The sequence below is a fragment of the Actinoplanes sp. NPDC049118 genome, from assembly GCF_040648555.1.
GTDB lineage: Bacteria > Actinomycetota > Actinomycetes > Mycobacteriales > Micromonosporaceae > Actinoplanes.
In genome coordinates this window covers 229,548-319,920 of record NZ_JBEZDY010000010.1, presented here as the reverse complement: position 1 = coordinate 319,920, position 90,373 = coordinate 229,548, and the positions used below count along the sequence as shown (strand labels likewise).

The 90,373-nt window shown below is 72.4% G+C and carries 92 protein-coding genes and 1 riboswitch (1 of these 93 running past the window's edge); of the genes, 54 read left to right on the top strand and 38 right to left on the bottom strand.

Annotation, left to right across the window (positions count from 1 at the left end):
- A partial coding sequence (locus AB0B58_RS18445; RefSeq protein ID WP_360224808.1) for a sigma factor-like helix-turn-helix DNA-binding protein occupies positions 1 to 114 on the top strand: 114 nt, incomplete at its 5' end.
- A 6-nt stretch (positions 115 to 120) separates the two neighbouring features.
- Here AB0B58_RS18445 and AB0B58_RS18440 read toward each other — a convergent pair.
- A complete protein-coding gene (locus AB0B58_RS18440; RefSeq protein WP_360224782.1) occupies positions 121 to 1,131 on the bottom strand; it encodes a phosphatase PAP2 family protein in 1,011 nt (336 codons plus the stop codon).
- Positions 1,132 to 1,368: 237 nt separating this feature from the next.
- Here AB0B58_RS18440 and gsmA point away from each other — a divergent pair, with 237 nt between their 5' ends.
- Positions 1,369 to 2,508, top strand: coding sequence for a sporangiospore maturation cell wall hydrolase GsmA (gene gsmA, locus AB0B58_RS18435; protein ID WP_360224780.1), 1,140 nt, complete (start codon positions 1,369 to 1,371; stop codon positions 2,506 to 2,508).
- A gap of 62 nt (positions 2,509 to 2,570) precedes the next feature.
- On the opposite strand, the gene AB0B58_RS18430 is transcribed toward gsmA, so the two are convergent.
- Positions 2,571 to 2,936 (bottom strand): response regulator, encoded by a 366-nt coding sequence (locus AB0B58_RS18430; protein ID WP_360224778.1) that lies wholly within the window; start codon positions 2,934 to 2,936, stop codon positions 2,571 to 2,573.
- Positions 2,937 to 3,139: 203 nt separating this feature from the next.
- Between AB0B58_RS18430 and hrpA the strand changes: the two genes are divergently transcribed.
- The 4 genes from hrpA to AB0B58_RS18410 all read left to right on the top strand — a co-directional run bounded on the left by hrpA (position 3,140) and on the right by AB0B58_RS18410 (position 8,742).
- Complete coding sequence (gene hrpA, locus AB0B58_RS18425; protein WP_360224776.1) at positions 3,140 to 7,066, top strand: ATP-dependent RNA helicase HrpA; 3,927 nt, start codon at positions 3,140 to 3,142, stop codon at positions 7,064 to 7,066.
- Between the two features lie 190 nt (positions 7,067 to 7,256).
- Complete coding sequence (locus AB0B58_RS18420; RefSeq protein WP_360224774.1) at positions 7,257 to 7,637, top strand: DUF6401 family natural product biosynthesis protein; 381 nt, start codon at positions 7,257 to 7,259, stop codon at positions 7,635 to 7,637.
- Between the two features lie 66 nt (positions 7,638 to 7,703).
- Positions 7,704 to 8,438 (top strand): LamG-like jellyroll fold domain-containing protein, encoded by a 735-nt coding sequence (locus AB0B58_RS18415; RefSeq protein WP_360224772.1) that lies wholly within the window; start codon positions 7,704 to 7,706, stop codon positions 8,436 to 8,438.
- A gap of 160 nt (positions 8,439 to 8,598) precedes the next feature.
- On the top strand, positions 8,599 to 8,742 hold the full coding sequence (locus tag AB0B58_RS18410) for a hypothetical protein (RefSeq protein ID WP_360224770.1): 144 nt from the start codon (positions 8,599 to 8,601) through the stop codon (positions 8,740 to 8,742).
- Positions 8,743 to 8,892: 150 nt separating this feature from the next.
- Here the strand turns inward: AB0B58_RS18410 and AB0B58_RS18405 are convergent, their stop codons facing one another.
- From AB0B58_RS18405 to AB0B58_RS18385, 5 genes are all read right to left on the bottom strand, one after another.
- Complete coding sequence (locus tag AB0B58_RS18405; protein WP_360224768.1) at positions 8,893 to 10,206, bottom strand: SpoIIE family protein phosphatase; 1,314 nt, start codon at positions 10,204 to 10,206, stop codon at positions 8,893 to 8,895.
- Positions 10,207 to 10,283: 77 nt separating this feature from the next.
- Positions 10,284 to 11,066, bottom strand: coding sequence for an exodeoxyribonuclease III (locus AB0B58_RS18400; protein WP_360224766.1), 783 nt, complete (start codon positions 11,064 to 11,066; stop codon positions 10,284 to 10,286).
- A gap of 38 nt (positions 11,067 to 11,104) precedes the next feature.
- Positions 11,105 to 11,257: a hypothetical protein gene (locus AB0B58_RS18395; RefSeq protein ID WP_360224764.1), complete on the bottom strand. Its 153-nt coding sequence runs from the start codon at positions 11,255 to 11,257 to the stop codon at positions 11,105 to 11,107.
- A gap of 132 nt (positions 11,258 to 11,389) precedes the next feature.
- A complete protein-coding gene (locus AB0B58_RS18390) occupies positions 11,390 to 13,684 on the bottom strand; it encodes an EAL domain-containing protein (protein WP_360224762.1) in 2,295 nt (764 codons plus the stop codon).
- Between the two features lie 21 nt (positions 13,685 to 13,705).
- Complete coding sequence (locus AB0B58_RS18385; protein ID WP_360224760.1) at positions 13,706 to 14,530, bottom strand: universal stress protein; 825 nt, start codon at positions 14,528 to 14,530, stop codon at positions 13,706 to 13,708.
- A gap of 216 nt (positions 14,531 to 14,746) precedes the next feature.
- On the opposite strand from AB0B58_RS18385, the gene AB0B58_RS18380 reads away from it, so the two are divergent.
- From AB0B58_RS18380 to AB0B58_RS18350, 7 genes are all read left to right on the top strand, one after another.
- Positions 14,747 to 16,030 (top strand): citrate synthase, encoded by a 1,284-nt coding sequence (locus AB0B58_RS18380; RefSeq protein WP_360224758.1) that lies wholly within the window; start codon positions 14,747 to 14,749, stop codon positions 16,028 to 16,030.
- A 111-nt stretch (positions 16,031 to 16,141) separates the two neighbouring features.
- A complete protein-coding gene (locus AB0B58_RS18375; RefSeq protein ID WP_360224756.1) occupies positions 16,142 to 16,426 on the top strand; it encodes a metalloregulator ArsR/SmtB family transcription factor in 285 nt (94 codons plus the stop codon).
- 618 nt (positions 16,427 to 17,044) lie between these two features.
- A complete protein-coding gene (locus AB0B58_RS18370) occupies positions 17,045 to 18,616 on the top strand; it encodes a gluconokinase (protein WP_360224755.1) in 1,572 nt (523 codons plus the stop codon).
- 130 nt (positions 18,617 to 18,746) lie between these two features.
- Positions 18,747 to 18,876, top strand: a riboswitch (cobalamin riboswitch).
- Between the two features lie 31 nt (positions 18,877 to 18,907).
- Positions 18,908 to 21,076 carry a VWA domain-containing protein gene (locus tag AB0B58_RS18365; protein ID WP_360224753.1) on the top strand — a complete coding sequence of 723 codons (2,169 nt, stop codon included), beginning with the start codon at positions 18,908 to 18,910 and terminating at the stop codon, positions 21,074 to 21,076.
- Entirely contained in the window at positions 21,076 to 21,675 is a 600-nt protein-coding gene (gene cobO / locus AB0B58_RS18360; protein ID WP_360224751.1) for a cob(I)yrinic acid a,c-diamide adenosyltransferase, read from the top strand. Before AB0B58_RS18365 ends, cobO begins: the two co-directional genes overlap by 1 nt.
- Positions 21,669 to 23,078, top strand: a complete 1,410-nt coding sequence (locus tag AB0B58_RS18355) for a cobyrinate a,c-diamide synthase (RefSeq protein WP_360224749.1) — start codon at positions 21,669 to 21,671, stop codon at positions 23,076 to 23,078. Before cobO ends, AB0B58_RS18355 begins: the two co-directional genes overlap by 7 nt.
- Positions 23,079 to 23,271: 193 nt before the next feature.
- Entirely contained in the window at positions 23,272 to 23,679 is a 408-nt protein-coding gene (locus tag AB0B58_RS18350; protein WP_360224747.1) for a cobalamin biosynthesis protein, read from the top strand.
- A 106-nt stretch (positions 23,680 to 23,785) separates the two neighbouring features.
- Here the strand turns inward: AB0B58_RS18350 and AB0B58_RS18345 are convergent, their stop codons facing one another.
- From AB0B58_RS18345 to AB0B58_RS18335, 3 genes are all read right to left on the bottom strand, one after another.
- Entirely contained in the window at positions 23,786 to 24,349 is a 564-nt protein-coding gene (locus AB0B58_RS18345) for a cysteine hydrolase family protein (protein ID WP_360224745.1), read from the bottom strand.
- A gap of 70 nt (positions 24,350 to 24,419) precedes the next feature.
- Complete coding sequence (locus tag AB0B58_RS18340; protein ID WP_360224743.1) at positions 24,420 to 24,995, bottom strand: GNAT family N-acetyltransferase; 576 nt, start codon at positions 24,993 to 24,995, stop codon at positions 24,420 to 24,422.
- A gap of 166 nt (positions 24,996 to 25,161) precedes the next feature.
- Positions 25,162 to 26,637 (bottom strand): glutamate--cysteine ligase, encoded by a 1,476-nt coding sequence (locus AB0B58_RS18335; protein ID WP_360224741.1) that lies wholly within the window; start codon positions 26,635 to 26,637, stop codon positions 25,162 to 25,164.
- An 89-nt stretch (positions 26,638 to 26,726) separates the two neighbouring features.
- Here AB0B58_RS18335 and AB0B58_RS18330 point away from each other — a divergent pair, with 89 nt between their 5' ends.
- Positions 26,727 to 27,053, top strand: a complete 327-nt coding sequence (locus tag AB0B58_RS18330; RefSeq protein WP_360224739.1) for a DUF3817 domain-containing protein — start codon at positions 26,727 to 26,729, stop codon at positions 27,051 to 27,053.
- A gap of 42 nt (positions 27,054 to 27,095) precedes the next feature.
- Here the strand turns inward: AB0B58_RS18330 and AB0B58_RS18325 are convergent, their stop codons facing one another.
- Entirely contained in the window at positions 27,096 to 27,635 is a 540-nt protein-coding gene (locus tag AB0B58_RS18325; RefSeq protein ID WP_360224737.1) for a hypothetical protein, read from the bottom strand.
- A gap of 393 nt (positions 27,636 to 28,028) precedes the next feature.
- Between AB0B58_RS18325 and AB0B58_RS18320 the strand changes: the two genes are divergently transcribed.
- Positions 28,029 to 30,200 (top strand): hypothetical protein, encoded by a 2,172-nt coding sequence (locus AB0B58_RS18320; protein WP_360224735.1) that lies wholly within the window; start codon positions 28,029 to 28,031, stop codon positions 30,198 to 30,200.
- A gap of 30 nt (positions 30,201 to 30,230) precedes the next feature.
- Here the strand turns inward: AB0B58_RS18320 and AB0B58_RS18315 are convergent, their stop codons facing one another.
- Positions 30,231 to 30,965: an ATP-binding protein gene (locus AB0B58_RS18315; RefSeq protein WP_360224733.1), complete on the bottom strand. Its 735-nt coding sequence runs from the start codon at positions 30,963 to 30,965 to the stop codon at positions 30,231 to 30,233.
- 136 nt (positions 30,966 to 31,101) lie between these two features.
- On the opposite strand from AB0B58_RS18315, the gene AB0B58_RS18310 reads away from it, so the two are divergent.
- Positions 31,102 to 32,832 carry an ABC transporter ATP-binding protein gene (locus AB0B58_RS18310; protein WP_360224731.1) on the top strand — a complete coding sequence of 577 codons (1,731 nt, stop codon included), beginning with the start codon at positions 31,102 to 31,104 and terminating at the stop codon, positions 32,830 to 32,832.
- Positions 32,833 to 32,911: 79 nt separating this feature from the next.
- Positions 32,912 to 35,200, top strand: coding sequence for an accessory Sec system translocase SecA2 (gene secA2, locus AB0B58_RS18305; RefSeq protein WP_360224729.1), 2,289 nt, complete (start codon positions 32,912 to 32,914; stop codon positions 35,198 to 35,200).
- Between the two features lie 52 nt (positions 35,201 to 35,252).
- Here secA2 and AB0B58_RS18300 read toward each other — a convergent pair whose 3' ends face one another.
- Both AB0B58_RS18300 and AB0B58_RS18295 read right to left on the bottom strand, forming a co-directional pair.
- Positions 35,253 to 36,161, bottom strand: a complete 909-nt coding sequence (locus AB0B58_RS18300) for a DUF3500 domain-containing protein (protein WP_360224806.1) — start codon at positions 36,159 to 36,161, stop codon at positions 35,253 to 35,255.
- A gap of 14 nt (positions 36,162 to 36,175) precedes the next feature.
- Positions 36,176 to 36,331 (bottom strand): hypothetical protein, encoded by a 156-nt coding sequence (locus tag AB0B58_RS18295; protein WP_360224727.1) that lies wholly within the window; start codon positions 36,329 to 36,331, stop codon positions 36,176 to 36,178.
- A gap of 52 nt (positions 36,332 to 36,383) precedes the next feature.
- On the opposite strand from AB0B58_RS18295, the gene AB0B58_RS18290 reads away from it, so the two are divergent.
- The 7 genes from AB0B58_RS18290 to AB0B58_RS18260 all read left to right on the top strand — a co-directional run bounded on the left by AB0B58_RS18290 (position 36,384) and on the right by AB0B58_RS18260 (position 40,918).
- On the top strand, positions 36,384 to 36,761 hold the full coding sequence (locus AB0B58_RS18290; protein ID WP_360224725.1) for a signal peptidase I: 378 nt from the start codon (positions 36,384 to 36,386) through the stop codon (positions 36,759 to 36,761).
- A 368-nt stretch (positions 36,762 to 37,129) separates the two neighbouring features.
- Positions 37,130 to 37,606 carry a winged helix-turn-helix domain-containing protein gene (locus AB0B58_RS18285; protein WP_360224804.1) on the top strand — a complete coding sequence of 159 codons (477 nt, stop codon included), beginning with the start codon at positions 37,130 to 37,132 and terminating at the stop codon, positions 37,604 to 37,606.
- Positions 37,607 to 37,615: 9 nt separating this feature from the next.
- Positions 37,616 to 38,239 carry a uridine kinase gene (locus tag AB0B58_RS18280; RefSeq protein WP_360224723.1) on the top strand — a complete coding sequence of 208 codons (624 nt, stop codon included), beginning with the start codon at positions 37,616 to 37,618 and terminating at the stop codon, positions 38,237 to 38,239.
- Positions 38,240 to 38,458: 219 nt separating this feature from the next.
- Positions 38,459 to 38,881 carry a TraR/DksA C4-type zinc finger protein gene (locus tag AB0B58_RS18275; RefSeq protein WP_360224721.1) on the top strand — a complete coding sequence of 141 codons (423 nt, stop codon included), beginning with the start codon at positions 38,459 to 38,461 and terminating at the stop codon, positions 38,879 to 38,881.
- A 70-nt stretch (positions 38,882 to 38,951) separates the two neighbouring features.
- Positions 38,952 to 39,827: a DUF72 domain-containing protein gene (locus AB0B58_RS18270; RefSeq protein ID WP_360224719.1), complete on the top strand. Its 876-nt coding sequence runs from the start codon at positions 38,952 to 38,954 to the stop codon at positions 39,825 to 39,827.
- Positions 39,828 to 40,182: 355 nt separating this feature from the next.
- Positions 40,183 to 40,344: a hypothetical protein gene (locus AB0B58_RS18265; protein WP_360224717.1), complete on the top strand. Its 162-nt coding sequence runs from the start codon at positions 40,183 to 40,185 to the stop codon at positions 40,342 to 40,344.
- Positions 40,334 to 40,918, top strand: coding sequence for a hypothetical protein (locus tag AB0B58_RS18260; RefSeq protein WP_360224715.1), 585 nt, complete (start codon positions 40,334 to 40,336; stop codon positions 40,916 to 40,918). Before AB0B58_RS18265 ends, AB0B58_RS18260 begins: the two co-directional genes overlap by 11 nt.
- A 75-nt stretch (positions 40,919 to 40,993) precedes the next feature.
- Here the strand turns inward: AB0B58_RS18260 and AB0B58_RS18255 are convergent, their stop codons facing one another.
- Complete coding sequence (locus tag AB0B58_RS18255) at positions 40,994 to 41,410, bottom strand: DUF4190 domain-containing protein (protein WP_360224713.1); 417 nt, start codon at positions 41,408 to 41,410, stop codon at positions 40,994 to 40,996.
- A gap of 238 nt (positions 41,411 to 41,648) precedes the next feature.
- A complete protein-coding gene (locus tag AB0B58_RS18250; protein ID WP_360224711.1) occupies positions 41,649 to 42,437 on the bottom strand; it encodes an aminotransferase class IV in 789 nt (262 codons plus the stop codon).
- A gap of 22 nt (positions 42,438 to 42,459) precedes the next feature.
- Here AB0B58_RS18250 and AB0B58_RS18245 point away from each other — a divergent pair, with 22 nt between their 5' ends.
- The gene (locus AB0B58_RS18245) at positions 42,460 to 42,867 is read left to right on the top strand and encodes a hypothetical protein (RefSeq protein ID WP_360224709.1); all 408 of its coding nucleotides are present in this window, start codon (positions 42,460 to 42,462) and stop codon (positions 42,865 to 42,867) included.
- Positions 42,868 to 42,877: 10 nt separating this feature from the next.
- Positions 42,878 to 44,116 (top strand): JmjC domain-containing protein, encoded by a 1,239-nt coding sequence (locus AB0B58_RS18240; RefSeq protein ID WP_360224707.1) that lies wholly within the window; start codon positions 42,878 to 42,880, stop codon positions 44,114 to 44,116.
- 98 nt (positions 44,117 to 44,214) lie between these two features.
- Here the strand turns inward: AB0B58_RS18240 and AB0B58_RS18235 are convergent, their stop codons facing one another.
- From AB0B58_RS18235 to AB0B58_RS18205, 7 genes are all read right to left on the bottom strand, one after another.
- Positions 44,215 to 44,934: a hypothetical protein gene (locus AB0B58_RS18235; protein ID WP_360224705.1), complete on the bottom strand. Its 720-nt coding sequence runs from the start codon at positions 44,932 to 44,934 to the stop codon at positions 44,215 to 44,217.
- Positions 44,931 to 47,576, bottom strand: coding sequence for an FtsK/SpoIIIE domain-containing protein (locus AB0B58_RS18230; RefSeq protein ID WP_360224703.1), 2,646 nt, complete (start codon positions 47,574 to 47,576; stop codon positions 44,931 to 44,933). The genes AB0B58_RS18235 and AB0B58_RS18230 overlap by 4 nt, the downstream gene beginning before the upstream one ends.
- Positions 47,569 to 48,453: a hypothetical protein gene (locus AB0B58_RS18225; RefSeq protein WP_360224701.1), complete on the bottom strand. Its 885-nt coding sequence runs from the start codon at positions 48,451 to 48,453 to the stop codon at positions 47,569 to 47,571. Before AB0B58_RS18225 ends, AB0B58_RS18230 begins: the two co-directional genes overlap by 8 nt.
- Before the next feature lie 4 nt (positions 48,454 to 48,457).
- On the bottom strand, positions 48,458 to 48,718 hold the full coding sequence (locus tag AB0B58_RS18220) for a hypothetical protein (RefSeq protein ID WP_360224699.1): 261 nt from the start codon (positions 48,716 to 48,718) through the stop codon (positions 48,458 to 48,460).
- A 108-nt stretch (positions 48,719 to 48,826) separates the two neighbouring features.
- Entirely contained in the window at positions 48,827 to 49,201 is a 375-nt protein-coding gene (locus AB0B58_RS18215) for a hypothetical protein (RefSeq protein ID WP_360224697.1), read from the bottom strand.
- Positions 49,202 to 49,241: 40 nt separating this feature from the next.
- On the bottom strand, positions 49,242 to 50,222 hold the full coding sequence (locus AB0B58_RS18210) for a LysR family transcriptional regulator (protein ID WP_360224695.1): 981 nt from the start codon (positions 50,220 to 50,222) through the stop codon (positions 49,242 to 49,244).
- Positions 50,223 to 50,401: 179 nt separating this feature from the next.
- Positions 50,402 to 51,007, bottom strand: coding sequence for a hemerythrin domain-containing protein (locus tag AB0B58_RS18205; protein ID WP_360224693.1), 606 nt, complete (start codon positions 51,005 to 51,007; stop codon positions 50,402 to 50,404).
- A gap of 67 nt (positions 51,008 to 51,074) precedes the next feature.
- On the opposite strand from AB0B58_RS18205, the gene AB0B58_RS18200 reads away from it, so the two are divergent.
- Entirely contained in the window at positions 51,075 to 52,385 is a 1,311-nt protein-coding gene (locus tag AB0B58_RS18200; protein WP_360224691.1) for a M20/M25/M40 family metallo-hydrolase, read from the top strand.
- 19 nt (positions 52,386 to 52,404) lie between these two features.
- Complete coding sequence (locus AB0B58_RS18195; RefSeq protein ID WP_360224689.1) at positions 52,405 to 53,073, top strand: hypothetical protein; 669 nt, start codon at positions 52,405 to 52,407, stop codon at positions 53,071 to 53,073.
- 60 nt (positions 53,074 to 53,133) lie between these two features.
- On the opposite strand, the gene AB0B58_RS18190 is transcribed toward AB0B58_RS18195, so the two are convergent.
- Both AB0B58_RS18190 and AB0B58_RS18185 read right to left on the bottom strand, forming a co-directional pair.
- Positions 53,134 to 53,325, bottom strand: a complete 192-nt coding sequence (locus AB0B58_RS18190; RefSeq protein ID WP_354725254.1) for a DUF5703 family protein — start codon at positions 53,323 to 53,325, stop codon at positions 53,134 to 53,136.
- A 300-nt stretch (positions 53,326 to 53,625) separates the two neighbouring features.
- The gene (locus AB0B58_RS18185) at positions 53,626 to 54,642 is read right to left on the bottom strand and encodes an aldo/keto reductase (RefSeq protein ID WP_360224687.1); all 1,017 of its coding nucleotides are present in this window, start codon (positions 54,640 to 54,642) and stop codon (positions 53,626 to 53,628) included.
- 167 nt (positions 54,643 to 54,809) lie between these two features.
- On the opposite strand from AB0B58_RS18185, the gene AB0B58_RS18180 reads away from it, so the two are divergent.
- The 5 genes from AB0B58_RS18180 (at position 54,810) to mshC (ending at position 59,365) form a co-directional block, all read left to right on the top strand.
- Positions 54,810 to 55,862, top strand: coding sequence for an LLM class F420-dependent oxidoreductase (locus AB0B58_RS18180; protein WP_360224685.1), 1,053 nt, complete (start codon positions 54,810 to 54,812; stop codon positions 55,860 to 55,862).
- Between the two features lie 2 nt (positions 55,863 to 55,864).
- Positions 55,865 to 56,554: an MSMEG_4193 family putative phosphomutase gene (locus tag AB0B58_RS18175; RefSeq protein ID WP_360224683.1), complete on the top strand. Its 690-nt coding sequence runs from the start codon at positions 55,865 to 55,867 to the stop codon at positions 56,552 to 56,554.
- Positions 56,555 to 56,663: 109 nt separating this feature from the next.
- Positions 56,664 to 57,260, top strand: a complete 597-nt coding sequence (locus AB0B58_RS18170) for a DUF3090 domain-containing protein (RefSeq protein WP_360224681.1) — start codon at positions 56,664 to 56,666, stop codon at positions 57,258 to 57,260.
- Between the two features lie 17 nt (positions 57,261 to 57,277).
- Positions 57,278 to 58,072: an SCO1664 family protein gene (locus tag AB0B58_RS18165; protein WP_360224802.1), complete on the top strand. Its 795-nt coding sequence runs from the start codon at positions 57,278 to 57,280 to the stop codon at positions 58,070 to 58,072.
- A gap of 54 nt (positions 58,073 to 58,126) precedes the next feature.
- Positions 58,127 to 59,365: a cysteine--1-D-myo-inosityl 2-amino-2-deoxy-alpha-D-glucopyranoside ligase gene (gene mshC, locus AB0B58_RS18160; protein WP_360224679.1), complete on the top strand. Its 1,239-nt coding sequence runs from the start codon at positions 58,127 to 58,129 to the stop codon at positions 59,363 to 59,365.
- A gap of 10 nt (positions 59,366 to 59,375) precedes the next feature.
- On the opposite strand, the gene AB0B58_RS18155 is transcribed toward mshC, so the two are convergent.
- Positions 59,376 to 60,167: a GntR family transcriptional regulator gene (locus tag AB0B58_RS18155; protein WP_360224677.1), complete on the bottom strand. Its 792-nt coding sequence runs from the start codon at positions 60,165 to 60,167 to the stop codon at positions 59,376 to 59,378.
- A 113-nt stretch (positions 60,168 to 60,280) separates the two neighbouring features.
- Between AB0B58_RS18155 and AB0B58_RS18150 the strand changes: the two genes are divergently transcribed.
- Together AB0B58_RS18150 and AB0B58_RS18145 are read left to right on the top strand one after the other, a co-directional pair.
- Positions 60,281 to 61,081: a class I SAM-dependent methyltransferase gene (locus AB0B58_RS18150; RefSeq protein WP_360224675.1), complete on the top strand. Its 801-nt coding sequence runs from the start codon at positions 60,281 to 60,283 to the stop codon at positions 61,079 to 61,081.
- A 74-nt stretch (positions 61,082 to 61,155) separates the two neighbouring features.
- Positions 61,156 to 61,503 (top strand): hypothetical protein, encoded by a 348-nt coding sequence (locus tag AB0B58_RS18145; RefSeq protein ID WP_360224673.1) that lies wholly within the window; start codon positions 61,156 to 61,158, stop codon positions 61,501 to 61,503.
- Here AB0B58_RS18145 and AB0B58_RS18140 read toward each other — a convergent pair.
- Positions 61,472 to 62,395 (bottom strand): TetR/AcrR family transcriptional regulator C-terminal domain-containing protein, encoded by a 924-nt coding sequence (locus AB0B58_RS18140; protein ID WP_360224671.1) that lies wholly within the window; start codon positions 62,393 to 62,395, stop codon positions 61,472 to 61,474. The two genes, AB0B58_RS18145 and AB0B58_RS18140, sit on opposite strands and share 32 nt — an antisense overlap.
- Positions 62,396 to 62,531: 136 nt before the next feature.
- Between AB0B58_RS18140 and AB0B58_RS18135 the strand changes: the two genes are divergently transcribed.
- The 6 genes from AB0B58_RS18135 to AB0B58_RS18110 all read left to right on the top strand — a co-directional run bounded on the left by AB0B58_RS18135 (position 62,532) and on the right by AB0B58_RS18110 (position 67,012).
- Positions 62,532 to 63,287 carry an ABC transporter ATP-binding protein gene (locus AB0B58_RS18135; RefSeq protein ID WP_360224669.1) on the top strand — a complete coding sequence of 252 codons (756 nt, stop codon included), beginning with the start codon at positions 62,532 to 62,534 and terminating at the stop codon, positions 63,285 to 63,287.
- Positions 63,284 to 64,603: an ABC transporter permease gene (locus tag AB0B58_RS18130; RefSeq protein ID WP_360224667.1), complete on the top strand. Its 1,320-nt coding sequence runs from the start codon at positions 63,284 to 63,286 to the stop codon at positions 64,601 to 64,603. Before AB0B58_RS18135 ends, AB0B58_RS18130 begins: the two co-directional genes overlap by 4 nt.
- Positions 64,604 to 64,857: 254 nt before the next feature.
- Positions 64,858 to 65,265, top strand: coding sequence for a DUF6232 family protein (locus tag AB0B58_RS18125; RefSeq protein ID WP_360224665.1), 408 nt, complete (start codon positions 64,858 to 64,860; stop codon positions 65,263 to 65,265).
- A 269-nt stretch (positions 65,266 to 65,534) separates the two neighbouring features.
- Positions 65,535 to 66,437 carry a helix-turn-helix transcriptional regulator gene (locus AB0B58_RS18120; protein ID WP_360224663.1) on the top strand — a complete coding sequence of 301 codons (903 nt, stop codon included), beginning with the start codon at positions 65,535 to 65,537 and terminating at the stop codon, positions 66,435 to 66,437.
- Positions 66,438 to 66,525: 88 nt separating this feature from the next.
- Positions 66,526 to 66,708, top strand: coding sequence for a DUF397 domain-containing protein (locus tag AB0B58_RS18115; protein ID WP_360224661.1), 183 nt, complete (start codon positions 66,526 to 66,528; stop codon positions 66,706 to 66,708).
- Between the two features lie 103 nt (positions 66,709 to 66,811).
- Positions 66,812 to 67,012: a DUF397 domain-containing protein gene (locus AB0B58_RS18110; RefSeq protein ID WP_360224659.1), complete on the top strand. Its 201-nt coding sequence runs from the start codon at positions 66,812 to 66,814 to the stop codon at positions 67,010 to 67,012.
- 48 nt (positions 67,013 to 67,060) lie between these two features.
- Here the strand turns inward: AB0B58_RS18110 and AB0B58_RS18105 are convergent, their stop codons facing one another.
- Positions 67,061 to 67,930, bottom strand: coding sequence for a PAC2 family protein (locus AB0B58_RS18105; RefSeq protein ID WP_184993294.1), 870 nt, complete (start codon positions 67,928 to 67,930; stop codon positions 67,061 to 67,063).
- A 167-nt stretch (positions 67,931 to 68,097) separates the two neighbouring features.
- Here AB0B58_RS18105 and metH point away from each other — a divergent pair, with 167 nt between their 5' ends.
- Complete coding sequence (gene metH, locus AB0B58_RS18100; RefSeq protein ID WP_360224656.1) at positions 68,098 to 71,619, top strand: methionine synthase; 3,522 nt, start codon at positions 68,098 to 68,100, stop codon at positions 71,617 to 71,619.
- Here metH and AB0B58_RS18095 read toward each other — a convergent pair.
- The 3 genes from AB0B58_RS18095 to AB0B58_RS18085 all read right to left on the bottom strand — a co-directional run bounded on the left by AB0B58_RS18095 (position 71,601) and on the right by AB0B58_RS18085 (position 73,929).
- Positions 71,601 to 72,110, bottom strand: a complete 510-nt coding sequence (locus tag AB0B58_RS18095) for a hypothetical protein (RefSeq protein WP_360224654.1) — start codon at positions 72,108 to 72,110, stop codon at positions 71,601 to 71,603. The two genes, metH and AB0B58_RS18095, sit on opposite strands and share 19 nt — an antisense overlap.
- 31 nt (positions 72,111 to 72,141) lie before the next feature.
- The gene (locus AB0B58_RS18090; protein ID WP_360224652.1) at positions 72,142 to 72,438 is read right to left on the bottom strand and encodes a hypothetical protein; all 297 of its coding nucleotides are present in this window, start codon (positions 72,436 to 72,438) and stop codon (positions 72,142 to 72,144) included.
- A gap of 312 nt (positions 72,439 to 72,750) precedes the next feature.
- Positions 72,751 to 73,929: a helix-turn-helix transcriptional regulator gene (locus AB0B58_RS18085; protein WP_360224650.1), complete on the bottom strand. Its 1,179-nt coding sequence runs from the start codon at positions 73,927 to 73,929 to the stop codon at positions 72,751 to 72,753.
- 157 nt (positions 73,930 to 74,086) lie between these two features.
- Here AB0B58_RS18085 and AB0B58_RS18080 point away from each other — a divergent pair, with 157 nt between their 5' ends.
- Positions 74,087 to 74,269 carry a hypothetical protein gene (locus AB0B58_RS18080; protein ID WP_360224649.1) on the top strand — a complete coding sequence of 61 codons (183 nt, stop codon included), beginning with the start codon at positions 74,087 to 74,089 and terminating at the stop codon, positions 74,267 to 74,269.
- 65 nt (positions 74,270 to 74,334) lie between these two features.
- Here AB0B58_RS18080 and AB0B58_RS18075 read toward each other — a convergent pair whose 3' ends face one another.
- The gene (locus AB0B58_RS18075; protein WP_360224647.1) at positions 74,335 to 74,622 is read right to left on the bottom strand and encodes a helix-turn-helix domain-containing protein; all 288 of its coding nucleotides are present in this window, start codon (positions 74,620 to 74,622) and stop codon (positions 74,335 to 74,337) included.
- On the opposite strand from AB0B58_RS18075, the gene AB0B58_RS18070 reads away from it, so the two are divergent.
- The 3 genes from AB0B58_RS18070 to AB0B58_RS18060 all read left to right on the top strand — a co-directional run bounded on the left by AB0B58_RS18070 (position 74,504) and on the right by AB0B58_RS18060 (position 77,504).
- The gene (locus tag AB0B58_RS18070) at positions 74,504 to 74,908 is read left to right on the top strand and encodes a DUF4352 domain-containing protein (protein ID WP_360224645.1); all 405 of its coding nucleotides are present in this window, start codon (positions 74,504 to 74,506) and stop codon (positions 74,906 to 74,908) included. The genes AB0B58_RS18075 and AB0B58_RS18070 overlap by 119 nt on opposite strands.
- 262 nt (positions 74,909 to 75,170) lie before the next feature.
- Positions 75,171 to 76,790 (top strand): GGDEF domain-containing protein, encoded by a 1,620-nt coding sequence (locus tag AB0B58_RS18065; RefSeq protein ID WP_360224643.1) that lies wholly within the window; start codon positions 75,171 to 75,173, stop codon positions 76,788 to 76,790.
- 33 nt (positions 76,791 to 76,823) lie between these two features.
- A complete protein-coding gene (locus AB0B58_RS18060) occupies positions 76,824 to 77,504 on the top strand; it encodes a class I SAM-dependent methyltransferase (protein WP_360224641.1) in 681 nt (226 codons plus the stop codon).
- 44 nt (positions 77,505 to 77,548) lie between these two features.
- On the opposite strand, the gene hpt is transcribed toward AB0B58_RS18060, so the two are convergent.
- Together hpt and AB0B58_RS18050 are read right to left on the bottom strand one after the other, a co-directional pair.
- On the bottom strand, positions 77,549 to 78,100 hold the full coding sequence (gene hpt / locus AB0B58_RS18055; protein WP_360224639.1) for a hypoxanthine phosphoribosyltransferase: 552 nt from the start codon (positions 78,098 to 78,100) through the stop codon (positions 77,549 to 77,551).
- A 168-nt stretch (positions 78,101 to 78,268) separates the two neighbouring features.
- Positions 78,269 to 78,724 (bottom strand): thioesterase family protein, encoded by a 456-nt coding sequence (locus tag AB0B58_RS18050; RefSeq protein WP_360224637.1) that lies wholly within the window; start codon positions 78,722 to 78,724, stop codon positions 78,269 to 78,271.
- A 124-nt stretch (positions 78,725 to 78,848) separates the two neighbouring features.
- Here AB0B58_RS18050 and AB0B58_RS18045 point away from each other — a divergent pair, with 124 nt between their 5' ends.
- From AB0B58_RS18045 to AB0B58_RS18015, 7 genes are all read left to right on the top strand, one after another.
- The gene (locus tag AB0B58_RS18045; protein WP_360224635.1) at positions 78,849 to 79,658 is read left to right on the top strand and encodes a thioesterase family protein; all 810 of its coding nucleotides are present in this window, start codon (positions 78,849 to 78,851) and stop codon (positions 79,656 to 79,658) included.
- Positions 79,659 to 79,992: 334 nt separating this feature from the next.
- Positions 79,993 to 80,985 carry a CDP-alcohol phosphatidyltransferase family protein gene (locus AB0B58_RS18040; RefSeq protein WP_360224633.1) on the top strand — a complete coding sequence of 331 codons (993 nt, stop codon included), beginning with the start codon at positions 79,993 to 79,995 and terminating at the stop codon, positions 80,983 to 80,985.
- 100 nt (positions 80,986 to 81,085) lie between these two features.
- Complete coding sequence (locus AB0B58_RS18035; protein ID WP_360224631.1) at positions 81,086 to 81,799, top strand: spermidine synthase; 714 nt, start codon at positions 81,086 to 81,088, stop codon at positions 81,797 to 81,799.
- Positions 81,800 to 81,817: 18 nt separating this feature from the next.
- Positions 81,818 to 82,363, top strand: coding sequence for a hypothetical protein (locus AB0B58_RS18030; RefSeq protein ID WP_360224629.1), 546 nt, complete (start codon positions 81,818 to 81,820; stop codon positions 82,361 to 82,363).
- Positions 82,364 to 82,440: 77 nt separating this feature from the next.
- Complete coding sequence (locus AB0B58_RS18025; RefSeq protein WP_360224627.1) at positions 82,441 to 82,779, top strand: metalloregulator ArsR/SmtB family transcription factor; 339 nt, start codon at positions 82,441 to 82,443, stop codon at positions 82,777 to 82,779.
- On the top strand, positions 82,776 to 83,216 hold the full coding sequence (locus tag AB0B58_RS18020; RefSeq protein ID WP_360224625.1) for an SRPBCC domain-containing protein: 441 nt from the start codon (positions 82,776 to 82,778) through the stop codon (positions 83,214 to 83,216). The genes AB0B58_RS18025 and AB0B58_RS18020 overlap by 4 nt, the downstream gene beginning before the upstream one ends.
- Before the next feature lie 148 nt (positions 83,217 to 83,364).
- Positions 83,365 to 85,290 (top strand): response regulator, encoded by a 1,926-nt coding sequence (locus AB0B58_RS18015; RefSeq protein WP_360224623.1) that lies wholly within the window; start codon positions 83,365 to 83,367, stop codon positions 85,288 to 85,290.
- Between the two features lie 14 nt (positions 85,291 to 85,304).
- Here the strand turns inward: AB0B58_RS18015 and AB0B58_RS18010 are convergent, their stop codons facing one another.
- Positions 85,305 to 86,057, bottom strand: coding sequence for a DUF2071 domain-containing protein (locus AB0B58_RS18010; RefSeq protein ID WP_360224621.1), 753 nt, complete (start codon positions 86,055 to 86,057; stop codon positions 85,305 to 85,307).
- Between the two features lie 91 nt (positions 86,058 to 86,148).
- Positions 86,149 to 86,499: an RICIN domain-containing protein gene (locus tag AB0B58_RS18005; RefSeq protein WP_360224619.1), complete on the bottom strand. Its 351-nt coding sequence runs from the start codon at positions 86,497 to 86,499 to the stop codon at positions 86,149 to 86,151.
- A 410-nt stretch (positions 86,500 to 86,909) separates the two neighbouring features.
- On the opposite strand from AB0B58_RS18005, the gene AB0B58_RS18000 reads away from it, so the two are divergent.
- Positions 86,910 to 87,557 carry an HAD family phosphatase gene (locus AB0B58_RS18000; RefSeq protein WP_360224617.1) on the top strand — a complete coding sequence of 216 codons (648 nt, stop codon included), beginning with the start codon at positions 86,910 to 86,912 and terminating at the stop codon, positions 87,555 to 87,557.
- Positions 87,558 to 87,674: 117 nt separating this feature from the next.
- On the opposite strand, the gene AB0B58_RS17995 is transcribed toward AB0B58_RS18000, so the two are convergent.
- Positions 87,675 to 90,218: an FtsX-like permease family protein gene (locus AB0B58_RS17995; RefSeq protein ID WP_360224615.1), complete on the bottom strand. Its 2,544-nt coding sequence runs from the start codon at positions 90,216 to 90,218 to the stop codon at positions 87,675 to 87,677.
- Positions 90,218 to 90,373 carry the 3' portion of an ABC transporter ATP-binding protein gene (locus AB0B58_RS17990; protein WP_360224800.1) on the bottom strand. 600 nt of this gene lie beyond the right edge of the window, so the window shows 156 of its 756 coding nt (coding positions 601–756); the start codon falls outside the window, past its right edge; the stop codon is at positions 90,218 to 90,220. The genes AB0B58_RS17995 and AB0B58_RS17990 overlap by 1 nt, the downstream gene beginning before the upstream one ends.

The following is a 90,373-nucleotide window of genomic DNA, read 5'->3' as shown; positions in this document are numbered from 1 at the left end:
AACCTCACCCAGTCCCAGATCGCCGACCAGATCGGCATCTCCCAGATGCACGTCAGCCGCCTGCTCACCAAGGCACTGACCAAGCTGCGCACCCAGCTCGACCCGGCGCTGTAGGCGTACTCAGCCCGCGGCGGGCTTCGAGCGCGCCGCGGGCCGGGCGGCGGCCTTCGAGCGCTTCGCGGGCCGGGCGGCCGGCTTCGAGCGCGCCGCGGGGGCGGCCGGTGCGGGCCCGCCGGTCACCGGCCGGTCACCGGCCGCGAGCCGTACCCAGATCGCGAAGGTCGCGGCGACCGCGGCCGCGATGGCCGCGATGCCGGCGACGAACGCGAACCGGCCCGAGACGAGGTCGGGCATCGCGCGCTCGGACAGGACGACGGCCGCGATGCCCAGCAGGCCGGCCACGGCGCTGAGCGCGCCCACGCTCCCGAAGATCAGCATGGCCACCCGGTTCGGGCGGGCGGTGACACCGGTGATCCGGGAGCGGTAGACCCGGACCAGGGCCGACGCGCCCGCGCCCCAGGCCAGGACGACCAGCAGGGCGGCGACGGTGTCGCTCGGCCGGTGCCACTCGGCCCAGACGGTGGCGACCGCGATGATCGTGACGTAGGCTGCGCCGATCAGCGCCACGGTGCCGCGGATCGCGAACGGCAGGACGAGGATCAGGGCGAACGCCACCGACGCGGCCGCTGTGGTGTGGCCGCTGGGGAACGAGTTCGGCGCCGGGAAGTCGTCCAGGTTCGGCCGCGGCAGGTGGGTCTTGAATAGCCGGGTGCTGGCGTTGGCCCCGATCACCAGCAGGCCCGCGGCGACCGCCAGGTCGGTCCGGCGGCGGAAGAAGCCGATCGCCGCGGCGGCCACGCAGACCAGCACGAGGCTGGCGAGCGTGGTGCCGTTCAGGGCCCGGTTGAGCACCTCGACGACCCGCGGATGGCTGACGTCGGCCCCGCGCATCATCAGCGTGTCCACGACCTGCCCGAGCGGGGTCCGCACACAGGCGACATAGACGCCGGCGACGCCCGCGGCGGCCAGCAGTGCGACGAACGCGTGCCCCACCGCGTGCCAGAAGCCGCGGCCGCCACCGCGGTCCGCGGGCTCTCCGGTCTTCGCGGGGCGCCGAGCCAGGGCCGTCATCGGTGGAGTCCTCCTGAACGTCGCGGGTGCGCGGTTCCGCATTGCCCAGTCGGCACGCGTCTCAAGCGTTCGTGCGGCGGGATCATAGTCCCCTTTAGTGGCGATCAGCCCCATCGGCCACAGGCCCGCCCCGCGGCAACTGCGATGCACCCGCCGTCTCCCTGCCCCGCAACAGCGCGGCGAGACCTTCATTGGGACGCCGCGCGACGAGGCCGGCCGAGATGGATGGGGATCCGGATGCTGCTCACCACCCGCCGAGTTTTCTCCGCGCTGCTGTTGCCGGCCGGGCTCGTTGCAGGACTGGTCGTAGCGCCCGCGGCGGCCAGCGCCGCCGGGGTGTCCGCCACCGTTCAGGTCGCCGACACGCTCAAGGTGCGCTCGGCGCCCTCGCAGACCGCGAAGATCGTCGGATCGGTGCGCAGGAACCAGAAGGTGACCGTCTCCTGCGTCATCACCGGTCAGCTGGTCCGCGGCACGGTGCGCACCACGACCGCGTGGGACCAGATCGGCGCCGGGCGCTACATCTCGCACGCCTACGTGAAGACCTCGGGCAAGATCCCGCGCTGCGCGTCGAAGCCGCCGGCGCCCGCTCCCGCCGCTCCCGCCGCGGCCGCTCCCGCCGCCGCCCGGTACGTCGTCGGCACCGTCAAGAGCGCCGACGGCAAGGTCAACCTGCGCGCCGGCGCCTCGACCAAGACGGCCGTCGCCGGGACGCTCGCCAGCGGCACGAAGGTCGACCTGGCCTGCTCGGTCACCGGCGACCTCGTCAAGGGCACCGTCCGTTCCACCAACCGGTGGGACCGCACCCGGGCCGGCAGCTACATCTCGAACGCCTACATCTACTCGGGCAAGCTGCCGGTGTGCGCGGCCAAGACCACGCCGGCCCCCGCGCCGAAGCTGACCCCGGAGCAGTTCATCAAGGCGGCGGTGCCCGGCGCGCAGGCCGGCTGGCGCGAGTACGGCGTTCCGGCGTCGGTCACCATCGCCCAGGCCATCCTCGAGTCCGGCTGGGGCCGCAGCAGCCTGTCGGCGGAGAGCAAGAACTACTTCGGCATCAAGTGCCAGAACGGCAAGTACGGCAAGCTCGCCAACGGCTGCCGCACCGTACGCACCCAGGAGTGCACCAAGGCCGGCAAGTGCTTCGAGACGTCGGCGGCGTTCCGGACCTACGCCAGCCAGGCGCACTCGTTCCGGGACCACGGCAGCTTCCTGAAGGTCAACAGCCGCTACGCCGGCGCCTTCGCCTACACCAAGGACGCCAACAAGTTCATCTGGAAGGTGTGGAAGGCCGGGTACGCGACCGACCCGAACTACTACACGAAGATCACCGGCGTGATGAAGACCCACGACCTCTACAAGTACGACACCTGGAAGTGAATCGCCACCACCATCCCCGCCGGCGGAACCTCGCCGGCGGGGATGGTGGTCTCCGGCGTCGATCAGAGCGACCGCTGCGGTAGCAGCGCCGCTATGCAGGCCAGGAGCTGAGCGGGCAGGAACGGCTTGAGCAGCGTCGCGTTCGCGCCGACCTCGGCAACCCGCTCGTCGCCCGGCAGGATGGAACCGCTGGCCAGCACCACCGGGATGTGCCTGAGCCCGGCGTCGGCCCGGATCGCCCGGCACAGGTCGAGCCCGTTCATCCGGGGCATGTCCACGTCGGTCACGACCACGTCGGGCAGGTGCGCGCGGACCGCCTCGAGGGCGGCGGCGCCGTCGCCTGCGGTGATCACCCGGTGCCCGGCGCGTTCAAGGGCGCGCTGGAGCACGAAACGGATGTCTTCGTGGTCCTCGGCGACGACGATCATGGAGGCCTCGGCTCTCGTTCTGCCGGGGATCCGGCCGGAAGGGCTGTCCCAGAGATACCGAACGAGTCCGCCGGGGGACACGGGACGTCCTCCTTGCCGGGCTGCGAGACGGTGACCGAGCCGCCGCCCGGGGAGCGCGGCACCGGCAAGGCGGCGTTAATCACGAGGCGGATCCCGGCGGAACTGCCTATTGTTGACGCGCCATGTCTGTAACGCCCCTGAGCCAGGACCTCGCCGAGCTTCGCCGCCGCATGTCCGACCTGCTACCCCGCGACGAGCGCCGGCTACAGCGCCGCCTCGAGGGCACCCGCCGGATCCGTGACGAGCTCGCGCGCGCCGCCGTGCTCACCGAGATCGCCGCGGAGGTCGCGCAGGCCGAGCAGCGCCGCGACGCGCGGCTCGCCGCCGTCCCGCCGATCACCTACCCCGACGAGCTGCCGGTCAGCCGGCGCCGCGACGACATCATGGCCGCCATCCGGGACCACCAGGTCGTGGTGATCGCCGGCGAGACCGGCTCGGGCAAGACCACCCAGCTGCCGAAGATCTGCCTGGAGCTGGGCCGGGGCGTCCGCGGCCAGATCGGGCACACGCAGCCGCGCCGGATCGCGGCCCGCACGGTCGCCGAGCGCATCGCCGAGGAGCTCGGCACCCCGCTGGGCTCGACGGTCGGCTACAAGGTCCGCTTCACCGACCAGGTCACCGACGAGACCATGGTCAAGGTGATGACCGACGGCATCCTGCTCGCCGAGATCCAGAACGACCGGATGCTGCGCCGCTACGACACGCTGATCATCGACGAGGCGCACGAGCGCAGCCTCAACATCGACTTCATCCTCGGCTACCTGGCCCAGCTGCTGCCGAAGCGCCCCGACCTCAAGCTGATCATCACGTCGGCGACGATCGAGACCGGGCGTTTCGCCGAGCATTTCGCGGGCCCGGCCGGTGCGGCGCCGGTCATCGAGGTGTCCGGGCGGACCTATCCGGTCGAGGTGCGCTACCGGCCGCTGGCCCGGTTCGCCGGCGAGGAGGACGAGGAGCTCCGCGAGGAGCCGATCGACCAGGTGGACGGGATCGCCGCCGCCGTCGACGAGCTCGGCGCCGAGAGCAGCGGCGACATCCTGGTCTTCCTCAGCGGCGAGCGGGAGATCCGCGACGCCGCGGACGCGCTCAACCGCCGCGACCTGAAGAACACCGAGATCGTCCCGCTCTACGGCCGGCTCTCCGCGGCCGAGCAGCACAAGGTCTTCCAGGCGCACACCGGCCGCCGGGTGGTGCTCGCCACCAACGTCGCCGAGACGTCGCTGACCGTGCCGGGCATCCGCTACGTGATCGACCCCGGCACCGCGCGGATCTCGCGTTACAGCAGCCGGCTCAAGGTGCAGCGGTTGCCGATCGAGGCGGTCTCGCAGGCCAGCGCCAACCAGCGCAAGGGCCGCTGCGGGCGCACGTCGGACGGCATCTGCATCCGGCTGTACACCGAGGAGGACTTCGAGGCGCGGCCGGCGTTCACCGAGCCGGAGATCCTGCGGACCAACCTGGCCAGCGTCATCCTCCAGATGACCAGCCTGGGGCTCGGCGACCTCGCCGCGTTCCCGTTCATCGACCCGCCGGACAAGCGCAACGTCACCGACGGCGTGAAGCTGCTGGAGGAGCTCGGCGCCCTCGAGCAGCGCAAGCTCACCCCGATGGGCCGCCAGCTGGCCCAGTTGCCGGTCGACCCGCGGCTGGCCCGGATGGTCATCGAGGCGGACCGGCAGGACTGCCTCGCCGAGGTCATGGTCATCACCGCGGCGCTGTCCATCCAGGATCCCCGGGAGCGGCCGGCCGACCGGCAGCAGCAGGCCGACGAGAAGCACGGCCGGTTCGCCGACAAGGAATCCGACTTCTTCAGCTACCTCAACCTGTGGCGCTACCTGCGGGAGAAGCAGCGCGAGCTGTCCGGCAACCAGTTCCGCCGGCTGTGCCGCGCCGAGTTCCTCAACTACCTGCGGGTCCGCGAGTGGCAGGACATCTACTCGCAGCTGCGGCAGGTCGCCCGTACGCTCGGGCTCACACTCACCGAGCGTGACGAGCTCGCCGGGGGCCAGGCCGTGCACACGGCCCTGCTCGCGGGCCTGCTCTCGCACATCGGACTGAAGGACACGGACAAGCGCGAGTATCTCGGCGCCCGCGGCGCCAAGTTCGCGATCTTCCCCGGCTCGGCGCTGTTCAAGAAGCAGCCGCGCTGGGTGATGTCGGCCGAGTTGGTCGAGACGTCGCGGCTCTGGGGCCGGGTGAACGCGCGCATCGAGCCCGAGTGGGCCGAGAAGCTCGCTCCGCACCTGGTCAAGCGCAGCTACAGCGAGCCGCACTGGGAGAAGAACCAGGGCGCCGTGATGGCGTACGAGAAGGTGACCCTCTACGGGCTGCCGATCGTGCCCCGGCGCAAGGTCGGCTACGGCCGGGTCGACCCGGCGATGTGCCGCGAGTTGTTCATCCGGCACGCGCTCGTCGAGGGCGACTGGGAGACCCACCACCCGTTCTTCGCCGAGAACGCCAAGCTGCTGGCCCGCATCGAGGAGATCGAGAACCGGGCCCGGCGCCGGGACATCGCGGTCGACGACGAGACCGTGTACGCCCTGTACGACGCCCGCATCCCCGCCGACGTCGTCTCCGCCCGGCACTTCGACGCGTGGTGGAAGAAAGCCCGCCATGCCGACCCCGGCCTGCTCACCTTCACCCGCGAGCTGCTGGTCAACGCCGGCCGCGACGCCGTCGACCCGGGCGCGTACCCGGACGCCTGGCTGGCCGGCGGCGTCCGGCTGCCGCTGAGCTACCAGTTCGAGCCCGGCGCGGCCGCCGACGGCGTGACCGTCCGGGTGCCGCTGGCGCTGCTCAACAAGCTCGACGCCGAGGACTTCGGCTGGTCGGTGCCGGGCCTGCGCAAGGAGGTCGTGGTCGCGCTGATCCGCGCGCTGCCCAAGCACCTGCGCACCAGCTTCGTGCCCGTGCCGGACTGGGCCGAGGCCGTACTGAGCCGGGTGCCCGCCCGCCGGGGCTCGCTGCCCGACGCGGTCGGCGGCGAGCTGCGCCGGCTCACCGGCACGGTCGTGCCCCGCGACGCCTGGCGCCCGGACCAGGTGCCCGACCACCTCAAGATGAACTTCCGGGTGGTGAACGAGGACGGCGCGACGGTCGGCCAGGGCCGCGACCTGGACGTGCTGCGCGCGAGCCTCGCGCCCAAGGTGCGGGCGACCATCTCGGCCGCCGCCGGCGACATCGAGCGCCGCGGCATCACGACAAACGACTTCGGCACCCTGTCCCGCTCGGTCGCGCAGGTACGCGGCGGGTACGAGGTGACCGTCTACCCGGCGCTGGTCGACGAGGGGGACAGCGTCGCCGTCCGGGTCCTCGAGACCGAGGCCGGGCAGCGCGAGGCGATGCGGGCCGGCACCCGCCGGCTGCTGCTGCTCACGCTCCCGCCCGCGGCCCGCTTCCTGCAGGGGCGGCTCGACAACCGGGCCAAGCTGGAGCTGTCCCGGGGCAATCCGTACCGTTCGATCGCCGATCTGCTCGACGACTGCGGCGGCGCGGCCGTCGACAAGCTCGTCGCCGACGCGGGCGGACCGGCCTGGGACAAGGAGTCTTTCGCGCGGCTGCGTGAGGAGGTCCGCGCCGACCTGGTCGACGCGGTGGCCAACGTCGTCACCCAGGTGCGTGCCGTGCTCGCCACCGCGTACGACGTGGATCAGCGGCTCGCCGGCACCCGGGACCCGTCGCTGCTGCCGGCGCTGGCCGACATCCGGCAGCAGCTCAGGGGGCTCGTGTATCAGGGCTTCGTCACCGAGACCGGCTGGCGGCAGCTGCATCACCTGCCGCGTTATCTGCGCGGCATGTTGCACCGCCTCGACCGGCTCGGCGGCACGCTGGCCCGGGATCGGCAGCTGACGGCCCAGGTGCACGAGATCGAACAGGAGTACCGCGAGCTGCGCGCCGAGTCGCCGGCGGGCGGCCCGGCCGACGAGGGGCTGCGCGAGATCCGCTGGATGATCGAGGAACTGCGGATCAACCTCTTCGCGCAGGCGCTCGGTACCGCGTACCCCGTCTCGGACAAGCGGATCTACAAGGCGATGGATCAGCTGCCCGCCTAGCGCCTGCCCGCGGCGCCGCCGCGGTTCGCCGGTCTGCCACGCGAACGTGGGTCCGGTGCGGGCGCGCAGGCCTGAACTCTGTACCCCAACGGGTGGTTTCGCGGCGGACGGGGTGCGCTGCGGGGAGGTGTCGGGTGCCGTTCGGTTACCTGGCTGTCAACCGGCGGCGCGAGGCCCTAGCGTCCTTCCCATGACGAACGAATTCCTCGCCTTCGCCCCGATTTTCGCCGCTCCCGTCGCCGACCCGGACCGCGCGCTGCTGGACGAGATGATGGCGCGGGTGGGCGTCGACGGCCTCGCGGCCGCTCTCGGCGACGCGGGCCTGCTGGCCCAGGTCGACCAGCACGCCGCCGCGGTGCGCGACGCGCTCATGCACGCCGGCCGCGAGGTCGACGCGGAGGGCCTGGCCGCGTACGCCAAGTCGATCTCCGCGGCCGCGGCGCGGATGGGCCGGCCGGTGCCGCAGCCGGGTCAGGCGTACCTGTCGGGCTCGGCGTGGCTGGCGGCGGAGTGGCACCTCATGCGCCTGGTGGCCGTCTGCATGATCGCGGAGTCGGCCGGCCTGCTTTGAAGATCACCCGAAATGCTTAAGTGGTAGTTTTTGTATATATATCGAGCTTTACGTACCATTTGTAACATGCGTCTCATCGCCCTTACAGTGGCCTCCGCGCTGGCTGTCACAGCCACGCCCGCCCTTGCTGCCATCGCCGCCCCCGTCGAGCCCGCGCCGATCACCGTCGCGCGGTACACGTTCGACGCCGGCACCGCCGCCACCAGCCGAATCTCGGACACGTCGGGCCGGGGATCCGCCCTGACCGTCCGGACCGCCGACCAGGGCAAGATCAACTTCATCGGCACCGCCGACAAGTACGCCGCATTCCCGGCCGCCTGCGCGGAGACCGCGACCGTCTGTCCCCGCGCGATGCTCGAAGGCACCGACGACGCCGACCTCGACCCGGGCACCCGCAGGTTCCGCTGGGGTGCCACGGTGCGGGTGGCGAAGGCCCAGGTGACCGGCTCGACGAACATCATCCAGAAGGGCGTCACGGACACGGAGAGCCAGTGGAAGCTGCAGGTCGGCGGCAACCACGGTAAGGCCAGCTGCGTGGCCGTCGGGCAGGGTTCGGCCCAGGTCTACCTGGTGCGCTCGACCCTGCCGGTGGCGGACAACGCCTGGCACGACATCATGTGCCAGCGTTCGGGTGCGCTGCTGTCGATCTATGTAGACGGCGCCGAGCGGGGCCGCACCGCGATCCCGGCGACCCTGTCCATCGCCAACAACATGCCGCTGCGCATCGGCGGCCCGAACTTCAACATCAAGAGCGACATGTTCCACGGTGCACTCGACGACGTGTACGTCCGCCTGGGCTGACGCGTCCGAGGGCCGGAACCCGCCCGGGTTCCGGCCCTCCTAGCGTTCGTTTCGAACAGCTGCGACGGAAGGCGTACGAGCGCCCGGAACCTCCGGTGGCCCGCCCGGCGTGGTCCCGTTCGGACCGCTGCCGGGCCGCCAGCCTGGCATCGTCGGCGCCGTGATGCGCCGCGGTGGTGGCCGCGAGCCGCTTGTCGTGTGCGTCGCGGCCGAGATTCGGCACCGCCGCCGCCAGATCCTGGCGGGCCAGCTCGTCGGAATCGACGTGGACGGCAAAATCAGGCATGAGGTGACCTCCGTGTGACACGAGGCGAAGACGAGAGAACGAGCGGATGAAGTCCGCGCGCGGAAGGCGCGCCCAGATGCGCGGGGCCCGGCGAAGAGGCCCGGGGTAGCGGCGTCAGGAGTTCATACGGGTCACCATAACTCCGGTGCCGACCGCCTGCGAGCGGATTTACGAGCGGGCTCGGGCCGAGACGGCGGAGCTCGTGCATGGACCGCCTCCCCGCCGGCCCGTGCGGGACGGCGCGCGGACCGCGAGCATCGCGATGTCGTCGCGCACGCCGCCGCGTACCCACTCGGACACCAGCCGGCGCACCCGCTCCACCGCCGCCGGCCCCGGCAGGCCCCGGCAGCCGGCCAGCGCCTCGTGCAGGCGGGCCTCGCCGTACTGCTCCTCCCCGGTCGCGCCGCCGCGGGCCTCGGTCAGGCCGTCGCTGTACATCAGGCAGAGCTCGCCCGGCGCCAGGTCGACCGTCACCGTCCGCACCACGATCTGCGGCAGCACGCCGATCAACGTGCCGGCCACCGGCACCGGCTCGACGGCGCCGTCGGCGCGCAGCACCAGCGGCGCCGGGTGGCCACCGGTGGCCAGCCTGAGCCGGACCCGGCCGTGCTCGGCGCGGCCGATCGCGCCGACGACCAGGGTGACGAAGCGGTGCTGGCGGCTCGAGCCGAGCAACGCGGTGTTGAGCAGGGTGAGCATCGCGGCGGGGTCGGTTCCGACCAGGCGCAGCGCGCGCAGGGTCTGGCGGACCTTGCCGGTCAGCACGGCCGCCTCCGGGCCCTTGCCGCAGACGTCGCCGAGCGCGACGACCGTCTCCGGGCACTCCTCGGTGGGGCCGAACGCGTCATAGAAGTCGCCGCCGATCCGCAGCGCCTCCCTCGACGCCTGGTAGAAGCCGACCAGCTCGACGCCCTCGGGCTGCGGCAGCCCGGGCGGCAGAAGGTCGGCCTGCAGGATGGCGGTGGTGTCGACCTGCTCGCGGTAGAGCGCGGCGGCGGAGATCGACCCGCCCGCGCCGGCGGCGAAGATCCGGGCCAGCAGCTCGTCCTCGGCGGAGAAGTCCGCCCCGTGCCCCCGGCGGGCCAGGACCAGCGCCCCGGCCGGCTCGGCGTTGCCGGGCAGCGGCGTCACCAGCACCGCGCCGGCCACTCCGAAGTCGTCTGGCAGCAGCCACGCCGGCACCTCGGAGGCGTCCAGCCGGCGGCTCGGTACCGGCGGGAAGCCGCCGAGGGCCTGTTCGAGGCCGGGCACCTCGGCGAGCGCGCTCTCGCGGAGCGTGCACTGCCGCACCGCCTCGCCGGCGGACAGGCGAGTCCATTCGCACCGCCCGCGGTGCGCCGGCAGGACCACGGCGGCGGCGTCGGCCAGCCGCGGCACCGCCAGCTCGACGGTGGTACGCAGGCAGCGGCGCTGGTCCAGCGAGGCGGAGAGCCGGCGCCCGGCCTCGGCGAGAAACGCGAGACCCGGTGCCCGGGTGTCCATCCCGTCCCCCTTTCCACCCTGATGAGGTGTTCCTGGTCCGGCTCAGACTACGCGGCGCCCGATGTTCCGGCCCCCGCTCAGACGGGGGAACCGCGCTCCTCGGTGTCGACGATGATCGGCGCGTGATCGGACGGGCCCTTGCCCTTGCGGGCCTCCCGGTCCACCACGGCGTCACGCACCGTGGCGGCCACCTCGGGGGTGGCGTAGACCAGGTCGATCCGCATGCCCTTGTTCTGGTGGAACATCCCGGCGCGGTAGTCCCAGTAGGTGTACGGGCGATCGCCCTTGAGGGGCCGGGGCACCACGTCGGTGAGGCCCAGCGCGCGCAGGGCGGCCAGCGCGTCGCGCTCCGGCGGGGTGACGTGGGTGGCCCCGATGAACACCTCGGGGTCCCAGACGTCGTCGTCGGTCGGCGCGACGTTGAAGTCGCCGGCCACCACCGCCGGGCCCTGCTGTACCGCGAGGGCGTCGCGCAGCGCGGCGAACCAGGCCAGCTTGTAGGCGTAGTGCGGGTCCTCCGGCGTGCGCCCGTTCGGGACGTACACCGAGGTGAAACGGATGCCGCCGCAGGTGGCGCTGATCGCGCGCGCCTCGGGCTCGGGAAAGCCGGGCTCCGCGTCGAAGCCGTGCCGCACGTCGTCGAGCCCGATCCTGGAGAGCAGCGCGACGCCGTTCCAGCGGCCCTGCCCGTACGCGGCGGTGCGGTAACCCAGGTCGGCGACCTCGGCCGCGGGGAAGTCGTCCGCCGCGACCTTGGTCTCCTGCAGGCATAACACGTCGGGTCCGGCCTGGTCCAGCCACTCCAGCAGCCGGGGGAGCCGGGCCTTGACCGAGTTCACATTCCAGGTGGCGAAGCGCATCGCCCCAGCCTGCCATCCGGGCCCGGCACTTCGCAGCGTCAGTGCTCGGGGGAGTGGCGTTCGGCGCGCACCGGCGCCGCGTTACCGCGGACGGCGGCCAGCAGCGCCCCGGACAGGCCGACGGCCAGCAGCAGCAGGACGGCGACGAGCCAGACCACGGATCCCTCGGATCCGGTAAGCGTTGCCATCATGTCGCCTCCTCGGGTTTCCCACTCATCGGCCGGACGTCGCGGAACGCAAGGATCCGGCCGAGCGAATAATGCCGGACTTGTCGCTGTGACGCCAGAGGCGGACGAGACGTTTGTCACCAAGAGTGAAGCGGATCAGGGGTTGCGGGCGGTGACCGTGGTGTCCGCGGAGGCATGCTGAACTGCGGACCAGTGGTTTGCGAAGTCCTCCGGCGGGACGCCCGGGCCCCACAGCCAGCCCTGGCCCTGCGTGACGCCGAGGGTGGCGAGTGCGTCGCGCTGCACCCGGGTCTCGACACCCTCCGCGACGATGCTCAGGCCGAGCGCCCTGCTCATCGCGACGACGGCGCGGACGATCTCCTCATCCTCGCCGTTCTCGCCCAGGCCGGAGACGAACGAGCGGTCGATCTTCACCCCGGTCACCGGGAACCGGCGCAGGTAGCCAAGCGCAGAGAAGCCGGTGCCGAAGTCGTCGACGAGCAGCTTGAAGCCGAGTTCGCGCAGCTCGTAGAGCACCCTCGCGGTCTCGCTGACGCCGTCGGCCATCACCGACTCGGTCATCTCCAGGGCGACGGCCGTCGCCGGCACGCCGTGCCGCAGCAGCTCGGCGGAGATCTTCAGCGGCAGCTCCGGGTCGCTCAGCTGCAGGGGCGACACGTTGATCGACACGTAGAAGTCGGAGTCGACCGTGCCGTCCGCGCGCCACTGTCCCAGCTGGCGCAGGGCCTCCTCGCGCACCCAGGTGCCCAGCGCCGTGATCAGCCCGGACTCCTCGGCGACCGGGATGAACGTCGACGGCGGGATCGGGCCGCGCTCCGGGTGGTTCCAGCGGGTCAGGGCCTCGGCGGCGACCGGCCGGCCGGTCGCCATCCGCACGATCGGCTGGTAGACCACGCTGAGCTGCCCCTCGGACAGGGCGTTACGCAGCGCGCCCTCCAGCTCGATGCGCTCGCGCACCCGGTCGTGCATCGAGGTGTCGAAGATCGTCGCGCGGCCCGGGCCTTCAGCCTTGGAGCGGTACATCGCGGTGTCGGCGTCGCGCAGCAGCGCCTCCGCGGTGACCGCGGGGGAGTCTCCGTCGCCGGCCGCGTGCGCGATGCCGACGGAGGCGCTGATGACGACCTCGGTGTCGCGCAGCGGCAGCGGCTCGGCGAAGCACCGGTGCACGTCCTCGACCAGGCGCAGCGCACCCTGCTCACTCCCGACGTACGCGATCAGGAACTCGTCGCCGCCGACCCGGGCCAGCGTCGTGCCGATCGGTATCGCCGCCTGCAGCCGCGTGCCCACCTCGATGACCAGCTGATCGCCGGTGTCGTGTCCCCAGGAGTCGTTGACCCACTTGAAGCCGTCCAGGTCGAGGAGGTAGACCCAGACCCGGCGGGTATCGTCCGCCGGCAGCGTGGCGAGCAGCCGCTGGAGGACGTTGGAGATCATCCGCCGGTTCGGCAGGCCGGTCAGCGGGTCGTGCATCGCCTGATGCTCCGAGTGCAGCTGCCAGGCCACCTGCGCCTGCACCGCGGAGACCGCCCGCATCAGCAGGAGCGCGACGATGGCTATCCCGCCGGCACCGATGAACAACCGGTAGCCGGCCGATCTGCCGCCGACCGCCACCAGCAGCACGAACGGCGTGATCACCGCGGGCACGAGCAGCAGCATCCGCTGCCAGGACCAGGCCTGCACCGGGTGCCGGGTGGCGTGGCCCAGCTCCACCACCGACGGGTGCAGCGCCGTGACCCCGACCAGCACGTACGTGAGCAGGAAGGGCACGTCCAGCAGCGGCGAGGTGTAGGTCTGCCCGGAGAGGCCGATGATCGCGTACGCGACGTCGCCGACCACCAGGAACGCCATGCCGGACAGCAGCGTCGCCAGGCTCACCGGCCAGGTCCGCGCGGTGAAGGACAGGTTGACGGCCAGCGCCAGCAGCACCACGTCGAAGAGCGGGTAGACGCCGGCCAGCACCGACTCGATCGCCGGGCGGCCGGCGATGTAGGCGGCCGGCGCGGCCAGCAGCAGCATGCTGGCCAGCCCCGCGGCCAGGCACACGATGAGGCAGTCGAGCACGACGTGGCGCTCGATGCTGCCGCGCGCCCGCAGCAGTATCACGAAGAAGGTACCCAGCAGGAAGTAGCCGGGGATGGTGGCGGCGTCGGCGATCAGCGGGTGGAGCACGACGATCGGCCGGAGCATCACGCCGAGCAGGAACAACACCGCCGCGCCGCCCATGAACGGCCAGGCGGCCCTGGGCTGGGCCCCGAAGCGCCGGGGCGAGGCGAAGCAGGACCAGACCGTGCCGACGCCGATCACGAGGAAGCAGGCGTTGCTGACCGCGGGGGAGAGGTCGAGCGTGTAGAGCGTCACGGCGAGCGCGCCGATGACCGCGAAGACCTGCCACAACCGCCGACCGGGCGCCGACGGAGCCTTGGACCGCACCGTCATCGCCCCCCGGAGCTGTCAGTTGATCAGTGCTCCCGTCGTTGGCACCGTACCCGCCGGCGAGGGGTCCCCGGCAGGGTTTCCGTGCACAAACACCGTCGGACAGGCACACCGCCGCAGCAGCTGGAGGGCCACCCCGCCCAGCAGCGTGCCGCCGCCGGCGCCGCGCGGCCCCACGATCATCATGCGGCCCCGCCGGGACGCGCGGACGAGTGTTCCCGCGGTCTCTCCGACCAGCACCCGGGTCCGTGCCGTCCGCAACTCGGGCACGGCGGCCACGGCGTTCTCCAGCAGCAGTCGGCCGGCCGCCTGCCCGGCGGCCGTCTCCACCACGTGGATGACCTCGACGGCGACGCCGCGCCGCAGACCCTCGGCCGCGGCCATCCGCAGCGCGACCAGGGAACTCGGGGATCCGTCGGCGGCCGCCAGCACCGGGCCGGCCGGTGGACGGACGCCCCGGGACACCACGACGGGACACCGGGCCCGGGACACGGTCTGCACCAGCACCGAGTCGGTGGGCAGGCGCGGTTTGGACGTGCAGTCGTCGTCGCCGATCACGAGCAACTCGGCGGTGCGGGTCTGCCGCAGCAACTCCCGCACCGGTGGCCCGTCCAGGAGCAGGCCCTCCACACGCACCCCCGGCACCGCCCGGGACGCGGTCGCGATCGCGTCGGCGACCAACTCGGCGGACTCCCGGCGCGCCCTCGACCAATCGGGTGCATCATCGAGGAAGCGGGTCTTCGGCCCGGTGAACACGTGCACGACACGCAGCGGCAGTCCGCGGACCACAGCCTCACGCGCACCGAGCCGCGCGGCGGCGAGTCCGGCAGCGGTGCCGTTCACGCCAACGACGACAGGAGCAGGGCCCGGATTCTGCATCGGTTCACCACCTCCGCACCGCGACGACGCGGGTACACAGACCATTATCTATGGTGTGGGGGGAAGGCGGTCGTGATCAATCCCTCAGCGGTCGACCGTCTGATGACCCGTTCAGGTTGAGGGTTTACGGTGAACGGCAGGTAATTGGCGACATCTGCCGGTGAGGTGAGGGAAATACAAATGACGGATGTCAAGCTCGACCACCCCGGTGGCCAGTTGTCCATGCCGGTGCGCCCGGCGGTCGAGGGTCCAGGCGGCGTCGACATCAGCGCACTGCTGAAGGACACCGGGTACGTCACCCTGGATCAGGGCTTCGTCAACACGGCCTCGTGCGCGTCGGCGATCACCTATATCGACGGCGATGCCGGCATTCTGCGCTATCGGGGCTTCCCGATCGAGCAGCTCGCGGGCCGGGCCTCGTTCCTCGAGGTGTCCTACCTGCTGATCCACGACGCGTTGCCCACGGCGGCCCAGCTGGCGGAGTTCGGCGACAAGATCCGGGTGCACACGCTGCTGCAGGAGGAGATGCGCGCCTTCTTCTCCGGCTTCCCGCGCGACGCGCACCCGATGGCGGTGCTCTCCTCGGCCGTCACGGCGCTGTCGACGTTCTACCAGGACGCTCTCGACCCGACGGACCCCGAGCAGGTCGAGATCTCCGGGATTCGCCTCATGGCGAAGCTTCCGACCATCGCGGCGTACGCGTACAAGAAGTCGATCGGCCACCCGCTGCCGTACCCCGACAACTCGCTGGACTACGTCGAGAACTTCCTGCGCATGACGTTCGGGCTGCCCACCGTGAACTACGAGGTGGACCCGACGCTGGCCAAGGTCCTCGACATGCTCTTCGTGCTGCACGCCGACCACGAGCAGAACTGCTCGACGTCGACGGTGCGCCTGGTGGGCTCGGCGCAGGCCAACCTCTTCGCCTCGGTCTCCGCGGGCATCAACGCCCTCTCCGGCCCGCTGCACGGCGGCGCCAACTCCGCGGTGCTGGAGATGCTCGAGGGCATCCGCGCCGACGGCGGCGACGTGAACGCCTTCGTGCGTCGTGTCAAGGCCAAGGAGAAGGGGGTCAAGCTCATGGGCTTCGGCCACCGGGTCTACAAGAACTACGACCCGCGCGCCGCCATCGTGAAGAAGGCCGTGCAGGACGTCATCTCCACGATGGACAAGCCGGACCCGCTGCTCGAGCTCGCGCTCCAGCTCGAGGAGATCGCCCTCGCGGACGACTACTTCGTCTCCCGCAAGCTGTACCCGAACGTCGACTTCTACACCGGCCTGATCTACAAGGCCATGGGCTTCCCGACGAAGATGTTCACGGTGCTCTTCGCGCTCGGCCGGCTGCCCGGCTGGATCGCGCAGTGGGGCGAGATGATGGCGGACCCGACCACCAAGATCGGCCGCCCGCGCCAGCTCTACACGGGCGAGGCGGAGCGCCAGTTCACCCCGATCACCGAGCGCTGACGAGAAGTACTTCCCGCGCGGCCGTCCTCCTCCCGGAGGGCGGCCGCGCTGCCGTTCCCGGCGTCACTACATGCCTTGACGGTTATATAACCGCGCTGGCATAGTCGCATCGTGCCCGTGGACGCGATCGCCGTGCTCGCCGAGCCGACCCGCCGCCGCATCCTCGACGAGCTCCGGCTCGCCGACAGCAGCGTCGGACAGCTCGTCGACCGGCTCGCCATGAGCCAGCCCGCCGTCTCCAAGCACCTCAAGGTGCTGCGCGAGGCCGGCTTCGTCTCCAGCCGCACGGCCGCGCAGCAGCGCATCTACTCGCTCGAGCCCGCACAGTTCCGGGCGCTGGACGCCTGGCTGGCGCCGTACCGGCGGTTGTGGACCCGGGGCCCGGCGCCACTCTGACCATGGTGGACGGCAACCTTTGCCCGCCCGCCGGTGTCAGGCAGGGTGAATGACGGGTTCGACGACTTCGTGCGCAGCCGCAGCACCTCCCGAGGCGCCCCTCGGGCGGCACGACGTCGCCGAGCCGGACCAGACCAGCTACGGCCTGCTCGGATTCCTCGAGCAGACGGGTGCGGCCTGCGGGCAATCTCGCTGGAGGAGAGGCTGACCGGTGCCGCGAACCCACCGGCGGTGCTGCTCGGCCCGCGGCGCAACGTCCTGATGGTCCTCGACGGCGGCCGCGGTATCGGCTTCTCGCCCGGCCTCACCTACGGCGCCGACGGCCGCAGCCGGGTGTTCCTGTCCGGGTGCCGCGCTGCCCGTGCGGGTCCGGCTGCCCGGCGGGCCGAGCGTCGTCGCGTCCGAGGGCGCACGCCTGCGGTACCGGTCCCGCGGCGCGGGCCGGCTGCCCGCCGCCGGTGAAGCGGCCCTGCTGCCGGCGTCGCCACCGAGGTCGAGGTGGACCGGCCCGGGATTGCCAGGACGGTCGTCCGGCTACCGGGTTAGGGTCGGTCGCCCCTCTTCTGGCATGACCGGTGAACGGAACGGGCATGACAGTCGGCGACCGAGGGAGGGTGCATGGACGTCGTCATCGGCATCGACACCGGAACCACCGCGACCAAGACCGTCGCCGCCGGGCCGGCCGGGCAGGTGCGGGCGATGGCGAGCGTGCACTACCCCCTCTCCGTGCCCGGGCCGGGTCAGGCCGAGCTCGACCCCGCCCGGCTGCGCGACGCGGCGATCGAGGCCCTGGTCACCATCGCCGCGCAGGTGCACGGGCAGAACGACCGGGTCGTCGCCGTCGGCCTCAGCGCGTTCCTGCACGGGCTCGTGCCGATGGACGGCGACGGCGCGCCGCTCGGCCCGCTGGTCACCTGGGCCGACAACCGGGCGGCCCGGCAGAGCGAGCGGATCGCCGGGTCCGGCCACGCGAAGGCGCTGCAGGCACGGACCGGCACGCCGGTGCACCCGATGTCCCCGCTGACCAAGCTCGCCTGGTGGCGGGATACCGATCCCGCGAAGCTCCGCGACACACCGCGCTGGGGCGGCGTCAAGGAGATCGTCCTGGCCGGACTCGCCGACGAGGGCTTCCTGCTGGACCTCTCGGTCGCCTCCGGCACCGGCTTGTATGACATACACCGGCGCCGCTGGGACCCCGAGGCGCTGGAGCTGGCCGGCCTGCGCCGGCACCAGCTCGCCGAGGTCGTGCCGACCACCCGGCGGCTGCGGCTGAACCCGGAGGTGGCGGCCGCGGCGGGGCTGCACGCGGACACCCCGCTGATCATCGGCGCGGCCGACGGCCCGCTGGCCAACCTCGGCGTCGGCGCCACCGGGCCCGGGGTCGCGGCCGTCTCCCTCGGCACCAGCGGCGCGCTGCGCACCATCGTGAACCGCCCGACCGCGGACCGGGCCGGGCGGCTGTTCTGCTACGCCCTCACCGAGGAGCACTGGGTGGTGGGCGGTGCGATCAACAACGCCGGTTCGGTGGTGCGCTGGGCCGGACAGACCTTCGCCGGCGGCCTCGACCGCCCGGCCGCCGAGGGCGAGGACGCCGACGTCCGCGACGCCGCCCTGCTGGTGGAGGCCGCTAAGGTCGGGCCGGGCAGCGAGGGCCTGCTCTGCCTGCCCTACCTGCTGGGGGAGCGGGCGCCGTGGTGGCGCGGCGGCATGCGCGGCGCGTACCTCGGGCTGCGCCGCGAGCACGGCCGCGCCCACCTCGTCCGGGCCGCGGTCGAGGGTGTCTGCCAGCAGCTGGCGCTGGTCCGCGACACGTTCGCGGACGAGGGCATCGCGATGACCGAGGTGCGGGCCACCGGCGGTGCCGTCGCCTCCGACCTGTGGGTGGGCGTGCTCGCCGCGGCCCTGGACCTTCCCGTGTCCGTGGCGGACACGCCGGAGGGCACCGCGCTCGGCGCCTGCCTGCTCGCGCGGCACGCCCTCGGCGAGCTGCCGGACCTGTCCGGTGCCGCGGCGATGGTCGCCGTCGGCGAGCCCACCCGCCCGGATCCGCACGCCGCCGGCCTCTACCGACGGCTGCGCCCGCTGGTGGAACGCTCGGCGCTGGCGGTGACGGACGTGCTCACCGAGTTGGACAGACTGGCACCGCCGCCGCTGCCGGACACCGCGAAGGCCCTGCCCGAGGGGCGCTGAGGCGGCACCGGCCGGCACCGCCCGGCCCTCGACTCGCTTCCGGACATCCGCAGGACGGTGCCGACGGGCGGTCACGGCGTGTCGGCCGGGCCGTGAGGACGGCCACCCGCCCCCGCGTTGACGCCGTGCCACGCCGTGAGAAAGAGTGACTCGCGAGCGGCAGCGGAGGAACCCGGTGAGAAACCGGGACGGTCCCGCCACTGTGACCGGGATCGAGGTCCCGGGAGTCAGGAGACTCCGGCCGCTCGTAACCTTCCACACGCGGGCGCGGACCCGCGGAAAGGACCGGGCGTGACGCCGTACCCGTTCTCTGCCGTCGTCGGCCTCGACGACCTGCGGCTCGCGCTGCTGCTGACCGCCGTGTCTCCCGCCGTCGGCGGGGTCCTGGTCCGCGGCGAGAAGGGCACGGCCAAGTCCACGGTGGTGCGCGCCCTCGCCGCGCTGCTGCCCGAGGTCGACGTGGTCCGCGGCTGCCGCTTCGCCTGCGACCCGGCGGCCACCGACCCCGGCTGCCCCGACGGGCCGCACGAGGCCGGCGCGCCGCACGGTCACCGGCCCGCCACCCTGGTCGAGCTGCCGGTCGGCGCCACCGAGGACCGGGTCGTCGGCACCCTCGACATCCAGCGCGCGCTCGCCGACGGCGTGAAGGCGTACGAGCCGGGCCTGCTCGCGGCCGCGCACCGCGGCGCCCTCTACGTCGACGAGGTCAACCTGCTGCCGGACCACCTCGTCGACCTGCTGCTCGACGCGGCGGCGATGGGCCGCGCCCACGTCGAGCGCGACGGGGTGTCGGTCAAGCACGCCGCCCGGTTCCTGCTCGTCGGCACGATGAATCCCGAGGAGGGCGAGCCGCGGCCGCAGCTGGTCGACCGGTTCGGCCTGGTGGTGACCGTCGCCGCGCCCCGGGACGCGACCCTGCGCGCCGAGGTGGTGCGCCGGCGGCTGGCCTACGAGGCCGGACCGGACGAGTTCGCGCGGCGGTTCGCGGCCGACGAGACCGAGCTGGCGGCCCGGATCCTGGCGGCCCGCGCGGCGGTGCCGGCGGTGCGGCTGCCCGACGCGGAGCTGGACCGGATCGCCCGGGTGTGCCTGGCCTACGGGGTCGACGGAATGCGGGCGGACATCGTGGTCGCCCGGTGCGCGGTGGCGCTGGCGGCGTGGCACGGCCGCGACCGGGTCACCGTCGAGGACATCCGCGACGCGGCACGGCTGGCGCTGCCGCACCGGCGACGCCGGGACCCGCTGGACCCGCCGGGCACCGACGAGCAGCGCCTGGAGGAGGCCCTGGACCAGGCCGCCCCCGACGACGACCCGGACCCGACGCCTCCGGACGGCGGCCCGGACGGCCCGGACGACGGCGGTCCCGGCGACGGACCGGACGGTGGCGGCCCCGGCGGCGGCCCGGACGGCGGCCGGGACCAGCGCGGCCCCGGACCGTCCGCCCCGGACGGTGCCGCCCGGAACAACGCCGTCCCGGACAACGGGTCCCGACCCGCCGAACGCCGGCCGGAGACCGCGCCGGCCGGCGAGCAGGCCCCCGAGGGCGCCGGGGTCGGCGGCGCCGCACCCGCTCAGGCCGGCACCGCCTACCGGCCGCGGACCCTGCGGATCGCCGCCCGCGGCGAGGGCGGCCACGCCGGGCGCCGCTCGCCGGCGCTCTCCCGGCGCGGCCGGGTCGTCGGCTCCCGGGTCCCGCGCGGCAAGCTCGCCGGTGCGGCCCACCTGCCGGCGACGCTGCGCGCCGCCATTCACCGGGGAGCCCTGGCCCGGGACCCTTTCCCGGACGCCGGCCACGCGGCACCGCCGGCCTTCGCCGGGCCGGATCGGGCGGCGCCGGTCGCCGAGGCGGCCGCGCCCCCTCCGCCCCGGCCCGCGGTCCTGCGCCCGCGGGCCGTGCATCCGCGTGACCTGCGGGAGGCCGTGCACGTCGGCCGCGAGGCCAATCTGGTGCTCTTCGTCGTCGACGCTTCCGGGTCGATGGCCGCCCGCAGGCGGATGACCGTCGTCAAGACCGCCGTGCTGTCGCTGCTGCGCGACGCCTACCAGCGGCGGGACCGGGTCGGCATGATCACGTTCCGGGGCTCGTCCGCGGAGCAGGTGCTGCCACCCACCTCCAGCCACGAGGTCGGCGTGCTGCGGCTCGCGGGTCTGCGCACGGGCGGGCGTACCCCGTTGGCGGCCGGCCTGCGCGCCGCGGCCGCGACCATCGCCACCGAGCGGCGCCGTGATCCCCGCCGCAGGCCGCTGCTGATCGTCGTCACCGACGGGCGCGCGACCAGCGGCCCGGACCCCGCGCTCGTCGCGCCGGCACTGGCCGGCGTCGCCGCGGTGGTCGTCGACTGCGAGTCCGGTCCGGTGCGCCTCGGCCTCGCCCGGCGGCTCGCCGCAGCCCTCGGCGCCGACGTCATGCCGCTCGACGCGCTCGCCGCGGGCGCCGCATCCAGCAGGAGGGTCGCCTGATGCCGCAGGGACAGGTCACGACGGTGCCGCAGGATGGGCTCACCACCCGGCAGCGGCGCCGGCAGGCCGTGCTGGCCGTACACACCGGACACGGCAAGGGCAAGTCGACGGCCGCGTTCGGGATGGCGCTGCGCGCGTGGAGCGCGGGCTGGCCGATCGGGGTCTTCCAGTTCGTGAAGTCCGAGAAGTGGCGCGTCGGCGAGGAGACGGCGTTGAAGGCCCTGGGCCAGGCCGGTGGCGCGAGCGTCGCGTGGCACAAGATGGGCGAGGGCTGGTCCTGGATCCAGCGCCCCGGCACCGAACGCGATCACGCGGCCGAGGCCGCCGAGGGCTGGGCGCAGATCAAACGGGACCTGGCCGCCGAGACGTACAAGTTCTACGTGCTCGACGAGTTCACGTACCCGATGAAGTGGGGCTGGGTCGACGTGGCCGACGTGGTGGCCACCCTCGCGGACCGGCCCGGCACCCAGCACGTGGTGATCACCGGCCGGGACGCCCATCCGGACCTGCTCGCGGCCGCCGACCTGGTCACCGAGATGACCAAGCTCAAGCACCCGATGGACGCCGGCCGCAAGGGTCAGCAGGGCATCGAGTGGTGAACATCCCCCGCGTCGTCATCGCGGCACCCGCCTCCGGGCACGGCAAGACCACCGTGGCCACGGGCCTGCTGGCCGCGTTCGCCGCCCGGGGGATGAGGGTCGCCCCGTTCAAGGTCGGCCCGGACTACATCGATCCCGGCTACCACTCGCTCGCGGCGGGCCGCCCGGGCCGCAACCTCGACCCGGTCATGGTCGGCGAGGACCTGATCGGGCCGCTGTTCGCACACGGTTCGGCGGGCACCGACCTGGCGGTGGTCGAGGGCGTGATGGGCCTGTACGACGGTCGCACGGGCGCGGGCGACACCGGCTCGACCGCCCACGTCGCGGCCCTGCTCGACGCGCCGGTCCTCCTGGTGGTCGACGCGGCCGCGCAGGGCCGGTCGGTGGCCGCGCTCGTGCACGGCTTCCGCAGCTTCGGCACGGTCCGCCTGGCCGGCGTCATCCTCAACCGGGTCGGTTCGGACCGGCACGAGGCGCTGCTGCGCGAGGCCTGCGAGGAGGTCGGCACGCCCGTGCTGGGCGCGATGCGCCGGGCCGACGCGGTCTCGGCGCCGTCGCGCCACCTCGGCCTGATCCCCGCCGCCGAACGCCGCGCGGAGGCCGTGGCCTCGGTGGCGGCGCTCGCATCGCTGGTGGCGTCCTCGGTGGACCTCGACGCCGTGCTCGCCCTCGCCCGCTCGGCGCCGCCCCTGGCCGCGGACCCCTGGTCACCGGCCGCCGAGAATCCGGTACCCGGCCGCCCGGTGGTCGCGATCGCGGGCGGCCCGGCCTTCACCTTCGCGTACGCGGAGACCGCCGAGCTCCTGGCGGGCGCGGGAGCCGAGGTCGTGACGGTGGACCCGCTCCGCGACGAGGCCCTGCCGGAGCACACCCGCGCCCTGGTGGTCGGCGGCGGCTTCCCGGAGGTGTACGCCGCGGAGCTGTCCGCGAACGAGCCGCTACGCCTGGCGGTGGCGTCCCTGGCGGCGGCGTCCCTGGCGGCGGCGTCCCTGGAAGCGGTGGGCATGCCGATCGTGGCCGAGTGCGCGGGCCTGCTGTGGCTGTGCCGGACGCTGGACGGCAAACCGATGTGCGGCGTGCTGGACGCGGACGCGGCTATGACCCCGACGCTGACGCTGGGCTACCGCGACGCGGTGGCGCTGACGGACAGCCCGCTGCTGCCGGCCGGGTCGCGGATCACCGGCCACGAGTTCCATCGCACCACGGTGCACCCGCGATCGGGCCTGCTGCTCGAACCGGCCGGGGGAGCGGCGTGGGCCTGGCGCGGCGCGGACCCGGAGGGCTTCGCCGCGCCGGCGCTGCAGGCCTCGTACCTGCACCTGCACTGGGCCGGCAACCCGGCGATCGCCCGGCGAGTGGTCGCGCAGGCGGCCGCCCGCGCGGCTACGGGGTCGCGAGGATAGCGCCGGCGACGCTGTCGACGTACCACCGCTGGTTGCTGACCGCCGTCGTGCCCGAGACCGGCCGCCCGCCGTCCGGTCCCGATGGCATCACCACCCGTCGTCTGTGAGGGGCGCGGCTGGTCGGCGCACGCGGCGTGGGCGGTGGCCGATCTCGGCCGACCGGCGCCACCCGCCCCTGGCGTAGGGTCCTCGGGTGACCTCGACCGGCCTGGTGGTGCTGGGCCTGGGTGCCCGGTCCGGCACGCCGGACGACGAACTGGCCGCCGCGGCCTGCGCCGCGCTCGCCGCGGCGGGCCTGCGCCCGGCGGACGTCGGCGTGCTCGCCACGCTGGATCGCCGGGCGGGCGAGCCCGGCCCGCGTGCCGTCGCCGACCGCCACGGGTGGCGGCTCGTCTCGTTCACGGCCGGTGAGCTGGCCGCCGTCGACGTCCCGCATCCCTCCGGCGTGGTGGCGCGCGGCGCGGGCACGCCGAGCGTCGCGGAGGCCGCCGCGCTGCTCGCCGCCGGGCCGGGCGCCACGTTGATCGTGCCGAAACGGGTCTTCCCCGCGGCGACCGTCGCGGTCGCCCGAGGTTGCCCCGGCGACACATCGCCCGCGTAGATTCCCGGTGCTACCACGCCCGGGACCTGCGACCGTGCGGCTCCACCGCCGCGAGCACGGCCGCCGCGGCGGCGAACCCGACCGCGCCGGCCGGCGCCGGGTCCGGTCAGGACGCTGCCGGGCCGAAGTCGACGTTCTTGGTGTCGACCGTGCCGGCGGTCCGCCCCGGTGCCCGGTGGTTGGTCCAGTACAGGTTGGTGTGCGCGATGACCTTGTCCGGCGTCGGCGCACCCCACGGCGACTGGTCCTCGGTCGTGTGGGCGTCGCTGACCAGGGTCGCGTCGTATCCCCGGACGATCGCGCCGTGCAGTGTGGACCGGATGCACTCGTCGGTCTGCGCGCCGGCGACGACGAGTCGCCCGACGCCGAGGCCCGACAGCACGGTCTCGAGGGTGGTCTCCTCGAACGAGTCGGCGTAGTGCTTCTCGACGAGCGGCTCGGCCTCGCCTGGAGCGAGCTCGGGGACGATGCGCCAGCCCTCGCTGCCCCGCTCCAGGCCGGGGCCGGAGTGCTGCACCCAGACGACCGGGACCCGTTCCTGGCGCGCCTTGTCGACGAGGCCGCCCACGTTCGCCACCACCGAGTCGCGCTCGTGCGCTCCCTCGACCACGCCGGTCTGCACGTCGACGACCAGTAGCGCGGTGTGCGGCCGGTTCTCGATTGTTGTCATGATCTCTCCCTGCTGGCGCCGGCTCCTGAGAACACTCACACGGTAGGGCCACCCTCCGACAATTTCCGGCTCAGGCCGGCGGGTCCCCGGCGATACGCGCGTGCAGGTGCATGTCATGCCATCCGTCCGCGTGCAACGCCTTGCTGCGCATGGTCGCCTCGTAGGGGTAGCCGGCCCGCTCGGCGACCCGGCACGACGCCTCGTTGCGCGTCGAGTGGTGAACCTCGATGCGGTGCAGGCCGAGCACGCGGAAGGCCCACCCGCTGAGGACGCTCAGGGCCACCGCGGCGAGCCCCCTGCCCCGGGCCTCCGGCAGCACCCAGTACGAGATCTCGGCGATCCCACCGGCGAGGTCGACCCGGCGCAGGCTGATCTGGCCGAGCACCCCGTCGTCCGCGATCGCCCACCCGGCTCCCGTCTCCCTCCGCCACCGCCGCGGCCATTCGGCGATCCACGCGAGGGCCTCGTCGACGGTCATCGACCGCGCATGCCACTGCCGGATACCCGGCTCCTCGTAGGCCGCCGCGACGTCTCCGGCATCGTCTGCCCGCCACGGCCGCAGCGTGAGACCCGGACCCGCCAGCACCGGCTGATCGAGCCGGGCCAGGCCACCGGCGGCGACGACGGGAGGGACGAGTGCGGGCATGACGCCCATTAAAGCGGCACCGGGCGCCGCCGGTACCTGGCACCCGTCTCCTGGGGATGGCCGGGCTGCGGCGGGCCCAGCCGCCGTCTGTCGCATGCCGGAATCGCCCGGATGCGTCATCGGTATCCGGACTCCGCCTCTCCTCGACCCGCTTAGGTAACCGGCGCTAGGTCAGCGGCCATTGGTGTACCGGGACGTTCTCGTGCATCGGGGGAAGGTAGCGCCGCAGCATCGCGTGCAGCGCCGCCTGCCGGTCCATGCCCGCGCGCTCCAACGAGTGCAGCGTCTCCACCTGCCAGGTTGCGCCGTTGCGGCCGGTCAGGCAGCGCTGCTCGATGATGCCCAGCAGCCGGTCCCGCTCGCCGGGGGAGACGCCCCACCGGTCGAGGCCCTCGTGTGCCAGCGGCAGCAGGCGGCGCAGGACCAGTTCGGACACCGGCACGTAGCCCAGGCCCGGCCAGAAGACCGACGCCGCGATGCCGTGGCGGGCACCGGAGTGGAAGTTCTCCTCCGCCGCGCTGAAGGACATCTGCGTCCAGATCGGACGCTCCGCCTCGGCCAGCATCCGGACCAGGCCGTAGTAGAAGGCGCCGTTCGCGACCGTGTCGACGACGGTCGGGCCGGCCGGGAGCACCCGGTTCTCGACCCGCAGGTGCGGCCTGCCCTTGACGACCGCGTAGATCGGCCTGTTCCAGCGGTAGACGGTGCCGTTGTGCAGGCGCAGCTCGCTCAGTTGCGGGGTGTCGCCGCTCTCCAGGATCTGTTCGGGGTCGTCGGAGTCGCAGATCGGCAGCAGGGCCGGGAAGTAGCGGACGTTCTCCTCGAACAGGTCGAAGACCGAGGTGATCCAGCGCTCGCCGAACCACACCCGCGGGCGGACGCCCTGCGCGCGGATCTCCTCCGAGCGGGTGTCGGTGGCCTGCTCGAACAGGGGTATCCGGGTCTCGCGCCACAGCTCGCGCCCGAAGAGCAGGGGCGAGTTCGCACCCAGCGCAACCTGGACGCCGGCCACGACCTGCGCCGCGTTCCAGTACGCCGCGAACTGCTCGGGGCTCACCTGCAGGTGGAACTGGGTGCTGGTGCAGGCCGCCTCGGGCGCGATCGTGTCGGTCGTGACCGCGAGGCGATCGATGCCGTCGATGCGGATGTCGAGGTCCTCGCCGCGGGCCGCGAAGATCTGCTCGTTGAGCAGCGCGTAGCGGGGGTTGGCCGACAGCGCGTCCGCCGTCAGGTGCTCGCGGCGCAGGGTCGGCAGGATGCCGATCATCACCATGTGTGCGCCGACGCCGCGGGCGTGCTCCTCGGCGTTGTTGAGGCTGGCACGCAACTCGCGTTCCAGGTCGGCGTTCTCGTCGCCGGCCAGCCGGCGCGGCGCGACGTTGATCTCGACGTTGAACTGGCCCAGTTCGGTCTGGAAGTCCGGGTCGGCGATGGCCTTGAGCACCTCGGCGTTGCGCATCGCCGGATCGGCGTTGTCGTCCACCAGGTTGAGCTCGATCTCCATCCCGGTCAGCGGGCGCTCGAACTCGAAGCGTGCCTCGCGCAGCATGCCGGCGAACACGTCGAGACTGCGCCTGATCTTCTGCCGGTACCTGGACCTGTCCTCGCGGGTGAATGTCCTGTGGTCGACCTCTTCGCCCACCGCGCACCGCCCCTCTGCCTGCTTCTATGATCTCGTGGTCCATCCGCCGGCGCACCACAGGACGCGTCGTTTGCCCCGGAGGTTCTTGCGTGCGTCGCATACCTGCCCTTTTCGCCGCCGTGGCAATCGCGGAGGCCTGCAGCTGGGCCGCGCTGCTGATCGGCATGTTCTTCAAGTACGGGCCGGTGGGCGACGAGACCGGCGTGCAGATCGCCGGCCCGATCCACGGCGCGTTGTTCACGGCCTATCTGGCTGTCACCGTCGTGATGGCGCGGGTCGGCCGCTGGAAGTGGTGGGTGACGCTGCTCGCGCTGGCCAGCTCGGTCCCGCCGTTCACCACGCTCGTCTTCGAGCGCTGGGCGCGGTCGCGCGGACTGCTGACGGTCGCCGAGGTGGAGCCCGTACCGCAGTCGTGACCGGCCGGGCGGGGCCGCCCGGCCGGGGCTGCGGGATCGGGGTCAGCTGATCCAGGCGGCCGCGAGGGCGGTGATGATCGTCAGACCGAGCCCGGCCTGGATCAGCAGCCCCGGACCGAGATGTGACCACATCGTCGGGATCCGCGGGGTCAGGGGCTGCAGCGTGGTCAGGTTGACGAGCTGGTGCAGCTTCACCGGCAGGTCCGGATCCTTCTGCGGGCGGGTGCGCACCTGCACGAGGTCGTCGCGGTGCAGCGCCGACTGCGGCAGCTGCCCGTGCATCTCCACCTCGTAGGTCTGGCCCAGGTCGTCACGCAGCCGTACCGGCGTGACCAGGTATTCGGGGCCCTTCTTCAAGTCCTTGAACCTGCGTCGTGAGCCTCCGCCGCCGCTGCGCAGCAGGGCGAGCAGGAGTGCGCCGACGGCCTGGGCGACGGACGCCGTCACGAAGACGGCGAGCAGCAGTGGCTGATCGACCTTGACCTCGCGGGTGTACGAGGCGCGGTAGCCGAGGAACCGGCCGGTGATGACGGGACCGGCGTGCCGGAGGATTCGCTCGCGGTAGAGCTCGGTGTCGTCCATGGGGACATCTCCTGGGGTGGGGAGACTTGCATCCCTCGATCGTACGGAGAGCGATGCATCGAACACAGCACGTGATCAACTGAGGGCTGGCCAGGGGCCTGTGTCGCCGGCTCGGCTCGGTTTAGCAGCGGCCGCGCCGGGTATTCGCCCGATACGCCCTTTATTGCAAGGATCCGCCACATGGGACTGGCCGCCCGCCGGCGCTGGGTGAGCCGCGCCGCGACGGCGGGGTGATCCCGGTCCGGGCCCGAGCCCGCCCCGGGACCCTGCCGTCGGTACCCGGGGCCGTCCGCCGTCCGTCTACCGATTGGGCGAAACGCTCACGGAGCGGAGTGCGACACGGTGAACTTGTGCTGAACGCCTGTCGCGGGCGATCTACGGGGGTGGGACGGCATGGAACTGAGCGGTATCAAATACATCAATCCGGACAGTGTGCTGGCGCGGACGGCCTGGGAGATGGTGCAGACCCACGCCGGCGGTCTGGGACCGCATGACGGCATCGACACCTGCCCCGTCTGCGACGAGCCCCTTCCCTGCCGGGCCGGACGTGCCGCCGCGGAGGTCCTCGAGGCCGCCGGGCTGGCGGAGTCGTCGGGCCTGATCCAGGCGGCGCGCCACGGGCGGGGTTCCCCGCTCGGCCATGAGCCGCCCGCCCCGGTGGCGCAGCCCTCGCCGGCCCCTCCCGCCTACCCTGCCTACGTGGCCTCGGGGAGCGCGTCCACCTTCGCCGAGCCCGCAGCACCGCCGCACGAGCCGAGCTACGCGCCGCCGCCCACGACCCCGCAGCCCGCGGCCCCGCCGTCCTTCGAGACTCCGCGCGAGCCGCTGAGCCCGCCCCCGACCGCCGCCGAGCCGCCGCAGCCGGCGTTCGAGTCCGGGCTCCGCCCGCCGCCGTACACGGAGCCGGGGCCGCCGGCCGGTCCGCACGCGGCCGGTCCCCAACCGGCCGGTCCGCCGTCCGCCTGGCCGCCCGGCTCCGGGCAGGTCGCGCCAGGCCCCGGCGGAGGACTCGGCGGTACCCCGCCGGCCCCCGGCGGACCCGGCGGTACCCCTTCGGGTCTGATGCCGCCCGGTCCCGAATCCTTCGGCCCGCCACCGGGTGGTTCGACTGCGGCGCAGCCGTCGCGGGGGCAGGTGCCGCCCGGCCCGGACGCGTTCGGTCCGCCCTCGCCCGCGCAGGCCGGTACTGCGCCGCTGTCGCACCTACCCGGCGTCCCGGCGCCGCCCTCCCCGCCGGAGCGTTCCGCGCCGCCCGCGGGCGGCTCGCACGCCGAGCGTCCGGGTCCCGCCCCGGAATCCCGCGAACCGGGTGCCGGCGGGTTCGGCGCCGGCCGTCCGGGACCGGCCGATGCCGGGACCGGCATGCCCGCCGCGGCCCGGCCGGAGCCGCCGGCTCCCGGGCCGCCCCGTGCGGTCCCCGACGTGGATCCGCTGCTGCTGGGCCCTCCGTTGTTCGCGCAGCAGAACCGCCCCCTCGACGCCCCGCGCTTCACGCCGTCGGCCCGCCCGCCGGAATCGCGTACGGGGAGTGCCGAGCCCGCCGCCCGCAACGGCGTGCCGCTTGCCCAGCCGCCCGTACCTGATGACCACACCGCCCGCCGGCCGCCGGCCGACGACGTGACCGCGCAGGGGCCGGCGGCCGAGCCCGCCCAGCCCGTCCCGCCGGCGCAGCCGGCCCCGCCGCCGCCCGCGAGCGGGGGTCAGGGCGTGGACGACCAGTTCGCGCGGCGGCCGCAGACGGCTCAGCCGACCGCCGGGCCCGGGCCCGGCACCGCGGAGCAGCCGGGCCAGGCCCAGCCGCCGCAGGGCATGGCCGGTGCACAGGACCGCCCGTTCGCGGCCCCGCAGGCTCAGCCGCCGCAGGCTCAGCCGCCGCAGGCTCAGCCCGGTGCGCAGGACCGCCCGTTCGCGGCCTCCGCGGCCGACCAACCCCGGCAGTCCTCGCGCCCGCCGCTCGAACCGCCGCAGATGGGCCAGCTCAACCGCCCCTTCGACCCGGCCGCGCAGCCACCGGCGACCGACGTTCCGGAGCGCGGCCACCACGAGCAGCCCGCCGCGGCCCAGCCGGCTCAGCCGGACCGGCCGCCCTACCCCGGCGTGATCGCTCCGTCCGGTCAGCCGGCACCCGCCGGCGAGACGAGCCAGTTCGCCCGGCCCGAGCGGTTCGACCAGCCCGGACCGGCGGCACCGCAGCACCCGGGCCAGTCCGGCCTCGGCGCCCCGCGTGCCGAGGAGCCCTCGGCACACGGACCGGGGGTCGCCCACGTACCGGGCGCCACCCATCACCACCCGCCGGCGGGCGTGCCCGGCTGGCCGGCACCGGGTGGTCAGCAGCCCGGCGAGCCGGCCGCCGCCGGCCAGAGCCGGCCGCAGGCCGCCCGGCCGCCGCTGGAGCCGCCGCAGATGGGCCAGCTCAACCGCCCGTTGCAGCCGCCGCCCGAGGAGCAGAGCGGCACGCCGTCCGGCCTGCCGGCCCGCCCCGCAGCGCAACCGGAGAGCACGCGGCCCGCCGCGACCGGCGCCGCCGACGAGGAGGGACCCAGCGGGCTGCCGCGCCGTTCGTAGCGCCGGGCCGGCACCTGAACGCCGCGGCGGTCACGCCTCGGCCGTCAGGTGGGTCCACACCACCTTGCCGTCGGGCACGGTTAGGACGCCCCACGCGTCGGTCAGCTCGCGGACCAGCTGCAGCCCGCGTCCGCCGGTGTCGGAGGTGTCCGGATTCCGGGGCCGGGGCAGCGCCCGGCTGCCGTCGCGTACGGTCAGGCAGACCCGGCCGTCGCGCAGCCCCACGGTGAACTCCATCGTGGTGTGCGCGTGCCGGACGACGTTGGCGACGAGCTCGCTGGCCACCAGCGAGGCGGCGGCGGACACCTCCCGGCGCTGCCAGGCGGTGCAGGCCTGCGCGACGAGCTGGCGGACCTGGCGGCAGGCGTCCGGCACCGGCCGCAGCCGGACCCTGATGCGGCGCGGCTCGGGCTCGGCCCCGGTGCCGGCGAGGGCCTCCTCGCAGCTCGGCGCGGCGCCGACCGAGGCGCAGCCGGGCCACGCGGCGATGGTCTCGGTGGTCTCCGGGCCGGCGCCGCAGAGCACGATGGGCACGGCCGGCCACTCGGCGGTGCGGCATACGACGGAGCTGAGCACGCCCAGCGCGCCCGGTTCGGAGACCTCCAGCCCGGACACGTCGATCAGCAGCGCCTCCGGCTGGGCGGAGAGGCAGCGCCCGACGGCGTTCTCCAGCGCGTCGCCCGTGACGACGTCGAGGACACCACTGACGCGCAGGATCGCCACCGGAAGATCCTGCTCCGGCCGGCAGACCAGCTGGCTCGTCATCAGCATCCCCTCACCGCTCGACGTGCCGCAGGGCACGGTCGCCGGTTTCCTGTGCCCACCGGATGACCGGGGCAAACGCCTCGGGGGGTGGCAAGCGACACGGTGCGGGCGTGCGCGGCGCGGCTAGGCTTCCCGCATGGCCGCGCGGAGGGTGGGACTGCCGGCGCTGCTGCCATATCTGCGCGGGCATCGCGGCACCCTCGTCGTGGTCGGCGTGCTGTCCCTGGTTACCGCGGTCGCGGCGCTGGTGCAGCCGGTCCTGGTCCGCACGGTCCTGGACGGCATCTCGGCGGGCACCGCGATCGGCGGCGCGGTGGCACTGCTGGTCGTCCTGTTGCTGACCGGCGCGGTGCTCGACGGTCTGCGCGACTATCTGCTGCAGCGCACGGCGGAGGGTCTGGTCCTCACGACCCGCCGGCGCCTGGCCCGGCACCTGCTGCGCCTCCCGATCGCCGAGTACGACACCCGCCGCACCGGTGACCTGCTGTCGCGGGTCGGCGCCGACACCACGCTTCTGCGTGCCGTCGTCACGTCCGGGCTGTTCGAGGTCGTGACGGGTGCCGTGATGGTCATCGGCGCGACGATCGCCATGGCCGTGCTCGACCCGCTGCTGCTCGGGGTCACCGTTGCCGGCCTCGCCGTCGGCCTGACCGTCGCCATCACCGTCTCCCGTCGCGTGCGCAACCTGTCCGAGCAGACACAGGCCCGGCTCGGCGAGATGACCTCGGCGGTCGAACGCGCCATCTCGGCCGTCCGGACCATCCGGGCCGGCGGCGCCGAGGAGCGCGAGGCCGAGACGGTGGGGCTCAGCGCCACGCAGGCGTACGACGCGGGGATGCGGGTGGCCCGCCTGCGCGCGCTCATCGGTCCCGCCGCCTCGGCGGCCACCCAGGGTGCGTTCCTGCTGGTGCTCGGCGTCGGCGGGGCCCGGGTGGCGGCGGGCTCGATCAGCGTCGGCGATCTGGTCGCCTTCATCCTGTTCCTGTTCTTCCTCGTCATGCCGCTGGGGCAGGCGCTGAACGCGTACACGCAGCTGCAGACCGGGCTGGGCGCGCTGCAGCGCATCGAGGAGGTCCTCGACCTGCCGTCCGAGACGGCGGCGGACCGCCCGGCCCGGGCGACGGCCGTGATCTCGGAGCCGGCGGTCGTCTTCGAGAACGTGACCTTCGAGTATCCCGGAGGGGCGCCGGTGCTGCGGGACGTGTCGTTCAGCGTCCCCGCGGGCAGCCGCGTCGCGCTGGTCGGGCCGTCCGGCGCGGGCAAGTCGACGGTGCTGGCGCTGATCGAGCGCTTCTACGAGGTCACGTCGGGCACGATCCGGGTCGGCGGCGCCGACGTGCGGGACCTGCCGCGCGACGCGCTGCGCCGCATGCTGGGCTACGTGGAGCAGGAGGCGCCGGTGCTGGCCGGCACGCTGCGCGACAACCTGCTGCTCGCCGCGCCCGGCACGGACTCCGCCCGGCTCCTGGCCGCGCTCGCCGAGGTCAACCTCGGCGCACTCGCCACGCGTACGCCCGCGGGCCTGGACGTGCAGGTGGGCGAGGGCGGCGTCCTGCTCTCCGGCGGCGAACGGCAGCGGCTCGCGATCGCCCGGACCCTGTTGGCGGACGCGCCGATCCTGTTGCTGGACGAACCGACGAGCAACCTGGACGCGCGCAACGAGGCGGCCCTGCGCGAGGCGATCGCGGCGGCGTCCTTCCAGCGCACGCTGATCGTGGTGGCACACCGCCTGAGCACCGTCGTCGACAGCGACCTGATCGTGGTCGTCGAGGCCGGCCGGGTGGTGGCCACCGGACCGCACCGGGAACTGCTGGAGACCAGCCCGCTCTACCGCGAGCTGGCGGCACATCAACTGCTGGTCTCCTGAGCAGATCGGATCGCGCTCTGGGCGAAACGACCGGGAGTCGGCACCATGCCTCAAGGTAAGTGAAGTACCGTAACCGCCCATGGGTGTGTCGCAGCGGTTCAAAAACCGGTTCCGTAAGTTCCTGCAGCGTCCGGGCACCACGGTCGATCTGGCACCGCTCGAGAAGCGGCTGCCGGCCATCGACGCCCGTGAGGAGGCGTTGCGCGAGCTCGACGACGCCGCGCTGACCGAGGCCGCCGGCGCCGCCGACAACTACACCGAGATCTGTGCCGTCGGCCGTGAGGCCGCCTGGCGGGCCTTGGAGCAGCGGCCCTACGACGTGCAGCTGGTCGGCGCCATGGCGCTGCTCTCCGGCAAGGTCGCCGAGATGGCCACCGGTGAGGGCAAGACGCTCACCGCGACCATCGCCGCCTACGGTCACGTCCGGATGGGTCACGGTCCGGTGCACGTGCTGACCGTCAACGACTACCTGGCCCGCCGCGACGCCACCTGGATGGAGCCGGTCTACACCCTGCTCGGGCTCACCGTCGGGTGGGTCACCGAGGCCTCCACCCCGCAGGAGCGGCGCGAGGCCTACGCCGCCGACGTCACCTACGTCTCCGTCAGCGAGGCCGGCTTCGACTACCTGCGCGACCAGCTCGTCACCGACGTCGAGGACCGGGTGCAGCGCGAGCTCGCCACCTGCATCGTCGACGAGGCCGACTCGATCCTGATCGACGAGGCCCGGGTGCCGATGGTGCTGGCCGGCAGCATCGCCACCGAGAGCGACCCGGTGCACGACGCGGCCGAGCTGGTTCGCGACCTGCGCCCCGGCAAGGACTTCGAGGTCGCCGAGGACGGTCGCAGCGTCGCCTTCACCAACGCGGGCCTGCTGGCCCTCGAGGAGAAGATGGGCATCGACCTGTACGCGAACGACCAGGTCGAGCAGCTCTCCGCGGTGAACGTGGCGCTGCACGCCCGGGCCCTGCTGCGCCGCGACGTCGACTACATCGTGCGCGACGGCACCGTCGAGCTGATCGACGAGATGCGCGGCCGGGTCGCGCAGCGGCGGCGCTGGCCCGACGGGCTGCAGGCGGCCGTCGAGGCCAAGGAGGGCCTGAGCGCGACCGCCGAGGGCGAGGTGCTCGACACGATCACCGTGCAGGCCTACATCGCGCTCTACAAGACGGTGTGCGGCATGACCGCCACCGCGGTGCACGTCGGCGAGCAGCTGCGCGAGTACTTCAAGCTCGAGGTCGCGGTCATCCCGTCGAACACCCCGAACATCCGTGAGGACGAGCCCGACCGGATCTACTCCGCGCACGACATGCGCGACGAGGCCCTGGTCGAGGAGATCAAGATCGCCCACGACAAGGGGCGGCCGGTGCTCATCGGCACCCTCGACGTGAAGGCTTCGGAGCTGCTCGCCAAGCAGCTCGCCGCCGCCGGGGTGCCCAGCGTCGTGCTGAACGCCAAGAACGACGACGAGGAGGCCGCGATCATCGCGGAGGCGGGCGCCCTCGGCGCGGTCACCGTCTCCACCCAGATGGCCGGCCGCGGCGTCGACATCCGCCTCGGCGGCAGCGACGGCAAGGACGCCGAGAAGGTGGCCGAGCTCGGCGGCCTGTTCGTCATCGGCAGCGGCCGGCACGACAGCCGCCGGGTCGACGACCAGCTGCGTGGCCGCGCCGGCCGCCAGGGCGACCCCGGCGGCTCGGTCTTCTTCGTCAGCCTCGAGGACGACCTGATCACCCGGCACGCCGGCGACATCCTGCCGTCGTCGCCGCGGATGGACATGGACGGCGTGGTGCACGACGAGCAGGTCGAGTACGCCGTCGAGCACGCACAGCGCGTCGCGGAGGGCGTCAACCACGAGATCCACCGCAACACCTGGCGTTACAGCGTGGTGATCGAGGGGCAGCGGCTCGCCCTGGCCGAGCGCCGGGAGCGGCTGCTCACCTCCGAGATCGCCGCGATCATGCTGCTCGAGCGCTCGCCGGAGAAGGCGGGGGAGACCGACGAGGACGTGCTCTCCGACGCCGCCCGGTCGATCGCGCTCTACCACCTGGACCGCCTCTGGGCGGAGCACCTGGCCGAGCTCTCCGAGGTGCGCGAGGGCGTGCACCTGCGGGCGCTGGGCAAGCTCGACCCGCTGGACGAGTTCCACCGCTCCGCCGTGCCCGCGTTCCAGAAGGTCTTCACCGAGATCGAGGCGCGCACGATCGCGACCTTCGAGGAGGTCGACCTCACCGACGGCTACGACCCGGGCCGCGCCGAGATCGTCCGGCCGAGCGCGACGTGGACGTACCTGGTGCACGACAACCCGTTCGGCTCCGAGCTCGACCGCCTCATCGCGGCGGTCGGCCGGCGCCTCACCTCGGGCGGCTGAGCGGCTGAGCAACACCCCGCGCGGTCGGGCGCCGCGCGGGGTCGCGCGGCGCTCAGGCGTGCGGGAAGCCCGCGCGGTGCGCGGCGAGGATGTCGCCGCCGAAGTCGCCGCGCGGGCGGCGTAGCACGCTGTGCGCGTGGTTGCCGTCCTCGGAGGTGTTGTCGAACTCGATGAGCAGGTCGTCGGCCTGGATCCGGTAGTAGTGCGGGGTGCCCGGCCCGGGCGGACCCTCCCAGGCGAAGTGCACGTCCGCCCCGGCGGGGTCGAGGGCGGCGGCCAGGTCGTCCGGCAGCCGGCCCAGGTGCACCGCGATCAGCTGGTCGAGCAGGGCGCGCTCACCGGGCCGCAGATCGGCCCTGGGTACGCCGTGCGGCTCCAGGAGGGTGCTGGCCGGGTTCGTGGCCGAGCGGATGTCGGAGGGCGCCCGTTCGGCGACCACGGCGCGCCGGCGCAGCGCGGCCGGCATGCTGCGCAGCAACTCGTGGCCGAGGTCCTCCTCGATCGCGAGCGGCCGCAGCACCACCCTGCCGCCGGTGTCGATCCGCGCCGGATTGGCGCCGAGGAACACCGGCGCGGGGGAGACCCGGTCGCCGGCCACGGTCATGCTCACCGACAGGTGGTGCCCCTCGAAGCGCCAGCCCCACTCGTCGTCGGCCGGCGCGCCGAAGACGATCACCCGGTAGTCCTCGCTGTGCCGGCCGCGGGCCCAGCCCTCCCGCCGGTCGAGGATCTCCTCGAGGGCGAGCACGGTCATGGCCTGTGCGTACGCGGGCGGGCTCAGCGCCGTGGCGAGCAGCCGGTGTGCGGCCTTGCGGGCGGCACGGCCGAGGTCGGCGATGCTCAGCCCGGGCCGCGGCCGGGGCCGGTACTCGATCCAGCGCCGCGCCGCGTCGTCGGTGAAGGGTACCGCGGCCGGCGCGCCGTCGTCGGTCGCCAGCAGCGCGGCCGCGGCCTCGCGCATCTCGCCCGCGAGCGTCACGGCGTCACTCGCCCGGCGGGTCGAGGAGCGCCGCCGGGCCGGTCAGGGGCGGGCTCGTGGCCCCCGGACATGCCCTCGGCGGCATCGTCACGGGCGAGGCCGAACATCCGGCGCGTGAACGCGATCGTTTCCGCATCCAATTCCTCGAGCATGCTGGCCAGCCTACGGTGCTAATGTCTGGCGCACATTCTCCGGGGGTGAGCGGTGACCGACGGGGTCTACGTCGGCCGTGCGGCTGTTGACGGCGCGGTGAACCAGGGTTGGCTGCTCGGCCATTTTATGCCGAAGGCTGGGCTGCTGCACAGCGACGATGTCGAGGTGAAGTGGGGCGTGCACCCACCCGGTGACCGGCGCGCCGCGTGGGCCACCGACGAGATCCGGACGGCGTTGCTGGTGTTGATCAGGGGAGCGTTCCACATCGAGTTACGCGACCGTACGGTGCTGCTGCGGGAGCCCGGCGATTACGTCGTCTGGGGCCCCGGCGAGGACCACTCCTGGCAGGCCGGCGACGTGGAGACCGTGGTACTCACGGTGCGCTGGCCGTCGCTGCCGGGCTGGCGCCTGCCGCCGTCACCGCCCTGATCAGACCGGGAAACAGCCGTTTATTTAAGGTTCGACAAGGGAGGGTCGGCGGGTTAACCGCGTGACAGTAATCGCATTAACAGTGCGCAGAAACACGATGCATCCAATGGTTATGGAACGACCTTCCCACAATGTGGATGCCACCTTGACCCGACGACCACATGGCCGGAAACATCGACCGCGGTTTAAGCGTGCATTAAATTGGCACCCGTTAGGATGTCACGGCGTTTCCATTCTTTGACGCAGGAGGATTCATGGCGGTCACCGCCCTGCCGGCACGCACGGGACGACATGCGAGGGGGTCCGGCCGCGTGGCCACGATCCGTCGCATAGAGGCCCCCGCTGCCGTCCCGCCGAACGCCCTGACCATTACGCTCAACATCCCGCTGACGGGTGAAACCCTGCCGCCGCAGGCGCACCGGCTCATCGACGCCGTCCGTGAACTGGTCGAGGCCGGCCAGGGCTCGGTCGCCGTCGAGTCGCCGCTGACCGCGGCCGGGGTTCCGGGCGAGGGTTCGCTGCGCGAATGGGCGGACGACACGGTCGAGGTGCGCCTGTTGACGGCATCGCGCCAGGTGCTCGTCGACGGCGAGCTGCTGCCGCTCACCCGGCTCGAGTTCGATCTGCTGCTCTACCTCGCCGATCATCCGCGCCGGGTCTTCAGCCGCACCCAGCTGCTCAACGCGGTCTGGGGCTACGAGCACACCGGCGAACGCACGGTCGACGTGCACGTGCGCCGGCTGCGGGTCAAGCTGGGCGCTCAGGTCTCGTTGATCACAACGGTCTACGGCGTCGGCTACCGACTCGCCGACGAGGCCCGGATCGTGGTGCTGCCCCACGAATAGGGTTGACGGGTGCGCGTGCGTCCGGTCTCCCGCGAAGTCCTGGTCGATGAGCTGGCCGATCGGCTGGCCGAGATCGGCGGGCGGGTGCGGGTGGCGATCGACGGCGCCGACGCAGCCGATCCCGGTGCGCTCGCCGACAGCCTGATCGGCCCGCTGCGGGTCCGGGGCCGCCCGGCCGTCCGGATCTCCGCCGGCGACTTCCTGCGCCCCGCCTCGGTGCGCCTGGAATCCGGCCGGACCAATCCGGACTCGTTCTACCTCGGCTGGCTGGACGAGGCCGGCCTGCGCCGGGAGGTCCTCGATCCGGCCGGCCCGGCCGGCAGCGGGCGGATCATCACCCGGCTGTGGGATCCGCGCACCGACCGCGCCACCCGCGAGCCCTACCGCGACCTCCCGCCGGGTGCCGTGGTGATCGTCAGCGGGCCGCTGCTGCTGGGCGCCGGGCTGCCGTTCGACCTCACCGTCCACCTGCAACTGTCGGCGGCCGCCCTGGCCCGGCGGACCGGGCCGGACCGGCGCTGGACGCTGCCCGCGTTCGAGCGCTACGGCGCCGAGGTGGATCCGGCCGCGCTCGCCGACGTCGTGGTCCGCCTCGACGACCCGCGGCGGCCCGCCCTGGTCCTCGGATCGTGAGTGAATCCCTGTTCACACCCCCGCTGACCTGCGACGCGAAAGCGTATTTGCGCAGTCCGTGGCGGTAGCGAGCACTGACAGTTATGCTGCGGTTACTTTTTTGCGGGGATCCCGTTTGGGATCTTCGGCGGTGGGTATCTGCGGGCTCCTCGGCGTACGCCGAAGACCGGCGCGGGGGACGTCCCACCGGCAGGGGCACAGGGAGGGCAGGGGGAGCACATGCTCGTCAACAGCGCGGTCATCGCGGGTAAAGGTGCCGACACCGCCAAGGGGCGCTCGGTCGAGGAGATCGAGCAGATCCGCGGGATTCTGCGGACCCGGTTCGACGACCTGACGGCCGAGTACGAAGAGGCCGTGGCCGAGAACCAGAAGCTGCGGCTCGTCGAGATAGGCGACGCCGCCGGCGACGACCAGGCCGACAGCGGTTCCAAGACCGCGGAGCGCGACGCGGCCTCGTCGCTCATCCGCACTCTGCTCGACCGGCGTACGCAGGCGGAGCACGCCATGCAGCGCCTGGAGGACGGCACGTACGGCAACTGCGAGGGCTGCTCGAAGCCGATCCCGGTGGAGCGGCTCACCGTGTTCCCGTCGGCCACCTCGTGCGTGACCTGCAAGGCCAACCGCGAGAGGCGCGCGGGCTGAGGCTCGCTACGGCCGGTCCGCCGCTCCTGCTCGGGCGGCGGACCGGCCGTGTCAGGGATAGCTTGACGTCATGGGCGAGATCCAGGTCGGCACGGCGTCGTGGACCGACAAGACCCTGCTCGAGTCGGGCTGGTACCCGCAGACCGCGGGCGATCCCGAGAAGCGCCTGGCCTACTACGCGAAGCGGTTCCCGGTCGTAGAGGTCGACGCGACCTACTACGGGCCGCCGGCCGAGCAGACCAGCCGGCTGTGGGCCGAGCGCACCCCGGACGGCTTCACCTTCAACATCAAGGCCTTCAGCATGCTGACCGGCCATCCGACGAAGGTGTCGGCGATCTACAAGGACCTGCGCCCGGAGACCGACAAGAAGAACGTCTACCCGGGCGACCTGCCGTCGCAGGCGTACGAGGAGATCTGGACGCGGTTCCTCAGCGCCCTGGACCCTCTGGTAGAGGCGGGCAAGCTGGGCGCGCTGCTGTTCCAGTTCCCGCCGTGGTGGGGCATCCGCCGCTCCAACAAGGACTACCTGCTCGAGGTCGCGGCCCGATGCAAGCCGCTGCGCCCGGTCTTCGAGTTCCGCAACGCGTCGTGGTTCGACGGCGACAACGCCGAGGAGACCCTGGGATTCCTGCGCAAGCACGAGCTTCCCCTGGTCTGCGTCGACATGCCGCAGGGACACCGGTCCTCGGTGCCGCCGGTGGTCGCCGCGACCTCCGACCTGGCGGTTGTCCGATTCCACGGCCACAGCGAAAGATGGACCAGCAGGGACATCCACGAGAAGTTCGGCTACGACTACTCGAAGAAGGAACTCCGCGAGTGGGTGCCGAAGCTGCGTGGCCTGGCCGCCGAGGCACGAACCACCCAGGTCTTCATGAACAACTGCTACTCGGACTACGCCCAGCGCAACGGCGAGGAGTTGCAGGCACTCCTAGCTGGGGAAACGTGAGCTCATGCCACGGGCCAACCATCAATAACGCTCTACGCGCCATAAAACCAGACACCGCCGCCGGTACAGCTCGGGTCGAACGACCGCACATCGGCGGCGCCGGCGATCTCGCGCGCAGGTCGCAGGCCTCGCTGTGAGGCCTGGCTGCGTCACCGCGCCGCCCGTCCGGTCGTTGTTCGAACAGTCACAGGACGCTTGTGCTGGTTAGCGCATAGTTTGGTAACACGCCTGAACTTGTCGTACCCACCACCTACGGTGGGTTCCTCCACGCAGCGTTGCGTGCCAGGATGCTGACGGAGAGGAGGGAAGCGTGACGACACAGACTTCTGGGGGAGTTGTCCCCGAGGTTCGTGAGTTGAGCGCTGAAGAGGGCGCCGCTCTGTTCGACAAGACCGCTCGCAGACTCCTGGGCATCGGCAGCGCCGAGTTCCTGGCCCGCTGGGATCGAGGAGAGTACGAGCAGTCGGATGACATGGCTGTCACCAAGGTCGCCATGCTCATCCCGTTTGCCCGGTAGATCCGCGCCTGAGGCCGTCTCCAACTTCCTGGAACCGCTGCAACGGGCGGCGTCCTGCGTCACGAGGACGCCATTCGTCGTGAGTACCGGAGGCCGGCACACGCTGGGCAGGGTTCACACGCTCACCTGGCCCGGGTTCGAGCCCGTCCCGGTTCAAGGGCCGGCCGGCGAGATCGTCACCCTTGACCTGGCCATTCAGTACGAGATCCTGCACATTCCGCACGACCGTGACCGCGGACCATACAAGGTCTCCACCCGTGGCTACATGCATACGGTGCAGACCATCGACGGGGGCGAGGTCATCGCCTTCCACTGGCATCCGGCCGGCAACAGCCACGTACGGGACACGCACATGCACGTCGGGTCCACGCAGTTGGTTCCGGGCGGCGTGTTGAGCAAGAAGCACCACATTCCAGCTCCGCGTATGTCTGTCGAGCAGGTGCTGCGGTTCTGCATCGACCAGCTGCAGGTGGAGCCGTTGCGCGACGACTGGTCGTCCGTTCTTGCCGACAGCGAGGACCTGTTCCACATGTGGGCGACCTGGGGCGGCGATCGAGCGCCGGAAACGAAGTAGGCCTGCCCGACCAAGAACACGAGGAACATCCCTGTACGCAGGTCGGGGCGTTCCTCGCGTCAGGGTGGCGGACGACTACGGCGATGTCGAAGACGCGGGGAGCACCGACCCGACGCCGCCCATGACGATCACCGCGATCGCGGGCGCCACGAAGATGTAGCCCATGATGAGCCCGGCGATGGCCATCCCGCGGCCGCTGCGCACGCCGCCGTTCGTCTCCCGCAGGCCGGCGTGGCCGCAGATGACCGCGGCGAGGCAGGGGATGCCGAACAGGCAGAACCCGCCGAGCATGCCGAGGACGCCGAAGATGAGCGAGGCGATGGACCAGCCGGACGGCGGCGGCGCCGCAGCGGGCACCACCTGATGGTAGATCGGCTGCTGCTGCGGGTAGGGCTGACCATACGGGCCGGGCGAGATCGGCGGTGCGCTCGGCACCACCGGCACCTGGTACGCCTGGTCGGGGTCGTACGGCTGATGCGGCGGGTAGGTCATGCGGGTCTCCACTGTCCGGGCCGGGGAGCGGGCTGGAATGCGGCCTACCCCAGCCCGGGAACGGCCGCCCGACCACTGTGGTCGGGCGGCCGTCCTCCGACACAGGCGCACGGGCGTGAACCGGATGATCGGAAGCCGATGCCGTCCGAACGGGCTCACCCGGACGGAGTCGGCACCGCTCGGCGCAAAGGCCGGACCTGGACCACGCGGTGGCGTCGCCATGACCCGCGGGACGCGCTTAGAGCTCGTCCCAGGGCACGGTGTCCCAGGCCTCCTGCAGGGTCTCCGCCAGCAGGCCGTCGTCCTTGAGCGGCAGCTCGTCGATGCTGGCGATCGGCCGCGCCGGGCAGCGTGAGTTCACCGCCGCGGCGGCCGCGAAGCCGGTCAGCTCCTCCGCGCCGATCGGCCGCAGGGTCCACGGCGTGCCGTTCATGCTCATCGCGATCTGCAGCAGCACCATCGTCACGCCCCTGAGCACCGGCGCGACGGGCCACACCACCCGGCTGCCGTCCCAGAACGCCACGTTCCAGGTCGTGCCCTCGCGGACCAGGGCGTCGCGGCCGAGGAACAGCGCGTCGTCGAAGCCGGCCAGCCGCGCCTCGCGGAGGTGGTAACGGAGTCCCATCGTCGCGCGGTGCTTGTGCTCCGGCAGCTCGCGTTCGTAGATCACGGACTGGACCCGCAGCGGCGGCCCGGGCTCGTCGGGCGCCGGATCGGAGACCGACACGAGGACCTCCGGCGGGCCCTGCTCGTCGGGGCCCGGCACGAAGGTCACCCGAACGGAGGCGTCCCGGACGTCGCCGAGGGCGTGCCGGATCAGGCCCAGCAGCCGGTGTTCCTCCGCGACGCCGATGCGGTGCCCGAACAGCTCCTCGGCACCGTCGGCGAGCCGGGCGACGTGCAGGGCCAGGCCACGGACCCTGTTGTCGCGTACCTGCAGCGACGTGAAGTGCCCGTAGTTTCCGATGGCGATCCGGTGCAGCCGCTCCAGCTCCGGCGGCTGCCCGTTCAGCTCGAGGTTCAGCACCACACCAACCTACGGCGCGCAGGTGACCTTCCTCAGCGTGGCGGCGGCCCCGGGCGCGGCGCGGGCGGCCCGCACTCTTCCGGGCTCACTCACGTCCCGTACCGGTTACGACCCGATCGCGCGCGGGTATGCCGGGGTCTGCACCGCCCGGCGGCGCGGCGACGAGAGGGAGCGGACCATGGGACTCAGCGACGAGGACATCACCGGCGGCAGCAGCGTCGTGGGCGAGGGCGTTGCCGACGGCGGTGCCAACCCCGAGGGTCAGGACGGCGGTGCCGACGGCGGCGCGGTCGCGGGCTCCGCGAACGGCGGCGCGAACCCGGCCGGCCACGACAGCGGTGCGGACGCCGGCGCCGGTGCGGAGGGTCCGGCGGACGGCGGCGCGAACCCGGCGGGGCAGGACGGCGGCGCCGACGGCAGCGCGTACTGAGGCCGTGGTGATGACCGACGCGCCGGGCGGCGTGGACCGCCCGGCCCTGGCCCGCGCCGTCGCCGTCGATCCGGTGTTGTTCGCCGAGGCGTACTGGGGGCGCCGGCCGTTGCTGACCCGCGCGGGCGAGCTCGCCGGCCCGGGCGCCTTCACCGGCCTGCTCTCCCGGGACGCGGTCGACGAGCTGCTCAGCGAGCGCGGCCTGCGTACCCCGTTCCTGCGGGTCGCGGACCGCGGCAACGTGCTGCCCGCCTCGGCGTTCACCGGCGGCGGCGGGCCCGGCGCCGAGGTCGGCGACCAGGTGGTCGACGACAAGGTCATGCGCCTGTACGCCGACGGCGCGACCCTGGTCCTGCAGGGCCTGCACCGGATCTGGCCGCCGCTGACCGACTACACCCGCCGGCTCGGCGCCGAGCTGCGGCAGCCGGTGCAGGCCAACGCGTACCTGACGCCGGCCGGAAGCCAGGGCTTCGCCACCCACTACGACACCCACGACGTGTTCGTGTTGCAGGTCGACGGCAGCAAACGCTGGCGCATCCACGAGCCGGTGCTGGCCGATCCGTTGGAGTGCCAGGGTTGGGGCGCCCGCGCGGACGAGGTCGGCGCCGTCGCCGAGGGGCCGCCGGCGCTGGACGCCGTCCTCGCACCGGGCGACGCGCTGTACCTGCCGCGCGGCTGGCTGCACTCGGCGCAGACCCGGGACGGCAGCTCCCTGCACCTGACCCTCGGCGTCCGCGCACCGACCCGCTACGCGCTGGTCGAGGAGCTGCTGAACCTCGCGGCGCGGGACCGGCGGCTGCGCGCGTCGCTGCCGTTCGGGCTGGACGTCGCCGATCCGGCCGCGGTCGGGCCGGAGCTGGAACGCACGGTCGAGGCGCTGCGCGACTGGCTGCGGACCGTCGACCCCGCCGAGGTGGCCGGCCGGCTGCGCGAGCGTGCCTGGCCCGCGGAGCGTCCCGCCCCGGTGCGGCCCCTGGCCCAGCTCGACTTCGCCGAGCGGCTCGGCGCCGACGACCGCATCACGGTCCGCGACGGGCTGCGCTGGCGGCTGCACGACGACGGGCCGGAGCATGTCGTGCTGCGGCTGACCGGGCGCACGCTGCGCTTCCCGGCGTACTGCGCGGCGGCGGTGCGGGCGGCGCTGGAACCGGGACCGCACCGGGTCGGTGACCTGCCCGGCCTCGACGACGCGGACCGCCTGGTCCTGGCCCGGCGCCTGCTGCGCGAGGCCCTCGCCGTCGCGGCCTGAGCCGCGCGGCTCCCGAGCGCGGGGTCAGCGAGCGCGCCGCGGCATCAGCGGCACGGCGTGGTTTCAGCGGGCACGGCTTGGGATCAGTGGGCGCCGGGTCAGCCGGCGCCCGACGCGGCGGCGCCGCGGGCCACGGCCAGGACGACCACGGCCGCGATCAGGCTGGCGATCAGCACCGTCGCCACCGCGGAGACGTCCAGCTGGGCGGCGCGGCGGTCGGCGACCCGCTTCGCCGTCACGACGGCCAGGATCGGGCCGAGCAGCGCCACCACCAGGGCCACCACGGGCAGCCCGGCGGCGAGGTCACCGCCGGCCTCCCGCCCCGCCCAGCGCAGCAGGGACCACGCGGCCACGCCGACCGCACCGCCCAGCGCGCCCAGCACCGCGTACAGCGGCGCGGCGCTGCCCGACGCGGGCCGCGGCGCGGGCGTCCAGGCGGCGGTGGCGGCCGCCTCCCGCAGGTAGTCCTCCGCGTCTCGGTCGCGCTGGTGCGGGATGGCCGGCTGCGGTGCCTGCGCGCCGAAACGGTCCGCCACCCGGCCGGCCTTGTGCGCGAACTCCGCCCACAGCACGGCGGCGCGGGCGTCGACCTCGTCGCGCTCGCGCTGCGCCCGCTGCACGGCCGCCCGCGCCTCGCGGATCCGCTGGTCGGCGGCCCGGACGGCGTTGTCGGCCTCGATCGCCCGGCTGTCGTGCCAGCTGCGGGCCTCGGCCCGGTGCGCGCCGGCCTCCTCGTCGAGGTTGGTCAGCTTTCGCAGCACGCTGCGGTAGTCGGGCGTGCGGCGCTCCAGCATCGCGTCGTTCTCCGGCGCTGTCATGACGGTCCGTACGGGATGATCACCTCGGCGCCGCGGTGCACCGAGCGGTCGAAGTGCAGCGCCCGCCAGGGGCGCGGATACCAGTTCGGGGAGCCGGGACCCGGGTAGTACGGCGACAGCTCGCTTCCGTGCACGTCCAGCGCCACCCAGGCGCCGATCGGGTCCGTCCGCGAGCCCTGCCCGCCGAGCGTGTCGCGCAGCAGGGCGGCCCCGCGCCACCAGCCGATGACGTGGATGCGCCGTTCCGGGCCCTGCCGCATGATCCGGCGCAGCGGCTCGGCGGCGCCGCTCGGCGCGGCGTCGACCGCGTACAGGAAGATGAAGTGCGGCCGGTCCGCGGCCGTGCCCAGCTCGGCCCGCTCGGCGGCGATCTCGAGCAGGGAGTCCACGTTGTCGCCGTCGAAGTAGCCCGTCTCCGGCGGCAGGTACCGCTTCAGCGCGTCGACGGCGGCGCCGGCGTCCGTGTCCAGGCAGGCCACCGAGAACTGGGCCGCGCCGGGCGTGAACTGCGCGGCGAGGGACCGCGCCGCGGTGCCCAGCACCGCGCACGCCTCGTCGACCCGGGTGCCCAGGACGGCGATCGTGCGGCCCGGCGCGCGGCGCAGCACGGTCTTGGCGGACCGCGACTCGACGTCGATGGTCTCGCCGAGCAGCACCACCGGCGCGGCCGGAGCGGCGGCCGGGATGAAGCGGCGGAACTCCGGGCTGTCCTCGAGCCGCGGAATGGCGTCGCCGTCGAAGAGGCGGGGCGCGGCGAGCTCGGGCGGCCGGTGCCGCCACAGCCGGTGTTGCAGCTCGCTCCAGCGTTCCCGGTCGCCCGCGTCCGGCACCCGGACGATCCTGTTCGCCTCGGTGGCACCCGAGTCGGCGTTGACCACCGCGTGGTAGCGCGGCAGCACGTCGGCGGCCTGGTTGGTCTCCGCCAGCACGCGCCGGGCCCGGGGGAGCGCGATCCGCAGCGAGAACTGCGCGACCAGCGCGGGCCGGCCCCACAGCGCCTCGATGCCGGAGACGTCCTGGCTGGCCAGGACCAGGTGGATGCCCTGGGAGCGGCCGCGCCGGGCCAGGTCCTCGAGCAGGTCGACCGCCTCCGCGGCGACCGCGTCGCGGCCGGAGAGCAGCACCTGGAACTCGTCGACCACAGCGACGATCCGGGGCCAGGTGCCGTCCGGGTCCTCGACCCGCAGCTCGGCCAGGTTCGTCACCTCGTGGCGCTTGGCCGCGTCGGCCCGGCTGCGCAGTTCCGCGCCGAGGAACCGCAGCAGGGCCAGGCCGAACTCGCGGTCGGTGTTGACGTTGACGCCGACCAGCCGCACGTGCGGCAGCCAGCTGGGGTCGCGGCGTCCCGGCGCGAACCGGGCGAACGACACCCCCTCCTTGAAGTCGAGGAGGTAGAAGGCCAGCTCGGCGGGGGAGTACCGGGCCGCGAGGGCACCCATCCAGGCGTAGATCAGGTTGGTCTTGCCGGTGCCGGACGGCCCGGCGATCAGGGCGTGCGGCGGATAGTCGCTGAGCGTCACGTGCACCGGGGAGCCCTGCGGGCTGTCACCGAGCGGTGCCGTCAGCGCCCGCGCCGAGCTCTGCTGCCATTCGCGCTCGGGCAGCAGGCTGTCGAGCGCGACCGGGGCGGGCCCGGCGGCGACCTCGTCGGCGATCCTCCGGCAGGTGCGGGTGATCACGGCCGCCGAGGGCGCCGGGTCGAGCCGCACCGGCAGGTCACCACAGCCGCTCAGGCGCGCGGCGTCACCCGGCTCCGCGTCGATGATCTCGATTCCGGCGCCGGCCCGCACCGGGAGACCCCGGATGATCAGGTGTACGCCGCAGGCCGCGCCCGTGCGCAGCAGCCGGTCGAGCTGCCCCCGCTCGTGCCGCGACAGCTCGTCGTCGCGCCCGGCACCGAGCAGGATCGCCACCCGCCACGGCTCGGGGCGGCGCCCGGTGGCGGCGGCCAGCTCCCGCAGCGAGGAGTGCTCGCCGGCGAGCACGGTCTCGTTGATCCGGCGCACGTGGTCGACCAGCTCGTCCAGCAGCGCCGCGAGCCCGCCCGGGCCGACGAAGCTCAGCACCCCGGCCGGGGCGAGCGGCGCGAACCCGGCGAGGCCCCCGCCGAGCTGCTCGGGGTCGTAGCCGGTGAGCCGGACCCGGCCGGCCTCGGTGCAGCCCAGGGCGCGCAGCAGCAGCCCGGCGACCGTGTCGTCCCCGATCGACTCGTCGCCGCGGATCACCACGTGCCCCCGGTCGAGCAGCGGCACCAGCGCGGGCACCTCGCCCTCGTACGGCAGCAGCAGCCGGCCGGTGCGCAGCTCCGGCGCGGGGACCTGGGTGCCCGTGGGCGTCGGCCGCCACCGGGACCAGGGCAGGCCGGCGGCGCCCGGCGCGGCGGCAAGGGCCGTCTCGGCCGCGGCGCCGGCGAGCGCGGCCAGGTCGCGCTCGTGCTGCTCGTCGATCTCCCGGAGCCGCTTGTCCCGCTCGCCGGCCAGCCGGATCCGGCGCTCGCGGGCCGCGGCCGCCACCCGGGCCCGCCGGGTCACCGCCGCCTCGAATTCGTCGCGGGCGGCGACGAAGGCGCTCGCGGCCGCGCCGAGGGCGTGCGACAGCGCGGCCCGGACCTCGACGACCTGCTGCGCCCTGCTGTCAGGCATCGACACCACGGTGCGGCAGCGGCTCGGGGGCGCCCGGGTCGAGCGTCGCCGGATCCCGGCCCAGCCGGGCCAGCAGCACCCCGGTCAGCACGCTGGCGGTGACCGCGGAGTCGGCCGGGTGCGACGGGGCCTGCGCGCCCGCGGGCGTCCGGCAGATCCGGGCCAGCAGGGTGTCGAGGACGGCGGGCGGGGTGCCGGGCAGCAGCGACCGCACCCGGCCGCCGGCGGCACTGCGCAGCCGTTGCAGGTCGTCGGGCCCGGGCTCGTGACCGAGCAGGTCGCCGGCCAGGCGGTGCAGCACGGGCGGCGTCACGGCGGAGAGGCCGAGCCCGGTGGCGGCGTTGACGCCGTGCAGGTCGCGGCCGAGCCTGGCGCGGTCGCCGGAGCGCACCCCGGCGGCGACGCGGCGCAGCAGCTCGGCGGTGTCGGCCGGCCGTTCCTGCGTGCCGTCGCCGGCCCGCGGCGGTGGCGGCGCCTCGCCGGTGAGCTTCTCGACCCGCTCGCGCCACCAGGGGCCGAGCTGTTCCGGCGGCGGCGCGTGCTCCTGCTGCCGGGCGGGCGCGGGCTGGTCGTCCTCCCGGAGTCCGGCCTTCCAGTCCCGCCCAGTGGGCGCGCTCGCCTCGGCGGCGAGGCCGAGTTGGGCCAGGTATGCCGCGATGGCGTCCTGTGCCAGCCGCAGCGCGGCCGCGGCGTGCTCGGCGTGCTCGGTGGCGTTGCCGAGCTGCGGCACGCCGATCGGGTCGACCGAGGTCTGGCGCACCCAGTTCAGCAGCTCGGTCGCGCTGCGCAGCCGCTCCATCGCCACCGCGACGACGCCGGTGGGCAGCTCGTCGGACGTGGCGCGGAGCTGGGCGCCGAGTTCCTGCAGCAGGGACATCGCGCTACAGCGTCGCCGTGTAGTTCTGCGCCTGCTCGACCGCGAGCAGGGTGGCGCCGAGGCACTCCTCGAGCTGCTGGTCGGCCTGCGACAGGGAGGCGTGCACGGCGCCGACCGCGTCGTTGGAGCTGCCGTCGAGCGCCGAGGCCAGGCTCTGCTGCGCCTCGCCGAGTTTCTCCCGGGCCGCCTGGATCGCCGCCTGGCTCTCCGTGACCTGTTGGAGTGCGGCGTCCACGGCCGCTCTGACCTCGGCGACGCTGGCCACTCGTGCAGCCTCCTGCGGTAATAGGTGCGGCGGTAGGAACTCAGAATAGTCGTCCCGGATGGGGTGGTCGTGCCCGCACGCCCCTTTCGTGAAACCGGGCCCGCACGGTCACCTCGGCACGCTGCCGGGACCGCGTACCTCCGCGCCCAGGGCGGTCACCCGATCGCGCAGGCCGCGGTCGGCGGTCACCACGACCAGCCGGCGGCCGCGGCCCTCGCGGGCCACGAGATCCACGATCGCGTCGTCGCCGGATCCGGTCGCGCGCTCCACCCGTACCCCGTCGACGGCCGGGATGTCGCGGGCCCGGCCCTCCACGACCAGGACGACCTCGACGGGGCCGGTGAGACCCGGCAGCCCGGCGGCGTTGATCGGAACCAGGGCGTCACGCAGCCGGGCGTTGGCGCCGGCGCGGTCGCGCCACCAGCCGTCCGGCTTGGAGCCGACGACGTTGGCGGCATCGACGACCAGCAGCGGCACGGCCATGTGAACGAGCGTCCCACACCGGGAGCCGGGGCACCCGCCGCTACGCCGCCGCGAGTTGCGCGCCGCCGAGCTGCGGGTAGTCCTCGAGCCATTCGATGTAGAGCGGGTTGCGGGCCAGGACCTCGGCGTACGCCTCGCTCGCCATGCCCATCAGCCGCGGCGCGACCCGGGCCGCGGGGCTGTCGGGATGCCAGCCGAGCACCTGCCGCCAGCGCAGCGGCGCGCCCTGCAGGGGCCGGTGGGTGAGCCCCGCCGGCGGCCGGAACGTCGGCTGGCACAGCGCGAGCGCGAGCCCGGACTCCACCATGTCGACGCAGCCGCGGATGTCGGTCTCCAGCATCCGCCGCGGCGTGAACCCGCTCCGCGCGCAGGCCGCCGCGAAGCAGTCGCCGAAGCAGCCGTCGCCGGTGCCGGCGACCCACTGCTCCTCGGCCAGTTCGGCGAGGTCGACCTCGACGCCCTTGGCCGCCGGATGGTCGTCGGGCATCAGCACGCAGACCCCGTCGACCGCGATGGTCTGCCACACCAGGCCGTAGTCCGCCGAGGGGATGGCGTCGCCGCAGACGCCGACCTGTGCGTAGTCCAGCTTGCCGGCGAGGACCATTGTCGCCAGTTCGTCGACGTAGTAGGACGCGTGGGTGGAGATCTGGGCCTCGGGCTGTGCCTCGGACAGCCGGTGCACCATGCCGCCGATGACCGGGCCGCCGATCGCGCCGATGCGGTAACGGGTCATGACGTTCTCGTCCGTGCCGGACCCGGCGAGCCGGGCCGCCTCGTCCTGCAGGCCCTTCATCGCGGGCAGCAGCACCCGCGCCCGGGAGAGCACCAGTTCGCCGAGCGCCGTCGGCCGGGCGCCTCGACGGTCACGTTCGAAGAGCGGGCCGCCCAGAGTCCGCTCGATGCGTTGCAGCTGTGCGGTCAGAGCCGGTTGGGCGAGGCCCAGCAGCGATGCCGCCTTCGTCACGCTGCCCGTCTCCGCGATGGCACAGACCACCTTGAGATGCCGCAGCTCCAGGTTCATAGCGTGACGGTAGGACGTTCGCGGGATATCGGCTAGACCTTCGGACAGCCAAAGATCCTCCACTTGTGACAAATGGGTTAACCAAAAGGACAGATCCAGCTAAGCCGTACGCTGGTCCGGGCACAGATCGTTGATCGTCTATCACTATCCGTAAAAATGCCGTCCACTTTGTACTTTGTTCACAGATCGCGCCGATAGGTGGTCCGCCGGCCCACGACGTCGCGGACCTTGTCGGCCAGCGCCACGGCCGGGTCGACGATCTTGTTCCACGGCGGCGTCGCCGGGGTGCCGGGGTGCGGGCGGGTCGGCGCGGCCTCCTCGGCCAGCTCCACCCGGTTGCCGAGCCGGATCAGATCCTCGGCCGAGACCATCCGCAGCAGCAGCGGCAGCAACTCGCCGGCGGCCGCGTCCGCGTGCCGCAGCAGCCGGCGGCGGACGTCGCCGGCGCGGGCCGCCCGGTCGCCCTCGTCCGCGGCCTCGAGGAGCCGGAGCGCCTCCAGCAACGCCCGGTCCTCGTCGATCTCCCGGTCGACCAGCGCGTAGCCGTCCGGAACGGTCGCACGCACGGCCGGGTACAGGTACTGCTCCTCGGCGGAGAGATGCCGCGACAGCTCGGCGCTGATCACCTGGGCGAGCGTGCGGCGGCGTGCGGCGTCCGTGCCGTCGCCGGTCAGCTCGTCGCAGAGGGCGAGCAGCTCGCGGTGCTCCCGGCGGATGACGTCGACGACGCTGGGGCCGGTCGTCTCGCCGCCGACGGGCGGCAGTGGGGGAAGGTGTATGGACACCGCCTGCTCTTACCCGGACATGATCTCCCGCCAAACGTCGCCCGGTGCCAGCTGGTAAGAAGAGCGGATGGAACCTGTCTCCGCCGCCGACGAGGTCGTCGACCTGTGCCGCGACCTGCTGAGGATCGACACCACCAACACCGGGGACCCGCGAACGACCGTTGGTGAGCGTGCCGCCGCGGAGTACGTCGCCGGCAAGCTCACCGAGGTCGGCATCGAGGTCGAGCTGCACGAGTCCGCGCCGAGGCGGGCCAATCTGGTCGCCCGGATACCCGGCGCCGACCGCTCCCGCGGCGCGCTGCTGGTGCACGGGCACCTCGACGTGGTACCCGCCGACGCGAGCGAGTGGTCGGTGCCGCCGTTCTCCGGCGAGGTGAAGGACGGCTACCTCTGGGGCCGCGGCGCGATCGACATGAAGGACTTCGACGCGATGGCGCTCGCCGTCGTCCGCGACTGGCAGCGCACCGGCTACGTACCGCCCCGCGACATCGTCCTCGCATACACCGCGGACGAGGAGGCGGGCATGGAGTACGGCTCGCAGTTCCTCGTCCGCGAGCACGCCGGGCTCTTCGACGGCTGCACCGAGGCGATCGGTGAGGTCGGCGGCTTCTCCTACACGATCAACGACGACCTGCGCCTCTACCTGGTCGAGACGGCCGAGAAGGGCATCGACTGGCTGCGCCTGCACGCCCGGGGCCGGCCGGGACACGGCTCGTTCGTGCACGACGACAACGCGGTCACGGCGCTCGCCGAGGCCGTCGCCGCGGTCGGCCGGCACCGGTTCCCCATGGTCATCACGCCGACCGTGCGCTCGTTCCTGGAGCAGGTCTCCGAGGCGCTCGGCATCGAGCTCGACCCCGACGAGCCCGAACTGGCGATCGCCAAGCTCGGCCCGATCGCCAACCTGATCGGCGCGACCGTGCGCAACACGGCCAACCCGACCCGGCTCGAGGCGGGCTACAAGGACAACGTCATCCCGGGCAAGGCGTCGGCGACCATCGACTGCCGCACCCTGCCCGGGCAGGCCGAGATCTTCCTGGAGCAGCTGCGCGGGGTCATCGGCCCCGACATCGAGATCGAGCACGTGTCGCAGCAGGGCGCCCTGGAGACCGGCTTCGACGGTGCGCTCGTCGAGGCGATGGGCGCCGCCCTGCGCGCCGAGGACCCGGGCGCCCGCACCGTGCCGTACATGCTCTCCGGCGGCACCGACGCCAAGGCCTTCAGCACGCTGGGCATCCGCTGCTTCGGCTTCGCCCCGCTGAAGCTGCCCGCCGACCTGAACTTCTCCGCGTTGTTCCACGGCGTCGACGAGCGGGTGCCCGTGGAAGGACTACAGTTCGGCGTGCGTGTGCTCGACCGACTGCTGCAGGCGAGCTGATGAGAGGACTTTTCACACCATGACCGACCAGTACGCGGAGCTCGACGCCGCTCTAGAGCGGGTCGTCGAGGCCGCGAAAGCCCACCTGGCGGCGGTCAAGGCCGCCCAGGGCCGGGTGGATGACGACGATGTGTGGCAGGCGTACGTCAACCTCAACAACACCTCCTTCGCGTACGACGAGCAGCTGCTCGAGGCGTTCGGCGAAGTGACGCCGTGGGACGTCGAGTCGATCGACCCGGACGAGGCGGACCAGCGCTTCGGCGGCCTCGTCGGCGGCCTGGAGGACGGCGACGCCGACCCGCACCCGCGGGTGATCTCGGTGCGCCAGCGCCGCGACTACCGGGTGCCCAGCGTCGCGGCCCTACTGCGCGTCGCGGACGCCGCCCGGCGCAACCTGGTGCCGGCCGACGACGAGGCCGGACCGGTCGACTCGGTCGGCGAGGCGGTGCTGGAGCTGCTGCAGGCCGGCGACGGCTCGCTGTCGTCGCTGGACGTGCCGGAGCTGGAGCCGCTCGACGGCCTGCTCACGGTGAGCGAGGTGGCGGCGCCGCTGGACCTGGAGGCGTTCGCGGACGAGGACGGCGCGGGACCCTTCGCCCCGGCCCCCGACGACCTGCTCGTCGGGCGCCTGGACGAACACCCCTACCTGTCCGACGAGGAAGACGACCACGCCGGTCACCAGCATTGAGTTCTGTCTGGGCATGAAGCGGCGCCCGCCTCGGGTTCGGGGCGGGCGCGGCTTGTTCTGTTATATCGAGAGACCGGGCTGCAGGGAGCCCTGCACCTTGCGGCGGAGCATCACCTGCCGGGTTCCGTCCCGGAAGAGCTGGACGCGGGCCAGCTCCCATCCCGAGAATTCCGCCTGGATCGCCAGCTGCGCCGCGGCGGTCAAGCGATCGACATTCGAAGGCAACCGGAGCGGCGCGTACTCGTAGTCCATGGGTGCAAGGATGCCCCGCCAACGTGGTCGAGACAACTACTGACCAGCGGATATTCACTCCGAGCGACGACCGGGTGAAGCCGTCGGACCGTGTGCTACCAGCCCTGGCCTGGTCAGCTGGGCCAGAGCAGCGAAGGTACGGCGGGGGTCCGCCGCCACGGTCCGTGACTACGCCTACGGCTGCCCGGGGGCTCGGGACCGGCGCCTCCGCGCCGTCTTCGAGGCCGTGGCGAGCGACCGGGATGCCGGCGGGCCTCGTCGAGATTCCTTCGCGGTTACCCGCCCGCGGGAGATCGACTCCTAATATGCGCCGGCGCCCGGCATGTCACCGGTCCCCGGGCCGGTCAGGCCCTCCCTTTCGGGATAGCCGACCGGCACCGCCGACACGTCGTCCAGCGCGCCCGCGATCTCACCCGGCAGGGTGAGTTCGTCGCTCAGCAGCGCGCCCTGCAACTGCCCCGCCGTCCGCGCGCCCAGGATCGGCGCGACCACGCCCGGCCGGTCCCGGATCCAGGCCAGCGCCACCTCGACGGGCGAGACCCCCAGCCCGCTCGCCGCGATCACCACGGCCTCGACGATGCTCGAGCTGCGCGGCTCCAAGTACGTCCGCACGAACGGGGCGAGGTGATCGGTGGCGGCCCGGGAGTCCAGCGGCCGGCCGTTGCGGTACTTGCCCGTCAGCACGCCGCGGCCCAGCGGCGACCACGGCAGCACGCCGATGCCCAGCGCCGCCGCGGCCGGCAGCACCTCGCGCTCGATGCCGCGCTCCAGCAGCGAATACTCCATCTGGGTCGCGACGATCGGTGCGCGGGCCGGGAACGCCTGCTGCCAGGCGGCGGCCCGGGCGGTCTGCCAGCCGGCGAAGTTGGACACCCCGACGTAGCGGACCCGGCCGCTGTCGACCGCGTGGTCCAGCGCGGACAGCGTCTCCTCGAGCGGCGTCTGCGGGTCGTAGCCGTGCACCTGCCACAGGTCGACGTAGTCGGTGCCGAGCCGGCGCAGCGACGCGTCCAGGCTGCGCAGCAGGTGGCCCCGGGAGCTGTCCCGGCGGCGGAAGCCGTGCCGGCCGAGGCCGGCCTTCGTGGCGATCAGTACCTCGTCGCGGGGCACCAGGTGGTCGATCAGGGAGCCGATGACCGTCTCCGCGTCGCCGTCGCCGTACACGTCGGCGGTGTCGATCAGGGTGCCGCCGGCCTCGAGGTAGAGCTTGAGCTGGGCGGCCGCGTCGTCGGGGTCGGTGTCGCGGCCCCAGGTCATGGTGCCGAGAGCGAGCCGGGAGACCGCCAGCCCGCTTCGGCCGAGCGGTCGCTGTTGCATGGGTGAACCCTATTCAGCGCCGGGCACCCGCGAAATGCTCGTGACAGCTCAATAGGGCCGCGAAGCGTCGGGTTGGCGACCCAACTCACCGAAGATCACGCAACGTGTTCGCCTAGGCTTCGTAGCGCGGAGCATCGGCGCTGCCGCGGCAGAAACCGGGAGGACCCGTGCGGCTCGGACTCAACCTCGGATACCAGACCTCGTGGACCACACCAGCGAACCATCTCGCGCTGGCGCAGGAGGCCGACCGGCTCGGCTACTCGGTGGTGTGGGCGGCGGAGGCGTACGGCTCGGACGTGCCGAGCATGCTCGCCTGGATCGCCGGGCAGACGGAGTCGATCGACGTCGGCGCGGCCGTGATGCAGATCCCGGCCCGCAGCCCCGCGATGACCGCGATGACCGCCGCCACGATCGACACCATCTCCGGCGGCCGGTTCCGGCTCGGACTGGGCGTCTCCGGCCCGCAGGTCTCCGAGGGCTGGCACGGTGTGCGGTTCGCCAAGCCGCTGGCCCGCACCCGCGAGTACGTCGACATCGTCAAGCTGGCGATCGCCCGCAAGCCGGTGGCCTACGACGGCGACCACTACACGCTGCCGCTGCCCGACGGCCCCGGCAAGGCGCTGCGGCTGGGCTTCCACCCGCCGCGTGAGGCCGTACCCGTGTATCTCGCGGCCGTCGGACCGAAGAACCTGGAGCTGGCCGGCGAGATCGCCGACGGCTGGCTGGCGATCTTCTTCGCGCCGGACGACGCGGGGGAGTCCCTGCGGCACATCGAGAGCGGCCGGGCCAGGATCGGCGCCGGCCTGGCCGGCTTCGACGTGGCACCCAGCGTGCCCGTGGTGATCGGCGACGACGTCGCGGCCGCCTGCGACGCGGTCCGGCCCTACGCGGCCCTGTACGTCGGCGGCATGGGCAGCCGCGAGCAGAACTTCTACAACAGGCTCGCCGTCCGGATGGGCTACGCGGACGAGGCCCGGGAGATCCAGGACCTCTACCTGGACCGCAAGATCCGCGACGCCGCGGCCGCCGTGCCGCAGGACTTCATCACGCGTACCTCGATCATCGGCAACCGGCAGCAGGTCACCGAGCGGATCCGCGAGTACGCCGCCGCCGGCGTCGGCACCCTCTCCATCAGCCCGTTCGTGCCCGACCTCGAGACCGGCATCGCCACCCTGCGCGCCGTCGCGGAGGCGTTCGAGGCCTCGGGGGTGGCCGAGTAGCCGTGGCAACGGTTCTGCTGCTCCGCCACGGGCGGACCAACGCCAACGCGTCCGGCGGCCTGGCCGGGCGGCTGCCGGTCGAGCTCGACGACACCGGCCGCGGCCAGGCGCTGCGGATCGGCGAGCGGCTGCGCAAGCTGCCGCTGGCGGCCGTCGTGACCAGCCCGCTGATCCGCTGCCGGCAGACCCTCGACCTGGCCCTGCCGGAGATCGTCCCGGAGATCGACGAGGGCCTGATCGAGTGCGGTTACGGCGACTGGGAGGGCCGCCCGCTCAAGGAGCTGGCGCAGGACCCGCTCTGGCCGGTCGTCCAGCAGCACCCCAGCGCCGTGGTCTTCCCGAACGGCGAGGCGATGGCCGCGATGTCGGCCCGCGCGGTGGCGGCGGTGCGGCGCCGGGACGCCCAGGTGACCGCGCAGCACGGCCCGGACGCGCTCTGGCTGGCGTGCAGCCACGGCGATGTGATCAAGGCCGTCGTGGCGGACGCGATGGGGCTGCACCTGGACGAGTTCCAGCGCCTCGTCGCCGACCCCGCCTCGATCAGCGTCATCCGCTACACACCGATGCGGCCCTTCCTCGTACGGCTCAACGACACCGCCGACCTGTCGGCGCTGGTGCCGCCGAAGCCCGCCGAGGGTGCCCTGCCCGAGTCCGACGCGGCCGTGGGCGGTGGCGCGGGCGGGGGCGCATGAGTACGGCATGTGACCGGCGCGTTACCACAGCGTGCGCGTGCTTTGCGCCCTCGGCGAACCGCGGCGGCAGGCTGCGCAACCGCGCGCGCGGGCGGCTAGGGTCGAAGCCATGACCCACCAGGTGCATGCCTTCGAGCCGCCCGAGCGGTTCGTCGCCGGGACGGTGGGCGAGCCGGGTGACCGGACATTCTTCCTCCAGGCCCGCGGTGGCGGCCGGGTGGTCAGCGTGGCGCTGGAGAAGGTCCAGGTGTCGCTGCTCGCCGAGAAGCTCGAGGAACTGCTCACCGAGGCCAGCCGGCGTTTCGGCGTCGACCTGCCCGAGGTCCCCGTGCTCGCGATCAACGACAACGAGCCGCTGGACACCCCCGTCGACGAGGAGTTCCGGGTCGGCACGCTCGGCCTCGCCTTCGACGTCGACACGACCACGGTGGTCATCGAGGCGATCGAGGCCGGTGAGAGCGACGCCGAGGTCGAGCTCGGCGAGGACGACGATGACGAGGGCCCGGTCGACGTCGAGGACGATGACGACGAGCCCGACGACGACCTCGACCGGCTCCGCGTCCGGCTGACGCCGGAGGCGACCCGGGCCTTCATCGACCGGGCCCGCCGGGTCGTCGCCGCCGGCCGGCCGCCGTGCCCGCTCTGCGGCCAGCCGCTCGACCCCGCCGGCCACCTCTGCCCGCGGCACAACGGCTACCACCGGTGACGACGGAGCCCGCATCCGTGCTCGCGGAGGAGGACGCGCTCGAGCTGCTCAGCCGCGGCGAGATGGAGCTCGAGGGCCGGCTGATCGGCGCGTCCAACACGACGCTGCGGGCCGAGATCACCCTGGACGGGCTGACCCGGCGCTGCGTCTACAAGCCGGTGCGCGGCGAGCGCCCGCTCTGGGACTTCCCGGACGGCACCCTGGCCGGGCGCGAGGTCTCCGCGTTCCTGGTCTCCCAGGCGACCGGCTGGGGGCTGGTGCCGCCGACGATCCTGCGCGACGGCCCGCTCGGCCCCGGCGCGTGCCAGCTCTGGATCGACGAGCCCGACGACGCGGAGGCGCTGATCGGCTTCATCCCGGCGTACGACGTGCCGCCCGGGTGGTTCGCGATCGCCTCGGCCCGCGACTCCGACGGCGACGCGTACGCGCTGGCGCACGCCGACGACCCGCGGCTGTCCCGGCTGGCGGTGCTGGACGCGGTGATCAACAACGCCGATCGCAAGGGCGGGCACGTGCTCTACGCACCCGGCGGCCGCATACACGGCGTCGACCACGGCGTCTGCTTCCACGTGGAGAACAAGCTCCGCACGGTGCTGTGGGGCTGGACGGACAAGGCCATACCGGCCGATTCGGTAGAGACCCTGTCCGTGCTGGCGGAGCGGCTCGACGGCGCCCTCGGCGCGGCGCTCGAGCAGCACCTGACCGTCTCGGAGGTGCAGCATGCCCGGCTGCGGGTGCGGCGCCTGCTGCGTGCGGCCCGCTTCCCGAAGCCGTCACAGGACTGGCCCGCCGTGCCGTGGCCGCCGGTCTGAGGCTTTACTCACGCCGCACGTTTTCTGTCGGCGGGCCTGGATAGGCTTTTGACCATGGACGCATGGACGGGGCACGAGGTGCCGACCCTGCCGGGGACCGCGACGCCGCCGGCGCTTTTCGACTCGGCCCGCCGGTCTGTGCGGCCCACGACGCCGGGCGCGACCGCGACGATGTACGTCTGCGGCATCACCCCCTACGACGCCACCCACCTCGGCCACGCCGCCACGATGATCACCTTCGACCTGGTGCAGCGCGCCTGGCGCGACGCCGGCCTCGACGTGAACTACGTGCAGAACGTCACCGACATCGACGACCCGCTGCTCGAGCGCGCGGCCCGCGACGGCGAGGACTGGGTGGTCCTGGCGATGCGCGAGACGGCCCTGTTCCGCGAGGACATGGAGGCGCTGCGGATGATCCCGCCGGCGCACTACGTCGGCGCCGTCGAGTCCATCCCGGCGATCGCCGCACACGTGCGCCGGCTGCTCGACGCCGGCGCGGCATACCGGCTCTCCGACGGCACCGGCGACATCTACTTCGCGATCGCGTCGGCGCCGTCGTTCGGCTACGAGTCCAACCTGTCCCGCGAGGAGATGCTGGTCCTGTCCGCCCAGCGCGGCGGCGACCCCGAGCGCCCCGGCAAGCGCGACGCGCTCGACCCGCTGCTGTGGCGCGGCGCCCGCGACGGCGAGCCGGCCTGGGACGGCGGCGACCTCGGCCCCGGCCGCCCGGGCTGGCACATCGAGTGCGCGACCATCGCCATCGGCCTGCTCGGCGACACCATCGACGTGCAGGGCGGCGGCAACGACCTGCTCTACCCGCACCACGAGTGCTCCGCGGCGCACGCCGAACTGCTCACCGGCGCGGCGCCGTTCGCCGGCCACTACGTGCACGCGGGCATGATCGGCCTGGCCGGCGAGAAGATGTCGAAGTCCAAGGGCAACCTGGTGTTCGTCTCCCGCCTGCGCGCCGACGGCGTCGACCCGATGGCGGTCCGGCTCGGCCTGCTCGCCGATCACTACCGCGCCGACCGCGACTGGACGGACGACGTGCTCAAGGCCGGCCAGCAGCGGCTGGCCCGCTGGCGCGAGGCGGCGGCGGCGCCGGCCGGCCCGTCCGGCGGGGAGCTGCTCGCCGCGGTCCGCGGAGCCCTGCACGACGACCTCGACACCCCGGCGGCGCTGGCGCTGGTCGACGCCTGGTCGGAGGCGGCGCTGTCCGGATCCGGCGACGACGCCGGCGCCCCGGCGCTGATGGCGACGACGGTCGACGCGCTGCTGGGCATCCGCCTCTAGGACGCCCGGCTCAGGCGAGGGTGAGGCCCGGGTCCGGGTCCGGCTCGGGCACCGGCGCCGGGATCCGGTAGTCCTCGGTCAGCGTCGTCATCGGGCCCGGCCACGTCGCCTGTGCCACCTCGATCGGCTTGCGGGTCTCGTCGAACGCCACGTGCAGCAGGTGCAGCACCGGGGTGTCCGGCCGGATCTGCAGGATCTCGGCCTCCTCGCGGCTCGGCTGCCGGGCGCTGATCGTGTCGGTCGCCGACGCGTAGCGCCGCCCGATGGCCTCCTCGGCCTCCTGGTACAGCGGCCGGCCGAACGCCTCGACCCGCTCGAGCGAGGTTCCGGTCGCGTCGGTCACCCGGAACCACGAGGCGCCGACCTCGACCGTGGCGTCGTCGGCGCGCACGACGTGGCGGCGTACCAGCATCTCGGTGCCGTCGCGGACGCCGAACGCGTCCGCGACCTCGGGCGGCGCGGCCTCGCGCCCGACGCCGGCCAGCTGCTGCCGGTAGCGGGCCGCCAGGTCGGCGTGGTAGCCGCGGTGCACGCCGTAGCGGCCGCGGGAGAGCCGGTTGAGCCGGCGCCGGGTGCCGCGCACGTAGGTGCCCGAGCCCGGCTTGGTGATCAGGATTCCCTCGACCCGCAGCTGGTCGACGGTGCGCTGGACCGTCTGCTTCGCGACGCCGAACATCTCGGCCATCGCGGGGATCGAGGGCAGCCGCTCGCCGGGGTTCCAGTCGCCGCGGCGGATCCGCTCGCGCAGCTGCGCGGCGATCTGACGGTGCGGGAACTCGGCGGCACCGGGGTTGATCGTCATAGACGTACCTCCAGACCCAGGTTCCTAGGATGACTTACGCGGCGTGTGCAACGTGACAGCGACACGCCGAAACCCGGTCGACCGGCGCGGGTGGCTCGCCGAGCATGGTGGTCATGCTGAGCCCCGAGATCCTCGAGTACTACGAACGCGGCGGCGAGCGCGAGCGCCTCACCGCGGGCGCCGGTCGCCTGGAGTTCCTGCGCACGTGGGACGTGCTGACCCGCACGCTGCCGCCGGCGCCGGCCCGGGTCCTCGACGTGGGCGGTGCCACCGGCGTCTACGCGCGCCCGCTCGCGGAGGCGGGTCACCGTGTGCACGTGATCGACCCGGTACCCGAGCACGTGGCCGCGGCCGGCGCCCTCGACGGCGTGACCGCGGAGGTCGGCGACGCCCGCGACCTGCCGGAACGGGACGCGAGCGCCGACGCGGCGCTGCTGCTCGGCCCGCTCTACCACCTGCCCGACCGTGCCGACCGGGTCGCGGCCTGGCGCGAGGCCGCCCGCGTCGTGCGCCCGGGCGGGGTGGTCGTGGGCGCGGTGATCAGCAGGTTCGCCTCGCTCATCGACGGCGTCGCCAAGGGCTACTTCGCCGAGCCGGGTTTCGTGTCGATCGTGGACCGGGCGCTGGGCGACGGCGTGCACCGCAACGACGGTTCGGTGCGGCAGTGGTTCACCAGCGCCTACTTCCACCACCCGGACGAGCCGGCGGCCGAGGCCCTCGAGGCCGGCCTCACCGGGGTGCGCACGGTCGCGGTGGAGGGCCCGGTCTGGATGACGGGCCCGCGGCTGACGGAGTTCCTCGCCGACCCCCGGTTGACCGGCGTCATGCTCGACATGCTGCGCCGGATCGAGGACGAGCCGAGCGTCCTGGGCGCGAGCGGCCACCTCCTGACGATCGCCCGGCGGCACGCCTGAGGCCCGTCCTGCCGATCATGCCGCCGGGGCAGGCCCTTAAGCTGTCGGACACCTGAGCGAGAGGAGCCCCCGGCGTGGAGGCACTGCGGTTGATCCTGAGATACGCGCACCTGATCGGCTTCGCGCTGCTGCTGGGCGGCGCGATCGTGCAGTTCATCTCCGGCAAGTTCCGGATCAACCCGGCCATGCTGTGGGGCGCGATCATCCAGGTGCTCACCGGCCTGGCGCTGTCGGCGCCGCTGCGCGGCGGTGGCGACGACGAGCCGAGCCCGGTCAAGCTGGGCGTCAAGCTCCTGATCGCGATCATGATCTTCGTGATGGTGTTCGTGCCCCGCAAGCGCGCCGAGGTCAACCGCGGGCACTTCATCGGCATCATCGCCCTGACGCTGATCAACGCGGCGGTCGCGACCTTCTGGCGCTAGGGGTGTCCTCGAGCACCTGGGCGAGGCCGCTGAGCAGGTGCTGCAGGCCGAACTCGACGAGCATGTCGAGGTCGAACTCGCGGTCGCCGGCGGCCAGGTAGCGGGTCATCATCGGCAGCCGCCCGGTCGCCAGCACGGCCTCGAAGTGTGCCTGCTGCGCCCGTAGCCACTGGTCGCCGGTCATCCCGGTCTCCTGCTCGGCCTGCGCCTCGTGCTCCAGGTTGACCGCCGTGCCGCGGACGTGGTTCGCCACCGTCACCGCCGCCAGGAACTGCGCGTTCGCGGAGAGGCCGCGCCCCTCCAGGGCCTGCATCGTCCACTCGGTGTGTGCCATGGCGTGCGGGGCCAGCAGCGGGCGGGTGAACGACATCGCCTGGGCGAGCCAGGGGTGGCGCCGGTATATCGCCCACTGCAGCCGGGCGATCGCCTCGACGCAGCGCCGCCAGCCGTCCTCCTCCGGAATCAGCGGCGGCGGCGGGTTCACGGCGAATACCGCATCCGTCATGAGCAGCAGCAACTCCTCCTTGTCGGCCACGTACCGGTAGAGCGACATGGTCGGCACGCCGATCTCGGCCGCGAGCCGGCGCATGCTCAGCGCGGCGAGGCCCTCGGCGTCCGCGATCGTCACGGCGGCGCGCACCACCCGGTCGCGGTCCGGTGCCGCGTCGGCCGGCCGGGCCTGCGCGGCCACGACCGTCCCGACGCCGGGCATCGCCCGGACCAGCCCCTGCTCGCGCAGGGTGGCGAGGACCTTGGTGGCGGTCGCCATGGCGATGCCGTACTGCGCGGTCAGCTGCCGGGTCGACGCGATCCTGTCGCCGGGCGCGAGGTCGCCGGCGGCGATCCGCGCGGCGATCTCACCGGCGATTCTCTGGTACGGCGGCAAGCCCATGAACCCCTCCGTGTACTAGTGCACCCGATCCTAGTGCACTAGTCGGCGCCATTGGATAGGGGTGCTAGCACCACTTCCCGGCAAACTAGTGCGCTCGTACGCTGTACCAGTCAAGTCCTATGGGGAGGGTTCAGCGATGACCGACGCGGTACGCCTGGAGACGCTCTACAAGACCTACGCCGACACCGGCACCGCCGTCACCGCGCTCGACGGGGTGACGGCCGCGTTCTCCACCGGCACGTTCACCGCGGTGATGGGCCCGTCCGGCTCCGGCAAGAGCACCCTGCTGCAGTGCGCGGCGGGGCTGGACCGGCCCAGCGCCGGCCGGGTGTTCATCGACGGCGCCGAGCTGACGGCGACGAAGGACACCGCGATGACCAGGTTCCGGCGCAGCCGGGTCGGCTTCGTCTTCCAGGACTACAACCTGCTGCCGGCGCTGACCGTCGAGCAGAATGTCCTGCTGCCGCTGCGCCTCGCCGGCCGCCGCGCCGACCGGGGCCGCTGCGCGGAGGTGCTCACCCGGCTCGGCCTCGGCGACCGGCTGCACGACCTGCCCGAGCGGCTGTCCGGGGGAGAGCGGCAGCGGGTGGCCGTCGCCCGTGCGCTGGTCACCGAGCCGGCCGTCATCTTCGCCGACGAGCCGACCGGCGCCCTCGACCTGCGCGGCGCCCGCGAGGTGCTGACCCTGCTGCGGGCCGTCGTGCACGAGCACGGCCGTACCGTCGTCATGGTCACCCACGACCCGGTCGCGGCCGCGTACGCGGACTCGGTGCTCTTCCTCGCCGACGGCCGGCTGGCCGGGGCGCTGAGCGCGCCAACCGCCGAGGCCGTCGCGGAGCGGCTGACCCACCTGGGCGACCTGGTCGGCGACCGGACCGGGGCGGCGACGTGATCGCCGTCGCCCTGCGCAACCTGCGGCACCGCCCCGGCGGCTTCGTCGCGACGTTCCTGTCCGCCTTCCTGGGCGCGTCACTGCTGACGGCGTTCGCGTCACTGCTCGACACCGCCGCGGGCGCCGACGACGCCAGCGCGGAGTCCCTGGTCACGACGGCGAGCGTGGCCGGCGGCTGGTGCCTGGTGATCGTCGTCTTCGCCGTCACGTCGACCCTGAGCCTGGCGGTCACCCGCCGCTCGGAGCAGACGGCCCTGCTGCGCCGGGTGGGCGCGACCGGCCCGCAGCTGCGCCGGATGATCGTGGGGGAGGCCGCCGCGATCTCGCTGCTCGCCTCGGCGGCGGCCGTACCGGCCGGGCTCGTCCTGGGGCGGCTGCTGCTCGCGCTTCTGCGGGACACCGGCCAGGTCGCGGCGGAGGTCGGCTACGTGTTCGGCCCGATCGCGCCGGCCGCGGGCTTCGGGGTGACCCTGGCGGGCGCGATCCTCGCGGCGCTGGCCACGGCCCGGCGTACGACCGGGTCGGTCGGGCCCCGGCGCACCCGGCCGCGGGCCCGCCGCCTCGCGGGGGCGCTGTTCCTGCTGGTCGCGGCGAACTGCGCGACGCTGACCGTGACGCTGATGGACGGCAAGGGCATCGACGCGATGCAGACCGCGGGCCAGGCGTCGATCTGGGCGTCGATCGGCCTGGCCCTGTTCGCCCCGGAGCTGCTGCGGCTCGTCACGGTGGTGCTCGGCGGTCCGGTCCGGCTGCTCGGGGGCGCCGCGGGCGAGCTGGCCGTGCTCGGGGTGCGGGGGCGTACCCGGCAACTGGCGGGCGCCGTGATGCCCGTCGTGCTGTTCACGGGCATCGCGACCGGCACGGTCTACATGCAGGGCATCGAGGACGACGCCGCGGCGGGCACCGTGCAGCCGGAGTTCGCCCGCGACATTCAGACCCTGAACTACGTGGTGGTCGGCATGATCACGGTCTTCGTGGCGATCATGCTGGTCAACACCCTGATCGCGGCGACGTCGCACCGCAAGCGGGAGTTCGCCCAGCAGCGGCTGGCCGGCTCGACCCGGGGGCAGCTGATCGCGATGGTCGCGTGCGAGGGCCTCCTCGTGACGGTCACCGGGGTCCTGGCCGGCTCGGCGGCCTCGCTCTTCACGATCATGTCCTTCGGCGCGGCCCGGGCGGACCGCGTCTGGCCCGAAGCCACCCCGATCGCGTACGCGGTGATCGTCGCGGTGGCGGTCGCGCTGACGACGCTGTCCGTGCTCGGCACTGCCCGCCGTACCGTCCGAGGGAGCGCCGTGAGCGCGATGCGCGCGTGAGTCCGAGAGGCGATCGGCCCCCGTCCATCCTGGACAACGGGGGCCGTTGTCTTGCTCGGACCCTTCTATCAGCTGTACAGCTGATAGAAGTATGGCGATCTTCTGCAATTTGACCGCATACTGACGTTGCGTGACCGCATGGAGGCATTGCGTGTTTGGGAACGGGCGGAACATTGGCCGAATGCCGCCCGATCCTCATCTCCGAAGCAGCCCCGTGCGTGGCCCCCGCGCGGGTGCGGGACGGAGGAGGAGCGATGAGAGAGTTCTATCGTGGACCGCGTGTGCTCGTCACCGACAAGGTGATCACGGTCCAGCGGGCGGCGCCGCGGAGCTTCGTCCTCGCCGAGCTCCATGCCGTGCACATCGTGCGCCAGCGGGGCGCCTGCGGGATGTCCGGCGAACGGGTTCTGGGGATATCCGCACTGGTCAGTGGCATTGTCATCGTGCCCGTGGTCGGCCGGGTGTCCGTTGGCGTGGCGACGGTGACAACGGTCGTCGCGCTCGTGTACGCCTTCATCCACCTGCGTCTCGGCCCGCCGGCCCATCACGAACTGGTGGCCACCTATCGGGGCGTGCGTGCGGTGGTGTTCGAGTCGGACGATCAGCGCGAGTTCGAGCAGGTCTGTCGCGGCCTCCAACGCGCCTTGGAGCGACTCGGCTGATGGCTAGGCGGCCAACAGCTATATGGCAGTTTGGCATGCCTCTTCGATTTGGCATCGCTTTTCCATGCCGGTGTTGCCTTTCCGGAAACGACATCGCGGAGTCGCTGCCGTATCTATCGTAGGCCTGTGTCGTTGTTCCTACGACGGCGTCCCTGAGAAGGGTTGCTGTGCCTCGCCGTCCAAACTGCTATGTTGCTGTTAGCAACGTAGCTGGTGGCGCGCCTCATGATCGAGGTTCGTCCAGGTGGACCGACGAGGCGGGTGTGGCAATGAGTGCCGCGCGGGACGAAACGCCTGCTGTCGCTAGGCAGCGGGTGCGGCGCGCGCTCCGCAAGGCACGCCAGGCGACACCGCTGATTCAGGGCGACGTGGCCAAGCGGCTCGGGTGGTCATTGTCCAAGGTGCAGCGAATCGAGAGCGGTGAGGTCGCTGTGTCGGTCACCGATCTGCGCGCCCTGCTCGCTGTCTACGGTGTCCGCGACGAGGCGGCGATCGAGCAGCTGGCGCGCGACGCGGCGATCGCGCGTCGCCAGCGGTGGTGGATCACCCCCGAGTACCGCAAGCATCTCACCCCCGGTCTGCGCATGCTGCTGCAGTTCGAGGCGCAGGCGACGACCGTCCGGGCCTATCAGCCGTTGGTCATCCCCGGTGACCTGCAGACCCCGGCGATGGCGGAGCACCTGCTGAGCTGGTCCGACACGAGCCTCACCGATGTGGACCGAAAGGTGCGTTTCGACGTTCGCATGCTCCGCGCGAAGCGGGTCGCGGAACGCGACGACTCACCGGCGTATCTACTGATGCTGGACGAGGCGGTGATCAAGCGCGAGACCGGCGGCCGCGAGGTCATGGCGGAGCAGCTCGAGTCGGTTGCGGAGATCATCGCCCGGCGGCCCAACATCCACATTCGTCTCGTGAAGCTCGCCATGGGTGCAAATCTCAGCATGATGGGCCCCTTTACCATTCTCGATCTGAGCGACGACGACCACGAGGACGCGGTCGTCTATCGGGAGTCCTATACCGATGACACCGTCGACCATGATTCGGAGACCGTCGGGTACTACCGACAGCGATTTGAGTCGATGTGGCCGCAGTGCTACGACGAGATCGACTCGCTGCGTCTCATCCGGGCGGAGGCGGGAACCCTCCGCGCGTCATTGATCCGGGATAGTTGACCGTTCCCGGTCCCATGAACACGTGGTCCGAAGTATCACGTGCTCCGGCGCCTGAGCTGGGGTTCTCGAATGAAAGATCGTATCGAGCATGAATTGGTATCGAAGCTCCTACTGCGCCGACGCCACCTGTGTCGAGGTGGCGAAGATCGGCCAGGAGGTGGTTGCCCTACGCGACTCAAAGCGTCCTGAACAGGCATTTCTCCGCTTTGAGCGTTCGGTGTGGGCTGAATTCATCGATGGTGTCAAGGCCGGCGGCTTCGGCGGACGGTAGTGGAATGGCGCGCCTCGGTCGAACATCGAGGCGCGCCATTTCGTGAGGGACAAGCCGTATCGGCTCACGTACCCTGTGTAGTCCCGGACCGTGGAGGCGCAGAATGCGAACCGACGAGCCTGAGCGATCGCTGCAATGGATCCGACGATGCGCGGACAGTTCATGTGTTGAGGTGGCCCGGGACGGCGACGACGTCGTCGTGCGAGACGGCAAGGATGCCGGAGGCCCGAGGCTGCGATTCACCGGCGAAGCGTGGAAGTCTTTCCAGGCGGGAGTGGCCGCCGGGGAGTTCGATCGAGTCTGAACCCCAGCGGCGCGACCCGCGTCGGGCGGGCCGCGCCGTCGGCAGTATCTACCAGGAGCCGGCGGTGGGGCCGGCGGAGCCGCCGCGGCGGCGCAGGTACTTCTCGAACTCGCTGGCGATCTCGTCGCCGGTCAGCGGCTTGATGCCCTCGTCGCCGACCCGTTCCTCCAGCTCGCGGACGTAGTCGCCCAGCTCCGAGTCCTGCTCGGCGGCGGCGCGGACGCGCTTCTCCCACTCGTCGGCCTCCTCGGCGAGGTCGGCGAGGGGCACGGGCAGGTCGAGGACGTCCTCGAGCCGGCTGAGCAGCGCGAGCGTCGCCTTCGGACACGGCGGGTTGTTCGCGTAGTGCGGGACGTGCACCCAGAAGGAGAGGGCGTCGACGTCGGCGCGGCCGGCCGCCTCCTGGAGCACGCCGACGATGCCGGTCGGGCCGTCGTAGCGGGTCGGGACGACCTTGTATCTCTCCGCGACCTCCTTCTCCGAAGCGGTGCCGCTGATCGGCAGCGGCCGCGTGTAGGGCACGTCGGCGAGCAGGGCGCCCAGCAGGACGATCCGGTTGACCTCGAGGCTGTGGCACACCTCGAGGATCTGCTCGCAGAACGTGCGCCAGCGCATGCTCGGCTCTATCCCGCGGATCAGCACCACGTCACGCTCGGTGCCGGGCGGGCTCGCCACGCTGAACCGGGTGGTCGGCCACTCGATCTTGCGGGCCTCTCCCTCGGCCATGGTGATGGTCGGCCTGCTGACCTGGAAGTCGTAGAACTCCTCCGGGTCGACGGTGGTGATCTCGCGGGCCTGCCAGACCTGCTCGAGGTGCTCCACCGCGGCCGTCGACGCGTCGGCCGCGTCGTTCCACCCTTCGAAGGCGGCGATCGCCACGGGAGAGCGCAGCAGGGGAAGACCGTCGAACTCTGTCACGGTGCCAACCTTTCGTACCTCACGTACGCAAAGCCTACGTGTATGGCCGACATCGCACCCGGGGGCCGCGCCGTCGTGGGGCTTTGCGTGGAGAGCCCCGTCACAGTGTGTCCACCTGTCGGACGCCGTCATTCGGTACGGGGGGCATCTGCCATTAGCCTTGTCAGGTGCCGAATTCCTTCCTTGCCGCGCTGACCGATCGCATCCTCGTCGCCGACGGGGCGATGGGCACGATGCTGCAGGCCGCCGACCTCGACGTGGACGCCGACTTCCAGGGTCTCGAGGGCTGCAACGAGATCCTCAACGTGACCCGGCCCGACGTCGTCCGCGGCGTGCACGAGGCCTACCTGGCCGCCGGTGCCGACTGCGTCGAGACGAACACCTTCGGCGCGAATCTCGGCAACCTGGGCGACTACGACATTCAGGACAGAATTCGCGAGCTCTCGGAGGCCGGCGCCCGCGTCGCCCGCGAGGCGGCCGACGCCTATTCGACGCTGGAGCAGCCCCGCTACGTCCTCGGCTCGATCGGCCCCGGCACCAAGCTGCCGACGCTGGGTCACACGCACTACACGACCCTGCGCGACGCGTACCACGAGAACGCGGCCGGCCTGATCCTCGGCGGCTCCGACGCGCTGATCATCGAGACCTGCCAGGACCTGCTGCAGACCAAGTCCGCGGTGGTCGGCGCGCGCCGGGCGATGGCCGAGGTCGGCCGCGAGGTGCCGATCATCTGCCACGTGACCGTGGAGACCACCGGCACGATGCTGCTGGGCAGCGAGATCGGCGCGGCGCTGACCGCGCTCGAGCCGCTCGGCATCGACCTCATCGGACTGAACTGCGCCACCGGCCCCGCCGAGATGACCGAGCACCTGCGCTACCTGTCGCAGTCGGCGAACATCCCGATCTCGGTCATGCCCAACGCGGGCCTGCCGGTGCTGGCCTCGGGCGGCGCCTACTACCCGCTCACCCCGGACGAGCTCGCCGAGGCCCTGGAACGCTTCGTCCGCGAGTACGGCGTCTCGCTGGTCGGCGGCTGCTGCGGCACCACGCCCGCGCACATCGAGGCCGTCGTCAACTCCGTCCGCGGCCTGCGGGCGGCGCCCCGTACGGTCGCGCACCCCCCGGCCGCCGCCTCGATCTACCACGAGGTGCCCTTCCGGCAGGACGCCGGCGTGCTGATGGTCGGCGAGCGGACCAACGCGAACGGCTCGAAGGCCTTCCGCGAGCCGATGCTGGCCGGCGACTGGCAGGCGTGCGTGGAGATCGCCCGCAGCCAGGCCCGCGACGGCTCACACCTGCTGGACCTCTGCGTCGACTACGTCGGCCGCGACGGCACCCAGGACATGCGGGAGCTGGCCGGCCGCTTCGCCACCGCGTCCACCCTGCCGATCATGCTCGACTCGACCGAGCCGCAGGTCGTCGAGGCCGGCCTGGAGATGCTCGGTGGCCGCTGCGTGGTCAACTCGGTCAACTACGAGGACGGCGACGGCCCGGGCTCCCGCTTCGCGCGGATGATGCCGATCGTCAAGGAGCACGGCGCCGCTGTGGTCGCGCTGACCATCGACGAGGAGGGCCAGGCCCGCGACGCCGACTGGAAGGTCCGGGTCGCCTCCCGGCTGATCGACGACCTCACCGGCACGTGGGGGATGAACCGCGCCGACATCCTGGTCGACTGTCTGACCTTCCCGATCGCCACCGGCCAGGAGGAGACCCGCCGCGACGGCCTGGAGACGATCGAGGCGATCCGGCGGATCACCGAGCTGTACCCCGGCGTCAACTTCACCCTCGGCGTCTCGAACATCTCGTTCGGCCTGAACCCGGCCGCCCGCCAGGTGCTCAACTCGGTCTTCCTGCACGAGTGCGTGCTGGCCGGCATGACCAGCGCGATCGTGCACGCTAGCAAGATCCTGCCGATGTCCAAGATCCCGGACGAGCAGCGCCAGGTCGCCCTGGACATGGTGTACGACCGGCGCAGCGAGGGCTACGACCCGCTGCAGAAGTTCCTGCAGCTCTTCGAGGGCGTCGACGTGAAGTCGGCCCGCGAGTCCCGCGCGCAGGAGCTGGCCTCGCTGCCCCTGGACGAGCGCCTCAAGCGCCGCGTCATCGACGGCGAACGCAACGGCCTCGAGGACGACCTCCTCGAGGCGCTGCATGCCTCCTCGGCGCTGGCGATCGTCAACGACGTGCTGCTGGACGGCATGAAGACGGTCGGCGAGCTGTTCGGCTCCGGCCAGATGCAGCTGCCGTTCGTGCTCCAGTCCGCCGAGGTGATGAAGGCGGCGGTGGCGTTCCTCGAGCCGCACATGGAGAAGAACGAGGACGAGGACGGCAAGGGCCGCATCGTGCTCGCCACGGTCAAGGGCGACGTCCACGACATCGGCAAGAACCTGGTCGACATCATCCTGAGCAACAACGGCTACGAGGTCGTCAACATCGGCATCAAGCAGCCGATCAACGCGATCATCGACGCGGCCGAGCAGCACCAGGCCGACGCGATCGGCATGTCCGGCCTGCTGGTGAAGAGCACGGTCGTGATGAAGGAGAACCTGATCGAGATGGCCGCCCGCGGCGTCGCCGCGAAGTTCCCGGTCATGCTGGGCGGCGCGGCCCTCACCCGCGCGTACGTGGAGGACGACCTGCGCTCGCAGTACGAGGGCGAGGTCCACTACGCCAGGGACGCCTTCGAGGGTCTGTCCCTGATGGACAGGGTGATGACCGCCAAGCGCGGCGGCGCCCCCGTGATCGACCCCGAGCGCGAGGCCGCCCTCGCCGCCCGCCGCGCCCGCCGCGAGCGGCAGCGCGCGATGGTCTCGGAGAACCTGCCGCCCCTCGACGACACCTCGGTCCGCTCGGACGTGTCCCCGGCCGCCGACGTACCCGCCCCGCCGTTCTTCGGCACCAGGGTCATCAAGGGCATCCCCCTTAACGACTACGCGTCCATGCTGGACGAGCGGGCGACGTTCCTCGGCCAGTGGGGCCTCAAGCCGGCCCGCGGCGGGAGTGGCCCGTCCTACGACGAACTGGTGGAGGCGGAGGGCCGCCCCCGCCTGCGCTACTGGCTGGACCGCCTGGCGGCCGACCAGGTCCTGGAGGCGGCCGTCGTCTACGGCTACTTCCCGGCGTACTCGGAAGGCAACACCCTGGTGGTGCTGGACGAGAACGGCACGACGGAGCGCGCCCGCTTCACGTTCCCCCGCCAGCGCCAGGAACGCCGTCTGTGCCTGGCCGACTTCTTCAAGCCCCGCGACGCCGGACAGCTCGACGTGGTGGGCCTGCAACTGGTGACGGTCGGCCAGCCGATCAGCGAATACACGGCGAAGATGTTCGCCCGCGACGAGTACCGGGACTACCTGGAGGTACACGGCCTGTCGGTGCAGCTGACCGAGGCGCTGGCGGAGTACTGGCACCGGCGGGTCCGCTCGGAACTGACCCTGCCGAACGGGTCGACGGTCGGCACGGGCGACCCGGCGGACCTGGCCGGCATCCTGAAGAACGACTACCGGGGCTGCCGGTACGCGTTCGGCTACCCGGCCTGCCCGGACCTGGAGGACCGCGCCAAGGTCGTGGACCTGCTGGACGCGGGCCGCATCGGGGTGACCCTGTCGGAGGAGTTCCAGCTGGAGCCGGAGCAGTCGACGGACGCGATCATCGTCCACCACCCGGACGCCAACTATTTCAACGCCAAATAAGCCGTGGAGCCCGAAAGCCCTCTCTGAGCTGTGTAAACATCGGTCATGCCTCCTCGGTTGAACGAGCCGCGGTGCAGCGGGCGCCCGCCGTCGTCGGTGAAGATCAGCCGGGCCGTACGGGTGACCGGTCGGCGGCCGGTGATGTCCAGAACCTCGACATCCTGGGCGGGGAACTCGGCAAGGTGGGCCGCCAGCTCGTCGACGGCGACCTGGCCGACCGGCACCATGCGGTACGAGTACCGGTTCTTCGGCGGGCAGATCACCACGCCGCCGCCGGCCGCGGGCTGGATCTGCTGCTCGACCTTGATCGTGCGGCGCAGGAAGTCGACGTGTGGCACCTCCAGTCCGAACGCCTGGCCCTGTCGAAGACCACTGCCGACGTCCGTGGCGATGAGGCCCCGGTACCGCGCAGGCACGGCGTCCGCGAGCGCCTCGACCTGGTCGAGCAGTAGCGGCACGACCTCCTCGACGGGCAGCTCTGGCAGCTTCACGCCGGCGCCCGGGTCGCGAGCGATGATCCGGTCACGGACCGCGGTGTCCGTCCCGGCGAGGTGACTGACGGCCTGTCGGCTGGTGGTCGACCGATGAGCCGATCCGCTCGCCGTCCGACAGCATCCATACGCTGCCGTCCTCCTGCAGCTCGGCGTAGACGGAGCGGGGCTCCCACCACGGGCCTGCCTGGCCCTGGCGCCATACGCCGCCGTGGATCGTGTGCCAGCCCTCGTGCATGCCGGGCTCCGTCCGGTCGACGACCAGCTCGAGGTACAGGGCCCCGTCGCGAATTACCCGGACCGTCTCGCTGCGCCGCGGCACCCTCATCGCCGCCACCCCGCGGGGTCCGGCGTCGTGGCGGCCAACTCGCGGAGCCGGTCGACCGCGGCCGCACGCTCCTGCGCCTGCCACCGCCTGGCGGCCGCTAGCCGCGCCTCATACCTGCGCCTGCGTAGGAACCGGAACATCGTCGTCTCCCGGGGGTCGAGGGGACGGCGACGGGCAAGGTCTTGCGGACCCCTGACAGCGCCCGCCGCCGCCATCTCGATCGTGGGTGAGCAGGGGCGGCGCGAGAAGCGGCGACGCGTCCACTGCACTGTCCACAAGCCGGCGGCGCGTCCACAAACTGTGGACAGCGAATCAGGCGGCGCGGCTTGACGCCTCAGTCGCTTCGTGCAGCGCGTCGACCAGCCAGGACGGCGCACCGGTGCGGCGGGCTCGCCGCACCGTGCGACCGAGGATCTTCGGCACGCGCGCCGTGCCGGCGGCGGACACCCGGCCGATCAGCTCCTCGGTGACCTCGTCGGCCTCGTGCCATGCGCCGACGTCGACGAGGTCCGAGACCAGCCAGGCGCGGTACAGCGACTGGTCGCGACCCTGTCCCGCCGGAAGGGCGATCACGGCGCGCTCCGACCATGTTGCCGCGCCGCGCCCGTCGTCGGACGCCGAGCGGATGCGGGCCTCGTGCACGGCCAGCTCGGCGGCGTGCAGCCACCATGTCCACCCCGGATCGCCGGGCCCTATCCCGCCCGCCAGCTCCCGGCGGGCCTTCTCCAACTCGGCCAGGGCACGCCGGCCGTCGCCGAGCTGGGCGAGTGCCCGCGCGCGGCGCACCCGCATCATCCCGACGACCCGCCGAGACTTCGGCTGCTCGGCGATCACCCGGTCTGCCAGCGCCAGCCCTTCGGCTCCGCGGCCGAGGTACGTCGCCTGCATGGACAGGTGCGAGGCCAGGAAGCGGGCCATGCTGGTGTCGCCGGCGGTCTGCGCCACGAGCATGGCCTCGGTGGCGACCCGGCGGCTGTCGTCCTGGTGCTCGCTGTCGTACGCGAGCCAGGCGGCGACCTCGCCGACCTCGGCGAGGGCGGCGTGCACGTCCGCGCGGTCGCTGTCGCGCACGCCGGTCCGGGCGAGCCTGGACTGGGCGGTCTCGAATGCTCGGATCGCGCTGAGGTGCAAGCCGCCGGATCCGTGCGCGGTGTCGAGCGCGACGAGGTGGTGGACGGTGTCGTGCAGGTGCTGCACGTCGTCGGCACTCATCGGCTCATCGGCGTCGGGGCGCGCCTTGCCGTTCACGACCTCAGCGGCGGTCGTGACGGGCTCGGCGCCGTCGACGAGCCGGATCAACGAGCCGTGGGCTTCGAGCGCGTCGTCCAGGAGCCGGGCGACATGGGCAGTGGCGGGGCGGTCACCGTGCTCGAGCATGCCGACGTACGACTTGCTGATGTAGACCTGGTCGGCCAGCTTGCGCACAGAGAGTCCGCGGGCGGCGCGCAGACGGCGGAGTTCGGCGGCGAAAGCCGATACGGAGTCGGTCATGATCGCGTCCCTGGTAGCGGTCAGGGGTGGCGGCCAGCCGCTACAACTGGCCGCCTGACATCCGAGCTTATCCGGACGGCGATTCCGCATGCGCGTGCCGAATCCGGTACCAGGGTTTCCACCGCGACCCTTGTCGCGCCAACGGCGTTGTTCACGCATGGACGTTTCCCCCCTCGACCCGGACTCGCCCAAGGGCCGCGAGGTCGCCGCTCGGCTCACGCGGACCTTGGCCCTGATCGAACTCCAGATCAACGAGCGCGAGCGGGCTGCCGGGATTGAGCCGCGCACGGATTCGGCACCGGCATGCCAAATCCGTCGCGCGCGTACGGATTTCAGCTGAGCCATTTCCGGTTCTCGGCGGCCCACCGCTCCGCCGTCTCGTCTACGAGCAGCTGGGCCGGCGGGTTATCGAGGACACCCCGATGTTGGACTCGACCCAGCGCTCCCGCCTGGACGTGCTTCTGCACCCGGGCACTCCGCCGTGGCCGTGCCGGGTCGGTTACACCGCGGCTCGCTTGCCCTCGAGGTAGCGATCAGCGCGGCCCGCGTGATTCGCCGCGACCGTCCGATCTTGATGGACTCGATCTGGCCGGTGTTGGCCAGATACCAGACCGTCCGAGGGCTGAGGTCGAGGACCTTGGCCGCGTGGGGAACCGTGAAGGCGAGCTGCTCGCTCGCGGCGGATATCTCCACGGAGGTTGACTGCTCCAAGACGAAGGTCGGTTCTGAGCACTTCAATGAGAAGGCTCAGGGGAAGTTCTGCATCGTCTCGGTCAACGTGAAGAACATCGGCAAGGAGGCTCAGACCTTCTCCGGCACGTCGCAGAAGGCGTACGACGCCGCGGGCACCCAGTTCTCGAACGACACCGGTGCCGAGATCTACGCCAACGAAGGTAGCCCCACCTTCCTCGAGGAGATCAATCCCGGGAATCAGGTCAAGGGCAGCTCATCTTCGACGTGCCGAAGTCGACGAAGCTGACCACCATCGAACTCCACGACTCGATGTTTTCCGGCGGGGTGAAGGTATCGCTGTCGTGATGTGGTGCACCCGCGCCCGAGTGTGACACACGTGCTTTGTGATGCCGAACCGTCCCGAAGGTTCTGAGACAAGACAATCGTGACGTAACTCAGGCTTGTGGCGTGCGCGGGCGGTGGAGCGGCACTCTGACTGCAACCCGGAAAGCTTCAAGAGTAATTATTCCGTCACCGATGGTAATCATATGCGTGCGTGGTGGATCTGGATGACGTCCGGGGCAGTGCTGTGCGGAATCGTCGCGTTTCTGCCGTCGGACTCCATACCGACCAGCGTCATCTACTACTCGATCGGCATAGCGACGGTCACCGCCACGATCGTCGGCGTGCGGCGCCACCGCCCGGCCGACCCGTCGTCCTGGTACGTCTTCGCGATCGGCATCAGCTGCTTCGTCGTCGGCGACCTGCTGTACGAGGTGACCAGCTGGTTCCTCGGCGGGCGCCCGTACCCGTACTGGAACGACGCGCTCTACTTCGTCGGGTACCCGTTCCTCTGGGCGGGCCTGCTGCTGGTGGCCCGCCGGCGCGGCGGTAGCCGCGACTCCGCCGGCCTGATCGACGCCGCGATCATCGGCACCGCGGCCGCCCTGGTCAACTGGGTGTTCCTCGTCAACCCGGTGCTGGGTGACGAGACCACGCCGATGCTCGAGCGGCTGGTCAGCGCCGGCTACCCGGTCAGCGACGTGCTCATGCTCGCCGTGGTGGCCCGCATGCTCACCCGATCGCGCGGGCGCACGCCCAGCGTGCTGATGCTGGCCGCGGGCAGCACGCTCGCGCTGGCCTGCGACGTGTTGTGGACCATCTCCATGAGCTCCGACGGCCAGGTGGGCAGCTTCATCAACGCCGGCTTCCTGCTCGGGTACGTCTGCTGGGCCGGTGCGGCCCTGCACCCCTCGATGCGCCGGGAGTCCGAGGGCGGGCCCGTCGCCGGCGGCCGGTTCGGCCGGGGCCGGTTGATCGTGCTGACCGCCGCCACGCTGCTGGTGCCGGCGGTGCTGTTCCTGCAGGGCTTCCGCGACGAGTCGGTCGACTGGGCCGCGGTCGGCATCGGCGCGGTGGTGATCTTCCTGCTCGTGCTGACCCGCATGTACGGCTTCGTCGGCCAGGTGCAGAAGCAGGCCGAGCAGCTGGCGGACCTGGCCATGAGCGACGAGCTGACCGGCCTGGCCAACCGCCGCCAGTTCGCCCAGCGGCTCACCGACGCGGTGGCGGCCGGTTCCCCTCAGGTCTGCATGCTCGACCTCAACGGCTTCAAGGCGGTCAACGACCGGCTGGGGCACGCGGTCGGCGACAGCCTGCTGACCGTGGTCGCCGAGCGGCTCACCAAGGAGCTGCGCGCCGGCGACGTGGTGGCCCGGATGGGCGGCGACGAGTTCGCGATTCTGCTGCTCGACACGAGCGTCGCGGAAGGCAACGCGATCGTGACCCGTCTGTCCAGGGTGCTGAGTCAGCCCGCGACGGTGGGCGGCGAGGAGCTGCGCGTCGGCGGGAGCATCGGCATCGCCGACTCCGACGGCACCGACGACCCGGTCGAGGTCATGCGCCGCGCCGACGCCGCCATGTACGCCGCGAAGGCGGCCGACGGCACGTACCGCAGGTACACCTCCGATCTGGACCACCCGGCCGGCGCCGAACCGTACGCCGTGCCGGACACGCTCGGGACCCTTCCGGGTCCGGGAGCGATCGTCGATCAGGCCGTGGCGGTGCTGCCCGCGCCCGAGGTGGTCGTCCGGGTGGGCGCGCACTCGGGCAGGCCGGTTCGCCGCCGCGCGTCGCATCGTCGACCGGACCTGCTCGACCGGGTCGGGCTCCGGGGCACGCACCGATAGCCGACCGCGGAGGCCCGGTGCGATGATGCGGCCGTGACTTTCCAGCTCGACTTCAGCGGCGTGCGCCTCGCCTACGACACCGTCGCGGAGGACTACGCCGCATACTTCCCGGACACCGGGGTCGAGGCTCCGCTCGACCTCGCGATGATCGACGCCTTCGCCGCGGCGGTGACCGCGGACGACGATCCGCAGGTCCTCGACGCCGGGTGCGGCACTGGCCGGGTCAGCCGGTACCTCGCCGATCGCGGGTGTCTGGTGCAGGGGGTCGACCTGTCCCCGGGCATGCTCGCCATGGCGCGCCGCGACCACCGGGACCTGGTGTTCACGGTGGGCTCGCTGGCTGATCTGCCCTATCCGGACGGCCGGTTCGCGGGCGTGATGCTGTGGTACTCGATCATCCACACGCCTCCCGCCGGCCAGGCGGCCATTCTCGCGGAGGCCGCCCGGGTGCTGCGCCCCGATGGGCATCTGCTCGTCGGGTTCCAGTCCGGCGAGGGCACGCGCGACGTGTCCGCGGCATACATCCGCTCGAGCCACGAGGTCCGGCTCGAGCGTCACCTCTACACGGCGGATCAGGTCGCCTCCCGGCTCGAGGCCGCCGGGCTGCGAGAGGTCTGCCGCCTGGTGCGGCGCCCCAGGGGTCAGGAGCGGGACGATTCGGCGGTGCTGCTGGCCAGGGCCGGCGCGGCTTCCTCAGCCCGCGGGACGGCCTGACCGCCGAGTTCGGCGATGTGTTCACCTCGCGGACGGTGCCGCCCTCACCGTACGGCGTGTGGCGCCAGGACGGCCGCGCAGCGCAGGTTGCGGTAGCGCCCGCGGTAGTCCAGCCCGTACCCGACGATCTGGCCGGACGGCACGTCGAAGCCGACGTAGGCCGGTACCGCGAGCTGTGGCGCGTTCGGCTTGCGCAGCAGCGCGCAGACCGCGATCGACGCCGGGCGGCGCTGGTTGAGGCTGGAGATCAGCCACGACATGGTCAGGCCCGTGTCGATCACGGTCTCCGTGATGATCACGTCCCGGCCCTCGATGTCGATATCAAGATCCTTGAGCAGGCGTACGGAGCCGGAGGCGCGGTTGCTCGCGGTGGTGTACGACCGGATCGCCATCCACCCGATCTCGACCTGGCTCTCCAGGGCCCTTGCGAGGTCGACGGTGAAGGTGGCGGCGCCGCCCAGCACGCCGATCAGGATCGGCTCGCGGCCCGCGTTGTCCTTGCCGATCTCGGCCGCGAGCTCGCCCACCCGGGCCAGGATCTGTTCCTCGGTGAGCAGTACGGACTCGAGATCGTCCGCGACGTGGTCGGCGTCCAACCGGCATCCTCCTGAGAGTCGGCGGGCCCCGCCCGAGGTCACGCCGGAATCCTGACAGGTGCGGCGGCGACGGCCAACATGTGGTGTACCTCCCGGGGAGGACTCGCGTGTGCCATTCTCCCCACGCGGGCGCCGTCGTGGGTCGGAACCGCTCCCGCCCGGTGTCCGTCAGCAGGCCACCGGCTCCGGCTCGAAGAACAGCCCGGACAGCCACGAGGGCACCTCGTCGACCGGCTTACCGGTCCGCAGCGCGACGATGCTGTAGGTCAGCGTGCCGTCGGAGTGCAGCACGGTCCGGTCCGCGTTGCGGATCTCGAAACGTACGACGAGCCGCGCACCGTCGAGGCGGTCGGAGAACGACGAGACGTGCAGCGTGCCCAGGCCGGTGACCGGGCGCCGGTAGCTGATCTCGGACGTCCTGAGATAGAACGCGAACCCTCGCTGTGCGATCTCGGCGGCGGTCAGGGGCATCCGGTCGTCCAGGAAGCGCAGCCGGGTCGTCGCGACGTAGTCGACGTAGTTCTTGGCGTTGACGTGACCGTATGCGTCCAGGTCGCCGAATCGGACCTCGATCGTGCCGTCGTAGAGGACGGGCCTGGTGGTACTCGGCGAGTTCTGATCCATAGGCGATGATCGTAACGACCCCCGGCAATGCGGGATGCCGCCCCTCGGATGGTGACGGTGATCATCGCGGAGTGTCGGACCCGGGTGCGATCCTGGCCGCATCCGTCACCGAAAGGGGGCCGCGTTGACCGGCTTCGTCGATGCCACCGAGGTGGCCGCCCGCACCGACGGCACGACCTTCGACGTCGAGCTGGATCACCAGTGGACCATCGGGGACAAGCCCAACGGCGGCTATCTGCTCGCCCTGCTCGCCCGCGCCGCGGCGAGCACCGACGCGGCCTCGCGGCACCCGCACCCGCTCGCGGCGAGCGCCACCTACCTGGCCGCCCCCGCGGTCGGCCCGGCGGTGGTCGAGGTGACGCCGCTGCGTACCGGCCGGTCGGCCAGCCAGCTGCGGGCCCGGCTGGTGCAGGACGGGCGGCCCTGCGTGGAGGCGCTGCTTACCCTCGGCACGCTGGACCCGGACGCCGAGCCGCGCTGGGCCGGCGCGCCCGCCCTGGAGCTGCCGCCCGAGGACGAGTGCCCGCTGATCCCGGTCGAGCCGCCGGGCGCCGGCGTCAAGGTCAACCTGATGGAGGTCGTCGAGCAGCGGCTGGACCCGGCCGTGCTGGGCTTCGCCTTCGGCCAGGCGAGCGAGCAGGCGGAGCTCCGCGGCTGGCTGCGCTTCGCCGACGGCATGGAGCCGGACCCGCTCTCGTTGCTCTTCGTCGCCGATTCGTTCCCGCCGGCCACGTTCGCCATCGGCAGCACCGGCTGGGTGCCGACGCTCACGCTGACCGTGTACGTGCGGGCCCTCCCGGCGCCGGGTGCGCTGCGCGTCCGGCAGGTCGCCCGGCTGGTCGAGGACGGCCTGGTCGACGAGGTCTGCGAGGTGTGGGACTCCCGCGGCCGGCTGGTCGCCCAGGCGACCCAGCTCGCCAAGGTCCGGTTCTGAGCTCCGGCCCGCCCGTCGCGACCCCGGCCGCCTCACGTGGCGCGTCCGCGCCCGCGGATCACACGTCCGAGCGGCAGCAGTAGACACCGAGCGCTACCGCCGCGCTACCGTCGCAGTACGTGGTCGGCGGATCGGCGGTGGAACCGCGCCGCGGCGAACCGGCGCGTGCCCTAACCCGTGCAGCACCGACACCGACAGGCCGGCCCGGCCTGTCAGCCGAGATCCGGGGTCGTTTGTCCAGATTCCGGGCCTGGCCGCTCCGTTGTGAGACGGGCTCCTGTAATCTCCGCGCGTCCCGCTATTCATGTATTCATCACCACGGTGGAGTTGTGGCATGGCACAACGGTTCACGCTCGACGAGATCCGCACTCGCACCTACAAGGATCGCGACGCGTGGTGGACCGTCTGGCTCGTCGACCCCTTCGCCTCCCGGCTGGTGTGGCTCGTGGCGCCGGTCCGGTGGATCACGCCGAACGTGCTGACGATGGGTGCCTTCCTGCTCGGCCTCGTCACCGCCTACTGCTTCGCGCAGGGCGACTACCCGTGGCTGGTCGCCGGCGCGATCGTCTTCCACCTCAGCTTCGTGCTCGACTGCATGGACGGCAAGATCGCCCGGCTCAAGGGTACGGGCTCGGTCTTCGGCGCGTGGCTCGATTACGTCTTCGACCGGCTGCGGGTGCTGATCTGTGCGGTCGCCCTCTTCGGCGGCCAGTACGCGAAGACCGACGACATCCGCTACCTCTACCTCGCCGCCGTCGTGATCTTCCTCGACATGTTCCGGTACCTCAACGCCCTGCAGATGGGCAAGGTCAAGAACGACATGCGGCGCCGGCTCGAGGCCGCCCTCGGCGAGAGCTCGGGCCGCCCGATGTTCGTCGAGGAGACCGGCATCGAGCACCCGGTCGGTGCCGGCGTGGGCATTGCGACCGCGACCGACGGTACGGGCGAGGAGCGGCCCGTCGTCGACGTCTTCGGCGACTTCCGCACCAGGTTCAGCGCCTTCGTGAAGGTCCGCAACATGCTGGTACGCCAGCGCATCCGGGCACACGTGTTCAGCGGCATCGAGTTCCAGATGTTCATCTTCATCCTGGGCCCGCTGACCAACCAGATCGTGTTCTTCACGATCCTCTCGGCCGTGCTGCTGGCGGCGTTCGAGCTGCTGCTCATCTACAAGCTCTGGACCGCGACCCGCAGCTACGCCCGCCAGCTCGCCAAGATCGGTACATCGGAGGCGGAGGCCGCGGCGGTCGCGGTCGCGACCGGGGCCGAGCCGGTCGAGGACGCCGAGGACCCCGAGGCGTTCAGCACCCAGCGCATCTCCGCGTAGGACCGCGTCCCACCGCACGGCCGGTCGGCGTGGCAAGCTGACCGGCCATGGACGGATTCATGGCGGCCGACAGCCCGATCACCGGACGGCCGGCGAACCGGTGAGCGCGCGCTTCGAGGAGCTGGCCTGGCGGGAAACGCCGATCGGCGAGATCAGCCTGCGCCGCCGGCTCGATCCCCGGCTCAACGTCGACGTGTACGAGGTGAAGATCGACGACGAGTTCCTGATGTCCAGCCTCTTCACCGTGGCGGAGATCGAACTCGCCCGGCTGGGCCTGGCCGCGCTGCCCGCCGGCGCCCGGCCCGACGTGGTCGTCGGCGGCCTCGGGCTGGGCTACACCGCCCGGGCCGTCCTGGAGGACCCGCGGGTGGCGTCGCTGCTGGTCGTCGACGCGGTGGGTGAGGTCATCTCCTGGCACGAGCGAGGGCTGCTCCCGGAGGCCGCCGCGCTGACGACCGATCCGCGGAGCCGCCTCGTCGAGGGTGACTTCTTCGCGATGGCCGCGGGCGAACGGGGTTTCGACCCGGACGCGCCGGGGCGCCTCTTCGACGCGATCCTGCTCGACGTCGACCACAGCCCGCGGCACGTGCTCGCCCCGGCCAACGCCGCCCTCTACACGGTCGCCGGCATGCGCCGGCTCGCCGCGCACCTGCGCCCGGGCGGCGTCTTCGCGCTCTGGTCGGACGACCCGCCGGACGCCGAGTTCGAGGCCGTGCTGGCCGAGGTGTTCGGCGACGCGGCGGCGCACGTGGTGGCGTTCCCGAACCCGCTGACCGGTGGCCAGTCCGCTAACACGGTATATGTAGCCACATAACCGGGCATACTGGCGCTCGTGGAGGATCACCCACTCGAGCCCGGCGAGGACGCCACGACGTTCTTCCAGCCACGCGCCCTGGTCTTCGTGACCATGCTCTGGGTGATCGCGCTGGTCTGGCTGCTGGTGACCGCGCTGTACGGGGCGATCGTGTACCTGACCGGGATCCGGCTGGAGCCCGGCGACATCCTCATCATGGTCGAGAGCGTGCTGATCGTGCCGACGGTGACGGCCAGCCTGATCATGCTCATCACCTGGCAGCGGCTGGGCTGGATGAAGAGCTCGGTGCTGGGTCTGGAGTTCGCCGCGACGGGCCGCCGGGGCGTGCACCTGCACTGGTCCTCGATCGCGTCGGTCGGCCTGCGTGGCTGGGGCCCGTTCACCGAGCTCGTGGTGACGCCCACCAGCATGGCGGCGGTCACCGAGCTGCGCGAGCCGGGCCGGCGCCCCCGGGTGCTGCGCCGCGAGTCCGGTTCGGCGTTCCTGATCGACGTCGGGCTGATGTCGCCCGGGCCGCAGACGCTGCTCGCCGAGCTGCACCGGCGCATCCCGTCCCGGGTCTGACGCCTCGCGGGTTGACGGCGACCGGGTCCCGGTCCTATGTTCAACGCGTTCGTTAATTAACGAAGGTGTTAAACACAATGGCCACCGACCGGCTCAGCACGATCTTCGCGGCGCTGGCCGACCCGACCCGCCGGGCGATCCTCGCCCGGCTGGCCGAGGGCGACGCCACCGTCTCGGAGCTCGCCGAGCCGTTCGCCATCAGCCTCCCGGCGATCTCCCGCCACCTGAAGGTGCTGGAGCGGGCCGGTCTCATCAGCCGGAGCCGTTCCGCGCAGTGGCGCTCCAGCAGCCTGCAGGCCGAGCCGTTGCGCGAGGCCACGGCCTGGATGGAGCGCTACCGGCGGTTCTGGGACGAGAACTTCGCACGGCTCGACGCGCACCTTCAGCGCATCCGACGTTCAGAGGAAGAATCATGACCGAGCTCGTCATCACCCGCATCTTCGATGCGCCGCGCCACCTGGTCTATCGCGCGTTCGTCGACCCCGATCAGCTCGCCGCGTGGTTCGGCCCGGTCGGCTACAGCGTGCCCCGCGACACCATCGACATCGATGCGCGGGTCGGCGGCCACCAGCGCTTCACCATGGTCAGCGACACCGACCCGACGCAGGCCTCGCCGGTCGACGCCACCTTCACCGAGGTGATCGAGAACGAGTTGCTCGTCGGCGAGGAGGACATCTCGGCCATCCCCGAGTTCGCGGGTTCCGTCATGCGGATGCGCGTCGAGTTCCACGACGAGCCCGGCGGCCGGACGCGGCTGGTGCTGACACAGGGCCCCTACACGCCCGAGATCAGCGAGATGGCGCGCGAGGGCTGGAACAGCTCCTTCACCAAGCTCGACAAGATCCTCGGCTGAAACCCACCCGTTCCCGGCCGGCCGGGCCTCGACGGGATCCGGCGCGCAGCTGAGCGATACCCGTCGAGGCCGGGGCCGCTGCATGTCATTCTGAGGAACGGCGGTCCCTTCGCGGGGGCCGGACGGCCGGCCGGGTTGGGGGCTGCGCATGGGTTTTCCGGTACTGCGGGACCGAGTAGCGGCGCTTCACAGCGGCTGGGGTGCCGGACTGCTCGCGACCGCGGTGCTGCTCGTCATCGTGGTGGCCGCGGCTGACTTCGTCACTCCGCCCGCCGTGGTCTTCTTCTGGCTGGTCCTGCTGGCGCCGGTGATCGCGGCGACTCTGCTCCGCCCGTGGGCGGTGGCGGTGGTCGGCCTCGCCGCCCTGCTGATGGTCTGGGTCATGTCGGTGCGCAACGGCACGGCCGGGACCACGGAGGCGGTTCGCCTGGGAGCGATCCTCGGGATGACCCTGCTCAGCGCCGGATTCGCCCACCGGCTCGGGGTCCTGGAGCGCCGGGCGCACCGGGGCGCCGAACAGGAGTCGACCCTCGCCGCGATCGTGCGCTCCTCCGAGGACGCGGTCATCACGACCGATCTCGCCGGCACCATCACCACCTGGAACGACGGCGCGACGCGCCAGTACGGCTGGAGGGCCGACGAGGCGATCGGGCGCTACATCGCCCTGGTGTACACACCTGACCAGATCTCCGTGATGCCCGACACCCTGGCGAGCCTGAGCGCAGGCAAGCGCAGGGGCCCGATCGAGGCGCGCCGGGTCCGCAAGGACGGGTCGAACGTCGACGTGCTGGCCAGCATGTGGCCCGTACGCGACCGTCACGGCCGGGTGGTCTCCGTCGCCCGCATCGAGCGGGACCTCACCGCCGTCAAGCACGCCGAGGAGCAACGCCGGTGGATCATCGAACGCTCGGCACTCGCCGAGCGGCTGGAATGCCTCGGCCAGCTCGCCGGGGGCGTCGCCCACGACTTCAACAACCTGCTCGCGATCAACCTCAACTACCTCGACTTCGTCCTCGAGCGGACCGCCGACGCCGAGACCCGCGAGGACCTGACCCGCGCCCGGACCAGCGCCGAACGCGCCCGCGAGCTCACCCGGCAGCTGCTGCTCTTCGCCCGCCAGGAGCCGGGCGACGCCGAGATCATCGACGTCGATTCGGTGATCGAGGACGCCCGCGCCCTGCTCAGCCGCACCATCGGCGCTCATGTCGAGCTGATCACCCGGCCGTCGCCGCGACCCCTCGCCGTCCGCGTCGACTGGGGCCGCATGGAGCAGGTGCTGCTCAACCTGGTGATCAATGCCCGCGACGCAATGCCCGACGGGGGCACGGTCGTGATCGAGGCCGGCGCCGTCCGGCTCGACGACGACCCCGACCGGCTGCCGCCGCTGCCCGCCGGTCCGTACGCGCAGCTCAAGGTCAGCGACACGGGCATGGGCATGCCCCCGAGCGTCGCCGCCCGCATCTTCGAGCCGTTCTTCACGACCAAGGCCGAGCAGCACGGCACCGGACTGGGTCTGGCGACGGTGTACGCCATCGTGACCGAGGCGGGCGGTGACATCACGGTGTCGTCCGAGCCGCAGGTCGGCACCACCTTCCGGATACTGTTGCCGGCCGTCACCGCCCCCACGGCGCCGCAGGCCGCCGCCGCCCGGAAGGCACGCGGCGGCGAGGCGGGCGGGAGGGCGGCGGCCGGCCGGTCGCGCATCCTCGTCGCGGAGGACGACGCCGAGGTCAGGAAGATCGCCGCGCGCATCCTGGAGGCCGAGGGCTATCAGGTCACCGAGGCCGAACACGGCCGGGCGGCTCTCGACCGGATCAACCGGCGGCCGTTCGACCTGCTCCTGACCGACGTCGTCATGCCGGAGATGTCCGGGTCCCGGCTGGCCGAGACGGTGCGCCTGCACCACCCCGACATCCGGATCCTGCTGATCTCCGGTTACAGCGAGGAGACCGCCCAGGTGCGGCACCTGGTGATCGACGGCATCCCGTTGATCCACAAGCCGTTCACCGCGGAGGAGCTGCTGGACGCCGTGCGCCAGGCTCTGGGCGTCACCACGAACCCGGCGAAGGCCTGACGGGCGCCCGCCGGTCAGGCGGCGGTGTCCACACCGGTCAGTGGTGCCGGCGCGCCGAAGACGACGGGCACGCCGGGGGAGTAGAGGACGCTGGCCGGCGGGCCGGCCGGCGCGGGCAGGCCCGCGGTGGTCAGCAGGTCGTCGTCGAGGTCGAGGAGCTCGGCGCGGTGCAGCGGCCAGCGCGGATGCTCGTTCGGCAGGTGCAGGCTCCGTCCCCAGGCGCGGGTGTGCAGGCCCCAGCGGGCGGTCACGAAGTGCTCGAGCGCGGACGGCCGCTCGATGGGCGCTCCCACCCGTACCGTCATGGAACTGGCCGTCCCGCGCGGGCCGGGCCAGCGCCGCCTGCTGGTGTATCGCACGACGTCGCGGTCCTTCTCCAGGCGCATCCGCGACCACATGTACGGCAGGCGCAGCAGCGCCCGCGCCGTCAGCACCGGCAGCAGCCGCTCGGCGTCGAGGGAGAGGAAGACGACCGCCCGCCGGCCCTGTCCATCCACGCTGTACAGCCGCACGTTGGTCTCGCAGAACGTGCCCAGGTAGGGAATCCCCGGGCCGCGCAACGCACCCAGCCGCACCATCCGGAAGCCGATCAGCCCCGCGTAGGTGACGCCGTCGAGGGTGTCGGGCACGGTGCCGCGCGGCAGGAACGGCGCGACCACCTCCGGCGGCAGGGCCCAGTGCAGGAACGCCAGGTCGTGCCAGCGCTGCACCAGCCACGAGCGGGGCACCGGCCGCACGGTCTCCGGGGTCACGTCCTCGATCCGCACGTACCCATCATGCACGCGCCCCAAGCGCTCGCTGTGCTGATCGGCTCGGGTGGCTGCCGGCAGTCCGGCCGCCACCCTGAGCCGGTCCGCGTCAGAAGACCTCGCGCCACTTCATGTATCGGTTCGCGCTGTTGCAGCCGTTCGTGTAAAGGTCGCCCGCCGCGTTGCCGTCGAGACAGTAGCCGGTGGCCACATTCTGGTACATCCGGTGCGAGGAAGAGGTGCTGATGTTCTTCCACTTCTGGTTGTTGTTGCCGGACACGCAGGGCTTCGTGTAGACCTGCCGGGCGGCGTTGCTGTCGAGACAGAGTTCGGTCTGCGCGTTGCGGATCTGTCGCGGATTCGGGATGCGTCCGTACCATCGCTGATAGGCGCCGTCGTTGCAACCCCTGGTGTACGCCTGCCCGTTGGCGTTGCTGTCCAGGCACCGCTGGGTGCCCATGCTGGCGTATTGGGCGGTGGCCTCGGCTGCCGCAGCGGGCGCGCTGCTGACGCCGATGACGCAAGCGAATACCGCCAGGACTACGGCCGACTTGAATGGCTTAATCACATGTTCTCCGTGTCGTATCGATGGGGGGCGGAAATGTAGCACCGGCGCGGCAGGTTCGGGGGGCCGCCCGAAGCGGGGCGCGGATCAGCGCATCAGACGCCGGACAACGCTGCCGTCCGGTTCGGTCGGGCGTGCGTCGAGCGACGCCGAGGGCGCGCGGCTACCGGGACTCGCTCGAGCCCTGCGACGTGTCGTAGCCGTCACACCACCGCGCCCGGCGGGGCCGGGTTCGCAAGAATGGGCGGGTAGACGACCCGAATCGGACCGGGAGGCCCGCCCTGACACCACGACTACCGGCTGCGGTGCTCTTCGACATGGACGGCACGCTGGTCGACAGCGAGAAGGTCTGGGAAGTCGCGTTGAACGAGCTCGCGGCGCGAGCCGGCGGCGAGCTGTCGACGGCGGCGCGGCAGGCGATGATCGGCGGCAGCATGGCCATCTCGATGCGGATCTTCCGCGACGACCTGGGCCAGCCCGGCCGCGACGAGGCCGCCGACGTGGCCTGGCTGGAGCGGCGCGTCGAGGAGCTCTTCGCCAAGGGCCTGGTCTGGCGGCCCGGAGCGCTCGAACTGCTGCACGCGGTGCGGTCGGCGGGCCTGCCGACCGCGCTTGTCACCTCGACGGGCCGCCGCCTGGTGGAGATCGCGCTGGACACCCTCGGCAGGGAGAACTTCGACGTCGTGGTCTGCGGCGACGAGGTGTCGGCCCCGAAGCCGGACCCGGCGCCGTACCGGACCGCGGCCGACCTGCTGGGTGTGAAGATCGCGGAGTGCGTGGCGATCGAGGATTCACCGACCGGCCTCGCCAGCGCGGTTGCCTCGGGCGCCGCGGTGCTCGCGGTGCCGGCCGAGCTGGAGCTGCCGCCGACCGACGGGGTGCACCTGCGTGACTCCCTCGAGGACGTCGACCCGGCATTCCTGTCGAGGCTGCTCGCCTCGGTGCCGGGCTGAGCCCGCGCCGACCGTTGCCGGCCGGCGCGGGAACTCCCCCCGTCAGTGAGCGATTTCAACCTGGCCCGGGGCCAGAGGTAGCGCCGGGAGTTGCCGCCCCGGCCAGGTTGAAAAGGCTCAGTCGTGGGCGATCGCGCCCAGGACGTTGAGGCGGGCGGCGCGGATCGCCGGCAGTACCGCGGCGATCACACCGACCAGGGCGGCCAGCACCAGGTAGGTGCCCATCCGGCCCCAGGGCAGCACCAGCTCGGTGATGCCGTCGCTCTCCAGGGCCCGTGTCACCGCGGTGCCCAGCCCGGCACCGACGACCACGCCGAGCAGCGCGCCGAAGACCGAGATCACCACGGCCTCGACCGTCACCATGCGCATCGTCTGCGCCCTGCCCAGGCCGACCGCGCGCAGCAGGCCCAGCTCGCGGGTCCGCTCCAGCACCGACAGCGCCAGCGTGTTGATGACGCCGAGCACGGCGATCAGGATCGCCAGCGCCAGCAGGATCTGGATCATCGTGATGATCACGTCGAACGTCGAGGCCTGCTGGTCGACGAACGCCTGCGCGTCCTGCGCCGAGACCTCGGGGCTGTCCGCCAGCAGGGCCTTGACCTGCGGCAGTACCTGGCCGACCGGAACGCCCGCGTCGAGCCGGACGAAGCCGATCATCGGCTGGGTGATGCCGAAGTCCTTCGAGGCGGCGGCGGGCAGCAGGAAGTTGCCCGGCAGGGCGTCCTCCGGGAAGGTCGCCGCGACCGTGTACTCGTGCGGATCGCCGCGGGACGCCTGGATCGTCAGCCGGGTGCCGACCTGCCAGCCGTGCTCGCTCGCCTCCGGCGCGCTCACGACGACCTGGTCGTCGCGCAGCGTCGTCAGCGTGGCGCCGTCCCCGTATGCCTCGGACAGCCCGGCCAGGTCGTCGGTGGCGTCCACCCACTGCTTCTCGCCGTTGACCAGGACCTGGTCGCTCCAGAGGCCGGCCGCCGCCCGTACGCCCGGAATGGCCGCGGCCTTGCTCAGCACGGCCGGGTCGTAGGTCGCCGGGCGCGGGCCGTTGTCGTCCCCGCTGATGATCACCTCGGCCTTCAGGACGGTCGAGGCCATCGCCTTGAGGCTGCTCTTGGCGGAGTCCATGACCACGGTGACGCCGGTGACCAGCGCGATGCCGACCATCAGCGCGGCGGCGGTGATCGCCGTGCGGCGCGGGTTGCGGCCCGAGTTGAGCCGGCCCAGCCGGCCCGGCAGCGACCACGAGAAGATCCGGCCGATCGCCGAGACCACCGGGCGGCTGATCAGCGGGGTGAGCAGCGCGATGCCGATGAACGACACCAGCACACCGCCGAGGATCGTCCAGAGGGTGGCGTCGCCGGGGTCCCCGAACAGCCCGATGCCCAGGGTCGTGAACCCGGCCGCCGTGACGACGCCGCCCGCGATGCTGATCCTGGTGAGCGGCCGGTCCGGCGTGGCGACGTCCTGCATCGCCGCGACCGGCGCGATCCGCGACGCCCGCAGCGCCGGCAGCACCGCGGCGACCACGGTGACCAGCACGCCGACGACGAACGAGCTGATGATCGCCTCGAGCGGCACGCCGAGGGGCGCCAGCTCCAGCCCGCCGCCACCGACCGAGCTGAACAGGTACGCCAGCCCGAAGCCGACCCCGACGCCGGCCGCGAGGCCGAGCACCGCCGCGACCAGCCCGATCACCACCGCCTCGACGAGCACCGACCCGATGACCTGGCGGCGGCTCGCGCCGATCGCCCGCATCAGCGCCAGCTCCCGGGTGCGCTGCGCGACGATGATCGAGAACGTGTTGAGGATCAGGAAGATGCCGACGAACAGGGCGACGCCGGCGAAGCCCAGCAGGATGTTGCTGAAGAAGCCGAGCCCCTCCTGGATGCCGGCGGCGTTGTCCTCGGCGAGCTGCTCGCCGGTCCGGGTCTCGTAGCCCGCGCCGACGGCGGCCGCGATCCGGTCCCGCAGCGCCTCCGGCGTCACGCCGTCGGCCGCCTGCACCTGGACCGAGCTGTAGACGCCGGTCTCGCCGAGCATGAGCTGCTGGGCGACGGGCTCGGTGAAGGCGACCTCCTGTGCGCCGCCGATGCTGTCCCGGTTGCCGCTGTAGCCCCAGATCCCGACGAGGGTGAACTCCTTCTTCGGCTCGAGGGTCAGCACGCCGACCCGGTCGCCGACCTTGATGCCGGCGGCCTTGGCGACGGCCGCGTTCACGGCGATCTCGGTCGCGGCGGTCGGGCCGCGGCCCTCGCGCAGCTGCACCAGGTCGTCGGTGCCGGTCCAGTTGGTGCCGAGCCGGGGCGGCCCCATCGAGGTGAGCACCTTGCCGTCGCTGCCGATCACCCGGGCGCCGTCGGCGTCGACCCGGCCGATCGCGCGCTCGACCCCGGGTACGCCGCTCACCTGCTTGACGACCGAGGCGGCCAGCGGAGCCGCCACCTGCTCGCCCTCGAACTCGGAGACCTCGACCTTCGGCTTGGCGCTCACCGCGACGTCGGTGGTGGAGTAGGCGCTGGCGAACAGGGAGTCGAACGAGCGGTTCAGGGTGTCGGTGACCACGAACGCGCCGGCCACGAACATGACGCCGAGCACGACGGCGAGCCCGGAGAGGATGAGCCGCAGCTTGCGCGCCAGCAGGCTCTTCAGGGTCGCGCGCAGCATCAGAGCATCACCGGCGCGGCGTGGCTGTCGAGACGCTTCATCATGTCCAGCACCGACTCGGGGGTCGGCTCGAGCAGCTCGTCGACGATCTCGCCGTCGGCGAGGAACACGACGCGGTCGGCGTAGCTCGCCGCCACCGGGTCGTGGGTGACCAT

Bases quoted from the DNA above. Each gene is read 5' to 3' on its own strand.
- AB0B58_RS18420 (WP_360224774.1), top strand. From the start codon at position 7,257: ATGACGAACGAATTCCTCGCCTTCGCCCCGATTTTCGCCGCTCCCGTC.
- AB0B58_RS18185 (WP_360224687.1), bottom strand. From the start codon at position 54,642: ATGCAACAGCGACCGCTCGGCCGAAGCGGGCTGGCGGTCTCCCGGCTC.
- AB0B58_RS18345 (WP_360224745.1), bottom strand. From the start codon at position 24,349: ATGACAACAATCGAGAACCGGCCGCACACCGCGCTACTGGTCGTCGAC.
- AB0B58_RS18440 (WP_360224782.1), bottom strand. From the start codon at position 1,131: ATGACGGCCCTGGCTCGGCGCCCCGCGAAGACCGGAGAGCCCGCGGAC.
- AB0B58_RS18405 (WP_360224768.1), bottom strand. From the start codon at position 10,206: ATGGACACCCGGGCACCGGGTCTCGCGTTTCTCGCCGAGGCCGGGCGC.
- AB0B58_RS18275 (WP_360224721.1), top strand. From the start codon at position 38,459: ATGCTCGTCAACAGCGCGGTCATCGCGGGTAAAGGTGCCGACACCGCC.
- AB0B58_RS18225 (WP_360224701.1), bottom strand. From the start codon at position 48,453: ATGTCCCTGCTGCAGGAACTCGGCGCCCAGCTCCGCGCCACGTCCGAC.
- AB0B58_RS18020 (WP_360224625.1), top strand. From the start codon at position 82,776: ATGACCGAGCTCGTCATCACCCGCATCTTCGATGCGCCGCGCCACCTG.
- AB0B58_RS18110 (WP_360224659.1), top strand. From the start codon at position 66,812: ATGCGAACCGACGAGCCTGAGCGATCGCTGCAATGGATCCGACGATGC.
- AB0B58_RS18340 (WP_360224743.1), bottom strand. From the start codon at position 24,995: ATGCCCGCACTCGTCCCTCCCGTCGTCGCCGCCGGTGGCCTGGCCCGG.
- AB0B58_RS18050 (WP_360224637.1), bottom strand. From the start codon at position 78,724: ATGGATCAGAACTCGCCGAGTACCACCAGGCCCGTCCTCTACGACGGC.
- AB0B58_RS18070 (WP_360224645.1), top strand. From the start codon at position 74,504: ATGGACTCGATCTGGCCGGTGTTGGCCAGATACCAGACCGTCCGAGGG.
- AB0B58_RS18150 (WP_360224675.1), top strand. From the start codon at position 60,281: ATGCTGAGCCCCGAGATCCTCGAGTACTACGAACGCGGCGGCGAGCGC.
- AB0B58_RS18140 (WP_360224671.1), bottom strand. From the start codon at position 62,395: ATGGGCTTGCCGCCGTACCAGAGAATCGCCGGTGAGATCGCCGCGCGG.
- AB0B58_RS18195 (WP_360224689.1), top strand. From the start codon at position 52,405: ATGACCGACCAGTACGCGGAGCTCGACGCCGCTCTAGAGCGGGTCGTC.
- AB0B58_RS18370 (WP_360224755.1), top strand. From the start codon at position 17,045: ATGGACGTCGTCATCGGCATCGACACCGGAACCACCGCGACCAAGACC.
- AB0B58_RS18015 (WP_360224623.1), top strand. From the start codon at position 83,365: ATGGGTTTTCCGGTACTGCGGGACCGAGTAGCGGCGCTTCACAGCGGC.
- AB0B58_RS18085 (WP_360224650.1), bottom strand. From the start codon at position 73,929: ATGACCGACTCCGTATCGGCTTTCGCCGCCGAACTCCGCCGTCTGCGC.
- mshC (WP_360224679.1), top strand. From the start codon at position 58,127: ATGGACGCATGGACGGGGCACGAGGTGCCGACCCTGCCGGGGACCGCG.
- AB0B58_RS18315 (WP_360224733.1), bottom strand. From the start codon at position 30,965: ATGACGAGCCAGCTGGTCTGCCGGCCGGAGCAGGATCTTCCGGTGGCG.
- AB0B58_RS18400 (WP_360224766.1), bottom strand. From the start codon at position 11,066: ATGCGCTTCGCCACCTGGAATGTGAACTCGGTCAAGGCCCGGCTCCCC.
- cobO (WP_360224751.1), top strand. From the start codon at position 21,076: ATGCCGCAGGGACAGGTCACGACGGTGCCGCAGGATGGGCTCACCACC.
- hrpA (WP_360224776.1), top strand. From the start codon at position 3,140: ATGTCTGTAACGCCCCTGAGCCAGGACCTCGCCGAGCTTCGCCGCCGC.
- AB0B58_RS18040 (WP_360224633.1), top strand. From the start codon at position 79,993: ATGGCACAACGGTTCACGCTCGACGAGATCCGCACTCGCACCTACAAG.
- AB0B58_RS18430 (WP_360224778.1), bottom strand. From the start codon at position 2,936: ATGATCGTCGTCGCCGAGGACCACGAAGACATCCGTTTCGTGCTCCAG.
- AB0B58_RS18125 (WP_360224665.1), top strand. From the start codon at position 64,858: ATGAGAGAGTTCTATCGTGGACCGCGTGTGCTCGTCACCGACAAGGTG.
- AB0B58_RS18190 (WP_354725254.1), bottom strand. From the start codon at position 53,325: ATGGACTACGAGTACGCGCCGCTCCGGTTGCCTTCGAATGTCGATCGC.
- secA2 (WP_360224729.1), top strand. From the start codon at position 32,912: ATGGGTGTGTCGCAGCGGTTCAAAAACCGGTTCCGTAAGTTCCTGCAG.
- AB0B58_RS18170 (WP_360224681.1), top strand. From the start codon at position 56,664: ATGACCCACCAGGTGCATGCCTTCGAGCCGCCCGAGCGGTTCGTCGCC.
- AB0B58_RS18325 (WP_360224737.1), bottom strand. From the start codon at position 27,635: ATGGACGACACCGAGCTCTACCGCGAGCGAATCCTCCGGCACGCCGGT.
- AB0B58_RS18210 (WP_360224695.1), bottom strand. From the start codon at position 50,222: ATGAACCTGGAGCTGCGGCATCTCAAGGTGGTCTGTGCCATCGCGGAG.
- AB0B58_RS18215 (WP_360224697.1), bottom strand. From the start codon at position 49,201: ATGGCCGTGCCGCTGCTGGTCGTCGATGCCGCCAACGTCGTCGGCTCC.
- AB0B58_RS18025 (WP_360224627.1), top strand. From the start codon at position 82,441: ATGGCCACCGACCGGCTCAGCACGATCTTCGCGGCGCTGGCCGACCCG.
- AB0B58_RS18230 (WP_360224703.1), bottom strand. From the start codon at position 47,576: ATGCCTGACAGCAGGGCGCAGCAGGTCGTCGAGGTCCGGGCCGCGCTG.
- AB0B58_RS18135 (WP_360224669.1), top strand. From the start codon at position 62,532: ATGACCGACGCGGTACGCCTGGAGACGCTCTACAAGACCTACGCCGAC.
- AB0B58_RS17995 (WP_360224615.1), bottom strand. From the start codon at position 90,218: ATGCTGCGCGCGACCCTGAAGAGCCTGCTGGCGCGCAAGCTGCGGCTC.
- AB0B58_RS18380 (WP_360224758.1), top strand. From the start codon at position 14,747: ATGACGGATGTCAAGCTCGACCACCCCGGTGGCCAGTTGTCCATGCCG.
- AB0B58_RS18115 (WP_360224661.1), top strand. From the start codon at position 66,526: ATGAATTGGTATCGAAGCTCCTACTGCGCCGACGCCACCTGTGTCGAG.
- AB0B58_RS18240 (WP_360224707.1), top strand. From the start codon at position 42,878: ATGACCGACGCGCCGGGCGGCGTGGACCGCCCGGCCCTGGCCCGCGCC.
- gsmA (WP_360224780.1), top strand. From the start codon at position 1,369: ATGCTGCTCACCACCCGCCGAGTTTTCTCCGCGCTGCTGTTGCCGGCC.
- AB0B58_RS18080 (WP_360224649.1), top strand. From the start codon at position 74,087: ATGGACGTTTCCCCCCTCGACCCGGACTCGCCCAAGGGCCGCGAGGTC.
- AB0B58_RS18065 (WP_360224643.1), top strand. From the start codon at position 75,171: ATGACGTCCGGGGCAGTGCTGTGCGGAATCGTCGCGTTTCTGCCGTCG.
- AB0B58_RS18235 (WP_360224705.1), bottom strand. From the start codon at position 44,934: ATGACAGCGCCGGAGAACGACGCGATGCTGGAGCGCCGCACGCCCGAC.
- AB0B58_RS18320 (WP_360224735.1), top strand. From the start codon at position 28,029: ATGGAACTGAGCGGTATCAAATACATCAATCCGGACAGTGTGCTGGCG.
- AB0B58_RS18005 (WP_360224619.1), bottom strand. From the start codon at position 86,499: ATGGGCACCCAGCGGTGCCTGGACAGCAACGCCAACGGGCAGGCGTAC.
- AB0B58_RS18155 (WP_360224677.1), bottom strand. From the start codon at position 60,167: ATGACGATCAACCCCGGTGCCGCCGAGTTCCCGCACCGTCAGATCGCC.
- AB0B58_RS18310 (WP_360224731.1), top strand. From the start codon at position 31,102: ATGGCCGCGCGGAGGGTGGGACTGCCGGCGCTGCTGCCATATCTGCGC.
- AB0B58_RS18300 (WP_360224806.1), bottom strand. From the start codon at position 36,161: ATGCGCGAGGCCGCGGCCGCGCTGCTGGCGACCGACGACGGCGCGCCG.
- AB0B58_RS18120 (WP_360224663.1), top strand. From the start codon at position 65,535: ATGAGTGCCGCGCGGGACGAAACGCCTGCTGTCGCTAGGCAGCGGGTG.
- AB0B58_RS18255 (WP_360224713.1), bottom strand. From the start codon at position 41,410: ATGACCTACCCGCCGCATCAGCCGTACGACCCCGACCAGGCGTACCAG.
- AB0B58_RS18415 (WP_360224772.1), top strand. From the start codon at position 7,704: ATGCGTCTCATCGCCCTTACAGTGGCCTCCGCGCTGGCTGTCACAGCC.
- AB0B58_RS18295 (WP_360224727.1), bottom strand. From the start codon at position 36,331: ATGCTCGAGGAATTGGATGCGGAAACGATCGCGTTCACGCGCCGGATG.
- AB0B58_RS18200 (WP_360224691.1), top strand. From the start codon at position 51,075: ATGGAACCTGTCTCCGCCGCCGACGAGGTCGTCGACCTGTGCCGCGAC.
- AB0B58_RS18395 (WP_360224764.1), bottom strand. From the start codon at position 11,257: ATGATGGCAACGCTTACCGGATCCGAGGGATCCGTGGTCTGGCTCGTC.
- AB0B58_RS18090 (WP_360224652.1), bottom strand. From the start codon at position 72,438: ATGAGGGTGCCGCGGCGCAGCGAGACGGTCCGGGTAATTCGCGACGGG.
- AB0B58_RS18270 (WP_360224719.1), top strand. From the start codon at position 38,952: ATGGGCGAGATCCAGGTCGGCACGGCGTCGTGGACCGACAAGACCCTG.